Below are 114,332 nucleotides of genomic sequence, written 5' to 3' on the forward strand. Positions count from 1 at the left end.
GCCTCGTCCATCTCGGTGAGGTCCATGACCACCGGGATGCTCGCCCGGATGCCCCGACGACCGGATGTGATCACGTGTCAGAGGCAGGGCGCCCCCCGGGGGCGCTCCGACAGAGAGGCAGAACCCATGAAGAGCAAGCTGGCCAAGGCCGCGCTGACCGTCACCGCCGCGCTGGCGCTGGCGGGTGCCGCCACCCCGGCGTTCGCGCACGTCGGCCTGGCGGGCGGCGGCGAGTTCGCGGCCTCCGGCCACCACCCGTTCGTCGCCGGCGACTGGTGGGGCATCGCCCACACCTCGCACGTCGCCGCGGGCGGTGCGGGCTGGGGCGCCGCGACCTCCGAGGACGTCATCGGCGGCGAGGAAGGCTTCGCGCACGTCGGCGGCTGGTAGCAGACGGCGAAGGCCGGGTCCCTCCTGCGGGGAGGGGCCCGGCCTTCGGCGTGCCCGGCGCGATCCGGGACGGGACGTCAGTCCAGCAGCGCGGCGGCCTCGGCGGCCCAGTAGGTGAGGATCTGCTGGGCACCGGCCCGGCGGATCGAGGTGAGCGTCTCCATGATCATGCGCTCCCGGTCGATCCAGCCGTTCGCGGCGGCCGCCTCGACCATCGCGTACTCGCCGGACACCTGGTACGCGGCGACCGGCACCGGCGAGGCGTCGGCGACCTGGCGCAGGACGTCCAGGTAGGCCATGGCCGGCTTGACCATCACCAGGTCGGCGCCCTCGGCGAGGTCCTGCTCCAGCTCGCGCAGCGACTCGCGGGCGTTGGCCGGGTCCTGCTGGTAGGTCTTGCGGTCGCCCTTGAGCGAGGAGCCGACGGCCTCCCGGAACGGGCCGTAGAACGCCGAGGCGTACTTGGCCGTGTAGGCGAGGATGCCCACGTCCTGGTGCCCGGCCTCGTCCAGCGCCCGCCGGATCACCGCGATCTGGCCGTCCATCATGCCGGACGGGCCGACCAGGTGGACGCCGGCGTCCGCCTGCACCCGGGCCATCTCAGCGTAGCGCTCCAGGGTGGCGTCGTTGTCCACGCTGCCGTCGGCGGCCAGCACGCCGCAGTGGCCGTGGTCGGTGTACTCGTCCAGGCAGAGGTCCGACATGACCACCAGGGAGTCGCCGACCTCGGAGACCACGTCCCGGATGGCCTGCTGCAGGATGCCGTCCGGGTTGGTGCCCTCGCTGCCGGTCGCGTCCTGCACCTGCGGCACGCCGAACAGCATGAGGCCGCCCAGACCGGCCTCGGCCGCCTCGACCGCGGCCTTGCGCAGGGTGTCCCGGGTGTGCTGGACGACGCCCGGCATCGAGCTCACCGGGACGGGCTCGCGGACGCCCTCGCGGACGAACAGCGGCAGGATCAGCTCCGCCGGGTGCAGCCGGGTCTCGGCGACCAGCCGGCGCATCGCCGGGCTCTGCCGGAGCCGGCGCGGGCGAACGTACGGGAATTCAGCGGACACGGCTTCTCTCTCCGAACGGTTGTGCAGTGCCGGGGGCGGCGGATCACCACCCCCGGCCGGGGTGTCAGCGGGCCTTGCGGCGCGAACCCGGACGGCGCTCGCTGGGCCGGTAGACCGGCTCGCCGGCCGCCGTCGCGGTGTCCCGGCGCTTGGCCCCGAAGTCCGCCAGCGCCTGGGCCAGCGCGGCCGCCGACGGCGCCGGGGCCATCACGTCGACCCGCAGGCCGTGCTCCTCGGCGGTCTTGGCGGTGGCGGGGCCGATGCAGGCGATGACCGTCACGTTGTGCGGCTTGCCGGCGATGCCGACCAGGTTGCGGACGGTCGAGGAGGAGGTGAAGAGCACCGCGTCGAAGCCGCCGCCCTTGATCGCCTCGCGGGTCTCGGCCGGCGGCGGCGAGGCGCGCACCGTCCGGTACGCCGTCACGTCGTCGACCTCCCAGCCCAGCTCGACCAGGCCGGCCACCAGGGTCTCGGTGGCGATGTCGGCGCGCGGCAGCAGCACCCGGTCGATCGGGTCGAAGACCGGGTCGTACGGCGGCCAGTCCTCGAGCAGACCGGCGGCGGACTGCTCGCCGGAGGGCACCAGGTCCGGCTTCACACCGAAGTCCACCAGGGCCTGCGCGGTGGTCTCGCCGACGGCGGCGACCTTGATCCCGGCGAAGGCCCGGGCGTCCAGCCCGTACTCCTCGAACTTCTCCCGGACGGCGCGGACGGCGTTCACCGAGGTGAAGGCGATCCACTCGTAGCGGCCGGTGACCAGGCCCTTGATGGCCCGCTCCATCTGCTGCGGGGTGCGCGGCGGCTCGACCGCGATGGTCGGCACCTCCTGCGGCACCGCGCCGTAGGAGCGCAGCTGCTCGGAGAGGCCGGTCGCCTGCTCCTTGGTGCGCGGCACGAGCACGTTCCAGCCGAACAGCGGCTTGGTCTCGAACCACGAGTGCGAGGAACGGTGGACGACCTGCTCGCCCACCACGGCTATCACCGAGGTCGCCGGGTCCACCGGGGCGGAGACCGGCGAGGGCAGCACCCGGGCGGCCTTCAGGTCGGCCGCGATGGCGGACAGCGTGGAGGTGAAGGTCCGCTGGCGGGTGGTGGTGCCGGAGAGCGTGGCGCTCAGCGCCGACTCCGGCTTGCGGCCGTTGGCGACCAGTGCGTTGGCGGTGGCCGGGAGCTGGCCCAGGGTGGTGCGGACCACCAGGGTGGTCTCCGGCGCGCCCAGGTCCACCGGGCTGCCGGCCAGCAGCGCGGCGCCGTCCACGAAGCGCACGTCGGTGCCGGCCGCGCCGCGCAGCGGGACGCCCGCGTAGGCGGGGACGCCGACCGACTGGGCGACGCCCGGGACGACCTCGAAGGGGATCCCGTCGCCCGCGCAGCGGAGCATCTCCTCGGCGGCGCAGCCGTCCAGGCCCGGGTCGCCGTCGACGGTGCGGACCACGTGCTTGCCGGCCCGGACGGCCTCGGCGACCAGGCCGGTCAGGTCGAAGTCCGTGCCCTCGGCGGCCGGGGTGTGCACCTGCACACCGGCCGGACAGTGGGTGCGCACCGCGGCGGCGGTCAGCGGGTCGGCGACCAGGATGTCGGCCGAGGACAGCACCTCGACCGCGCGCAGGGTCAGCAGCCCCGGGTCCCCGGGGCCCGCGCCCAGGAAGGTGCACCGTCCGGCGGCGGACTGGCCGCCCGGGAACGGGGTGTCGGTGGCGGCGGTGGGGCTCATCGGGCTCGCTCCCCCATCAGGGTGGCCGCGCCCGCGTCGAGCAGCCGGGCGGCCAGCGCACGGCCGAGGGCCGTCGCGTGCTGCTCGGCGGTCTCGTCGAGGACGATCGGACCGTTGGCGGTCATCTTCAGCAGGGTGGCGCCGTCGGGGTCTCCGACCACGCCCTCCAGCCGCAGTTCGTTCGGCCGGACCCAGGTGGCCAGCGCGGCCACCGGGGCCGAGCAGCCGGCCTCAAGGGTGGCCAGCAGGGCGCGCTCGGCGGCCACGGCGACCCTCGTGGGGGCGTGGTCCAGGGCGGCGAGCGCGGCGGCCAGTCCGGTGTCGGCGGTGGTGCACTCGATCGCGAGCGCGCCCTGGCCGGGGGCCGGGATCATCAGGTCGGGGTCGAGGTGCTGGGAGATCTCGGCGCCGCGGCCGAGCCGGTTGAGGCCGGCCGTGGCCAGCACCACCGCGTCCAGCTCGCCGCCGGTCACGTAGCCGATCCGGGTGTCCACGTTGCCGCGGATCGCGACGGTCTCCAGCTGGGCGCCGCGGGCGGTGGCCCAGGCGTTCAGCTGGGCCATCCGGCGCGGGGAACCGGTGCCGATCCGGGCCGGGCGGCCGGCGCCGGCCAGCTTCTCGACCAGCTCGTCCAGGGTGAGCCCCTCGGCGGCGACCAGGGCGTCCCGGACGTCCTCGCGCTCGGGGACGGCGGCCAGCACCAGGCCCTCCGGCGCGGCGGTGGGCAGGTCCTTGAGCGAGTGCACGGCGAAGTCGATCCGGCCCTCCAGCAGCGCGTCCCGCAGCGCGGAGACGAACACGCCGGTGCCGCCGATCTGCGCCAGCGCCTCCCGGGAGGTGTCGCCGTAGGTGGTGATCTCCACCAGCTCGACGGGGCGCCCGGTGACCCGGGTGACCTCGCGGGCCACCATGCCCGACTGGGCCATGGCGAGCGCGCTGCGCCGGGTGCCGAGCCGCAGGGTCGCGGTGGCGGCCGGAGCCTGCTCCGTGATCGGTTGACCATTCATGAGGTGATCGTCCCGGTGGTACTCGTGGGATGGCTGACGGTTCATCTGGCGCCCCCGCCCGAGGGCTGGGGTCCGCCGACGGGGGTGCCCGACACGGCGTGCACGGCTGCCGGGTCGAGGTCGAAGAGCTCGCGCAGGGCGTCCGCGTAGGAGGCGCCCCCGGGCTCGGCGGCCAGCTGCTTCACCCGGACGGTCGGGGCGTGCAGCAGCTTGTCGACGACCCGGCGGACGGTCTGGGTGATCTCGGCGCGGGAGCGCTCGTCCAGGTCGGGCAGCCGGGAGTCCAGCCGGCCCAGCTCGGCGGCGACCACGTCGGAGGCCATCGAGCGCAGCGCGACGACGGTCGGCGCGATCCGGGCGGCCCGCTGGGCGGCGCCGAAGGCGGCCACCTCGTCGGCGACGATCCGGGTGACCTGGTCGACGTCGCCGGCGCCGGGGCTGGCGGCGTGCGCGTGGGAGAGGCTCTCCAGGTCGACCAGCAGGGCGCCGGGCAGCTCGTGCACGGCGTGGTCGACGTCGCGCGGCATGGCCAGGTCGAGCAGCGCGAGCGGCTCGCCGGACGTCCGGGCGGCGACCGCCGCGGCCACGTCCCCGGCCCGGATCACCACGCCGGCGGCGCCGGTGCAGGAGATCACCAGGTCGACGTCGGCCAGCGCCTCGGGCACCTTGGCGAGGTCCAGGGTGCGGGCCGCGCCGGGGCCGAGGATCTCCACCAGGCGCTCGGCGCGGGCCGGGGTCCGGTTGGCGATCAGCAGGTCGGTGACGCCGGCGCGGACCAGGGTGGCGGCGGCCAGCGAGCTCATCGAGCCCGCTCCGACCACCAGCGCCCGCTTGCCGGCGATCTCGCCGGCGCCCGCCGCGACCTGCTCCAGGCCGAAGGTGACCAGCGACTGGCCGGCCTTGTCGATGCCGGTCTCGCTGTGCGCCCGCTTGCCGACCCGCAGCGCCTGCTGGAACAGCTCGTTCAGGCCGCGGCCGGCGGTGTGCTCCTCCTGCGCCTTGGCCAGGGCGTCGCGCAGCTGACCGAGGATCTGGCCCTCGCCGACGACCATCGAGTCCAGGCCGCAGGCCACCGAGAAGAGGTGGTGGACGGCGCGGTCCTCGTAGTGGACGTACAGGTGGGAGGTCAGCTCCTCCAGGTCCACCCCGCTGTGGTGGGCGAGCAGCAGCGACAGCTCGGCGACGCCGGCGTGGAACTTGTCCACGTCCGCGTACAGCTCGATCCGGTTGCAGGTGTTGAGCAGCGCGGCCTCGCCGACCGTCGCGGTGGCGGCCGCGTCGTGCAGCAGCCGGGTCGGCACCTCGCCCGTCAGGGCGGCGCGCTCCAGCACGCCGACCGGCGCCGTGCGGTGGCTCAGTCCAACGACGAGAAGACTCATGCCCGCCCCCTGGTCCCACGGTTCTCGATCATGCGGGCATCACCGCGGAGCGATCTCCGTCGCCGCCCTTGGCGGACTTGCCCTTGCCCTGCTCGGGCTGCTCCTTGGCCGCGGACTCGGCGGTGCCGCGGCCCTTGCCGCTGCCGCCGGCCGCGCGGCGCAGCTTGGCGGCGGCCGCACGGACCGGGCCCGGGGCGCGGTCCAGCACCGACTCGGGCTGGTCGGGCTCCTCGCCGGCCTTGCGCTGCTCGTGGAAGGCCAGGATCTGCAGCTCGATGGAGAGGTCCACCTTGCGCACGTCCACGCCGTCCGGGACGGTCAGCACGGTCGGGGCGAAGTTGAGGATGCTGGTGACGCCGGCCTCGACGAGCCGGTCGCAGACCTGCTGGGCGGCGCCCGGCGGGGTGGTGATCACGCCGATCGAGACGTGCTGGCTCTCGACGATCGACTCCAGCTCGTCCATGTGCCGCACCGGCAGGCCGGCCGCGCTGCTGCCGACCACGTTGGGGTCGGCGTCCAGCAGGGCCGCCACCCGGAAGCCGCGGGAGGCGAAGCCGCCGTAGTTAGCGAGGGCGTGGCCGAGGTTCCCGATGCCGACGATGACGACCGGCCAGTCCTGGGTCAGGCCGAGCTCGCGGGAGATCTGGTAGACGAGGTACTCGACGTCGTAGCCGACGCCGCGGGTGCCGTAGGAGCCGAGGTAGGAGAAGTCCTTGCGCAGCTTGGCCGAGTTCACCCCGGCCGCGGCGGCCAGCTCCTCGGAGGAGACGGTCGGCACCGAGCGCTCGGACAGCGCGGTGAGCGCCCGCAGGTAGAGGGGCAGGCGGGCGACGGTCGCCTCCGGGATGCCCCGGGCACGCGAGGGTCGGCGCGCGGCGCCCTGCTCGGGCGTCTGCGAACTGCTCTGTGGTGATCGGCCGATTGCCACGGTGCTCCTGTGGGTGAAGCTGGGCTTAGGCAGCCAGGCTATGCGTTTGTGAACGTGTGCACAAAGATGGTGTCCGATTTGTCCCCGCACAGTGATGCGCATCACGCCGTCGACCCCATAGCACCGCGGTCCGACAGCACCACTGCCGGGGCAGGTACCCCGGGCAGCCACGGACCATACGGCGCCTCCCGCCGCATCAACGGGACGGGCGCCCCGGAGGGCCTGGAGCGGGCCCGGCCCAGCCTCGGCCACGGCACCCGCGCCGCCTCCCGCAGCGGGCCCGCCCAGTCGTCCGGCGGGCAGCCCGGCACCCCCGCGCAGTACCGCAGCAGCTCGGCCGTCACCCGGGCGTCGCCCAGCGCCGTGTGCGCCGGGTACCAGCCCAGGCCCGCCGCCTCCACGCAGGCCGCCAGGCCGTGGCCGCGGGCCTCCGGGAGGTGGGCGCCGGCCAGCCGCATCGTGCAGAGCAGGGGGACGGGCGGCAGCGGCACGCCGATCCGGGCGAACTCGCGCTCGAGGAAGGCGTGGTCGCAGCTCACGTGGTGGCCCACCAGGACCCGGCCGGCCAGCAGCTCCAGCAGCTGCGGGGCGATCTCCCGGAAGCGCGGGGCGCCCTCGACGTCCGCCTGGTGTATCCGGTGCACGTGGGTCGGCCCGACCGGGCCCAGCGGGTCGAGCAGGGTGGCGAACTCCGCCTCCGGGCGGAGCCCCTCGTCCAGCAGCACCACGGCGATCTCGACCACCCGGTGCCGCCACGGGCTGCGGCCGGTCGCCTCCACGTCCACCACGGCGAAGCCCCCCGCCCCCGACGGGGCTTCGGGCGTCCCAGGGGTCGGACCGGGAAGCATGACGGCACTCCTCGTGTGCTCAGCCCCCCTCGGGCGCAAACGCGTTCGATCGTAAGCCGACGAAGCGGCCCCGGCCCAAGCCGAACCGGGGTGTCTTTGGCAACGATTCGGCGAAGCGCCCCCGCCGAGTGGCGGGGGCGCGAAGGCGCCGCGGAGGGCCGGTCAGCCGCCGAGCGCGGCGCGCAGGCGGCGCTCGTCGACCCGCCAGAAGTCGTGCTGCCGCCCGTCGATCAGGGTGACCGGGATCTGCTCCCAGTAGCGCCGGTACAGCTCCTCGTCCTGCGTGATGTCCTTCTCCTCGAAGCTCGCGCCCAGCTCGCCCGCCACCCGGACGATCACCTCCCTGGCCTCGTCACACAGGTGGCAGCCGGGCTTGCCGACCAGGGTCACGGTGCGGTCGGCCGGCGAGGGCCGGGGGCTCTTGTCACGTCGCAGCAGTGGGCTCACCGGGCCATTGTGCGCCCGACCGGCCACCGCCCCGGCCCCGGCCGCCCGACCCCCGGGCCGGCCGGGGGCGCCGCCCGGTGTTCACCGCACGGGCACGCCGCCGTCACGGCCGCTCCTCGCCCGGCTGGCTATGCTCGATGACATGGCCGTGCTCCGAAGGCTCACCCAGGCGAGGCGTTCCCCCAGCGAGCGGACCGCCCTGGCGGGCGAGGCCGCCGCCGAGGCGGCGGAGGCCGCCCTGCGGGCCGAGCCGCAACCGGACGCCGGCACCGGGGGCCCCGCCGCGGAAGGCGCCGAGGACCGCCCCGGGAAGGCCCCCAAGGCGCCGGCCGGGAACCACACCCCCGAGCCGGACGACCCCCGGGCCGCCGCCTTCTTCGACTGCGACAACACCATCCTGCGCGGCGCCGCGATCTTCTACCTCGGCGTCGGCCTCTACCGCCGCGGCTTCCTCACCCGCCGGGACATCGCCCGGTTCGCCTGGCAGCAGGCCTGGTTCCGGCTGCACGGCGCCGAGGACCCGGACCACATCTCGGACGCCCAGCACACCGCCCTCGGCATCGTCGCGGGCAAGAGCACGGCCGACCTGGAGGTGCTCTGCGAGGAGGTCTTCGAGCAGGTCGTCGCCGACAAGATCTGGCCCGGCACCCGCGCCCTGGTGCAGATGCACCAGGACGCCGGCCAGCGGGTCTGGCTGGTCACCGCCGCCCCGCTGGAGGTCGCCAGGGTGATCGCCGGGCGGCTCGGCATGACCGGGGCCCTGGGCACCGTCGCCGAGGCCGAGGGCGGCCGCTACACCGGCCGCCTGGTCGGCGAGCTGCTGCACGGGCCCGCCAAGGCCGCCGCGGTGCGGGCGCTGGCCCGCCGCGAGCACCTGGACCTGGACCGCTGCGCCGCGTACAGCGACTCCGCCAACGACATCCCGATGCTCTCGCTGGTCGGCCACCCGTACGTGGTGAACCCGGACGGCGCGCTGCGCCGCCACGCCCGGGCGCAGGGCTGGCGGGTACGGGACTTCCGGACCGGCCGGAAGGCGGCCCGGGTGGGCCTGCCGGCGGCGGTCGCGGTCGGGGTGCTCGCCGGCGCGACGGCCGCCGCGGTGGCCCTGCACCGGCGCCGCAGCTGCGCCTGACGGCCGTTCCCGGGCGCTCCTCCGACCGCCTCCTCCCGCCTCCGACCACCCCCGGGCGGACCTCCCCCGTGCGGGCGACCAGCCGTCAACGGGGGCTCTGACCTGGACCCTCGTACGGGCGAACTGCCGCCCGCCACAGGGCTTTCCGGACGCCATGAGCGAACTTGCAAGCCGGTGACCGGTTCTGATCGTTCGCCAGGCCGGGAAAGTCGGGGGTTGCCGAGCGCCAAGACAGGGAAACCGCCCGCCGGACCACCGAATTGGTCACCCTGAGCGCCCGTTCGATCACGTTGAGCCGGATGGACGATGACAGCTTCGGTCAGTGTCAGCCGAATATGCGCGCCAAATGGATCCCAAGCGACCACTTCGACCACACGGTGTAGCTGTCATTGCACAAAGCGTTATTCTCTCCTGGATGCACGTCACCCACGCGCCCCGCTCGAACGGGCGGCGCGGGCGTGCTCTCCGCGCAGGCGGAGGTGATCCGTCCACAGTTCTGCCTCTGGGAGTCCCGTGTACCCACCCGTCCGGAACGACGCGCCTGCACCCTCCCGCCCGTCGTCCGCGCCCCTGCGTCCCCGCACCGGCCTCCGCGGTCGCCCCGCCACCGACCGGCAGATCTCCACCGGCCTGGACCTGCTGCGCAGCCTGCTCCGCAGCCAGCTCTCCGTCTCGCCCCAACTCGTGCCCGCCGGCGTTCCGTTCGGGCAGCCGCAGGCTGCCGGCCTGGCGCTGCGGACCACCGCCGCCGGCTCCACCGGCACCGGCTCGCGCGGCCGCAGCGGCACCGCCGGCGTCGGCCGCGGCCGCACCCGGACGGCACCCAGCCCCGGCTACGAGACCGAGCACAACCCGATCATGGAGCTGGTCGAGCGCGCCCAGGCCGGCGAGAGCGAGGCCTTCGGCCGGCTGTACGACCACTACGCGGACACCGTCTACCGCTACATCTACTACCGGGTCGGCAGCCGGGCCACCGCCGAGGACCTCACCAGCGAGACGTTTCTGCGGGCGCTGCGCCGGATCGGCACCTTCACCTGGCAGGGCCGGGACTTCGGCGCCTGGCTGGTGACCATCGCCCGGAACCTCGTCGCGGACCACTTCAAGTCCAGCCGGTTCCGGCTGGAGGTGACCACCGGCGAGATGCTCGACTCCAACGAGTGCGAGCGCAGCCCGGAGGAGTCGGTGCTGGAGTCGCTCTCCAACGCCGCCCTGCTGGAGGCGGTGCGCCGGCTCAACCCGCAGCAGCAGGAGTGCGTCACGCTCCGCTTCCTGCAGGGGCTCTCGGTGGCCGAGACCGCCCGGATCATGGGCAAGAACGAGGGCGCCATCAAGACCCTCCAGTACCGCGCCGTGCGAACCCTGGCCAGGCTGCTGCCGCCGGACGCGCGGTGAGGCGGCGGTGCCGGTGACCGCGGGCGGCATAGCGGAGGGCCGGCCCGCCGGCCCGTCACCATCCGTGCGCGACCGACACGTCCGGGTGAACGGTCGGTCCGATGATCAGCCGTGCGTAACCCACCGCCCGCACCACTCGTTGGCCAGCGTGCAAGCCCCCACCAGGCGTGCGGTCAAGCCGAATTGCGACCTGTCACCCGATGGAGTGGCTTTGGCCCGCCGAGGCAACCGTCCGGCAGGCCGGGGTGTCGACAACGACGAAGGGAGGTGTGGCCCGTGACGGCAAACGTGCTGGAGCACCGACGGGCGAAGGCCTTCGCCGAGGCGCTGGAGGCCCACCAGGCGGAGCTACGCGGAGCGGACGACGCCGAATCGGCCACCACCGCTGCCGGCGGCTCCGGTTCGGCCGCGACGGCCGAACTGGTCGGGCTGACCGACGTACTGGGAGCCCTGCCCGGACCGGCCCTGGACCGGGAGGTCCGGACCGTCCAACGCGCCCAGCTGATGGCCGCGTTCGAGCAGGCCTTCGCCGGCGGAGGGGGCGCGGCGGTGCCCCGCCAGCGCCGGCACCGGGCGATCCGGACGGCACCGCGCGGCCGCTGGAGCCGCCGGTTCGCGATCGGCGGACTGGTCGCCGGGCTCGCCGTCGGCAGCCTCGCCGGCGCCGCCGCGGCCAGCTCCAACGCCCTCCCCGGGGACACGCTGTACGGCATGAAGCGCGGCCTGGAAGGGCTGCGGCTCGACCTCGCGGACACCGACTCCGAGCGCGGCGAACTGCTGCTCGACAACGCCGCCACCCGGCTCGGCGAGGTCAGGACGCTGGTCGGCCACGGCGACCAGGGCAGCACCCTCAGCCCGGGCACCGTCGAGCGGGTCCGCCGCGCGCTGGACGACATGCACGCCGACGCCCTCAAGGGCCGCGAGCTGCTCCGCTCGGTCTACCGCAGCAACGGCTCGCTCGACCCGATGCGCGCCCTGGCCGGCTTCGCCCACGACGAGGACGGCCGCTGGGCCGAACTGGAGGGGCAGCTGCCGGTCCAGCTCACCCAGCAGGCCCACCTGGTGAGCCAGCTCTTCGACGACATAAGCGAGGACGTCGCGCCCCTGCGCCTGGTCCCGCCCGCCACCAAGAACGGCGGGAAGACCGGCACCGGAGCGGGCGGCGGCACGGCCGGACCGACCGGCGGCGCACCCGCCGACACCACGGCCGGCGACCCGGGCACCGCGCCCGACACCGGACCGGCCCAGAAGGGCGGCACCGGGGCGAGCGGCGGCGCGGGCCGCCCCGGCGGCACCGAGCGGGCCCCGGCCAGCAGCGGGGCCAGCACCCCCGGCGGCAGCGGCGCCAAGGGCGGCGGACTGCCCAGCACCCTGCCCACCAGTGCCCCGGACGCCGTCAACGGGCTCGTCGGAGACCTCACCAGCGGGCTCACCGGCGGCAAGCCCTCGCCCAGCGCCGACCCGGCCCCGCCGCAGGTTCCGCAGCCGCCCACCGGCACGCCCAGCGCCCCGGTCAGCGGCCAGCCCCAGGGCGTCGAGGTGCCCCCGCTGATCCCGGGCCTGCTGCCCGGGCTGCGGATCCTCGGCGGCTGACCGAACGGCGTCGAGGGCCCCGGCGATCCCCGCCGGGGCCCTCGGTCGTGCCGTCCGCGCCGTTCACCGGACCGCGGGCGGCGGGGTCAGAAGAACACCGAGCGGCGCTGCACCAGCAGCTTGTAGAGCGTGTGCTGGATGGTCTCGCGCACCTCGTCGGCCAGGTCGAAGACCAGCATCGGGTCGTCCGCCGCCTCCGGCGGGTACCCGTCGGTGGCGATCGGCTCGCCGAACCTGATGGTCCACTTGGTCGGCAGCGGCAGCACGCCCAGCGGCCCCAGCCACGGGAAGGTCGGGGTGATCGGCACGTACGGCAGGCCCAGCAGCCGGGCCAGCGTCTTCACGTTGCCGATCATCGGGTAGGTCTCCTCGGCCCCGACGATCGAGCAGGGCACGATCGGCACCCCGGCCCGCAGCGCCGAGGAGACGAACCCGCCGCGGCCGAACCGCTGCAGCTTGTACCGCTCGGCGAAGGGCTTGCCGATGCCCTTGAAGCCCTCCGGCCAGACCCCGACCACCTCGCCGCGCTCCAGCAGCGCCTGGGCGTCCTCGTTGCAGGCCAGCGTGTGGCCGGCCTTGCGGGCCAGCTCGTTGACGCCCGGCAGGACGAACACCAGGTCCGCGGCGAGCATCCGCAGGTGCCGGCGCTGCGGGTGGTGGTCGTGGATGGCGACCTGGGTCATCAGGGCGTCCAGCGGGATCGTCCCGGAGTGGTTGGCGACGATCAGCGCGCCGCCCTCCGCCGGGATGTTCTCGACGCCCTGGACGTCGATCCGGAAGTACTTCTCGGCCAGCGGACGCAGCAGTCCGAGCAGCACCTCCTCGGTGAGCTCCCGGTCGAAGCCGAACTCGTCCACCTCGTAGTCGCCGGTGATCCGGCGGCGCAGGAAGGCCAGCCGGTCCGCGGCCCGGCCCTCCCAGCCCTTGCCGAACAGCCGGGTGGCGGCCGGACCGAGCTGTCCGGACAGCGCCCCGCCGACCGCGTCGGCGAGGCGGTCGGCCAGCCCGGGCCCCTCGGGCGCGGTCCAGCTGGGGGCGGACTCGATCGGGATGACCCTCGCCTCGCCCGGCGCGTTCTCGGCTGCGGCACTCATCGCGGGTTCAGCTCCTCGGTGGACGGGGGCGGTCGGTACGGGTCCGCTCGCCGGAGGCCCGCTCCGGGCCGAGCAGGCCCGCCAGCCGGTCGGTGACGGCGGCGAGCCGCTCGGGCGGCAGCAGGCCGGGCCGCTGCGCGGCGGCGAAGTCGGCGAAGGCCTCCGTGGTGGTGAAGGCCGGGCGGTAGCCGAAGGTCTCGCGCAGCCGGGTGGTGTCCACCACGCGGCCGTGGGTGAGCAGCCGCAGCTGCTCCGGCGAGACGTCGACCAGTCTGGTCTGCCGGGCCATCCCGGCCATCCAGCTGATCGCGGGCAGCAGCAGCGGGAGCGTCGGCCGGCCGAGCCGCCGGGCGCACTGGGAGAGCAGCAGGACACCCTCCCCCGCCACGTTGAACGTCCCGGTGTTGACGGTGCCCGGAACGGCCTCACCGGCGGCCCGGCAGAGCACCTCGACGGCGTCGTCCTCGTGGACGAACTGCAGCCGCGGGTCGTAGCCGAGCACCGTCGGCAGCACCGGCAGCGCGAAGTACTCGCTGAGCGGGGTGTCCGCGTGGGGGCCGACGATGTTGGCGAAGCGCAGCACGGTGACCGCGACGTCCGGGCGGCGCCGGGCGAAGCCGCGGACGTACCCCTCGACCTCCGAGGCGTCCTTGGCGAAGCCGCCGCCGGGCGGGTTCTTCGGCTGGATCCGCTCGGTGAACACCGCCGGGTCGCGGGGCGCGGAGCCGTAGACGCCGGTGGTGGACTTCACCACGAGGCGGCGCACCCCGGGGGCCTTCTGGCAGGCGCCGAGCAGCTGCATGGTGCCGATGACGTTGGACTCCTTCACCGCGGAGCGGTTGGTGGAGCCCAGACCGGTGGCGCTGACGCTGAGGTGCACCACGGTGTCCACGCCGTGCTCGGCGATCACCCGGGAGACCGCGGGCCGGCGCAGGTCGAGCTGGTGGAAGCGGTACTCGGCGGCGCGCCCGTCCGGCTCCTCGACCGGCAGCCCGGGCGGCTGCACGTCCACGCCGACCACCAGGTCCACCCCCGGTCGGCGGCGGAGCTCGGCGGCGAAGCGGGCACCGAGATGGCGCGCCACGCCGGTGACGAGTACGACCACGCCCACGGTGCTGCACCCCATTCCCAGAAGCCGAGCGGCCTGCGTGCACCGTACCGCGCCGCCGTGCCGGGCCGTGAAACGACACCGCCCGCCCGGGCCGCGAGGGCCTGGGCGGGCGGTGGAAGCGCCTGGCGCGCTGAGCGCGGCCGGGGGCGCTTACTTCTTGTTGCGACGCTGAACGCGAGTCCGCTTCAGAAGCTTGCGGTGCTTCTTCTTGGCCATACGCTTGCGACGCTTCTTGATGACAGAGCCCACGGAACAACCCTCGCTCACTGAGACTCTCGCCCGTGACGAGACGGAGTCCATACGACTGACGGAGGGCCTAGCCTACCGTCCACGGGGCCAGGGCCGTAATCGTGGTCCCCGTGGCCGGGAAACACGCGGAAAATCTGCGGCGAACGGGGGCCGGATCCGCGGTCGCGGACCCGGCCCCCGCCGCCCTCGGTCTACGCGCTCTCGAGCCGCACGTAGGACTCCTTGAGGTACTCGTGCACCGCCTGCTGGGGCACCCGGAAGGACCGTCCGACCCGGATGGCCGGCAGCTCTCCGCTGTGCACCAGGCGGTACACCGTCATCTTGGACACCCGCATGACCGAGGCAACCTCCGCCACGGTCAGGAAGACGACTTCCTGCAGGGGACGCTCGCCGGAACTCATGACCATCACCCGACCCTTACCCGTGTGCAAGGCACCGGCTTCCCCTCCGGTGACTCCACCGGCACACGTGTATCCCCAGAGTAGTTATGGGTGGTACCAGTGGGAAGAGGGGAGGTGCAGTCCTCGTACGGTGAGAGATAGGACTGTTGCAGTACGTAGTCACTCGGCGGATCGCCGGAGCGCCCGTACGCAGGGCGGGAGCCGGCGGACCGGTTTCAGGCCAGCAGGCCGTGGTGGGGGAACACCGCGCGGCGGCTGGCCAGGATGGCCTGATCGAGCCGGTCGGCCGGATCGTAACCCGCGTCGAAGTCGCGCCAGGCCGGCCGGGCGCCGTCGGTCATCCGCAGCGGGGCCGGGCGGCGGGTGCGGTGGTAGACCTCGGCGCGCCAGGCCTCCGGGGTCTCGGTGGCCGGGTCGACGGGCCGCCCGGCGGCGGTGGCGACGAGATGGGTCCAGCTGCGCGGCACGACGTCCACGACGGCGTAGCCGCCCCCTCCGGTGGCGATCCAGCGGCCGCCGGTGAGCCGGTGGGCCAGCCCGTGCAGCTCCTCGGCGATCAGCCGCTGCGCGTCCACGGTGACGGCCAGGTGGGCGAGCGGGTCCTCCAGATGGGTGTCCGCGCCGTGCTGGGTGACCAGCACCTGCGGCCGGAAGGCGGCGAGCAGCTCGGGCACCAGGGCGTGGAAGGCGCGCAGCCAGCCCGCGTCGCCGGTGCCGGCCGGCAGCGCGAGGTTGGCGGCGGTGCCGGGGGCGTCGGGGCCGCCGGTCTCGGTGGGCCAGCCGGTCTGCGGGAAGAGCGTGGCGGGGTGCTCGTGGAGCGAGACGGTGAGCACCCGGGGGTCGTCCCAGAAGGCCTGCTGGACGCCGTCGCCGTGGTGGACGTCCACGTCGACGTAGGCGACCCGTTCGGCGCCGAGTTCGAGCAGCCGGGCGACGGCCAGCGCCGGGTCGTTGTAGACGCAGAAGCCGGAGGCCTTGGCGGGCATCGCGTGGTGCAGCCCGCCGGCGAAGTTCACCGCGTGCGGGGTCTCCCCGCGCCAGACCGCCTCGGCGGCGGCCACGGACTGGCCCGCGATCAGCGCGGAGGCCGAATGGACCGCCGGGAAGGCCCAGTTGTCGTCGGTGCCGAGCCCGTGCCGGGGGTCCGACAGCTCGGGGTGGGCGGCGGCGTGCTTGACCGCCTCGACGTACTCCCGGGTGTGCACCAGGTGCAGGGTGGACTCGCCGGCCGGCGGTGCGGCCCGGACGGTCACCCCGGGTCCGGCGTCCAGGCCGAGGGCCTCGACGAGGCGCATGGTGAGCGCCAGCCGGGTCGGGTCCATCGGGTGGCCGGGGCCGAAGTCGTAGGCGGTGACGGCCTCGTCCCAGAAGAGGTGCAGGCCGCAGGGGGTGTCACGCTCGGCTTCGGGCATGGCCTCCACCGTAGTGGGTGGGGGTGGCCGGGCCGCCCGCGGGGCGCGCCGGGACGGCGGACGCGGCGCTGGTCACGCGGTGCGCGTACGGCAGGTGTGGTGCGCGCGTGCGGCAACGGTGGAGGTGATTTGTTGAGGCGGTACAGACAAGAGCTGTGCGAGTACCTATGCTCTCCGCCATGAAGCCATTCAGCGTGCAACGCCTTGGGGTAATTCTCGCTGCAATACTGGGACTTGGTGTGTTCTTTGCCGCCCAACCGGCCTCCGCCGCGGTCAACGGGACCAACTTCAGCGTCGACAAGTCGACCGCGAAGGCCGGTGACCAGCTGACCCTGACGCTGGCCCTCACCAACAACGAGACCAGCGACATCTACTTCGCCTACGAGTCCATCCAGCCGACCTGGCCGGCCAACCAGCTGAACGGTGCCTTCACCGTCACCGGCTGCGCCGGCGACACCGTCGACTGCACGACCAGCGGGAACAGCGCCAGCTTCCACTTCAACGCGCCGATCGTGCCGGGTGCCACCAAGACCGTCACGCTCACCGTCAAGATCACCGACACCCCGCCGTGGGACGCCACCACGCCGTACACGGTGAACTGGGCGCCTTACGTCTACTACGAGTTCGGCCAGGTGGGCGGCACCTCCACCGCCCAGGACCAGGGCTGGGCCTACGGCACCGCCAGCCTGGCGACCACGATCCTGGGCTGATCCCGCCCGCCCTTGCCCGCCCCGCCCCGCCCCCGCCCCCGCCCTCAGCCGGCGGGGGCGGGGGCCAACGCCGGTGCCGGCGAGAACCGCTCGGCCAGCGGCAGCACGGCGAGCACCAGCAGCATCGGGGCGAGCAGCGCCCAGCGGTACGAGCCGGCGTCCGCCAGCGCCCCGACCAGCGGCGAACCGATCAGGAACCCCACGTAGTTGAAGAGGTTCAGCCGCGCCACCGCGGCGTCCGAGTCGGCCGGGAACAGCCGGCCGCCGGCCGCGAACACCTGCGGGATGATCGCGCAGATGCCGAAGCCCAGCACGGTGAACCCGGCGATGCCCGCCCAGGGCGCCGGCGCCGCGGCGGCCAGCGCGAAGCCGAGCGCGGCCAGCCCGGCACCGGCCCGGACCACCGCGACCGCGCCCCAGCGCTGCACCGCGCGGTCGCCCAGGGCCCGGCCGAGCAGCATCGCCACCATGTAGCCGAGGTAGGAGAGCTTGGCGACGTCCTCGGCGCTGCCCAGGCCGTCGGTCAGGTACTTGACGCTGTAGTTGGAGACCGAGGCGTCCGCGATGTACGCGAACGCCATCGCCAGGCAGAGCGGCAGCAGCGGCCGCCAGGGGATGGAGCGGGCGGCGGCCTCGGCGGCCTCCCGGACGGCGTCGCCGAGTTCGACCGGCCCGGCGAACCTGGTACCGGTCAGCAGGGCCAGCGGGGCGATCACCGCGGCGGCGGTGCCGAACAGCACCGGCAGGCCCAGGTCGTAGTGCGAGCCCAGCCCGGCGACCGCCGCACCCACGATGCCGCCGAGGCTGAACGCGGCATGGAAGCCGATCATGATCGACCGGCCGTAGCGGTGCTGCAGCCCCACCCCCAGCATGTTCATGCTGGCGTCCAGCGCCCCGACCAGCAGCCCGAACGCGCCCAGCGCGAGGGCGAGTTGCCAGAGCGAGCCGCCGAGCCCGGCACCCGCGAGGCTGAGGCACACCAGCGGCTGGACCACCCGCAGCACGGCCCGGGCACCTGTGCGCTTCACCAGCTGTTCGGAGGTGATCGAGCCGACCCCGGCGAGGACCGGCACGGCGGCCAGGAAGACCGGCAGCAGGCCGTCGCTCAGCCCGTACCGGTGCTGGATCTCCGGGATGCAGGTGACCAGCAGGGCGAAGGTGACGCCCTGGAGCAGGAAGCTCACCGCGAGCGCGGCCCGCCCGGCGCGCAGGGCGGGCGGTGCCGCGGGCGGGGCCCCGGGGGGTGTCTCGGGTGTCGCGGGTGGCGCCTCACGCATGCGGGACCTCGCTACCGGCCGGTACGACGATGTTGGCGAGAGCGTAGGGGGTGGGCCGCGATTGCGGGAGGGGTCGCGCAGGGACTTTCCGTGCACGGGGCCGCACAGGGACCTTCCGTGCACGGGGCCGCACAGCGACTTTCCGCGCACCGGGCCGCGGCGGGCCCCGGCGCGGACTCGGCGCCCCCCGGGGCGCGCCTCGTGGACCTCGCCCCGGCGGTGATCCGCCGGACGCGTCCCGGGTCCGGCTACTTCCCGCCGGAGGCGAGCTCCCGGGAGCGGTCCCGGGCCGCCTCCAGGGCGCCCAGCAGCGCGGCCCGCACCCCGTGGTTCTCCAGCTCCCGGATGGCCGCGATGGTGGTGCCGGCCGGCGAGGTGACCGCCTCGCGCAGCTTCACCGGGTGCTCCCCGGAGTCCCGCAGCATCACCGAGGCGCCGATCGCGGACTGCACGATCAGGTCGTGCGCCACCTGCCGGGGCAGACCGAGCAGGATGCCCGCGTCGGTCATCGCCTCGACCAGGAAGTAGAAGTAGGCCGGCCCGGAGCCCGACAGCGCGGTGGCCGCGTCCTGCTGGGACTCCGGCAGCCGCAGCGCCTTGCCGACCGAGCTGAAGATCTCCTCGGCGCGCTCCAGGTGCTCCTCCGTCGCGTGCGAGCCGCCGGAGATGACGCTCATCCCCTCGTCCACCAGGACGGGCGTGTTGGGCATCACCCGGACCACCGGGGTGCCGGCCGCCAGCCGCTCCTCGAACCAGGCGGTGGGGACGCCCGCCGCGGCCGAGATCACCAGCCGGTCCGCGGCGACGTGCGGCGCCAGCTCCTCCAGCAGGCTGCCCATGTCCTGCGGCTTGACGGCCAGGATCAGGGTGTCGGCGAGCTTCGCCGCCTCGGCGTTGGAGACCACCACCACGCCGTGGCGGGCGGCCAGTTCGGCGGCGCGCTCGGGGCGGCGGGCGGTCACCAGGACGTCCGCCGGGTCCTTGCCGGCCCGCAGCAGACCGGAGAGCAGGGCCTCGCCGATCTTGCCGGTGCCCAGGAAGGCGATCTTCTGTCCGTGTGCTGCGCTGGCGCCCATGGCCGCTCCTTACCCTCGGTACTGCGGCCATCCTCGCACCGTGCGGGGGCGGCCGCGGGGACCGTCCAGCCCGTGGTCCGCCCACCCCGGTGGTCGGCACCCGGCCACCGGCGCACCGCCGCGCGCCACCGGCCGCCGGCCACCGGCCACCGGCCGCCGCCCCGAGCCGACCCCTCAGGGGAAAGTCCGGGGCATCCCCTATGGCCTCCGCGTCCGCGCGGGCGCACCGTGGAGCCATGGCACACGACGAAATGTCCCGACGTGAGAACCGGCAACTCGCCGTCGCCTCGGCGGCCGTGGGCCCGTGGCGGACCGCCGCGGGGGTCGGTGCGGTGGTGGGTGCGACCGCCCTGGGGATCGACGCGATCTCCGGGGACTGGTCACTGGGCATGCTGGCCGGGCCGGCCGGCTGGGCCCTGTTCTTCTTCTTCCTCGTCGGCACCGTCGGCGGGCAGCTGCGCCGCGACACCGGTGACCGCCGGCTGCGCCGCTGGGCGAACGAGCACCCGTGGCGGGCCGCCCTCCCGGCGGCCGGCGGGCTCCTCGTGCTGGACGTGCTGGCGCAGTGGTTCCTCGGCGACTCCAGCCTGTTCGGCGCCTTCTTCCTGGCCCTGCTGCCGGCCGGCGTCCTGCTGGCCGTCGCCGGGGTCGTGGGGTCGGTGAAGCAGGCCCGCGGCAAGGACTGACACCGACACAGACCGGGGCAAGGAGGGGTGAAACGCCACGCCCCGCACACGCGTTCACCACATGGTGTGCCCCCGATCGACGAATCGTCACCGCCCGTCGTCATACTGGCGCGATGCCGATAGCCGAAGATCCGGAACCGCGCCCCGCCGAGGGCCGCGAGCCGGGCGGGTCCGACCCGTCCGGAGCGGGCGGGAAGGACCCGTTCGCCGACCTCGTCCTGGACGAGGAGTTCATCAAGGGCGCCACCGTCCAAGAGCAGTCCGGGCGCACCCGGATGCTGGCCGCCCGGTGGAAGCACACCCCGCCGGTCGACCCGGGCGGCCGCCGCTCCGTCAACGACGGCCCGGCGAAGGCGGCCGGCCGCCGGTTCGGCCGCAAGCCGAAGGCCCCGGCCCTCGACGCCTGGGGCAATCCGCGCCCGCGCCGCCGGCCGGAGTGGCGCGCGCCGCTCTACGTCGTCCTCACCATCGCCGTGCTGCTCGCCGCGCTCAACATCGACGGGCTGCGCAGCTGGTACGACACCCGCTACGGGAACGGCTCCGGCAACGGGCCGGCCGCCGCCCGCACCCCGGCCGCCCCCGTCGCCCCGGAGACGGCGAAGCCCACCGCCGCGCCCTCCGCGGCCGCCGACCAGCAGCCGACCGTCGACCACCCCTGGAAGGGCTCCCCCGTGGAGGGCTGGCCGACCTCGATGGACGACTTCAAGCCCGTGGACGAGCCGGCCGCGACCGGCGTGTTCGGCGCCGACCAGGTCGCCGCCCAGGTCGCGCTGGTGAAGGGCTACCTCGCCGCGGCCAACATGGACCCCAAGGTCATCGGCGGCGCGCGGCCGGACGCCGCGCTGGCCATGCTGGAGCGGGACCAGCAGGACGACCTGAACGCCGCGCTGGCCAAGCCGTCCGAGGAGCACGACCCCACCAGGGACTTCGCCCGCTTCGACCCGCGCGAGGCGATCCTGGCGACCGACACCGTCAAGGTGCAGGGCCGGATCACCGTCGAGGGCGACGGCGACAAGGGCGTCCTGGTGCACACCGACTTCACCTACGTGTACGCCCTGCGCCCGGGCCCGGAGGCCGCCCAGCGGGCCGCCTCCCCCCGGCCCGCGCCGAGCGCTCCCCCGGCGACGAAGCAGCCGGCCGCGCCGTCCGGCGGCACGGCCAAGCCGGTGGGCCTGGTGCTGCCGGCCGCGGACGTCGCGGGCGACACCTGGACCACCCGCACCATCGTCCGCAAGCAGGAGGACTTCCGCTTCTACGACCCGGCCCGGTACCGGGTCAACCCGAAGAAGCTGAGCTTCGCCAAGTCCTCGTCGGACATCGGCAACAGCGCGTGCGACGTCTACGACGGCTTCCTGCACCCGCAGTTCGACCAGTTCGCGGAGCTCGCCCACCCCGGCTCCACGCCGACCGGGCCGGCCACCGACCCCTACGACCGGACGAAGGACATCCAGGAGAGCGCCGCCTGCGGCACCCTCAGCCGGAACTGACCGCTCAGCGCCGGCGCTTGCCCCGGCCCGGCGCCCCGGCGCCGGGCCGGCCGCTGCGGTCGGCCCGGCGCTTGCCGTACTGGGCGAGGGCCCGCTCGTGGGCGGCCCGGTTGACCGCCTCGCCGGGGGCCTCGGTGAGGCTGCGGACGAAGTAGGCGAGCAGCGAGCCGACCCCGCCGATCAGCCAGACCGCGCCGAGCGAGCGGTCCTCCGTCATCCAGCCGGTCAGCCGGTCCTTGCCCTCCGTGAGCACCTTCCAGGTGCGCAGCGCGGCCATCAGCGAACAGATCGCGATGGCCGCGGTCAGCAGCCCGTTGAGGAAGCCGCCGCTGTCGGAGAGGGCGACGCCCTCGACGCCGAGGCGCAGCGCGAAGGCACCGGCCGCCGCGGCGACCAGCGCACCGGCCGACACCGCGACGCGGCGCAGCCAGTAGCCGTTGTCCCGCTCGACCCAGCTGGTGCCGAACCAGCGGATCGGGTCCGGCTCGGGGGCGCCGACGGGCTGGGGGGCGGGGGCGGGGGGCTGCTCGTTCACGGGGTCGATTATCCCCCGGACGCCGCAAGCGGCGGAGGAGCCGTCCCGGACTGCGGGACGGCTCCTCCGCCGTTGTCGTCGGGCCGGGCCCAGCCGGCCTGCCGGGCGGCCGCCCGGCAGCGGGCTCAGCCCAGCTTGCTCACGTCGCGCACGGCGCCCTTGTCGGCGGAGGTGGCCATCGCCGCGTAGGCGCGCAGCGCCTGGCTGACCTGGCGGTCGCGGTTCTTCGGGCGGTAGCCGCCGCCGGCCTCCAGCGCGCGGCGGCGCTCGTCCAGCACCTCGGCGGGCACCTCCAGGGAGATCCTCCGGCCCGGGATGTCGATGGCGATGGTGTCGCCGTCCTCGACCAGGGCGATCGTCCCGCCGGAGGCGGCCTCCGGGGAGGCGTGGCCGATGGACAGGCCCGAGGTGCCGCCGGAGAAGCGGCCGTCGGTGACCAGCGCGCAGGCCTTGCCCAGGCCCCGGCCCTTGAGGAAGGAGGTCGGGTAGAGCATCTCCTGCATGCCCGGACCGCCCTTGGGGCCCTCGTAGCGGATGACGACGACGTCGCCCTCCTTGACCCGCTTGGCGAGGATCGCCTCGACCGCGTCCTCCTGCGACTCCACGACGACGGCCGGGCCGCTGAACGTCCAGATCGACTCGTCGACGCCGGCGGTCTTCACGATGCAGCCGTCCTCGGCGAGGTTGCCGTACAGGACGGCGAGGCCGCCCTCCACCGAGTAGGCGTGCTCGACGCTGCGGATGCAGCCCCCGGCGGCGTCGGTGTCCAGCGACTCCCAGCGCTCGGACTGCGAGAAGGCCTCGGCGGAGCGGACGCAGCCGGGCGCGGCGTGCCACAGCTCGACGGCCTCCGCGGACGGCGAACCGCCCCGCACGTCCCAGGTCTTGAGCCACTCGGCGAGCGAGCCGGAGTGCACCGTGTGGACGTCCTCGTTGAGCATCCCGCCGCGGTACAGCTCGCCGAGGATGGCCGGGATGCCGCCGGCCCGGTGGACGTCCTCCATGTAGTACGAGCCGTTCGGCGCGACCTTGGAGAGGCAGGGCACCCGGCGGGAGACCGCGTCGATGGCCCGCATGTCGAAGTCCAGCTCGGCCTCCTGGGCGGCGGCGAGCAGGTGCAGGATGGTGTTGGTCGAGCCGCCCATGGCGATGTCCAGGGCCATGGCGTTCTCGAAGGCCGCGCGGGTGGCGATCGCGCGCGGGAGCACCGAGGCGTCGTCCTGGCCGTAGTGGCGGTTGGTGATCTCGACGACGGTCCGGCCGGCGGCCTCGTAGAGGGCGCGGCGGGCGGTGTGGGTCGCGAGCACCGAGCCGTTGCCGGGCAGCGAGAGGCCGATGGCCTCGGTGAGGCAGTTCATCGAGTTGGCGGTGAACATGCCGGAACACGAGCCGCAGGTCGGGCAGGCGTTCTCCTCGATGATCGCGATGTCCTCGTCGGAGACGTTCTCGTTGACGGCCTGCGAGATCGCGTCGACCAGGTCGAGCTTGCGCACCGTGCCGTCCACCAGGGTGGCCTTGCCGGCCTCCATGGGCCCGCCGGAGACGAAGACGGTCGGGATGTTGAGGCGCAGCGCGGCCATCAGCATGCCCGGGGTGATCTTGTCGCAGTTGGAGATGCAGATCAGTGCGTCGGCGCAGTGCGCGTTGACCATGTACTCGACCGAGTCGGCGATCAGGTCGCGCGAGGGCAGCGAGTAGAGCATGCCGCCGTGGCCCATCGCGATGCCGTCGTCCACGGCGATGGTGTTGAACTCGCGCGGGATGCCGCCCGCCTGCTTGATCGCCTCGGAGACGATCCGGCCGACCGGCTGCAGGTGGGTGTGGCCGGGCACGAACTCGGTGAAGGAGTTGGCGACCGCGATGATCGGCTTGCCGAAGTCCTCGCGGGCTACGCCGGCGGCCCGGAGAAGCGCCCGGGCGCCTGCCATGTTGCGACCGTGGGTGACCGTACGGGACCTCAGCTCGGGCACTGTGCTCCACTCCTTCGGGGCTGTCGCCGGCGCCCCGCTGGTGGGAGGGTGCGGGGGCCGCTGTGGCTACGAGCCTACGCCCGCGGTCCAGGCGGCGGACGGCCCGTCCGCGATGCGGTCAGGCGGACGGGCCGTTCGGGGGTGTGCGGGGCGGGGCCGTTCGGGGGTGTGCGGGGGGTGGGGGGTTCGGGGGCGGGGCGCGGCCAGGGCGCCGGGGTGGGCCGGGTCAGGCCGGGGTGGGCCGGGTCAGGCCGGGGTGGGCCGGGGTGTCCGGGGTGATCGCCACCGCCAGCTCCAGGGCGTAGCGCTCGACCAGCCGGCCGTCCGGGAACTCCGCGGTCATCGCGACCCGCTCGGCCTCCAGCAGCGGCGCGCGCTCCGCGGGCCCGAGGGAGGCCATGAACGAGCGGGAGGTGAGGTCGGCCAGCACCTCGTCCACGGTGACCCTCCGCTCCCAGCGCAGCACCGCGCGCTCGACCCTCAGGCCGGCCGACGCGAAGTGGGCGACGTGACCGGCGACCCCGCCGTAGCCGTGGTAGCGGTCCCCCAGGGCCGCGGTCATCCGCTCGACCCGCGCCCGGACCCACGGCACGGTCTCGTCCGGGATGTTCCACCAGGCGGCCAGGGCGCCACCGGGCCGCAGCACCCGGACCGCCTCGGGGACGGCCAGTTCGGGGCGGGTCCAGTGGAAGGCCTGGGCGTAGGTGACCAGGTCGGCGGAGCCGTCGTGGAACGGCAGCTCGTCGCCGCCGGCCCGGACCAGCGGCAGCCCCGGCGACGAGGCCAGGAACTGGGCGGCCATGCCCGCGCTGGGCTCCACCGCGACGACGTCCGCCCCGCGGGCGGCGAGCAGGCGGGTGGCGATGCCTGTGCCGGCGCCGACGTCCAGGACCCGGGCGTTCTTCAGACTGCGGCCGGACAACCGCTCCACCGCGTCGAACAGCTCCTCCGGGTAGCCCGGCCGGCCGCGGCCGTACTCGACGGCGACCCCGCCGAAGCTCCGCGCCGCCTCCAACCGCCCCTGGGCCTGGCCCCGACCCTGGTCCTGATCCTCCGTCATGGCTCCCCCTCCGCACGGTGGTTCGCGCCCTCACGAGCGCGGTCTCTCAGCGTACGCGCGACGGGGTGGCCAGGTGCAAGCGGGTGAAAGCCAGGGCCTCGGCCAGATCGGCCTCGCGTTCGGCGGGCGACGCGGAACGCCGGGTGTTGACCTCCAGCACCACGTGACCGTCGAAGCCGGTGCGGGCCAGGTGCTCCAGCAGCTCGGCGCAGGGCTGCTTGCCGCGGCCGGGGATCAGGTGCTCGTCCTTGCCCGAGCCGCTGCCGTCGGCCAGGTGGACGTGCGCCAGCCGGTCGCCCATCCGCTCGACCATGGCGAAGGTGTCGATCCGCGAGGTCGCGACGTGCGAGAGGTCGATGGTGAAGTGCCGGTACTCCTCGTCGGTGACGTCCCAGCCGGGCGCGTAGGCCAGCACCTCGCGGTCGCGGTAGCGCCACGGGTACATGTTCTCGACCGCGAAGCGGACGTCGGTCTCGCCCGCCATCCGGTTGATGCCCGCCACGAAGTCCCGGGCGTACTGGCGCTGCCAGCGGAACGGCGGGTGGACCACGACCGCGCTCGCACCGAGCTTCTCCGCCGCCGCCCGGGCCCTGACCAGCTTGGTCCACGGGTCCGTGGTCCACACCCGCTGGGTGATCAGCAGACAGGGCGCGTGCACGGCCAGGATCGGCATCCGGTGGGCGTCGGAGAGACGGCGCAGCGCGTCGACGTCCTGACTGACCGGATCGTTCCAGACCATCACCTCGACCCCGTCGTAGCCGAGCTTGGCGGCCAGCTCGAACGCCACGGCGGTGCTCGCCGGGTACACCGAGGCGGTGGACAGGACCACCTTGGTGTCCGGGATGTGCAGGGTCGGGTGCGGGGGCAGCACCAGCCGGTCGGTGGTGCGCAGCAGCGGGGGGCGGGCGGCGTCGCGCCGGGCGGCCTTGACCGAGCGCACCGACTGGACGGCGGCCTTGGCGGCACCGGCGGCCCGGGCGGTGCGGGTCTCCCGGGGCGCGGCGGTGGTGGCGGCCTTCCGCGTGCCGGGCTTGCGTACGCCGGCCTTCTTCGGCTCGGCCTTGCTCGGCTCGGCCTTCGCGGGGGCTGGCTTCGGGGGGTCGGGCCTCTTCGGGTCGGCCGCTGTGGGGGCGGGCTTCGTGGGAACGGCCTTCGCGGGGTCGGGCTTCGCGGGGTCGGACGTCTTCGAGGCCGTCCTCCTGCGCGCGGGCCGCTTCGGCTCCGGGGCCCTGGTCTCCGGGTCCCCGGGCTCCGTCTCGGGACGCCCGGTCCCGGAGTGCTCGGAGCCGGGTTCCTCCGGGCCGGCGGACCTCGCGGCGGCGGGCTTCCGGACGTCGGGCTTCCGAGGGGAGGGCTTCTCGGCGGAGGACTTTCCGCCGGCGGACTTCGCGGCGGAGGACTTCGCGGCGGAGGACTTCGCGGCGGTGCGCTGAGCCGCCTTCGCGGCCTTGGCGGCCTTCGCCGCGGTGGCGCCCTTGACCGCCTTGCCGAGCCTGCGGCGCGCGCCGTCCGGCCGCCGCTGCCCGTCCCCGGGGGCGCGGTCCTCCGGCGTCCCGTCCTCACCCGCTGGTTGCACCACGGGAGACAGCGTATGCGGACCGCGCTCCGAACGGGACCGTCCTCAGGGGGTGAGCGCCGGGCGGCGGCGGTCGGCGGGGCTGTCCATGGTGTCCAGGCGGCGCAGGATGATGCCCTCGCGCAGCGCCCAGGGACAGACGTCCAGCTCCTCCAGCCCGAAGAGGTCCATGGCGGCGTCGGCGACCAGCGCTCCGGCCAGCAGCTGCTTGGCCCGGCCCTCGGAGACGCCGGGGATCTGCGCCCGCTCGGCGACGGTCATCCCGGCCAGCCGCGGCAGCCAGGCGGACAGCCCGCTGCGGGTGAGCCTGCGGTCCGCGTACGGGCCGGCGTCGGCGGGCGCGGCGCCGGTCATCCGGGCCAGCTGCTTGAAGGTCTTGGAGGTGGCGACGGCGTGCTGGGGAGTGCCGAGTCGGGAGACCTCACCGACGACGGTGCCCATCTCGGCCCGGATGTGGCGTCTCAGCTCGCGCAGCCCGTCCGGGTCCGCCACGTCCCCGGGCAGCCAGCGGGCGGTCAGTCGGCCGGCGCCCAGCGGCAGCGAACAGGCGACGTCGGGCTGCTCGTCCAGGCCGCAGGCGATCTCCAGCGAGCCGCCGCCGATGTCCAGGTTGAGCAGCCGCCCGGACGACCAGCCGAACCAGCGGCGGACGGCCAGGAAGGTCAGCCTGGCCTCGTCCTGCCCGGAGAGCACCCGCAGCTCCACCCCGGTCTCCGCGGCGACCCGGCCCAGCACCTCCTCGCCGTTGGCCGCCTCCCGGACGGCCGAGGTGGCGAACGGCAGGATGTCGACGACGCCCTTGTCCTCGGCGACCCGCAGCGAGGAGGCGACGTGCCCGACCAGCCGCTCGACACCGGCCTCGCTTATCGCGCCGTCGACGTCCAGCAGCTCGGCCAGGCGCAGCTCGGCCTTGTGCGAGTACGCGGGCAGCGGGGCGGCACCCGGATGGGCGTCCACCACGAGGAAGTGGACCGTGTTGGAACCTACGTCGAGTACACCGAGTCGCATAACTCTCCACGCTACGCGATCCGGACCTGGGCGAGACCGGATGTGACCGTATTCGCGCTGGTCCCGGCGGGCACACTGGCGGCGGATCAGTGCCCCCGGGCTCGCCGGGGGCGGATCAGTGCCCCCGGGCTCGCCGGGGGCGGATCAGTGCCCCCCGGCCGCGCCGGTGGTGGATCAGTGGCCGCCGGGCCCGGGCCGCGGCCCGGTGCGGCAGTTGGCGTCCGCCCAGCGCCGGGCCGGGCCCGGGGTGTCGGTGATCAGGCCGTCGGCGTCCCGGGCGGACATCAGCTGCCAGGACTCCTCGTCGTCGAGCGTCCAGACGTACACCTCGCGGCCCGCCCTGCGCTCGGCGGCGATCCGGGCCGCGGTCGCCAGCGAGGTGTCCAGGGCGATGCCCCGTAGCGGCAGGTCACCCGGGTCCTCGGCGATCGCCGAGCCCTGGATCAGCACCACCGGCAGGGCCGGGGCGGCGGCGTGGGCCTGGTGCAGGTGCTCGGCCGAGAAGGAGTAGAGGACCACCTTGGCCCGGCTGGCGGCGGCGATCCGGGCGATCCGGACGACGTCCTCGGCCCGCTGCCACTTGATCTCCATCAGCAGGGTGGCGTTGCTGTCCGAGAGGCGGTCGAGCAGCTCCTCCAGGGTGGGCACCGGCTCGGCGGGGCCCGGCCCGACCGTCACCCGCAGGTCCGCGACCTGGGCGGCGGTCAGGTCGGCGACGGCGCCCTTGCCGTTGGTGGTGCGGTCCACGGTCGGGTCGTGCATCAGCACCGGGACGCCGTCCCGGGTCGTCTGCACGTCGGTCTCCAGCCAGTCGGCACCCTGCTCCAGGGCGGTCTCGAAGGAGGCCATGGTGTTCTCGGGGGCGCTGCGCGGGGCACCGCGGTGACCGATCACCACCGGGGCGTCGCAGGACGGCGTGGCGGCGACGGACCGGGCCTTCAGCGCGGGCGCGGAGGCGCATCCGGCGGCCAGGACCGCGAGGGCGGCGAGGACGGCCGTCTGGGCGGCGCGGGGCGGGGCGGTCACGGCTCGGGGCTCCGGCTCCTGCTCGGTTCGGTCGGGGGGTGGTTCGGCGGGGGTCTGGTCGGCCGGGGTCTGGTTCGGCCGGGGGTCAGCTGGTGGACGTCGCCGCCCGGTCGGAACGCATCTCATACGACTCGACGGCAGATCATCAAACTGATCCGACAACCCGACGATGCCATCCGGTTCCTCTCAGCCTGGGGCCACCTGGCGGCACGCCGACACCGCGGTGCGGTCCACGTCACCCGGACGAGTGGCCGGTGCGCCGCTCACAGCAGTCCGTCCCACAACTGCTCGACGATGACGGCCCACCAGTTCTCCGGATCGTCGAAGACCGTCCCGTCCACCGCCACCAAGGCCCGCTGCAGGGCCTCCACCGCCGGCCCGGCCGTCACCGGGTCCGACCCGCGCAGGGCGGGAAGCCACCCGGCGAACACCGCCAGGCAGCGAACGAAGGACCGCACGTCCGCGTTGCCGTACCGGGCCGTCCCGTCGTCCGGATCGACGGCCCGGACTGCACCGCTCACCACGTCGAGCGTGACCAGCGCCCAGCCGTCCGACCCCAGCACCAGCCGCCCCGCCAGCGCCGCCCGCTCCCGCTCGGCGACCCGGGCGCCCCGACCCGCCGCCGCCAGGTGCGCCGCCAGCGGAGGCAGCACCGCGGCCGGGCGCGAACCGTCCCCGACCGCCGCCGCCCCCGGGTGGTACAGGGTGAAGAAACCCGGCAGCACCGACGGCACACCCACCGTCAGCAACAGGGCCGCCGCCTCCCCGGGCAACTCCGCCCGCGCCACGTCCGCCGGATCGAAGCGCTGCACGCCCGCCGCACCGAACCCCGCGGCCAGCCGGGCCGCCAACGCCGCATCCGACTCCACGGGCGCCGGTTCCTTCTGCACCGACTCCGCGGGCACCGGGAGCGCCGCCCGCGGGAACGGCACCCGGTTCCGCACCGGACCGTCCGGGGGCGCGGGCAACCCCCGCACCGCCGCCGCCCGGTGATCGAACCTCGGACCGTACGGCACCTCGAAGCCCACCCGGACCCGCGGCAGCTCCGCCGCCAGCGCGTGCGCCCAGTAGCCGCCGGGCAGGGCGCCCAGCCGCAGATCGGTGCGCACGGCCAGCACGTCCTCGGCCGGGACGCCCTGCTCGCGCAGCCACCACCAGCCGCGCAGCGCCGGGTGCGGCAGGCCGGCCGCCGAACGCAGGGCCAGCGAACGCACCTCGCCCGCGGCGTCCCGGTAGGTCAGCTCGGCCCGGGCGCCCCGACCGGTCACCGGCGGACGCGCCGGGTCGTACCCGCCGGCGCCCACGAAGTCCCGGTACAGCCCGACCACCTCGTCCACCGGCACGGACGGCCACACCGTGAACCGGCCGCACTCCCGGTCCACCACGGCACACGCCGCCCCGACCTCCTCGGGCGGCCGCCGCTCCCCCGTCCGCGGATCCACCGCGACCTTCGGCGGCTCCGCCCAGACCACCCACCCGAGCTCGAACTCGTGCGCGAGCACCCGCCGCACCGCGGCGGCGCCCTGCGGGAGATCGCCGTTGATCCACCGATGACCCGCCGCCACCGCCTGCGCCCGCGAGATCACGCCGCCACCGCCCCCTCACCTCGACCACGCCGTCGACCCGTGACCCTACGACCCCGCCCATCCCCCCACCACAGCCGCACTCCCCGCCCCGCCCCCGCCGAGCCACTCCCCGCCCACTCCCCCGGCACGGAAAGTCGACCAGACCGACTTCCCACGCAGGCCCACCAGGCGCGGAGCCCACCCCCGGAGGAATATGCAGGCCGGTCTACCTAAGCCCCCACGGCCCCGCCCCACCCGGGCGATGCCCAGTGCAACACCACGCCGGGCCGGCGTGAACGAGGGGCGAATATGACGGTCGGTCTACATACCCCACCCCTCGCCACCACACCGACCCGCGCCCAGGAAGTCGACCTGCCCGACTTCCCACGCAGGACCACAGGGTGGGACCAGCAAGGAATATGACGGTTGGTCTACATATTCACCCCAGCGGCAAGCGCACCAATCCGTACGCAGGAAGTCGACTCCGCCGACTTTCAACTCCACACTCACAGACACCACAGGGCGCGACCACATAGGACGACCGATCTACGTGCGGCAAAGCCGGGACGCAGCCACCCTGCGCAGGAAGTCGACCCGATCGACTTCCTGCGCAGCGCCCCAGGGGGAGCTCGGCGAGGAATATGACGGTCGGTCTACAGATTCCTCCCCGCTACAGCGGCGCCGGGCTGCACACAGGAAGTCGACCGCGCCGACTTCCTGCACGCAGGTCACGCCGGGCGGGCCGAATAGGACGACCGGTCTACATATGGCACGCCTGGGCCAGGGCCGCGCCACTCGGGAAGTCGGCGTGGCCGACTTCCCGCGCGGGCCGCCGGGGCAGCCTTCGGTGGAATATGACGGTCGGTCTACCTATTTGGCTGGGTGGATAGAGGGGGGCGCGCACAGGAAGTCGGATGGGTCGACTTCCTGTGCGGGCGGCGGGCCGCGGGCCGGGGGGCCTCAGGGGGTGGGGGTGAGGTCCAGGGGGTGGCCTTCGGGGGTGAGGGTGATGGCCCAGAGACCGCGGGTGGCGGGGTGGAGGGGGGTGGAGCCCTGGCGGGCGAGCTGGTGGTCGAGATACGTCACGGCGTTCCGGTGGTTGACGGCGTTCCAGGCGTGGGGGCGGCCGTAGTCGTCGAGGGTGAGGAGGAGCGCCTGGGCGCCGTGGCCGGAACGGAGCAGGTCCGCGACGAGGCGGTCGAAGGCCGGCCCGCCGTCCCCGAGGTCGCGGAACGGAGCGCCGAGTTCGCGTTCCGCACGGTCGCGGCCGCCGCGTTCCCCGGCGTCGCCTTCGGCGGGGATGCGGGGGGCCGCGCAGGTGGGCAGGCCGGCGTGGGTCTCGATGGCGGAGAGGGCGATCTCCAGGCTGTTGTTGGCCCGGCCGGGTTCGCGGTACCCGCCGTCGTTGACGGCTTCGGCCCAGCACCCGGCGGCGGGGTCGGGGTGGCGCAGCGGCCGGCCGTCCTCGTCGCGGGGTGTGCGGCGCTCGAGTTCGGCCTGGTGCTGGGGGTCGACCGGGGCCAGCCCGCCCGGCAAGCCGTAGGGGCGGCTGTCGGCGAGGGTGCGGGGCCGGATGGCCGGGTCCTCGGTGTGGCCGGCGCGGCGGGCGCGGAGGGCGAGTCGGAACGCCGTCGCGTGCGCGGTGGCGACCGGCACGACGCCCCAGACCAGCGCGGGGTCGGCGGCGACGGGTGCGACGGAGTCCCGGCGGCGGCCGTCGGGCTGGTGCGGTTCGGGCCGCGCGGGGTTGGGCCCGACGACCGGCGGGGCGGGAACGACCGCCTGCGCGGGCGGGGCCCCCGGGGAGGTGCCCGGGGCGGGCGCGGTGACGGGGTACGGCGCGGTGCCGATGGGAGGGCGGGGAGCGGCGGCCCCCGGGCGGGGTTCGGGTCCGGGCTGCGGACCGCCGGTGGCGGCTGCCGCAGCGGCCGGCGCACCCGTGCCCGGCGCGCCCGTGACCGGTGCCCCGGGCGTCGCGGCCGCACCGGTCGGGCCGGCGCCCGGCCCGCCGACCCCGGCAGCGCTCCCGAACGGTGCCGGAGCGCTCCCGGGGTACCCGCCACCGCCCACGAGCGGGCCCGCCGCGCCGGACGGGGGGCCGTAGGCCGGCGCCGCGAGGTGCCCGGCCACGCCCACCGGACCGACCGCCCCGACCGGTCCGGTCGTCCGGACCGACGGCGGTGTCTCGGGCGACCCCTGGTCGTACGAGGGGGCGGCACCGGCCGGCGGGGCGAGCACGGAGTCGGTCCGTACGGTGACGGGCCCGCCCCCGCCCCCGTTGCCGCCGGTGTGCGCGGGGGCCGGCGCGGGCTGCTGGAGCGGGTAGTCGCCGTCCGACCAGCCGCCCCCGCCACCCCCGGCCACCGGGGCCACACCGGCCCGGGCGGGCGTCGACCAGTCGGCCCCGGCCGATGCACCGCCGTGCCCCGGCCACCCACCGGTGGCATGGGACGCGACGGACGCGACGGACGCGACGACGGGTCCGTCCGGGGAGGGGCCGCCGGTCACGGCGCTGGCCCCGGCGACGGCCGTGTCGGGCCCGAGCGAAGCCGTCAGCACGTCGGGAGCGGCGGCCACCGCCACCCCCACCCCGCCCGCCGTCCTGGGTCCGGTCCGCGGTCCGGTCGTCGGACCGGTCGCGGGGTCGTCCGTCGCGTCCGGGTCCGGGTCGGGAGCGGGGATCAGCGAGGTCGTGAGGACGGCCGGCCCGCCGGGCAGCAGTCCGGCGAGCGGCAGGCCCTGCGGCTCCTGGTCGGACGCCCTGCCGTCCCGGCCGTCCGGACCGGTGAGCAGCGGGCGCCCGTGTTCGTCGAGGCCGACGGCCGGATCGGCCACGCCGACGAGCGGTCTGCCGTCCGGCCCGGTGACGACGAGCAGTCCGGCGGCGTCGGGGAGGGGCGTCCCGTCGGCCCGGAGGATGACCGGTCGGCCGTCCTGGCCGAGGACGGGCTGCCCGGCCCCGTCGAGTTCGACGGTGAGCCCGGGCACGCCGACCAGCGGTTTCCCGTCCCTCCCGGTGAGCAGGACGAGTCCGGTGCCGTCCGCACCGAGCACGCCGGGTTCGCCGAGCGCGGCCGGCAGGCCCGCGGCACGTGCGTCGAAGGCGCCTGCGGCGGCGGTCCGGTAGGAGTAGGAGGCGGCGGTGACCCCGGGCGCGGCGCCGAGCCGGAGCAGCGCGACCGCGGCCGGGTCCTTGAGCGCGGTGGCGAGGGCGTCCTTCATCCCGCGGCCGAGCTCGTCGAGCAGCCCGCCGATCTTGAGGCCTGCGGTTTCGACGGCCAGCGTCGTCTTCGCGTCGGCGAGCTGCCGCCCCGCGGTGTCCCGCACGGCTGCGGTGGCAGCGGCGACGGTCCGGCGCAGCCCGCCGAAGATCCCGTCGGCACCGCCCCCGGCCGGGGCCGCGGACGCCGGGGCGGCCGGCGCCGGGGCGGCGGCGGCCTGCTGTTCGGCCTGCCTGAGCTCGGCGGCGAGTTCCCGGAGGGTGGCGACGATCTCGGCCTTGCAGCCGTCGACGGCCCGGGCGGCCTGGTCGAAGGCCCCGGCGACCAGCCCGACGGCGGCGTGGGCGTCGTCCAGGTGCCCCTTCCCCCCGCCGGTGAACGCCTGCCAGTACGCGCCGAAGGCGTCGACCGCGTGGCCGGAGTTCTCGCTGGTGACGCGTCGGGCGGACTCGCCACCGCGACGGGTGAGGCGGTCCGCCTCGACGGCGAACTCCCGCCAGAGCCCGGCCGCCCGGCGCAGCCCGTCCTCGTCGGCCTGTGGCCACTGATGGCCGGTCCTGGCCAGGACCGGGGCCAGTTCCTCGGGCAGCTTCCGGGCCACGCGCTTCCCCCTTCAAGACCTTCGAGACCTACGAGACCTACGAGCCTTACGAGACCCACAAGCCCTACGAGACCCACAAGCCCTACGAGACTCACGAGCCCTACGGGCCCAAAGAGGCCCGCGTGCCGCGAACCGCCCGCCGCACGCCGCACGCCGCACCCGCACGCCGCACACGGAGCGCGGCGGACGCCCGAGCACCGGCACCCCACCCCCCTGGCTCACGACCCACCGGGCCCGGGGAGCGCCGGCCGTCAGGCCGACACGTCCTTGGGGACGACCGCCGCCGACCCCGGGGTTGCCGCCGCCCCCAGGGGCCCGAAGCCCGCCGCCGCCGAGGTGTCGGTGTCCGCGGTGCGGTCGGCCATGGTGTGGAGCCCTGCACCGACCTGCCCCAGCCGCCCGGCCAGCCCTCGCAGTCCACCGGCGAGTTCGCCGCGCGCCGGCCCGTAGACGGTGGCGAAGCCGCTGCCCGGCCGATCCGTGCCCCATGGTGCGCCGAGGGCGGCGAGGTCGCGCTCCAGAGCGCCGACGGCCTTCGCCAAGTCGCGCCCGATCCGCTCGAACTCCCGTGCCTCGCCCCGCAGTTCCCACGGCTTGAGGACGAAATCCCCGCTGCCGGTGACCCCGTCGTCTGGCATCCCCGTACCTCCCCGTCGCGGATTGGCCGCCATCCTAGGGCTTGTTCCGGACGGTCGGGCGCAGGGCGTTTCTCCGGTACCCGGGGGGCGCTGTGGGCTGGGCCGGTGCGGGTGGAGCCGTTCACGCGTCCGCGGGTGCGGCAGTGCGAGGGCCTGGTGCGGGCCTCCAGTCGTGATCACCGGCCCTCGGCGAACCTGCAGGTCGTCATCGACGCCGACGCCCGGCCGCCGCCGCCCCGGCCGCCACCCCCCGGCCTCCTCGGGCACCCTCGGCACCCCGGCGCCCGGCCGAGGCGCCGCGAAGCCCCCCGGTGGCGGGCGGTCCGCCGGCCCCGCGAAGGCTCTACCCTTGCCGGGTGGCACCAGCAGAAACGTCCAAGAAGAAGTCCAAGGCCTCCTCCGCGCCGGTCGACCTCGCGATGCCGACCCTGCGCCGCGAGACCCCGCACGGCGGTGAGACCCCGCTCGGCGGGATCCCGCGCGACGAGGTCCCGCTCGACTTCCCCCGCGCCTGGGTCGAGTTCGCCGACCCCGACGACGAGGAGCAGGTCTTCCGCTGCGACCTCACCTGGCTGACCTCCCGCTGGTCGTGCGTCTTCGGCCAGGGCTGCCACGGCATCCGCGAGGGCCGCGGCGAGTCGGACGGCTGCTGCACGCTGGGCGCGCACTACTCGGACGAGGACGACGAGAAGCGCGTCCTCGGGCACGCGGCGCGGCTGACGCCCGAGCTGTGGGAGAACTTCGCGCACGGCACCGACGCCAAGGGGCGGATCAAGTCCGACGGCGGCGTCACCATGCTGGACGAGGACGGCGACCGGCAGACCCGCCGGGTGGGCGGCGCCTGCATCTTCGTGAACAGCCCCGGTTTCGCGGGCGGCGCGGGCTGCGCCCTGCACGCGCTGGCGCTCAAGGAGGGCCGGGAGCCGCTGGAGACCAAGCCGGACGTCTGCTGGCAGCTCCCGGTCCGGCGCACCTACGACTGGATCGACCGCCCGGACGACACCCGCTACCTGCAGGTGTCGATCGGCGAGTACGACCGCCGCGGCTGGGGCCCGGGCGGCCACGACCTGCACTGGTGGTGCACCGGCGCCCCGGCCGCGCACCAGGGCGCGGACCCGGTGTACGTCAGCTACCGCCCCGAGCTGACCGAGCTGATGGGCAAGGCGGCCTACGAGGTGCTGGCCGGCCTGTGCGCGGAGCGGATCGCCACCAAGGGCGACCGCAAGGTGGCCCCGCACCCGGCGGACCCGGTGAAGAAGCCCAAGAAGGCCTGACCTGCCGCAAGAGCCGGGAGACGCAGGCCCGGCGCACGACCCGGGAGACGCAGGCCCGCGGCAGGGACCGGGCCACCGGCCCGCCCCCGGGGCGCCCGCCCGACGGCGCCCACCCCCCAGGGGCGCCCACCCCGCGCGCCGCCCGCCTACTTGTCGATGTCCCCGACCACGAAGAACATCGACCCGAGGATCGCCACCATGTCCGCGACCAGCGTCCCCGGCAGCAGCTCGGTCAGCGCCTGGACGTTGTTGAACGACGCCGAGCGCAGCTTGAGCCGCCACGGCGTCTTGTCGCCGCGCGAGACCAGGTAGTACCCGTTGATCCCGAGCGGGTTCTCGGTCCACGCGTAGGTGCTGCCCTCGGGGGCCTTGAGGACCTTGGGCAGCCGCTGGTTGACGGGCCCGGGCGGCAGGGTCGCGAGCTTGTCGAGGCAGGCGTCGGCGAGGTCGAGGGAGTTGACGGTCTGCTCCAGCAGGCACTCGAAGCGGGCCAGGCAGTCGCCCTCCTCGCGGGTGACGACGGTGAGCACCTGCCGCAGTTCGTCGGAGCCGTACGCGAGGTAGGGCTCGTCGCGGCGCAGGTCGAGGTCGAGGCCGCTGGCCCGGGCGATGGGGCCGCTGACGCCGTACGCCTCGGCCTGGGCCCTGGTGAGGACGCCGACGCCGGCGGTGCGGGCGCGGAAGATCTCGTTGCCGAGGACGAGTTCCTCGAAGACCGGCAGCTGGGAGCGGACCACGGCGACGGCGGTGCGGACGCGGCCGAGCCAGCCGGCCGGGAGGTCCTCCTTGAGGCCGCCGACCCGGTTGAACATGTAGTGCATGCGGCCGCCGGAGGCCTCCTCCAGGACGTGCTGGAGGTCCTCGCGGCCGGTGAAGGCGTGGAAGATCGGGGTGATCCCGCCGAGTTCGAGCGGGTAGGAGCCGAGGAACATCAGGTGGTTGAGCACCCGGTTGAGCTCGGCGAGCAGGGTGCGGATCCACACCGCCCGCTCGGGGACCTCCATGCCGAGCATCCGCTCGACGCCGAGGACGACGCCGAGTTCGTTGGCGAAGGCGGAGAGCCAGTCGTGCCGGTTGGCCAGCATGATGATCTGGCGGTAGTCGCGGGCCTCGAAGAGCTTCTCCGCGCCGCGGTGCATGTAGCCGATCACCGGCTCCGCGGTGACGATGCGCTCGCCGTCGAGCACCAGCCGCAGTCGCAGCACGCCGTGCGTGGCAGGGTGCTGCGGGCCGATGTTGAGCACCATGTCGGTGGTGCCCGCCTCGCCGGTGAAGTTCTCGGCTCCCGCCCCGATGCCGACCGTGGTCTCCCTCATGGGGTCAGAGTCTGCCATCCCGGCAGGGGGCGCAGGCTCTCCGGTACCGGCATGCGGACCGTCTGGGCCAGCCAGCCGAAGGCGCCGAGCCCGGCCGGGTCGGTCAGTTCGGCGCCCTCACCTGCGCCGCTGAGCGCCCGCAGGTACCCGACGGGGTCGCTGGAGGCGAGGGCGAGTGCCGGTCGGGCGCCGCTGACGCCGAGGGCCCGGAGGGCGTCGCGCTGCGTCGTCCACAGGCTGTGGAGGCCGGGGGCGGCGGCGGAGTCGAGGGCGACGTGCGCGGTGACGTCGCAGGAGCCGTCCGGGACGGGGGCCACCTCGCGGCCGCCGCGGAAGCCGGTGAGGGTGCCGAAGGGGGGCCGCCGCCCAGCGGTGTGGGCGTAGTCGACGGCGACGGCCAGGCCGCGGTCGAGTCCGGCGACGGCGTGCGCCCAGGCGGCGTCGCGGGGGCCGCCGAACTCGACGCGGTCCCCCGGCTGCCGGGCGGGCCACCAGCGCCCGGCCCAGGCGGCGTCGGCCGCCGAGACGGGCTCGCCGGGCCGTTCCTCGCCGGTGGCGGTGTCCACCTCGCGGTAGCGCAGCACCCCGTCCTCGTCGACCTCGCCGGCGTCCAGCGGCACGTTGTCCAGCCACTCGTTGGCGAACAGCAGCCCGGTGCGGCCGCGCGGCACGGCGTCCGTCCAGCGGACCGCGTCCGGCAGCCCGGCCGGGCGGTCCGCGAGCTCCACACCGTACGGGCGCAGCCGCGCGAGCACCTCGCCGGGCAGTTCGGCCAGCACGCCGGCGAGCAGTTCGCCGCGTCCGGCCCCGACGTCGACCAGGGCCAGCTCCTCCGGACGACCGAGGGCCTCGTCAACCTCCAGCAGCAGCCGTGCCACCGCGCGGGCGAACAGTTCCGAGGCGTGCACCGAGGTGCGGAAGTGCCCGGCGGGGCCCTCCGGCCTGCGGTAGAAGCCGCCGTCCGGGTCGTACAGGGCCTGTTCCATGGCGGGCGCCCACCGCATCCAAGTCATGGGCCGGGACGCTACCCGGCCGCCGGGCACCCCTGCCCATCGGCACCCGTGCGTCTCCGACCTACGGAGTAGGACGGATCGCCCTACCGGCGGACCTGGGCACACCGCGTGACTGCCTACGCTGGAGACGTGCATCGACTCAACGCCTGGCTCCGCCGTCACCCCATGGTGGTCGACGCCGCCTGGGCTGCGGTCGTGCTGTTCTTCGGCCTGCTGCCGAACGACAACTTCCCCGACGGCTGGCGCTTCGACGCGCAGATCCTGGTCGCGGTGCTGCTGCCCGCGCTGATGGTCTTCCGCCGGCGCTTCCCCGACGTGACGGTGGCGGCCGCCGCCGGCCTCGGTCTCGGCCAGGTGGCCGCCGACGTCGATCCGGCCGCCTCCTCGATCGCCTACCTGGTGTTCGCCTACACCGGCGCCGCCTTCGGCCAGAAGTGGACGTCCCGGCTGGCGCTGGCCGCCGGTGTCGCCAGCGGTCCGCTGGTGTTCTGGCAGCTGCACCCGATGAAGACGGAGCTGGACCACGCCGGCGACGCGGTCACCCGGGAGTACTCCCCCGGCCAGGCCCTGCTGATCATGCTGCTGATGAGCACGCCGTTCATCCTCTGCTGGGCCTGGGGCCGGCTGACCCGGGTGCGCCGCGCCTACCTGACCGAGCTGGAGGACCGCGCGGCCCGGCTGGAGCGCGAGCGGGACGCCCAGGCCAAGGTGGCGGTCGCCGCCGAGCGCGCCCGGATCGCCCGCGAGCTGCACGACGTGGTCGCCCACAACGTCTCGGTGATGATCGTGCAGGCCGACGGCGCCGCGTACGTGCTCGACAACTCCCCGCAGCAGGCCAAGGAGGCGCTCGGCACCATCGCGTCCACCGGCCGGCAGGCGCTGGTCGAGATGCGCCGGCTGCTGGGCGTGCTGCGGACCGCGGACACCGCCGAGGAGTACGTGCCGCAGCCCGGGGTCGAGGAGCTGCCGGAGCTGCTGGAGCAGGTCCGCACGGCGGGGCTGCAGGTGGACTACGCGACCTCCGGTCACCCCCGCGAGCTGCCGCGCGGCGTCGAGCTGACGGTCTACCGGATCGTCCAGGAGGCGCTGACCAACGTCCGCAAGCACGGCGGCCCGGACGTGCACGCCCGGGTCGCGGTCGACTTCGGCGAGCGGGAGCTCGCCGTCCTGGTCGAGGACGACGGCCGCGGCAGCACCGACGAGCAGCTCACCGCCGGCGGCACCGACGGCCTCGGCCACGGCCTGATCGGCATGCGCGAACGGGTCGGCATGGTCAGCGGCCGCCTCGACGTGGGCCCCCGCCCCGGCGGCGGCTTCCGGATCCGCGCCGTCCTCCCCCTGAAGGCGGCACACTGAGTCCCCCGTCGCCCCGACGCCCCCGAAGGAGCCACCTTGACCATCCGCGTGATGCTCGTCGACGACCAGGAGCTGTTGCGCACCGGCTTCCGGATGATCCTGCAGTCGCAGGGCGACATCGAGATCGCCGCCGAGGCCGGTGACGGCGCCCAGGCCCTCGAACGGCTGCGGCACACGCAGGTGGACGTGATCCTGATGGACGTCCGGATGCCGCGCCTGGACGGTGTGCAGACCACCCGCCGGATCTGCCTCGCCGAGGACGGGAGCCCGCTGCCGGACGCCCCGCACGTGCTCATCCTGACCACCTTCGACCTGGACGAGTACGCCTTCGCCGCGCTCAAGGCCGGCGCCAGCGGCTTCCTGCTGAAGGACGTCCCGCCGACCGAGCTGGTGGCCGCGATCCGCGCGGTGCACGGCGGGGACGCGGTGGTCGCCCCGACCACCACCCGCCGCATGATCGACCGCTTCGCCGAGGTGCTGCCCACCCCGCAGAGCTCGCCCGGCTCGGACGTGCTGGGGCCGCTGACCGAGCGCGAGCGGGAGGTGTTCCTGCTGGTCGCGCAGGGCCTGTCGAACGGCGAGATCGCCGCCCGGCTGGTGCTCTCCGAGGCGACGGTGAAGACCCACGTCGGCCGGATCCTGGCCAAGCTCGGCCTGCGCGACCGGGTCCAGGCCGTGGTGCTCGCGTACGAGGCGGGGCTGATCCGGGCCGGCGCAGCCGACTGAGACCCCGCCGCCCGCCCGTAGAATGGGCCGGTGCGTCCGGTACCCGAAGAGGACCGGAACGATCAGTCGAGGAACCAGGGCAGGCTGTGGGCGAGCGGAGCGAGCCCGCTGTGGACGAAGTGCGCGTCGGCGGATGCCCCGGCCGAGCGCAGCGAGGTGGCGCATGAACGGGTCGGACGACTTCGCCGGGTTCGCCCCGCTCGCCGACGGCTTCGGCGATCCGGCCGATCCGGGCAACCGCCCGGCCCGCCTCGCCGTCGGCGTGGTCGGCACCGGGCGGGTGGGACCGGCCCTGGGCGCCGCCCTGCAGCTGGCCGGGCACACCGTGGTCGCCGCCTCGGGGGTGTCCGCCACCTCGCGGCGCCGCGCGGAGGCGCTGCTGCCGGGGGTGCGGGTGGTCACCCCGCCGCAGGTGCTGGCCGCGGCGGACCTGGTGCTGCTGACCGTCCCGGACGACGCGCTGGCCGACCTGGTGGCCGGCCTGGCCGCCACCGGTGCCGTCCGCCCCGGGCAGCTGGTGGTGCACACCTCCGGCGCGCACGGCGTGGGCATCCTGGAGCCCGCCACCCGGGCCGGGGCGCTGCCGCTCGCGCTGCACCCCGCGATGACCTTCACCGGCACCTCCGTCGACCTGGACCGGCTGGCCGGCTGCCCGTTCGGGGTCACCGCCCCCGAGGAGCTGCGGCCGGTCGCCGAGGCACTGGTGGTCGAGATGGGCGGCGAGCCCGAGTGGGTGCCCGAGCAGGTCCGCCCGCTCTACCACACGGCCCTCGCCCACGGCGCGAACCACCTGGTCACACTGGTCTCGCAGGCGATGGAGCTGCTGCGCACCGCCGGCGTCGCCGAGCCCGGCCGGCTGCTCGGCCCGCTGCTGGGCGCCGCCCTGGACAACAGCCTGCGCTCCGGCGACGCGGCCCTCACCGGCCCGGTCGCGCGGGGCGACGCGGGCACCGTGCGGCGCCACCTGGCGCAGCTCAGTACGGTGTCCCCGGACATCCCGGCGGCCTACCGGGCGATGGCCCGGGCCACCGCCCAGCGGGCGCTCGCCCACGGGACGATCGACGAGGCGTCGGCGACGGCGCTGCTGGACGTACTGAACGAGGAGAAGCACTGATGGCACGCGGCAAGCAGCCCGGCAGGTCCCAGCGGGAGCCGAAGGTCCACCGGGCCGTCGTCACGCACACCGTGGACGACTTCGAGGCCGCGTTCTGGCCGGACGAGCAGCCGGTCGACAACGCCGTCGTGATGACCATGGGCGCGCTGCACGAGGGGCACGCCGCCCTGGTCCGGGCCGCCCGCAAGCAGGTCGGCCGGGAGGGCCGGGTCGCGGTGACGGTCTTCGTCAACCCGCTGCAGTTCGGCGCCGGCGAGGACCTGGAGCGCTACCCGCGCACCCTGGAGGCGGACGTGCGGCTGGCCGAGGAGAACGGCGCCGACGTGGTGTTCGCGCCCTCCGTCGACGAGGTGTACCCGAACGGCGAGCCGCAGGTGCGCCTGACGGCCGGCCCGATGGGCGAGCGCTACGAGGGCGCCACCCGCCCGGGCCACTTCGACGGGGTGCTGACCGTCGTCGCCAAGCTGCTGCACATCACCGACCCGGACTTCGCGTTCTTCGGCGAGAAGGACGCCCAGCAGCTCGCGGTCATCCAGCGGATGGTCGCCGACCTGGACTTCGACGTCGAGGTCGTCGGCGTGCCGACCGCCCGCGCCGAGGACGGCCTGGCGCTGTCCTCGCGCAACCGCTACCTCTCGGAGGAGGAGCGCACCCGCGCCCTGGCGCTCTCCGGGGCGCTGTTCGCCGGCCGCGACGTGGCCGCGCAGGGCCCGAAGGCCGTCCGCGAGGCCGCCTCCGCCGTCCTGGACGGCGCGGAGGGTGTCACCCTTGACTACCTCGCCCTGATCGACCCGCACGACTTCACCGAGGCGGCGGACGACTTCCAGGGCGAGGCGGTGCTGGCCGTCGCCGCGAAGGTGGGCTCGACCCGCCTGATCGACAACGTCCGCATCATCGTCCGGTAAGCAGCAGTACCCCCTCAGGCATGCACTCACAGGAGGCGTGACCCCATGCTCCGCACCATGCTCAAGTCCAAGATCCACCGGGCCACCGTGACCCAGGCCGACCTGCACTACGTCGGCTCGGTCACGGTGGACGAGGACCTGCTCGACGCCGCCGACCTGCTCCCCGGCGAGCTGGTCCACATCGTCGACATCGACAACGGCGCCCGGCTGGAGACGTACACCATCGCCGGCCCGCGCGGCACCGGCGTGATCGGCATCAACGGCGCCGCCGCCCGCCTGGTCCACCCCGGCGACCTGGTCATACTCATCGCCTACGGGCAGATGGACACGGCCGAGGCCAAGGGCTACGAGCCGAAGATCGTCTTCGTGGACGAGCGGAACCGGATCACCGGCCTGGGCGGCGACCCGGCCGAGACCCCGGAGGGCAGCGGACTGCTCCGCGGCGACCGGGCGTACGGTGACGGCAACGGCGCGGCCCCGACCGCCGCGCGCTGAAGGAGCCACTGACGCCATGTCCGCCACGCACCGCCTCACCGCCCCGGCCCCGGGCTGGACCGCCACCACCGACGTGGTCGTGGTCGGCTCCGGCGTAGCCGGCCTCACCGTCGCCCTCAACGTCCGCAAGGCCGGCCTGCGGGCCATGGTGGTCACCAAGGCGATGCTGGACGACGGCTCCACCCGCTGGGCCCAGGGCGGCATCGCGGCCGCCCTGGGCGAGGGTGACACCCCCGAGCAGCACCTGGACGACACGCTGGTGGCCGGCGCCGGGATCTGCGACGAGGAGGCCGTCCGCACCCTCGTCACCGAGGGCCCGGACGCCGTCCGCCGGCTGATCGCGGTCGGCGCCGCCTTCGACCGCGGCGCCGACGGCGAGATCCTGCTCACCCGCGAGGGCGGCCACCACCGCCGCCGGATCGCGCACGCCGGCGGCGACGCCACCGGCGCCGAGATATCCCGCGCGCTGGTCGAGGCCGTCCGCAGCGACCCGGGCATCGAGCTGATCGAGCACGCGCTCGTCCTCGACCTGCTCACCGACGCCGACGGCCACGCCGCCGGCCTCACCCTGCACGTGATGGGCGAGGGGCAGCGCGACGGCGTCGGCGCCGTCCGGGCCCGCGCGGTGGTGCTCGCCACCGGCGGCATGGGCCAGGTCTTCTCGGCCACCACCAACCCGACGGTCTCCACCGGGGACGGCGTGGCGCTCGCCCTGCGGGCCGGGGCCGCCGTCACCGACCTGGAGTTCGTCCAGTTCCACCCGACGGTGCTCTGGCTGGGCCCGGAGGCCGAGGGCCAGCAGCCGCTGGTCTCCGAGGCGGTCCGCGGCGAGGGCGCCCACCTGGTGGACGCGGACGGCGTCCGCTTCATGCTCGGGCAGCACGAGCTGGCCGAGCTCGCCCCCCGCGACATCGTCGCCAAGGCGATCACCCGGCGCATGCAGGAGCAGGGCGCCGAGCACATGTACCTGGACGGGCGGCACTTCGGTGCCGAGATGTGGGAGCAGCGCTTCCCGACCATCCTGGCCTCCTGCCGGGCGCACGGCATCGACCCGGTCACCGAGCCGATCCCGGTCGCCCCGGCCGCCCACTACGCCTCCGGCGGCATCCGCACCGATCCGCGGGGCCGCACCAGCGTCCCCGGGCTCTACGCCTGCGGCGAGGTCGCCTGCACCGGGGTGCACGGCGCCAACCGGCTGGCGTCCAACTCGCTGCTGGAGGGCCTGGTGTTCGCCGAGGCGATCGCCGCCGACCTGACCGCCCGGCACCGGGCCGGCGGGCTGCCCGAGCGCTCGGTGGACGTCGCCGCGGCGCGCGCCGCGCACCCGGTGCCGCTGCCCCCGTCCGAGGCCCGGGCCGAGATCCAGCGGCTGATGTCGCGCGGCGCGGGCGTGCTGCGCTCGGCCGCGTCGATGGCCGACGCCGCGGCCGGGCTCACCCTGCTCGCCGAGCAGGCCTACGCGCACGTCGCCGAGGAGAAGCCCGCCGACCCGCGGGTGGAGACCTGGGAGGCCGCCAACCTCCTGCTGGTCGCCACCGCCCTGGTCGCGGCCGCCGCGCAGCGCCGGGAGACCCGCGGCTGCCACTGGCGCGAGGACTTCCCCGAGCGCGACGACGCCCACTGGCGGCGCCACCTGATCACCACCCTCACCGCCTCCGGCGACCCCGTCAGCACCCCTGAGGAGCAGTAGAACCATGACCCACTCCCACGAGGACCTCCCCCTGGCCGACGCCCAGGGCGGCTGCGGCGACGGCTGCGCCTGCGGGGACGGCGAGGGCTACGAGACCGGCCTGGACCCGCAGCTCGCCGAGCTGCTGGAGGAGGCCGGGCTGGACCCGATCGAGGTCGAGGACATCGCCACCCTGGCGCTGGCCGAGGACCTGGCCGGCGGCGAGGACGTCACCTCGGTGGCCACCGTGCCCGCCGAGGCCGTCGCCACCGCCGACTTCACCGCCCGCGAGGCGGGCGTGGTGGCCGGCCTGCGGATCGCCGAGGCCGTCGTCTCGCTGGTCTGCGAGGAGGAGTTCGAGGTCGAGCGGCACGTCCAGGACGGCGACCGGGTCGAGGCCGGCCAGGTGCTGCTCTCCGTCCGCTCGCGCACCCGCGACCTGCTGACCGCCGAGCGCAGCGCGCTCAACCTGCTCTGCCACCTGTCCGGCATCGCCACCGCGACCCGGGCCTGGACGGACGCCCTGGAGGGCACCGGCGCGGTCGTCCGGGACACCCGCAAGACCACTCCGGGGCTGCGCGCGCTGGAGAAGTTCGCGGTCCGCTGCGGCGGCGGCGCCAACCACCGGATGGCGCTGTCCGACGCCGCCCTGGTGAAGGACAACCACGTGGTCGCGGCCGGCGGCGTGGCCGAGGCCTTCCGGGCCGTCCGGGCCGCCTACCCCGACCTGCCGGTCGAGGTCGAGGTCGACACCCTGGAGCAGATCCCGCCGGTGCTGGAGGCCGGGGCCGACCTGATCCTGCTGGACAACTTCTCCGTCCCGCAGCTGAAGGAGGCCGTCGAGCTGGTGGCCGGCCGGGCCAAGCTGGAGTCCTCCGGCGGACTGACCCTGGCCACGGCGCGCGAGGTCGCCCAGACTGGTGTCGACTACCTGGCCGTGGGCGCGCTCACCCACTCCTCGCCGATCCTGGACATCGGCCTGGACCTGCGCGCCTGACCTCCGCCCCGACTCGCAGAAAGCGCCACATGCTCCTCACCATCGACGTCGGCAACACCCAGACCACGCTCGGCCTGTTCGACGGCGAGGAAGTGGTCGAACACTGGCGGATCTCCACCGATCCGCGCCGCACGGCCGATGAACTGGCGGTGCTGCTGCAGGGGTTGATGGGCAACCACACCGCGGTCCGGGAGGCCTCGGTGGAGGGGCTGGCGATCTGCTCGTCCGTCCCCGCCGTGCTCCACGAGCTCCGCGAGGTGACCCGCCGCTACTACGGCGACGTCCCCGCGGTGATCGTGGAGCCCGGCGTGAAGACCGGGGTGCACGTCCTGATGGACAACCCCAAGGAGGTCGGCGCCGACCGGATCGTGAACGCGCTGGCCGCCAACCACCTGTACGGCGGCCCGTGCATCGTGGTCGACTTCGGCACGGCGACGACGTTCGACGCCGTCAACGCCCGGGGCGACTACGTGGGCGGCGCGATCGCCCCCGGCATCGAGATCTCGGTGGAGGCGCTGGGCGTCCGCGGCGCCCAGCTGCGCAAGATCGAGCTGGCGCGGCCGCGCAACGTGATCGGGAAGAACACCGTCGAGGGCATGCAGTCCGGGATCCTGTACGGCTTCGCCGGCCAGGTGGACGGGCTGGTCGAGCGGATGGCCCGGGAGCTCTCCAAGGACCCGGACGACGTCCAGGTGATCGCCACCGGCGGGCTGGCCCCGCTGGTCCTCGGCGAGGCCACCACCATCGACGTGCACGAGCCCTGGCTCACCCTGATCGGCCTGCGGCTCGTCTACGAACGCAACCGGCCCAGCTAGGGCGCGGGCCCGGCGCGGCCCGTCGGGCCCGACCACGGGGTGTCCGGCGCGACGTTACCGACAAATCGGATATTCCTCACGTAGTGTCAGCCCATGCCTACGCCACACGGATCGCGCGGCGGCATGGCCTTCAGCGCCGACGAAGTCCGCGTGCTGCGCCGCGCCCTCGCCCAAGCCCTGCACCCCGCCGCCCCCGTCCACCTCCAAGGCCCCGGCCACCCGGCGTTCTCCGGACCCGGCGCCGAACTGTGGGCGGAGGACGTCCAGGACGCGCTGCGCCTAACCGAGGCGATCGACGAGGCCGTCCAGGAGGGCGGCCGGCTGCGCGCCTTCCTGCTCGCCGACCTCGGGCGCTACCGGGCCGCCCTGCCCGGCAGCGCACCCGGCTACCTGGAACGCCTGGAGGAGGCCGTCACCGACGGCTACCTCCCCGGCCCCGAGGACCTCACCGCGCTGCGCGGACTGACCCGCCAGCCCTGCGGCCACCACGAACGCGCCCGCCGCTCCCGGCTGGCCGGCCGCTGCCACGCACTCGCCGAGGCCGCCGTCCGCGAACGGCTCGCCCTCACCGCCGGGCAGCCCCGCCACCTCGTCGCCGTACCGAGCCCCGCCGCACCCCCGAGCAGTCTCCCCACCCCTGTTGGAGGACGGATCACGATGAGCAGCACCGACTCCCCCGCCGAGCGGCCCACCGCCCCCCAGACCGCCCCGGCCCGGCCGCACCGGATGCCGACCCCGGCCGAGCTCTTCGGCCGCCGTCCCAAGCCCCCGGCCCACCCCGCGCCGGCCGCGCCGCCCGCCCCGGCCGGCCCCGAGGAGATCGAGCTCGCCACCGGCACCGGCTGAGCCGGCCGGAGCACCGAGGGGGGCCGCCGACGCGGCCCCCCCTCACCCGTATCCCGTGGCGGAGCACCGTGTGTGGCTGGCTACCCTTGTGGGGTGAGCGATCAGAGCCCAATCCCCGCGACCGACGACCTTCCCGAGCAGATGCGCGTCCGGCGCGAGAAGCTGGACCGGCTCCGGGCCGCCGGCATCGACCCCTACCCGGTCGGCTTCCCCCGCACCACCACCATCGCGGACCTGCGCGCCAAGCACCCCGACCTGGAGCCGGACACCGCGACCGGTGAGCGGGCCGGCGTCACCGGTCGCGTGATCCTCTCCCGCACCGGCGGCAAGCTCTGCTTCGCCACCCTGCGCGACGGCACCGGCGACCTCCAGGTGATGTTCTCCCTGGACAAGCTCGGCCCGGAGCGGCTGGCGGCCTGGAAGGCCGACATCGACCTCGGCGACCAGGTGGGCGTCGAGGGCGAGGTGATCACCTCCAAGCGCGGCGAGCTGTCGGTGATGGTGGACCGCTGGGAGCTCACCGCCAAGTGCCTGCGCCCGCTGCCGGACAAGCACAAGGGCCTGACCGACCCGGAGGCCCGGGTCCGCCAGCGGTACGTCGACCTGATCGTCAACCCCGAGGCCCGCGAGATCCTGCACCTGCGCAGCAAGGTGGTCCGCTCGATCCGCCGCACCTACGAGGACCGCGGCTACATCGAGGTCGAGACCCCGATGCTGCAGCCGGTGCACGGCGGCGCCAACGCGCGTCCGTTCAAGACGCACATCAACGCGTACGACATCGACCTGTACATGCGCATCGCCCCCGAGCTGTACCTCAAGCGGCTCGTGGTCGGCGGCGCCGAGAAGGTCTTCGAGATCAACCGCAACTTCCGCAACGAGGGCGCGGACTCCACCCACAACCCGGAGTTCACCTCGCTGGAGTCGTACGAGGCCTACGGCGACTACGACACCCAGGCCGAGCTGATCCGCGCGACGATCGTCAACGCGGCCCGGGACGCGCTGGGCACCACGGTGATCAAGGGCGTCGACGCGCACGGCGTGGAGCACGAGATCGACCTGGCCGAGCCGTGGGAGGAGGTCTCCGTCTACCCGGGCATCTCCGCCCGCCTGGGCGCCGAGGTCACCCCCGACACCGGCGTCGAGGAGCTGCGCAAGCTCGCCACCGAGCACGGCATCCCGTTCGAGAAGGACTGGGGCCACGGGCAGATCGTGCTGGAGATGGTCGAGCGCCTGCTGGAGGAGAACGCCGTCCGGCCGACCTTCATCAAGGACTACCCGACCGAGGTCTCCCCGCTCACCCGCCAGCACCGCTCCGTCCCGGGCGTGGCCGAGAAGTGGGACCTGGTGATCTTCGGCACCGAGATCGGCACCGCCTACTCCGAGCTGGTCGACCCGGTCGAGCAGCGCGCCCGGCTGACCGCGCAGTCCCTGCTGGCCGCCGGCGGCGACGTCGAGGCCATGCAGGTCGACGAGGACTTCCTGCGGGCGCTGGAGTACGCGATGCCGCCGACCGGTGGCCTCGGCCTCGGGGTGGACCGCCTGATCATGCTGCTGACCGGCAAGAACATCCGGGAGACGGTGCTCTTCCCGCTGGTGAAGCCGGAGCCGAAGGCATCCGCCGCGACGGCGGAGAAGACCGAGGAGGAGTGACCTGATGGACTACGTCAGCGCGATCGTGCCGCCGCTGGTCATGGCGATCGGCTTCGGCTTCCTGGTGCGGGCCATCGTCCGCTCGCAGGGCGGGGCCCAGAAGGCCAAGGAAGACCTCGACTGACCCGCCGGCGCACCCGCGACCGACGGGGTCAGCCGCCCGAACGACCGGCGCGCCGCCATTCCCGATTCCGGGGTGGCGGCGCGCCGGTTTGGCGCACTTCACAAGATTTGCCCCATTCACTCCCTATCCTGGCCGCACTATGGTCCGGCAACTCGGCGAACTTGAGAACGCCATCATGACCCGGGTGTGGCGGTGGAACCGACCGGTGACGGTTCGCGAGGTTCTCCTGGATCTGCAGTCGGAACGCGAAATCGCGTACACCACGGTGATGACCGTCCTGGACAAGCTCCACAGAAAGGGCTGGCTGCGCCGCGAGCGGGTGGGCCGGGCCTATCGATATGAGCCGGTCTCCTCCCGCGAGGCCTACACCGCGGCGCTGATGAACGACGCCTGGGCCACCGGCGACAATCCGGCCGCGGCCCTGGTGCACTTCTTCGGCCTGATGTCGCCCGAGCAGCGCGAGGCGCTGCGGGACGCCTTGCGGGTGGCCGCACTGTTCCCGTCCGATCCGGCCCCGGCGGATTCCCCGCCGCCGCCCGGAGCCGATACCGGGGAGACCGGGCCGGGGCCGACGCGATAACGTCCCGGCATGGAGGTCACCATCCGCCGTGCGCGGACAACCGACGTGCGGGCCGTGCGCGGGCTCGTCGACGCCTACTCGCGCGACGGGATTCTGCTGGACAAGCCCACGGTCACGCTGTTCGAATCCGTCCAGGAGTTCTGGGTCGCGGAACGCGACGACGACGGCACGGTGGTGGCGTGCGGAGCACTCCACGTGATGTGGGAGGACCTGGCCGAGGTCCGCACGCTCGCGGTCGACCCGTCCTGCCGGGGCTTCGGGGTCGGACACCTGCTGTTGGAGAAGCTGGTGCAGACCGCCCGCTGGCTCGGCGTCCGTCGGATTTTCTGCTTGACGTTCGAGGTCCCCTTCTTCGCGAAACACGGTTTCGTCGAGATCGGCGAGGTTCAGGAAACCGATGATGGTACGACAGACCCGGCGGCGATCGCTACGGATGTCTATGAAGAACTTCTCCGCTCGTACGATGAAGGTGTCGCGGAGTTCCTTGACCTCGAGCGCGTGAAGCCCAACACACTGGGCAACTCACGCATGCTGCTCCACCTCTGAGCGGCTCCGCGCCGGTCAAGGGTTTGTGTTTTCCGGAGAAAGGCGCTTTCCTTTCCTTAGGCAATGGGTCGTTTAGCGGAAAGGGAAGCCCGTGGCACAGAGGGTGCAGGTCATTCTTGAAGACGATCTCGACGGCGGTTCGGCGGACGAGACGGTGACGTTCGCGCTCGACGGCGTTGCCTACGAGATCGACCTGAAGAGCGCCAACGCGGACAAGCTCCGCGGTCTGCTGGCGCCGTACGTCGAGAAGGGCCGCAAGCAGAGCGGCCGGCTCGCCGGGGCACGTCGCCCGGGCCGCGGCACGGCGCCGCGCCCCACCGGCGGGGGTGCGCCCGACACCGCGAAGATCCGCGCGTGGGCCAAGGAGCAGGGCATGGAGGTCAACGACCGCGGCCGGGTGCCGAGCACGGTCCGCGAGGCCTACGACAAGGCCAACGCCTCCTGATCCCGGCGCCGCCGGCACGCCGGAGCGGGTGCGGGGCCCCGGCGGCCGCGCACGGCGCCGACGACACACGCGCGGGGCGCGGAGGAATCTCCTCCGCGCCCCGCGGCGCGCGCCCGGAGGGCCTGCGCGCCACCGGCGCCGGGGGGCGTCCGGGGCGTGGGCCGGGGCGGCGGAACAATCACGAGCTGTGCAACGCTGTAGGAGCGAAGCGGTAACGCCGACACCACCGATGGCGTACCGGTCGACGCGGCGGGCACTGAACCACCGTCACCGCGGCCCGACTTCTCGCCAGGCGAACACCGCCACCGCGGAAACTGCGCGAGAACCGCCCCGATACCGGGTATGAATGCAGGTGGACGGGTTCTCCGACCCGTCCAGGGGCAGTATGTGCGACCGGCCGGGGACGGTCCGGCTCCGCCCCGGCGGCTCTTGTTCGCCGATGGCGTAGCGGTATCCGGTGCATCCGGGCCACCTGTGGGAACACCGTTTCCCAACATCAGGTTGGGATTGGTGTCGGCTGGTCGCGCAGCATCTCGCTCCCGTACCGGGGAGTGAATCCGTGGGCCGCGCCGCTGAGCGGGACTAGCATGCGGAAGGACAGGGCGGGGACCGACCCCGAACTGCCCGACCGCTCTGAGGAGCGATAAACGATGTTCGAGAGGTTCACCGACCGCGCGCGGCGGGTTGTCGTCCTGGCTCAGGAAGAAGCCCGGATGCTCAACCACAACTACATCGGCACCGAGCACATCCTCCTGGGTCTGATCCACGAGGGCGAGGGCGTCGCCGCCAAGGCCCTGGAGAGCCTCGGGATTTCTCTTGAGGCCGTTCGCCAGCAGGTCGAGGAGATCATCGGCCAGGGCCAGCAGGCCCCGTCCGGTCACATTCCCTTCACCCCCCGGGCGAAGAAGGTCCTGGAGCTGTCGCTCCGGGAGGCCCTGCAGCTCGGCCACAACTACATCGGCACCGAGCACATCCTGCTCGGCCTGATCCGCGAGGGCGAGGGCGTCGCCGCCCAGGTCCTGGTCAAGCTGGGTGCCGACCTCAACCGGGTGCGCCAGCAGGTCATCCAGCTGCTCTCCGGTTACCAGACGAGCGGCGGCAAGGAGTCGGCCACGGCCGGCGGGCCCGCCGAGGGCACCCCGTCGACCTCGCTGGTCCTGGACCAGTTCGGCCGCAACCTCACCCAGGCCGCCCGCGAGGCCAAGCTCGACCCGGTGATCGGGCGCGAGAAGGAGATCGAGCGGGTCATGCAGGTGCTGTCCCGCCGCACCAAGAACAACCCCGTCCTGATCGGCGAGCCCGGCGTCGGCAAGACCGCCGTCGTCGAGGGCCTGGCGCAGGCCATCGTCAAGGGCGAGGTTCCCGAGACGCTCAAGGACAAGCAGCTCTACACGCTGGACCTGGGCGCGCTGGTGGCCGGCTCGCGCTACCGCGGTGACTTCGAGGAGCGCCTGAAGAAGGTGCTCAAGGAGATCCGCACCCGCGGCGACATCATCCTGTTCATCGACGAGCTGCACACCCTGGTCGGCGCGGGCGCCGCCGAGGGCGCCATCGACGCCGCCAGCATCCTCAAGCCGATGCTGGCCCGCGGCGAGCTGCAGACCATCGGTGCCACCACCCTGGACGAGTACCGCAAGCACCTGGAGAAGGACGCCGCGCTGGAGCGCCGCTTCCAGCCGATCCAGGTCGCCGAGCCGTCGCTGCCGCACACCATCGAGATCCTCAAGGGTCTGCGCGACCGCTACGAGGCCCACCACCGGGTCTCCATCACGGACGCCGCGCTGGTCGCCGCCGCCACCCTGGCCGACCGCTACATCTCGGACCGCTTCCTGCCGGACAAGGCGATCGACCTGATCGACGAGGCCGGTTCCCGGATGCGCATCCGCCGGATGACCGCGCCGCCGGACCTGCGCGAGTTCGACGAGAAGATCGCCGACGTGCGCCGCGAGAAGGAGAGCGCGATCGACGCGCAGGACTTCGAGAAGGCCGCGTCCCTGCGCGACGACGAGAAGCAGCTCCTGCAGGCCAAGGCCAAGCGCGAGAAGGAGTGGAAGGCCGGCGACATGGACGTCGTCGCGGAGGTGAACGAGGAGCTCATCGCCGAGGTCCTGGCCACCGCCACCGGCATCCCGGTCTTCAAGCTGACCGAGGAGGAGACCTCGCGCCTGCTGCGCATGGAGGACGAGCTGCACAAGCGCGTCATCGGCCAGAAGGACGCCATCAAGGCGCTCTCCCAGGCCATCCGGCGCACCCGCGCGGGCCTCAAGGACCCGAAGCGTCCCGGCGGCTCGTTCATCTTCGCCGGCCCGTCCGGCGTCGGTAAGACCGAGCTGTCCAAGACGCTCGCCGAGTTCCTCTTCGGCGACGAGGACGCGCTGATCGCGCTCGACATGTCCGAGTTCTCCGAGAAGCACACCGTCTCCCGGCTCTTCGGTTCGCCCCCCGGCTACGTGGGCTACGAGGAGGGCGGCCAGCTGACCGAGAAGGTCCGCCGCAAGCCGTTCTCGGTCGTCCTCTTCGACGAGGTCGAGAAGGCCCACCCGGACATCTTCAACTCGCTGCTGCAGATCCTGGAGGACGGTCGCCTGACCGACTCCCAGGGCCGCGTGGTCGACTTCAAGAACACCGTCATCATCATGACGACCAACCTCGGCACCCGGGACATCTCCAAGGGCTTCAACCTGGGCTTCGCGGCCACGGGTGACACCCAGACCGGGTACGAGCGGATGAAGGCGAAGGTCGGCGAGGAGCTCAAGCAGCACTTCCGCCCCGAGTTCCTGAACCGCGTCGACGACATCGTGGTGTTCCACCAGCTGTCCGAGGACGACATCATCCAGATCGTCGACCTGATGATCGCCAAGGTGGACGAGCGGCTCAAGGACAAGGACATGGGCCTGGAGCTCGGTGTCGAGGCCAAGAAGCTGCTGGCCAAGCGCGGCTACGACCCGATCCTCGGAGCCCGTCCGCTGCGCCGCACCATCCAGCGCGAGATCGAGGACCACCTCTCCGAGAAGATCCTCTTCGGCGAGCTGCGGGCCGGCCACATCGTCGTCGTGGACGTCGAGGGCGAGGGCAAGGACGCCAAGTTCACCTTCCGCGGGGAGGAGAAGTCGGCCGTCGCGGACACCCCGGCCGCGGTCGCCTCGTCCGGTCCGGACCTGACGAAGTAGCAACATTTAACAGACAACTTCACAGCCACCGAGCCCCCGGCGTCCGCGCCGGGGGCTCGGTGCGTTCCGGGCCCGCTGGCCGCGGGTTCCGGCTGACCGGAATCTGCGGCTTCGGGGCGGGATGGTACGGATGCGTCCCATTTCTCAGTAAGCTTTAACGAGCATACGGTTGACATATGGTCAGCTGATGGGAAGTCGCGGAGCATAGCGCCGTGACCATGTCAGGGTCAAGGTCTATCTTTTCCGTCCACGCTTGTATCAAATGACGTCCACCTGTCTTTCATTTTGGTTTGCCGGGCTTTGGCCAAGAGCTGGCCCCGGTCGGGGAGGACGTCACAACGTTGAAGCACACCAGGAGAACCGCTGCGGTGGCCACGGCCGCGGCGGTCATAGTCACGCTTGGCGCGGGCATGTTCCCGGGCACCGCCGTCGCCGCCGGTTCGGCCCCCGTGCCGAAGGACCCGGCCGAGGCCGTCCAGAGCACTGAGCACAACTTTCCCGGCCCGCTGACCGGGAAGGTGGAGGCCGAGCAGAAGGCCGCCACCGAGCAGCTGCTCGCCGGCACCGCGAAGGTCGAGGAGCACAACGGCAGCACCAGCGTGAAGCTGGGCAAGGACAAGTACGTGGAGCTCGCCCGCGAGCGCACGGACAAGATCTTCACCATCCTGGTCGACTTCGGCGACCAGGTGGACAACACCACCAAGACGGCGGACGGCAAGGTCAAGTACGGGGGTGAGCCCGGCCCGAAGCACAACGAGATCGCGCAGCCGGACCGCGCCACCAACAACTCGACCGCCTGGCAGGCCGACTACAACCAGCAGCACTACCAGGACCTGTACTTCAGCAAGGACAAGCCCTCGCTGAAGACCTTCTACGAGAAGCAGTCCTCGGGCCGCTACTCGGTCGACGGCGTGGTCTCGGACTGGGTGCGCGTTCCGTGGAACGAGGCCCGCTACGGGTCCGACTACTGCGGCTCCAACGTCTGCGCCAGCGCGCAGGACCTGATCCGCGACGCCGTGGACATCTGGTACAAGGACCAGCTGGCCAAGGGTCAGACCGACGCCCAGATCAAGGCGACGCTGGCCCAGTACGACCAGTGGGACCGCTACGGGTCGCACCACGACGGGAACTTCAACCAGCCCGACGGGTACATCGACCACTTCCAGATCGTGCACGCCGGCGAGGACAAGTCGGCCGGTGGCGGCAAGCAGGGCAGCAAGGCCCTGTGGGCGCACCGCTCGTACGTCTACGGCAACCTGACCGGCCAGGCCGGCCCCGAGGGCAACAAGCTCGGTGGCGTCCAGGTCGGCAGCTCCGGTCTCTGGATCGGCGACTACACGATGCAGCCCGAGAACGGCGGCCTCGGCGTCTTCGCCCACGAGTACGGCCACGACCTCGGTCTGCCGGACCTGTACGACACCGCCGGCAAGGGCATCGACAACTCGGTCGGCTTCTGGTCGCTGATGTCCTCCGGTTCCTGGCTGGGCGAGGGCAAGGACGCGATCGGCGACATGCCGAACGACCTCGACGCCTGGAGCAAGCTGCAGCTCGGCTGGCTGAAGTACGACAAGGCCACCGCGGGCAAGGAGTCGACCCACCACATCGGTCCGGTCGAGTACAACAGCGCCCTCCCGCAGGCCCTGGTCGTCGACCTGCCGAAGAAGAGCATCACCACCGACATCAACAAGCCGTTCGCCGGCACGTCGGAGTGGTGGAGCGGCAGCGCCGACAACCTGAACGTCACGCTGACCCGCGAGGTCGACCTGACCGGCAAGACCAAGGCCAGCATCAACGCCAAGGCCTGGTACGAGCTGGAGCCGGACTTCGACTACGCGTTCGGCGAGGTCTCCACCGACGGTGGCAAGACCTGGACCGTCGTGGACGGCACCTGGAACGGCGCCGCGCTGCCGAAGGAGAACGGCCGCCCGGCCGTCAACGGCCTCGCCGCCACGTGGGGCGACCTGTCCTTCAACCTGGACGCCTACGCCGGCCAGAAGGTCCAGTTCCGCTACCACAACACCACCGACGGCGGCCTGCACTACCGCGGCTTCGCGGTGGACGACATCTCGGTGACCGCGGACGGCGCCACCGTCTTCAGTGACGACGTCGAGAAGGGTGACAACGGCTGGACGTCCGCCGGCTTCACCCGCTTCGGCGGCTCGTACACCAAGGACTACGCGCAGTACTACATCGCCGAGAACAAGCAGTACGTCTCGTTCGACCAGACCCTGAAGACCGGCCCGTACAACTTCGGCTTCGCCGACAAGCCGAGCTGGGTCGAGCACTACGCGTACCAGCCCGGCCTGCTGATCTGGTACTGGGACGAGTCGCAGACCGACAACAACGTGAGCGCCCACCCGGGCCACGGCCTGGTCCTGCCGGTCGACTCGCACCCGGCCACCATGAAGTGGTCGGACGGCACCCTGATGCGTCCGCGCATGCAGGGCTTCGACTCCACCTTCGGTTCCCGCAAGGTTCCGGCGCTGACCCTGCACAAGGCCGGCGTCGAGACCACGATCCCGAAGTCCAAGGGCGTCGACGAGTTCTCGGACCTGAAGTCCTGGTGGTCCAAGGACAACCCGTACAGCGGCGTGGACGTCCCGAAGACGGGCACCAGCATCGAGGTCGAGAACGAGTCCTCGAACTACCTGGAGACCTGGATCCGGGTCCGTCCGGTCGACAACTGATCGATCGAGCAGTAGCGATCAGCCTGTGACCAGGCGCATCTGAACACACCTCGGCCGGCCCGTCCCCGCACTGCGCGGGGGCGGGCCGGTCGTCCTTGCACCGGGCCCCGCCGCTACCCGACCTTGCCGCCGGCCGGCAGCCGGTCGAGGAAGGCGGCGGCCGCCCCGGCGACCTCGGCGGCCGTCCAGTCGAGCGCGGCCGCGGCCACCGTGACCTCCGTCATCGACAGCCCCGGCAGGTCGCGCTCGCGCCAGCCGCCGAACAGCCCGGTCCCGGTGTCCTCGGCCAGCCCCAGCGTGGCCTCCTCCAACTCCTCGGCGCGGTACGGCAACCAGAGCTGGAACTGGTGGGTGTGCGGCGGGGCCGGGTGCACCCGGGCGCCCGGGACCGCGGCGAAGGCGGCGGCCAGCGCCGCGGCGACCGTCCGGGCGTGGGCCACGTACCGGTCCAGCCGCGGGAGTTCGTCGTCCAGCCCGGCCAGCGCGGCCAGCACCGCCGGCCACTGCTGGTAGACCTGGCCGCCGTACCGGTGCCGCCAGGCCCGGGCGGTGCGGACGAAGCCCGCGGCGCCGGCCAGCGCGGCGCCGCTGACCCCGCCGAGCGTCTTGTAGAAGGAGACGTAGACCGAGTCGGCCAGCCCGGCGATCTCCGGCAACGAGTGGCCCAGGTGCCGCACCGACTCCCAGATCCGGGCGCCGTCCACGTGCAGCGCCGCGCCGTGCTCCGCCCGGACCACCTCCGCCAGCGCCGTCAGCTCCGCCCAGTCGGGCAGCACGAACCCGGCCTCGCGCAACGGCAGCTCGAGGCTGAGCGCGGCGTACGGCTCGTCGAAGGCGCGCAGCTCGGCGGCGGTGGGCTGGCGCGGCGCGATGGTCGGCCAGACGCTGCGCAGTCCGGTCAGCACCCCGAGCGCCTGCCGCTCGGCCCGGTCGGTGTGGGCCAGCGGGTGCGTCGCGACGGTGCGCAGCCCGGCGGCCTCGGCGTGGATCCGCAGGGCGACCTGCTGGGCCATCGTGCCGGTGGGGAAGAAGGCCGCGTCCTCGGTGCCCAGCAGGTCGGCGACCCGGCGCTCCAGGGTGCGGACCACGCCGTCGCCGTACTGGTCCGGCCGGTGGTCCAGGCCGCCGTCCGCGGCCGCGAGGGCGGCGAGGCGTTCGCGCATGCTCTGCGGCCGGGCGCCGGACAGGATCCGCTCGCAGCCCCGCAGGGCGGCGAAGCGGCGGTCCGGGAGGCTCGGGCGGTCACTGCCGTCGGGGTCTTCGCTCCTGTTGCCATACATGCGTCGATGGTCCCGCAGCGGGCCCGTCAGGTCAGCGGCGCGGACCGCGAAAGGCCCCGGGGCCGGCACAAACCCCGCTGCGGCGTGGGACTGGTCACAGGGGCCGGAGGGGGTACGAGCGGCGGTAGTAGGCGGCCCGGCGGGCCCGGCGGCCGCCGCGGACCGGTGGTGGTCGATCCGACCCCGTGATCGTCGCTCCGCCGGACCGGATCCCGGGCGCGACGCCGACTACCCGCCGTAGTACGTCACACCGTTTGGGGCTGCGCCCGGTGACGGTTACACCTGAGTGGTCCCCGCGCAGCACACCCCGAACGGGTCCTTCCGTGCTGCCCTCGTACGACCGTGAGGTACGGCAACCGATGTCCTCTGTCCCGCCCGTGGGGCCCGCGCTGCGCCGGCTCGCCGCCCGCGCCGCCGCCCAGGCCGCGGCCTGGCAGCCCCGGCTCGGCCACGCCGTCCGCACCCACGCCGCCGCACCGCTGCGCGCGCTCGCCACGCCCCGTCACGCCACCCTGCCGGGCAGCCGTCAGCGCGCCGACCGGGACCACGCGGTGGCCTCGGCGGGCGTGGTCGCCGCCCTGCTCGCCGGCGGGCTGCTGGTGGCCGCCCCCGGCAGCGCCTCGGCGCACACCGTCCGGCCCACCACCCCGGGCAGCTCGGCCTTCACGGCACCGCAGGCCGCGGTGCCCAGCCCCGGGATCGTCCAGGTGTCGGGGCCGAGCTCCTACCGGCTCCCCGGCGGCGGGGACTCGGCGCAGGATTCCGTCGCGGTGGCCGCCAACCTGCTGCCGACCGAGCCGCCGGCCGCCGCCGCAGCGCCCGCGGACCCGGCCCCCGCCCCGGCACCCGCCGCCGAGCCCGCCCCGGCCCCGGCACCCGCACCCGCCCCGGCACCCGCGCCCGAGTGGTCGGCGCCCGCCCCCGGTGCACGGACCAGCAACCCGTACGGGAAGGCCAACGCCGAGTACGCCGCCGGGTACCACACCGGGGTGGACTTCGCGGTCGCCCCGGGCACCCCGCTGCTGGCGGTCGGCAACGCGACCGTGGTGTCGGCCGGTTGGGACGGCGCGTACGGCAAGGAGGTCGTGCTGCGGCTGGCGGACGGGCGCTACGCGCAGTACGCGCACATGTCCTCGCTCGCCGTCTCGGCGGGCGACAGGGTGTCGGCCGGCGAGCGGATCGGGCGCTCCGGGAGCACCGGCAACTCGACCGGGCCCCACCTGCACTTCGAGATCCGCACCAGCAACCACTACGGCGCGGTGGTCAACCCGATCGCGTACCTCGCGGGGCACGGCGTCACCGACTTCTGACCCCGGGTCCGCGCCCTGTCCGCCCGGGGGCGGACGGGGCGGACGGTCAGGGGCGCGCGGGGGCGGGGTGGCTGATCCGGCCGCCGATCTCCAGGGCGACCACCCGGGCCGCCGCGATCGCGTCCTCCAGGGTGGCCGCGACCTGTGAGGTCTCGCCCCAGACGTTGTCGGTCCGGCCGCACTCGGAGTCGTCCTGCTTGAGCAGGAACAGCGACGAGTGGACGGTGAACAGGGACATCGCGGCGCGCAGCCGGTCCTGGAAGTCGGCGTCCGGCCCGTGCACCAGCTGGATCATGGTGATCATGCGGTCCCGGAACGCCAGCCCGGCCGGGGACTCGCGCAGCGCGGGCTGGTTCTCGTGGAAGAAGCGCAGCAGCGGCGCCCGCTCGGCCATCCCGTCCGCGAAGCGGCGGATCAGCTCGTCCCGCATCTCCGGGCTCCAGGACTGCTCGCGGCCCCACGCGATGGTCTCGTCGATCGGCGCGGCCATCCGCTCGACGATGCCGAGGACGATGTCGTCCTTGGTCTTGAAGTGGTAGTAGAGCGCGGCCTTGGTGACGCCGAGGCGGTCGGCGATCTCGCGCAGTGAGGTCTGCTCGTAGCCCTGCTCGGAGAAGAGCTCCAACGACACCTCGATGATGCGAGCCCGGGTGTCGCTGCGGGGGCTGTGCGGAGTGCCCATGGCCTGCCTCATGACTGCGTCGGTGACTGCTGCGGACCCCGGTGGCGTCCGCCCCGGGCCATTCTCCCTGCCCGGACGGCCGCTCGGGAAACTGGCTTGACGGCCGGCTAGTACACAACTTACCGTGCCGACGGTACACCAAACTAGCCGGGCGACAAGTAAGTAGTCAGCCAGCAGGCACGCACGGCCTCCGCTCGTCCGCGACACCCCCGGGAGACACCACCTCATGTCACAGTCCAAGACCGCCGGGCCGGCACCGGAGGAGCAGACGGCCGAGGAGGAACAGCCGCGGTCGCCCCGCGAGATCCGCCTCGTGATGGTCGGCCTGGTCGTCACCATGCTGCTGGCCATGCTCGACAACCTGATCGTCGGCACCGCGATGCCGACGATCGTCGGTGACCTCGGCGGCGCCGAGCACCTGTCCTGGGTCGTCACCTCCTACACCCTGGCCACCGCCGCCTCCACCCCGATCTGGGGCAAGCTCGGCGACCTCTACGGCCGCAAGGGCACCTTCCTCACCTCGATCGTGATCTTCCTGGTGGGCTCGGCGCTGTCCGGCCTCTCGCAGAACATGAACGAGCTGATCGGCTTCCGCGCCCTCCAGGGCCTGGGCGCCGGCGGTCTGATGGTCGGCGTCATGTCGATCATGGGCGCGCTGGTCCCGCCGCGCGACCGCGGCAAGTACCAGGGCATGTTCGCCGCGGTGATGGCCCTCGCCACCATCGGCGGCCCGCTGATCGGCGGCTTCATCACCGACCACCTCAGCTGGCACTGGACCTTCTACATCAACCTGCCGCTCGGCGTGGTCGCGCTCGCCGTGGTCGTCGTCACCCTGAAGCTCCCGAAGGTCCGCAACACGGCCCGGATCGACTACCTGGGCGCCCTGCTGCTCACCACCGGCATCGTCTCGCTCACCCTGATCACCACCTGGGGCGGCCAGCAGTACGCCTGGGGCTCCAAGCAGATCCTCGGTCTGGCCGCGCTCTCCGCCGCCTCGCTGATCGCCTTCTGCTACGTCGAGCAGCGGGTGCAGGAGCCGATGCTGCCGCTGAGCCTGTTCAAGAACCTCAACTTCACCCTGGTCTCGATCATCGGCTTCATCGTCGGCTTCGTGATGTTCGGCTCGACCGTCTTCCTGCCGCTCTACCAGCAGATCGTCCAGGGCGCCTCGGCCACCAACTCCGGGCTGCTGCTGATGCCGATGATGTTCGGCATGCTGGTCGTCTCGCTGGTGGTCGGCCAGGCCGTCACCAAGACCGGCAAGTACCGGATCTACCCGATCATCGGCACCGTCGTGATGACCGGCGGCATGGTGCTGCTCTCCACCATGGGCACCGGGACCAGCAGCTTCACCTCCGCCTGCTGGATGGTCGTGCTCGGCGCCGGCATGGGCTTCCTGATGCAGATCACCATGCTCGTCGCGCAGAACAGCGTCGAGCTCAAGGACATGGGCGTGGCCAGCTCCACCGCCACCCTGTTCCGCACCATCGGCGGCTCCTTCGGCGTCGCGCTCTTCGGCGCGCTGTTCAACAACCGGGTCACCGAGACCATGAAGGAGCGGCTCGGCGAGCAGGCCACCGCGGGCGGCGGCGGGGTGAAGGACCCGGGCCAGATGAGCCCGGCCGCCCTGCGCAAGCTCCCCGACACCATCCAGGACGCCTACCACCACGCGGTGTCCAACGGCCTGCACACCGTCTTCCTGTGGGGCGCGGCGGCGGCCGTGATCGCCATCGCCGCCGCGGTGTTCCTGCGCGAGGTGCCGCTGCGCGGCGTCGGCACCGGCAAGGAGGACAAGGCGGCCGAGGCCTCGCTGGAGGCGGCGGCCATCTGATCCGCCCGACGTGCCGAAGGCGCCCCCGGAGCCGTGCTCCGGGGGCGCCTTCGTGCGTCCTTGCGTCCCCGCGGGCCCGGGGGCACCAGGTGTCCCCGGGGTGTCCCGCAGGCGCCTTCAGACACCGGGAGCGCGAACGGGCGGGCCGGGCCGTAGCGCGGAGGCGCCGGCTACTGGGGCAGCCGGTAGACGCCCTGCTCGACCGGCTCGACCAGGCCGTCCGCGACCAGTCCGTCCAGCGCCCGGGCCCGCTGCACCGCGTCGGGCCAGACCTCGTCCAACCGCGCCTGCGACACCTCGCCGTGCGCCTCCCGCAGCACCGCGAGCAGCTTGCCGCGCACCTGCCGGTCCGTCCCCTCGTAGGTCTGGCCGCGCCGGGCCGGGCCCTCGTACGGCGGGCGCCCGGCCCGCTGCCAGGCGCAGTGGGCGAACAGCGGGCAGTCCCCGCACTCCGGGCCGCGCGCGGTGCAGACCAGCGCGCCCAGCTCCATCACGCCGACCGCCCAGGTGGCCGCCGTCTCGGCGTCGTCGGGCAGCAGCGCGGTCGCCGTACGGCGCTCGGCGGCCGTGGTGGCCTGGGCCGGGTACTCGACGCCGGTGACGGCGCGGGCGAACACCCGGCGGACGTTGGTGTCCAGCACCACGTGCCGCTGACGGAAGGCGAAGGAGGCGACCGCAGCGGCGGTGTACTCCCCCACACCGGGGAGCGAGAGCAGCGTCGCGTGGTCGTCCGGCACCTCGCCGCCGTGCTCCTCGGTGATCGCCACCGCGGCCGCGTGCAGCCGCAGCGCGCGGCGCGGGTAGCCGAGCCGGCCCCACATCCGGACCGCCTCGCCCGGCGCGTCGGCCGCGAGGGCCGCCGGGGTGGGCCAGCGGGTCAGCCAGGCCTCCCAGGCGGGCAGTACGCGCTTCACGGGGGTCTGCTGGAGCATGAACTCGCTCACCATGACCGCCCAGGGCGTCGCGTCGGGCGTCCGCCAGGGCAGGTCGCGCTTTCCGGCCTCGTACCAGTCGAGGACGGTCGCGTGGAAGAGCGGCAGGGGCATCGGCAACCGGACGGCCTCCGGTGCGGAGCCGGTCGGAGCAACGGGAACGGGGGTGATGGCAGCCATGGCCCTTCGATCCTCCCATGCCCGGCGGCCCCGGCCGAAGCGGAGTTCGAGGCTCCGGACAATTCGGTGAACCGCGGGGAAATCACCGCTTCGGGGCTCCCTCGAACGGCGCAAATGGCGGATCATGTGAAGGAAGGGGCGACTGTGCAGTGTTGGTGAGTCAATCGCCACACACAGTCTCGTAGAGTTTGGGCGTGCCCTCTCTGCGTCAACCCGTGGGACCTCTGCCGGCCTCGATCTACTGGCGCCGGCGCCTCGTCATGCTCGCCGCCGTCGCGGCGGTCGTCGCCCTGATCGCCTGGCTGATGACCGATCAGGGCGGTGACGGCGGATCACAGAGCAAGGCCGCCCAGGCCGTTCCGTCCCAGTCCCAGACCCCCGCCCAGGCCATCACGCCCGGAGCCTCGCCCAGCGGCCCGGCGGCCCGCCCCGGCGGCGGCAGCGGCGGTGGCGGCAGCCAGAGCGGCGGCCCGGTGGCCGGCTCCGGCGGCGGCGAGGTCAGCCTCAGCACCGGCGGCACCGGCGGAGCCCCCAACCCGGCCCCCGCCACGGGCGGATCGGGCGGTGGCGCGGCCGCGGGCGGTGCCTCCGGCGGGACGGGTGGTCCGGGTGCCTCGGGCGGCACCGGCGGCTCGGGTGCCGCGGGCGGGTCGGGCGGCTCGGGCGGCGCCCCGGCGGTGAACACGGCCGAGGTGATGGCCCTGCCGGTCTGCGTCTCCTCCCAGGTCACCCTGGAGCTGACCGGCGCCCAGAACTCGTACCAGCCCAAGGACAAGCCCCGGCTCTCGCTCACCGTGAAGAACGCCTCCGGCACCAACTGCCGGGTGGACCTGGGCCGGACCGCCTCCGCGATCACCGTGACCGCCAGCAACGGCGACCGGATCTGGTCCTCCGGCGACTGCCCGAGCGACCGCGGCAGCGCCTGGGTGCAGATCCCGGCCAACAACGGCATGACCGAGACCTTCACCTGGGACCGCAGCCGCAGCAAGCCGCAGTGCGCCACCGCGGACGCGACGGCCCCGGCCGCCGGCACCTACCTGGTGGTCGCCGACCTCACCGGCCTCTCCGGCGGGCAGGTCTCGGCGCGCTCCTCGATCCGCCTGGAGAGCTGAGGCACCCTCGGCTCCACGCGAAGCCCCCACCGCCGGACCGGTTCCGGTGGTGGGGGCTTCGGCGATCGGCGGCGGCGTCGGGGGCTCGCCCGTCCGACCCGCGCCGCGGCGGGACGGGCCGCGGCGCGGCAGGACGCAGCGGGCCGCGGCGGGACGTGCGAAGGCCCCCGGGAGACCTGCTCTCCGGGGGCCCGGGCGGAGGCGCCGCGAGACGGGCGCCCCCGGTCAGACGTAGCGTTCCAGGATGGACGATTCGGCAAGGCGGGACAGGCCCTCCCGGACCGAGCGGGCCCGGGTCTCGCCGACGCCCTCGACCGTCTGCAGGTCGTCGATGCTGGCGGCGAGCAGCTTCTGCAGACCGCCGAAGTGCTCGACCAGGCGCTCTATCACCGTGTTGGGCAGACGCGGGATCTTCGCCAGCAGCCGGTAGCCGCGCGGCGAGACCGCGGAGTCCAGCGACTCCGGGGAGCCCGAGTAGCCGAGCGCCTTGGCGACCGTCTGGAGGTCCAGCAGTTCGGCGTGGGTGAGCGCCTCCAGATCGGCCAGCACCTCGTTGACCGTGCGGCCCTTCTTGGCGGCGCGCTCCGGGAAGTAGTCCCGGGCGACCAGCTCCCGCTCCGGCTCCACGCCCGCGATCAGCTCGTCCAGCTGGAGCGAGAGCAGACGGCCGTCGATGCCGAGCTCCAGCACGTAGCCGGCGATCTCGGTGGCGATCAGCCGGACCATCTCCAGCCGCTGGGCGACGGCGGTGACGTCCCGGACCGTCACCAGGTCCTCGATCTCCAGCGCGGAGAGCGTGCCGGCGACCTCGTCCAGGCGCAGCTTGTAGCGCTCCAGGGTGGCCAGCGCCTGGTTCGCGCGGGACAGGACGGTGGTCGAGTCCTCCAGCACCCGGCGGGTGCCGTTCACGTACATCGCGATCAGCCGCATCGAGTGCGAGACCGCCACCACCGGGAAGCCGGTCTGCCGGTTGACGCGCTCGGCGGTGCGGTGGCGGGTGCCGGTCTCGTCGGTGGGGATGGTGGAGTCCGGCATCAGGTGCACGCCGGCCCGGACGATCTTGGTGATGTCCTTGTCCAGCACCACCGCGCCGTCGAGCTTGCACAGCTCGCGCAGGCGGGTGGCGGTGAACTCCACGTCCAGGACGAAACCGCCGGTGCAGATCGACTCGACCGTCTTGTCGAAACCGAGCACGATCAGGCCGCCGGTGTTGGCCCGGAGCACCCGCTCCAGGCCGTCGCGCAGCCCCGTGCCGGGCGCGATGGCGGTGAGGGAGGCCCGCAGCAGGGCCTCCTCACGGGAGGCCTTGTCCGCCCCCCGGTCGCTGGCTGCCACGTGACTCCTCCGGTCGACCCCGTGCCGCGCGCCTCGCGCCGTGCGCCGGTCCGCGGTCTGTTGCTCTGTCGCTCAGTACCGCTCGGTACTGCCTACTGGCCAATGAGACTGGGGAAAGTCTAACTGCGTGCGGCATCGACAGGGCTTGGGTCAGCGCAGTTCGTCGGAGTCGAGCGGCTCCCAGCCGTCCATCAGCTCCTCCGGATCGGCGACGACCCGGGCCGAACGGGGGGCCGGCGGCGCCGACGGTGCCTCACCACGGGGCTTGGCGGCGGCCCGGCGGCGGCCCGGGATCGCCCGCAGCGCCTCGCCGATGTCGGCCACCTCCACCACCTTCATGCCCGGCGGCACCTTGCCCGGGTCCGGCGGCACGAGGGCGTGCGTGAAGCCCAGCCGGTGCGCCTCGGCGAGCCGCCGCTGCACACCCGTCACCCGCCGCACCTCGCCCGCCAGGCCGACCTCGCCGATCGCCACCAGGTTGCTGGGCAGCGGGGTGTCGGAGGAGGAGCTGGCCACCGCGAGCGCGACCGCGAGGTCGGCGGACGGCTCGCTCAGCTTCACCCCGCCCACCGTCGCGGTGTAGATGTCCTGCTTGCCGAGCTTCACCCCGCCGTGCCGCTCGACCACCGCCAGGATCATCGCGATCCGCGGCGACTCCAGGCCAGAGGTGGTGCGCCGCGGCGACGGGATCTGCGAATCCACCATCAGCGCCTGCACCTCCGCGACCAGCGGCCGCTTGCCCTCCAGCGTGACGGTGAGGCAGGTGCCCGGGACGGGCTTGTCACGCCTGGTCAGGAAGAGGCCGGACGGATCCGCCAGACCGGCGATGCCCTCGTCGTGCAGCTCGAAGCAGCCGACCTCGTCCGTCGCGCCGTAGCGGTTCTTGACCCCGCGGATGAGCCGCAGCCGGGCGTGGCGGTCCCCCTCGAAGCTGAGCACGACGTCCACCAGGTGCTCCAGCAGGCGTGGGCCCGCGATCTGGCCGTCCTTGGTGACGTGGCCGACCAGCAGCGTGGCCATGCCGCGCTCCTTGGACGCCCGGATCAGCGCGCCCGCCACCTCGCGGACCTGGGCCGGGCCGCCGGGGGCGCCGTCCAGCTCGGCGGAGGCGATGGTCTGCACCGAGTCCAGGATCAGCAGGCCGGGGTTGACCGCCTCGACGTGCCCGAGCACGGCGCCGAGGTCGGACTCGGCGGCGAGGTAGAGGTGGTCGGAGAGGGCGTTGATGCGGTCCGCCCGCAGCCGCACCTGGCCGGCCGACTCCTCGCCCGTGACGTAGAGGGTGCGGTGCTGGTCGGAGGCCGCCTTGGCCGCGACGTCCAGCAGCAGGGTGGACTTGCCGACGCCGGGCTCGCCCGCCAACAGGACCACCGCGCCCGGGACCAGCCCGCCGCCGAGCACCCTGTCCAGCTCCGGAACGCCCGTCGAACGCGCCGTCGCGACCTGGCCGTCGACCTGGGCGATCGGGCGGGCGGGCGCGCTGACCGGGCCGGCGGCGGTCGTCCGGATCGGCACCGCGCCGTACTCCTCGACCGTGCCCCAGGCGTTGCACTCCGGGCAGCGGCCGACCCACTTGGGCAGCTGGTTGCCGCACTCGGTGCAGCGGTACGCCGGGCGCGGCTTGGCGGTGGTCTTGGTACGGGCAGCCATGCGGCCACCGTAGCGCCTGGGTCTGACACCGCCGGACGAGCGCGGGGCGCGGGCCCCTCGCGGGCGCTCCGCCCGGCGGGGTGCACGGCCCGGGGCGGGGCGGGGTACACGGGCCGGGGCGGGCGGATGCACGGGCCGGGGCCGGGCGGCGTCCACACAGATGGACGATGTTGTTACCCGAAAGAAGTACATACGCGGCGAACGGCCGGGGCCCACCGCCCGCCGTCTCTACCGTCGGACGGGTGACAACGCGTACTGAAGCACCGCCGGCCGCCGTGCTCGCGGCGTACGACCGGCAGGTGGACGGCCTGTTCACCTACTGCCTCTCGGTGCTGTGCGAGCACGACGCGGCCGCCGCCGCCCTGCACGAGGTCCGCGAGCTGGCCCGGCGGCACGGCGCCCGGCTCGCCGAGCCCGGGCTGGTCCGGGCCTGGCTGTTCGCACTGGCCAGGTACTGCTGCCTGCGGCGTCTGGCGGACGGCGCCGGCCGGGAGCCCGGAGCGGAGCCGGCCGAGGCCGAGGCGGCCCGGCGGCGGCGCGAGCTGGCCTCGCTCGCCTGGCCGGAGGCGGCCGGCACCGATCCCGAGCAGCGCGAGGCGCTGGAGCTGTCCGTCCGGCACCGGCTGACCCCGCACGAGGCGGCGGCCGTCCTGGGGCTGCCGTTCGAACGGACCCGCGCCCTGCTCGCCGCCGCCGAGGCCGAGGTGGCCCGGACCAGGGCCGCGCTGCTGGTGCTCGGGGTGGGCAGCTGCCCGGAGCTCGACCGGCTCGGCGGGGCCGGGGCGGAGTCCTGGCGGGACTGGGTGCTCGGTCCGGCGCTGCGCCGGGAGCTGGTGCAGCACGTGGTCGACTGCCCGACCTGCCGGGGGACGGCGGAACGGGTGGGCGACGAGGCGGCGGAGGGCTCGGCCGGGCTGTCCGGGCTGGCGCTGCTGACCGCGCCCGCGGCCGCACCGGTGGAGGGCGGGGCGGCGGACGGCGGGGCCGCGGAGGGCGGGACGGGCACGCACGAGGCGGGCGAGGACGGCGCGGCGGGCTACCTGCCGACGGCGTCCGGGGCCGCCCGGCGGGCCCGGCGGGCGGCCGGGGCCCCGGCGGTGGATCCGGGACTGCGGTTCGACCAGGGCGGCTTCCCCCGGCACCGGGCGCCGGACACGGGCCGCGCGCTGGCGGTCCGCCGGCGGGTGGTGACCACCGGGGTGCTGGCCGCCGTCCTGGCCGCGCCGGTGGTCGCGCTCTGGGCGGGGCACCGCGGCGTCGGCGAGTCGGGGTCGGCGGCCTCGGTCTCCACGGTGCGGGTGGAGGAGGCCGGCCGGGCGGGCGGGCAGCTGCCACCGGACGCGCGGCCGTCGGCGGGTGATCCGGCCGGCCCGGAGTCGTCCGCGGTCCCCGGGATGGAGTTGGCGGGTGCCGGGGCGGTCACGTCCGGTTCCGGCACTGCAGAAACGTTGTTCCCCGGGATTCCGCGGCTCGCCCTCCAGGGACCGGCCGTACCGGTACCGGCCAGCGGCGCGACCCCGATCGGCAGCCCCACCCTGGTCGCCGCCCCCGCCCCCGCGGTCGAGCGGGTCACCGCTCCCTGGCCGGGCCAGGCCGCACCGGCCGCGACCGGGCTGCTCACCGTCGAGGCCGGCGAGTACGGCAACCGGACCGTCCTCACACTCACCAACTCCGGTGCCACCGAGATCCGTTGGCGTGCCGCGCCGGACGCCGGCTGGCTCCGGCTCAGCCGTGACTCCGGGACGCTGGCCCCGGGCCAGCGGATCACCGTGATCGTCACGGTGGACGAGGACCTCGCCCCCACGACGCACTGGACCGCCCGGATCGCGCTGCCGCCCTCGCAGGCGGTCGTCACCCTGGAGGGCGGCCCGCACAACCGGGGCGGTTCGGCCTCCTCCCCCGCCGACCCGGGCCCGACCGCCACGGCGGCTCCGGGGACGACACCCGGTCCCACACCGACCGGCTCGACGGGCTCGAGCGGTTCGACCGGCTCAACGCCCGGTGGCACTCCGAGCGGGACCCCGCGACCGTCCGGATCGGCGACGGCGTCCCCGTCCCCGTCGGGTTCGCCCTCCTCCGCGCCGCCGTCGTCCTCGCCCTCCTCCTCGCCGAGCTCCTCACCGAGCTCCTCGCCGTCCGCGCACCCGTCCTCGCAGCCCTCCTCGCAGCCGTCCTCGCAGCCGTCGGGCTCTCCCACGGCCGCCCCGGCGGGCGGCGCGTCCCCGGCCGCGCGCTGAGGCACCCGGACGGCGGGGGGGGGGACGGGCGGAGCGGTACGGCCCGAGCGGTCAGCTCCGCCGGATCGGCGGCACCCGGTAGCTGCCGTCCAGCACGGCCTGCTTCGGCTGGTAGAGCCGGATGATCGGACGGAACTCGCCGGGCGGCGTGGGCAGCCAGTTGGCCGCCGTCGGCCCGTCCTCGGGTTCCTCGTGCTGGAGCGTCAGGGTGAGCGAGCCGTCCTCGCCGTAGACCAGGCCCGGGGTGCGGTCGCCGATCGAGTAGCGCCCGATCGGGTTCTCCACCAGGTAGTAGTCCGGCAGCCCGTACATCGTGACGGACCAGAAGGCCTCGGCCGGCGGCGGCTGGTCGAAGTGCAGCGTGTAGCGGTGCTCGCCGCTGAGCGGGCGGCCGTCGGAGTCGTCGTAGGTCATCGCGTAGGACGCCTCGTAGGCGTGGTTGCCCCAGAGGCCGGCCCGGGCGGCGGCGGCCCGGCTGAGGTAGCCGGCGCGGCGGTCGGGGATGCGCCAGTCGGGTTCGTCGCGGGTCCCGGGCCCCAGGTGGTCGATGTTGTAGTCGAACAGGTGGAGCGCCGAACGCCACTCGCCGAGCGGGTGGTCCTCGGGCGGGCGGGTGGCGTCCTCGACCCGCTCCCGGCCGGCGGCCAGGCCCCTGCCCAGCGCGAGCGTCCAGTCCGCGGCGGCCGCGCGGTACGGCGAGGCACCCGGGTCCAGGAGGCCGAGCGGGGCGAAGCGCCGCTGGTACTCGACGTCCGGCCCGGCCGGCAGGAAGGCCTGCATCCAGACCCTGAGCCGTTCGAAGAAGGCCAGCCGCTCGGGGACGTCCGGGTCCGGCTCGGGCAGCCCGGCGACCAGCCCGCCGGGCTCCAACGGCTCCAGGGTGAGGGCGGCCTGGAGGGCCTTGACCCGGGGGAGGTCGCGCGGGCCGGTGCAGGCGAAGCGGCCGACGATGGTCGCCACCGTGGTCGGCACCTCGATCACCCGGGTCGGGTCGGGCGGTGTGCCGTGCCAGCCCGGCGGGACGACCAGCCAGGTCTGTTCCTCGGTGCCGGTGGCACGGCTCCCGAGGTAGGCGACGTTGTCCGTCCAGGCCCCGACGAACTGCAGCACGTAGTAGGCGCCCGCGGTGTCCGGGACGCGCAGCACCTGCGGGCCCTCGGAGAGGTCGAGCTGGGCGACCGAGTAGACGGTGTCGTTGTTGACCGAGACGAAGTGGTCCCTGGGCCCGGCCAGCCGGGTGGCGTGGCTGAAGTGGTTGAACTCCGCCACCGGCAGGGTGCCCAGGCCGCCCTTGGTGAAGCGCTCGACCATGGTGAGGCCGGCGACGAGCGGGTAGCCGTAGACGTAGGCGTCGGCGGCCAGGGCCTCCAGCTCGGGCTGGGTCATCGGGTGTCCTTCGTCAGGTCGGTGCGGGGATGCCGGTCGGGTGCCTGTGGGATGCCTGTCGGGTGCCTGTGGGGTGCCTGTCGGGTGTCGGCGCTCGCCGTGGGCGGTCACCTCGGCGGCGGGGCGGTCACCGCGGGTCGAGCGGCGGGAGCCGCCAGCGGCCGTCGAGCACGGAGCGGTCCGGCCCGTAGAGCCGGGCGACCACCGAGAACGGGCCGTCCGGGGCGGGCAGCCAGTTGGCGGAGTGCCCGGCGTCGGCGGGGCGCTTGTGCCGGACGTGGAGGGTGAGTCCGCCGTCCGGGTCGCGGACCAGGCCCGGGGTGCGGTCGCCGATCGAGTAGCGGTCCAGGGTGTTGTCGACCAACAGGCGGTCCGGGAGCCCGTACATGGTGACCGACCAGAAGAACCGGGCCGGTGGCAGGTCGTCCGGGCCGAAGCGGATCACGTAGTCGCGGTCGCTCGCGTTCGGCGGCCGGTTGCCGGCGCTGTCGACCGGCCAGCCGCCGTACCAGGCCTCCTCGGCAGGCAGCCCGTAGAGGCCGAGCCCGGCGCCCACCGCCTGGCCGAGGAAGTCCGCGCCGACCTCCCCACGGGTGCCGAACAACCCGGCCGAGGTGCCGGGTTCACCGGTGGCGCGGGCCAGCCGGGCGCGGCCGCCGGCGATGCCGCGCTCGATCTCGGCGCGCACCGCGAGGGGCAGTGCGGCGGGTTCGAACTCGCCGCGGCCGTCGACGCCCAGGTCGGTGAGGCGCCCGCGCAGGTCGGTCTCGGCGGGCGGCAGCGCGACCTCGCCGTGCAGCGGGAAGAAGCCGAGCAGGAAGTCGAGGAAGGTCAGGAACTCGACGGTGCCGAGCACCTCCTCGCGCCACACCGGCCAGACCGGCTCCGGCGCGGGGGCGGGCGCCGGGGTGCCCGCGTAGGCGTGCAGCGGGCGCAGCCGGTAGCCCTGCTGGACGGCCGACAGCTCGGCGAGCTCCGCCGGTGTCCCGCCGGCCAGCTGGGTCCGGCCGACGATCCCGACCAGCCGGGTCGCGGTGCGGATCACCCCGCGGACGCCGGGGGGCGGCTCGCCCTGCCAGCCGGGGCCGGCCACCAGGTGGTCGCCGGCCTCCGGGCCGGTGGTCCGGCTGCCGATGAACCCGGCGTAGACGGTGTCGAGTTCGTGCAGCGGGAGGACGTAGTAGCGGTCCGTCGCCGGGACCGACACCACCCACGGCTCGGCGCGCAGGTCCAGCCAGGCCCAGGAGTACGGGGTGTCGTTGTTCGGGGTGACGACGTCGGTGTCGGCCGGGGTGGACGGCCGCCGGTGGTGGCGGAAGACGCCGAAGCCGCCGACGTGGCGCGGGTCCGCGTCGTCCAGGGCCTGCGCGTACAGGGTGCGGTAGTTCCGCAGCATCGGGTAGGCGCGGATCCAGGCCTCGGCGACCGTCGCACGGATGGTGGCCGGGTCCACGAGTGCCGGGTTGGCCATGCGCGTCGCTCTCCCCAGTGCACGGAAGGCCGGCGACGCCGGGGCGGGCCGGAATTCTGGACATACGAGTACATAGCGGATGCTATGCGGGGCCGGGCGGGGCGGCACGTCGGCCGACCGGTGGGGGGCGGTGCGGCGCGGGGCCGATGGGGCGGGGTGGGGCGGGCCCGGCGGCCCGCTCTGCCCAGCGCTAAGCGAGGGTCACCGACGGCCGGCCGCGGACAGACTTGCCCGCATGAAGATCCTCCTGCTCGGCGGCTCGTCCTTCCTCGGACGGGCCTACGCATCCGACGCCCTCGCCCGCGGCCACGAGGTGACCACCTTCAACCGCGGCCGCACCACCGCCGACCTGCCCGGTGTCGAGACCGTCCGGGGCGACCGCGACCGCGCCGACGACCTCGCCCGGCTCGTCGAGGGCCGCAGCTGGGACGCAGTCGTCGACACCTCCGCGCAGCAGCCCGCCCAGGCGGCGGCCTCCGCCGCACTGCTGCGCGGCCGGGCCGACCACTACACCTTCGTCTCCTCCGTGCACGCCTTCGCCGACTGGCCCGCCGGAACCGTCACCGAGGACTCGCCCCTGCACCCCTGCCCCGCCGACACCCCTCCCGGCCAGCCGCCCGGCAACCCGCTCAAGGCGGGCTGCGAACGGGCGGTCCTCGACGGCTTCGGCGCCGAACGCTCGCTGATCCTCAACAGCGGGCTGCTCATCGGCCCGCACGAGAACGGCGGACGGCTGCCCTGGTGGCTGGAACGGATGGCCCGCGGCGGGCGGGTGCTGGCCCCCGGCGACCGCCGGCGCACCATGCAGGTGATCGACGTCCGGGACTTCGCCGCCTTCGGGCTCGACCTGCTCACCGTGGGAACCACCGGTCGCTACGTCACCACGGCCCCGCCCGGACTGCTCACCTTCGGCCAGTGGCTGGAGACCTGCCGGGAGGTGGCCGGCGCCGCGGACACCGAGCTGGTCTGGGTCGACGACGCGGCGCTGCTCGCCGAGGGGCCGGACCAGGTCGAGCCGTGGAGCGAACTCCCGCTCTGGGCACCCGACGTGCCCGAGCTGACGGGCGTCTGGCTCGCCGACACCGGCCGGGCCCGGGCGGCCGGGCTGCGCTGCCGGCCCTTCGCCGAGACCGCGCGGGACACCTGGGAGTGGCTGCGCAGCCGCGGCCCGGCCGAGGACACCGACGCCGAGGGGCGGAAGGGCCGCAAGGAGGCCGCGGTGCGGCAGGGCATCGAACCGGCCAAGGAGCAGCGGCTGCTGGCCGCCTTCGGCTGAGCCCCGCGCCGGCTCCGGGACGGGACGCCGGGATCGGCCTCAGCGGCCGGGCCCGGCGACGTGGACGGCGCCGGGGCCTGGAAGGGCCTCAGTGGCCGACCCGACGCTGCCGGTGCACGCAGGGCGCGGGGCCTGGACGGGCACGCCGCAGGGGTGGGCGACCGGGCCGGGCCGGCGCCCACCCCTGCCGCCCCGGGTCAGTGCTTGCGGCGGGTGACCAGTTCGGCGAGCGCCAGCAGTTCGTCCGCCGCGGACGGTTCCGGAACGGCGGTGGCCAGCTGGGCCATCGCCGCGGCCATCCGCTCGCAGGACTCGCCCTGCGCCCAGCCGCGCCCGCCGGCGCCCTCGACGGCAGCCGCGCACTGCGCCAACTCCTCCGGGCTGAGCGGGCGTTCCAGCGCGTACAGTTCGCCCAGCCGGGCACCCTCGGGGGTGCCGGAACCGAGCGCCGCGACCACCGGCAGCGACTTCTTCCTGGCGACCAGGTCCGCGCCCACCGGCTTGCCCGTCACCGCGGGGTCGCCCCAGATTCCGATCAGGTCGTCGATCAGCTGGAAGGCCAGGCCGATCTCCCGGCCGAAGCCGTCCATCGCCTGCGCGGCCTCCGTCGAACCGCCCCCGTACAGGGCCCCCATCGCGCAGGCGGCGCCGAGCAGGGCCCCGGTCTTCGCCTCCGCCATCGCCAGGCACTCGGTGAGGGAGACGTCGCTGCGCTGCTCGAAGGCGCAGTCGATCTGCTGCCCCTCGCAGAGCTCGACCACGCAGTCGGTGAGCCGCCGGGCGGACTCCCGGGCAGCCGGGTCCGGGTCCTCGGCGAGCAGCCGGAGCGCCAGCGAGTGCATGGCGTCCCCGGCCAGGATGGCCTCGGTGGTGCCGAACACCCTCCAGGCGGTGGGGCGGTGGCGGCGCGTCACGTCGCGGTCGATGACGTCGTCGTGGAGCAGGGTGAAGTTGTGCACCAGCTCGACGGCGGCGGCCGCCGCGGTGGCCCTGGCCGGGGTGCCGCCGAGCGCCTGGGCCGCGGCGAGCACCAGGGCCGGCCGGATCGCCTTGCCGGAGGGGGCGGCCGAGGGCGAGCCGTCCGCCTCCCACCAGCCGAAGTGGTAGCCGGCGACCTTGCGCATCGCGCCCGGCAGCGAGTCGACGGCGGCCCGCAGGACCGGGTCGACCAGCGTGCGGGCCCGGGCGAGGACGCCCTCCGCCTCGTGCCCCTCCCGGTGGTCCCGTTCCAGCGTGGAGCTCGTCATGGGTTTCTCCCCCCTGTTGGCCTGTGGTGAGGCCGTCGGGCCTGCGACAGGATGTGTCGGCCCGCCCGGGGCGGGCCGCTGTGAAGTACCGGCGGTGGGGCGCTCGGCCCGCACGAAGGCGCGCCGCCCGGCCCGGGGTGTGGGCGCCCCGGCCGGGCGGCGCGGGACGGCCGGCCGGCGTCGGTTCCGGTGGTCGGCGTTCGGTGCACACCGCTCCGGTGGTCGCCGTTCCGGCGTCGGTTCCGTGGTCGCCGGCCGCGTTCTAGCGCTGCGCGATGTCCACGTTCTCCAGGACGCCGACCGCGTCCGGCACCAGGATCGCGGCGGAGTAGTAGGCGCTGACCAGGTAGGAAATGATGGCCGTCTCGTCGATTCCCATGAACCGCACCGAAAGGCCCGGCTGGTACTCGTCCGGAATTCCGGTCTGGTGCAGGCCGATGACGCCCTGGTTGTCCTCGCCGACGCGCATCGCGATGATCGAGCTGGTGTGGCCGCCGACGATCGGGATCTTGTTGCACGGGAAGACCGGCACCCCGCGCCAGGCGGTGACGTGCCGCCCCTCGACCTCCACCGTGCCGGGCACGAGGCCGCGCTTGTTGCACTCGCGGCCGAAGGCGGCGATGGCCTTGGGGTGGGCGAGGAACATCCTGGTGCCGCGGCGCCGGCTGAGCAGCTCGTCCATGTCGTCCGGGGTGGGCGGCCCGGAGTGGGTCTGGATGCGCTGGTCGTACGCCGCGTTCTCCAGCAGGCCGAACTCGGGGTTGTTGACCAGCTCGTGCTCCTGGCGCTCGCGCAGCGCCTCGATGGTCAGCCGCAGCTGGTGCTCCGTCTGGTTCATCGGCTGGTTGTAGAGGTCGGCGACCCGGGTGTGGACCCTGAGGATGGTCTGCGCGACGCTCAGCTCGTACTCGCGCGGCCTGAGCTCGTAGTCCACGAAGGCGCCGGGCAGCTCGTACTCGCCGTGGTGGCCGGCGGAGAGGTCGATCGCGGCCTCGCCGTGCTTGTTCTGCGCCTGCTGGAAGCCGTTCAGGTACTCGATGATCTGCAGCTGCAGCGCCTCGGAGCGGTCGTGCAGCTCCTGGAAGGCGGACCAGGGCAGGGCCATCACCGTGCCCGAGGTCGCGGCCCGGACGGTGTACGGCCAGGTGCCGTCCTCCTGCTGCAGGGCCTCGTCGCCGAGGTGGTCGCCGTCGGCGAGGGTGCCGACCACCGTCTCGTCGCCGTACTTGCCGGTGCCGATCCGCTCGAGCTTGCCGTGCGCGATCAGGAAGACCTCGTCGATCGCCGCCCCGGCCGAGACCAGGACGTCGCCGGCGCCGAAGTCCCGCTGGACGAAGCGCCCGGCCAGCTCCTCCAGCAGGGCCTCGTCCTGGAACCCGCGCAGCGCCGGCACCTCGGCGAGCGTCGGCGCGACGATCCGCACCTCGGGGCCGGTCTTGACGAAGCTCACCCGACCGCGGCCGACCGAGTGGCGCAGGCGGCGGTTGACCCGGTAGGTACCGCCGGACACCTGCACCCAGGGCAGCGTCCTGAGCAGCCAGCGCGGGCTGATGCCCTGCATCTGCGGCGCGGACTTGGTGGTGGTGGCGAGGTTCCGCGCACCTGCCGTGCTCAGACTCTGCTGCTGCCGGATCTCCGGCTGCGCGCCCGGCGCAGGAATACCGGCAGTGGTTTCGGTCGACATAAGGGGAGCCCTTCGCATACCCGATTACCCGATGACGTGTCGCCTTGCACATTCATGTTGCAGCTTCATGGTGAGGCCATTCGGGGGCGGGCCGCAATCACTCTTTCGAGTGGTTCGGAATAACCGAACAAATAGTACGACTGGATCACCTGATCGATGCTTGTTCGACTAATTATTCGAATTTATCGGAATGCCGCTGCCCATCCTCCCCCATCGACACCCCCTCCGGCAGCGGAACCGGGCAGCGGCCACCCGGACCGACCCGCTTGTTCGAATCCTCGCGACGGCCCGCTAGGGTGCCACCTCACAGGGCCGCCCGGGCAGTCGGCGCACGGTCCCGCCCCGCGCCCTGACACTCCGTCACGCCATGCCCCGGGAGGCAGCCTTGGGAGCGCCGGTACGCGTCTGGCTCAACCGCACCTACGCCGAGAACGTCTTCTTCATCGAGCAACTGCACGCCGCACCGCGCCCGGTGACCGTCCACGCCACCCACGCCGACCCCGACTCCCCGGTGCTCGCCGCCGCCGACCACGGCACCCTCGAACCCGCCGACCTGCCCGCCGACGCCTACGTCGGCTACGCCCTCGACTACTGCGCCCGGCACGCCATCACCGTCTTCGTCCCCCAGCTCCACCAACTCGCCGTGGCCCTCGCCCGGCCCGAGTTCGAGGCGATCGGCACCACCCTGCTCTCTCCCCCCGCCACCGCCGTCGCCGCCTACGCGGGAAAGGACGACGGCTACCGCGCGATATCCGCCGCCGGACTCCCCACCCCGCCCTGGTGGCGGGTCCGCACCGCCGCCGAACTCCACGAGGCCGTCGACCGGATCGAGGCCACCGGGCACACCCCCTGCCTCAAGCCCACCACCGGCGCGGGCGGCGCGGGCTTCCGGGTGCTCACCCGCGAGCCGTACGGGCCGCAGCGGCTGCACGGCTGGGACCACCGGGTCCAGGTCGAGCAGGTGGCCGCCGCGCTGTCCGGCGACCGGGCCGGCGGCGGGCCCGGGGAGGAGCCGGCGGACCTCCTGGTGATGCCGTACCTGGACGGGCCCGAGGTCTCGGTCGACTGCCTCGCCGACCGGGACGGCACCCCGCTCACCGCGGTCGGCCGCACCAAGGACGGCCGGCGGCGCGGCTTCACCACCGACCCGCGCTACCTGGAACCGGTCGGCCGACTGGTCCGGGCCGGCCGGATGGCCTACCTGTCCAACATCCAGTTCCGCGAACTGGACGGGCAGCCCGTGGTGATCGACGTCAACACCCGCCCCGCCGCCGGGCTCCACCAGCTCCGGCTGTGCGGGCTCAACCTGCCCTGGGACGCCGTCCGGCTGGCCCTCGGCGAACGACTGGAGGCCGTTCGGCCGCCGGACGTCCGGGGCGTCGAGTACACGCTGGTGTCCGGCATCCAGCCGGTCCGGCCGCGCCGGGCACCGGTGGCGGTCGACCTGGTGCGGCAGCACTGAGCCGGGCTCGGCAGGCGGCGGGACGTGGCGACGGGGCTCCGGGGCTCCGGGGCTCCGGGGCTCCGCAGGGACGCTGCGCCAGGGGCCGGCTACAGGGGGCCGTTCCAGTCGAGCGTCGGCTCCAGCACCCCCTCCAGGGTCAGCAGCCAGCGCTTCACCTCGATCCCCACCCGGCCGCCGCCGAAGCCGCCGATCCCGTCCGCCGCCACCACCCGGTGGCAGGGCACCAGCAGGGCGACGGGGTTGGCGGCCATCATCTGGCCGACGGTCCGCGCGGCCAGGCCGGGCTCGGTCACGTCCTCGAACACCCCGCTGCGGGAGGCCAGTTCGCCGTAGGTGATGGTCCCGCCGTACGGCACCTCCTGCCAGAGCGTGCGCAGCACCGTCCGGTGCGGGCCGGAACTCAGGCTCCAGTCGATCGGCAGGCCCAACTCCCGGCTGCGGCCCGCCAGATAGGCGCCGATGCGGTCCGTGACGGCGGCTATCCGCGACGCGTCGGTGCACGGCGGCAGCTCACCCTCCCGCACGCCGTACCCGGCGGCCGCCACGCCCAGCGGCGTCACCGCGACGTGCATCGGACCGCTGGGCAGCGGCGTCTCCACCGTCAGCCAGGACATCGACCGGGACTGCGACACGCTCGGGCCCCCACCCTCCGCCGGACCGGGTGCCGGCCACCCCGACACCCCCGGGGCAGGCCCGACCGGCCCGCCCCGCGCGCCATCGTACGGCGGGCGGGGCGGGGCACCTCCGGTTCCGGTTCCGGTTCCCGCTCCGGCTCCGGCTTCGGCTCCGGTTCCGGTTCCGGTTCCGGTTCCGGCGCGGTCGGACGCGGCAGCCGTCAGAGCCGCCCCTTCAGCTCCGCCGCGAGCGTCCGGGACCACCGCGACAGCTCGGCGCGGTCCGGCGTCCGTCCCTCGCACAGCAGGGCGAGCTGCGCGTCGTTGATCCGGTTGGGCCCCGGGACCTCCAGCAGGTACGCCAGCTCCGCCAGCACCGTGGCGAGCCGATCGGCGTCCGCGTGGTCCAGGGCGACCGCGGATTCGTGGTGGCTGATGGTGAGCGAACCGGGCATGGCCGACCTCCTCCGTCGTCCCCGCACCTCCACGGTACGACCGGCCCGGCCGCCGCGCTCCCCGCCGGGGCGACGGGGTTCGGCAGCCGGGCCGGAGGTGCGCTCCGAGGCCGGCCGGGCACGGTGGGCGACGAACCGCGCCGGGCCGGGGGTGCGCCCGCGGAGCGGGTCGGGTGGGGGCGGGCCGGCGGGCACGGGGTGGGAGGCCGAGGCCGGTGGGAGGCGGGCGTCAGGCTTCCGCGACCGGCTCCCGGTCGGGATGACCGGCGCCGCCGGGGCCGCCTGGGCCGCCGGGCTCGCCGGGACCGCCGCCCCAGGGCCGGTCACGGACCGCCGGAACCATCAACACCACGGCCCCCGCCGCGAGTTGCCAGACCACCCCGAGCAGCAGCACCCCGCCCACACCGATCCGGTCCGCCGCCGGCCCCGCCGCCGCCAGCCCCAGCGGGCCCAGCACGAAAGCGCCGAGCGCCCCGAACGAGTTCACCCGGCCGAGCACCTCGGGCGGCACCCAGGCCTGCATCGTCGTGGCGTACAGCGCCCCGCAGACCGCCGAGCCGACGCCCGCCGCCAGCGCGGCCGCCGCCACCCACGGCAGCGGCGCGCCGGCCGCCAGCGCCGCCGAGGGCAGGGCCCACCCCAGCGTCGCCACGGTGGCCACCGCGAGCGGCCGGCCCGGCCTGCGCCCGAGCATCAGCAGACCGCCCAGCACCGCGCCGACGCCGTACACGCCCATCACCACGCCCCAGGCGCGGGCGCCACCGAGGTGCCGCTGGGCGGTGAGCGGTCCGAGCACCAGGAACGGCGCCCACACCACCAGGTTGAACAGTCCGGTCTGTACGGTGGTGATCCAGAGCCACGGCCGGCCGGCGAACTCCTTCCACCCGGTGCGCAGTTCGGCGGCCATCGACTCCTCGCCGCCGGCCGCCGGCACCGTCCGCGGGGAGCTGCGGAGTCCGGCCAGGGCCAGCGCCCCGACGCCGTACGTCACCGCGTCCACCACCAGCACCACCGCCGGGCCGCACGCCGCCGTGAGCAGTCCGGCCGCCGCGGGCCCGGCCACCGCGGCCGCCGAACGGGACAGCCCCACCAGGGTGTTCGCGTCGCCCAGGAGCTCCCGTCGGCGCACCAGGTCGGGCACCACCGCCCCGAAGGCGGGCAGGAACAGCCCCTCGCCGACCCCCCAGACGGCCACCAGCGCGACCATCGCCCACACCGGCGCGTGCCCGGTCGCCAGCAGTGCGGCGAACAGCGCCTGGACGAGCCCCCGCAGGACGTCCGAGCCCAGCATCACCCGCCGCCGGCCGAACCGGTCCGCGATCAACCCGCCCGCCGGCAGGACCAGCACCACCGGCAGGATCCGGGCCGCCATCACCCACCCCAGGTCCGTGCCGTCGCCGCCCGCCCCCGCCCCGCCGCCATCGCCGCCCAGCACCGCGAAGGCCACCGCCACCGGTGCCATCGAGGAGCCGAGGAGGGAGGTCGTGTAGCCGACGAAGAACCGGCTGAAATCGCGCTCGCCCAGCACGGCGAGCCGGCCTCCCGGCCGCCGTCGGCGGGCCCGGATCCGTTCCGTGTCCACTGCCATGGGCAGCAAGTGTGCGTTCCACCGGGAACCGGATTCAAGGATTTCCGGGAAAAACTTGAGCCTTTCCGCATCAATTCTGCGCGCCCCTTGGATCGCCGCAGTAAATCACCAGGGAATAGCAGTTCAGCTGCTGTTCACCGGGCATCGGGAGTACTCTCGAAACGGCTCGGAACACCTCGTTTACTGCGGAAGAAATGGAAGGCCCCGGCATGACGGAGCTCCCCCCGGTCGAGTACGCCGTCGCCGTGGACCGCTACCTCTCCGACGCCGGGCTCGCCCCGGGATCCCGCCGGATCTACCGCATCGCCCTGGACACCTGGGCCTGGGCCCTCGCCGACCGCCCCGCCCCCACCGGCCCCGGACGACGGCGCGCCCGACCGCCCGTCCTCCCGCTCGCCCTGCTCGACCACCCGGACGCCGCCGGCCGCCTCCGCACCGCCGTCGAGCTCCGCACCACCGCGACCGACCCGCGCACGCTCAACCGCGAACTCTCCACCCTGCGCGCCGCCGTGGCCTGGTGGCGGGCCCGCGGCTGGCTCGTCGGCGACCCCACCACCGACCTGCGCCCCCGCCCGCCCGCCGGCCCGGCCGCCGCCCCGCTCACCCCCGACGAGCTCCGCGCCCTCTTCGCCCTCCGCGCCCCGCTGCGCGAGCAGGCGCTCTGGCACCTCCTCCACGAGTCCGGCGCCGCCATCGAGACCGTCCTCGCCCTCGACGCCGACGACCTCGACCTGCCCCACCGCCGCACCCTCCACCGGCCCGGCCGCACCGCCCTCCACTGGCAGGCCGGCACCGCCCGGCTGCTCCCCCTGCTCGTCGCCGGGCGCACCACCGGCCCGCTCTTCCTCACCGACCGCCGCGCCCCCGCCGGCACCCCGGCCGCCGACCGCTGCCCGCTCACCGGCCGCGCCCGGCTCTCCTACCGCCGCGCCGCCGAACTCCTCGCCACCCACTCCCGCCCGCTCACCACCCCGCCCGACCCCGCCTGGACCCTCCGGCGGCTCCGCAGGTCCTGAGGCATGTCGCCCGGGTCCGAGGCGTAGGAGTCCCCGTCGTCCGAGTCCGGGTCGCCGGCGTCCCTGTCGCCTGAGTCCGGGTCGCCGGAGTCCTCGTCGCCGGAGTCCGGGTCGTCGTAGTCCGGGTCGTCCACCGGCGGTGCCACCGCACGGCGGCTCTGCGGGAGCAACGCGTCCAGGCGGCCGGCCAGTTCGGGCAGGCCCGGACGGTCGGCCGGGTCCGGCCGCAGGCAGCCGTCGATCGCCTCGGCGAGCGGACGGGGCAGCCGGCGCGCCCGGCCCACCGGCGGCGCCGGGCCGTCCGGGGCCGGGCCGGCGAAGGGGACGTCCCCGGTGGCCGCCTCGTACAGGGTGATGCCGATCCCCCAGACGTCCGCGGCCGCCGTGAGCAGGCCCCCGTCGGCCTGCTCGGGGGCGAGGTAGCCGTCCGTCCCGATGCCCGGGCGCCCCCGGCCCGGCGGGCGGGCGATGCTCAGGTCGAGCACCTTGGCGTGGCGGCAGTCGATCACGATGTTGGAGGGCTTGAGGTCGAGGTGCAGCAGGCCCTGCCCGTGCAGGTAGCGCATCGCCGAGCAGAGGTGCAGCCCGAGCAGGGCCAGGTCGGTGGCGGCCGGCCGGCGGCTCCGCCGGTCGATGAGGTGGGCGAGGGTCTCGCCGGTCAGGGTCTCCAGGACCGCGTACGGCTGCGGGTGTTCGCCCGTGCCGTAGCCGCGCACCAGGTGCGGGTGGGTGAAGCCGGTCAGCCAGCGGCCCTCCTGGAGCAGCCGTTCGCGCAGCCGGCGGTCGCGGCGGCGGTCGGGCCGGAGCACCTTCACCACGCAGCGGCAGTCCCGTTCCTCGCTCCAGGCGTCGTAGACGTCGAGCCAGCCGGTGCGGCACAGGTGGGCCAGGACGGGGTAGCCGGGGGCGAGGGGTGTCCCCGCGGGCAGCGGAGGTCGGGTGTTCAGCGGTCGGGTGTTCATCGGACGGTCTCCTGCAGCAGTGTCGCGGGGACGGGCCGGGCATGCAGCCGGTCGAGCCGCGCGTAGCCGTCGTTGCGCGCCAGCAGCTCCTCGTGCGTACCGCAGTCGGCGAGGCGGCCGCCGTCGAGCAGCACGATCCGGTCGGCACTCCGGACGGTGAGCAGATTGTGCGAGATGATGATCGTGGTCCGCCCCCGCATCAGCCGTCCCAGCAGCTCCATGACCCGCTGCCCGGACCCCGCGTCGAGCCCGGTGGTCGGCTCGTCGAGGATCAGCACCGGCGCGTCGCGGACCATCGCCCGGGCGATCGCGAGCCGTTGGCGCTGCCCACCGGACAGCAGCCGGCCCTGCTGCCCCACCACGGTGTCGTAGCCGTCCGGCAACCCGACGACGAAGTCGTGCACGTCGGAGGCCCAGGCGGCGGCGAGGATCTCCGCGTCGCTCGCGTCCGGCCTCCCGTACGCGATGTTCTCCCGGACGGTGCCGTGGATCACCAGGGTCTCCTGCAGCAGCACCGTGACGTTGTCCCGCAGGTCCGCCAGCGCCAGCTCGCGCAGGTCGATCCCGTCCAGCCGGACGGCACCGCGCTCCGGGTCGTAGAACCGCAGCAGCAGCTTGGAGACCGTCGACTTGCCGGCCCCGCTCGCGCCGACCAGCGCCACCGTCTCGCCCGGTTCGGCGTGGAACGACACGTCGAACAGCGCCACCCTCTTCGACCCCGGGTAGCGGAACCACACCCCGTCGAAGGTCACCGCCCCGCGCACCCGGGCCGGTCTCAACGGCACCGGCGGATCGGCCACCTGCGGGCGCTGGTCGAGCAGTTCGATGATCCGCTCGGCGGCGGCAGAGGCCGAGTAGAGGCCGTTGCTGAGCCGCGAGATCCCCCGGATCGGCCCGTACAACCGGCCCAACAACGCCACGAAGACCAGCAGTTCGCCCAGCGTCAACCGCCCCCGGGACAGCTCCCAGGCGCCCAGCCCCAGCACGATCAGCCCGCCGGACAGCTCCAGCACCTCGACGATCGGCGCGAACAACGCCCGCAGCCGGGTCGCCGCCATCGTCGCCCGGAACCGCGCCAGGCTCTCCCGCAGGAACCGCTCCTGCTCCCAGTCCTGCCGGTTGTACGCCTGCACCAGCGCGATGTTGCCCAGCGTCTCCTCGGCGAGGGCGCTCACCGAACCGCTGCGCCGTCGCCGCTCCCGCGAAGCGGCCTTCACCAGCACCGAGAAGCGGCGCGCGAGGAACCAGAACAGCGGCGCCACCACCAGCGCGACCAGGGTGAGGTCCCAGCGCAGGTAGAACAGCACGGCCAGGAAGACGGCGAGCTCCGCGGCGTACGCGACGGCGTCGAGGACGCCCGACAGCAGGAACGTCTCGACCGCCTCGATGTCACCGGTCAGCCGGGACAGCACGTCACCGAGCCGCCGCCGCTCGAAGAACCCGAGCGACAGGCCCTGCAGGTGCCGGAACACGTCCGACCGCAGGGCCAACAGGAAGTGCTCGCTGACCCAGGCCGAGGTCGTCTCGTCGGCGAAGCGCAGGCCCCCCGCCACGACGGCCAGCCCGGCGTAGCCGAGCGCCACCGGCAGGAACAGCCCGAGCCTGCGCGGCACCAGCACCTCGTCGACGACGACCTTGAACAGCCAGATCGCGGCCGCGTCGACCACCGGGCCGAGCAGGACGAACCCCAGCAGGAGGGCCAGCCAGCGCCTGCCCCCGCGCGTGTAGGGCCAGAACCTCCCGAAGGTCCGCCGCAACGGCACCGCCGGAGCGGCGTCGACGACCGGCCGGCCGTCGCCCTCACCCGCACCGACGACCGTCAGCCGCCGCAGTGACCACACGGAACTCGTCCAACCCTGGGAACTCGGCCGGGCCCGGGGCCCGGCCCTGACAGGACGGCGGAGCCGTCAGTGCCGCGACGACGAAGTGCGCCGACGGCGACGGTGGGTGCCCGTCTTCGAGGTCCTGGTCGAGCGACCGGACTTGGTCCGCTTGTGCGGATGCCTCATCGCCGGAACCAGATTGGCCAGCATGCCCATCACTGTCTCCTTCCTCATCCGTTTCCCCACCAGGAGGTACGCACCACCCCGGCCCCCCGCTCACCCCCGCCCCACCCGATTCCGGAACCCGCCCGCCCCGCCACCCCGGCAACGACGAAGGGCCGGCCCCACCTGGTCACCAGGTGGAGCCGGCCCTTCACGCCGCGGAGCCCCCTGTCGGGTTCGAACCGACGACCCCCGCTTTACAAGATCAAACGCTCAGCGCCGGGACCGGGATGGTCACACCGCTCCCGTCAAGGCCATGGGCTCACAGAGACGCGCACGTGTGCCGACGTCCGGATGTGTTGATGTCAGGAGGTGATGTCAGCATCAGATCAACTCAAGCCACGAGTCGACGCCCATCATGCGCGCGCACCGCTGGATCGCCGAGGTTGAGCGCGTCCTGGACTCGGATGGCGTACATCTCTCCCATCTTCGCAACCGCGTCGTCGGGAGGAAGCCACTGCACAACAGTCGATTCGTCGGAAACGGCTGGTGTACCACCGACCGGGCGACATCGGAAGACCAAGGCGACCACGCCGAGGGTCATGTTCTTGTAGACGCCAGTCAGCCGCTCGACCTCCACGACGACGCCGGTTTCCTCCAACACCTCTCGGCAGACACCTGCCTCGACAGACTCTCCAAGCTCCAGTACTCCGCCAGGCGGTTCCCACGTGCTGTTGTCAGCGCGCCGAATGACCAGCACGTCACCGCCCTCTCGCACGACGACGCCAGCCACTGACACGGAGTGCAGCGGCGTTGACCGTCCCTGCTGCGTGCTGTTACTCATGTATATGAGCATAGGAGGTTCCACCCAAATGAGGAGTGGAAGCGTTCGCGAGACATCCTCGCCCCGGTACCTGCAGATCGCCGAGGACCTCGCAGAACAGATCCAGAAGGGCATCCTGCCCCCTGGCGAGAAGATCCCGAGCGAGTCCGAACTCATGGACCGCTACAAGGTCGCGCCCGGAACCGCGAGGAAGGCTGTCGCCGAGCTTCGAGCGACCGGCCTGATCGAGACCCACCACGGCCGCGGATCCTTCGTGAGGTCGCGGCCACCGGTCAAGCGCAAGTCGTCGGATCGCTTCCGTCGATCCCACCGGAAGGCAGGGAAGGCTGCCTACCTCGCCGAAGCCGAGCAGGCGGGTTCCACCCCATCGGTGCGAGTCCTATACATCGGCCCGACCGAAGCCTCGCCGGACATCGCCGAACGACTCTCGGTCTCGCCCGGGGCCCAGGTGCTGGCTCGCCGCAGGCTGTACTTCAGCGATGGCGTGCCAACCGAGGAAGCCACCTCCTACCTGCCCTGGGACATCGCGAAGGACATCCCCGAGCTGTTCGCCGAGAACCCGGGCGGCGGCGGCATCTACGCGCGCCTGGAGGACAACGGGCACATCCTCGCGGAGTTCACCGAGACCGTACGGGCCCGCCTCGCCACGAAGCCCGAGACGGCCACGCTGGACCTCAGCCCTGGCGCCCCCGTCATCCACCTGACACGCAATGCCGTCAGCAACTCGGGGCGCGTAGTCGAAGTCTGCGACACGCTGATGGCTGCCGACCGGTTCGTTCTGGACTACCGGATCCCCGCTACCGACTGACGCCACCTCAGCTTTGGCCGACCCTCCACGTGGCATTTCACGTGGAGGGTTGACTTATGTATAGGAGCAGTGCACTCTGATGCCCGTCACTCCTCTACATAAGTGCATGAGTGCTCATGTAGAGGAGTTCGGGGGGCCTTCTTTGGGCTGCTCTGAGCTGGACAGATACGCCCGGAAGTCGGCTCGTGAGGGTCGGCCAGGGAAGCTCAGTTCCTTGAGAACGTCGTCGCCGAGAGGTGCCGGCTTCATATCGATCGTGCGAGACCGACGCGAGGGCGGCGGTCGCGGAAGGCACCTAGGACGCGCACAGTGCGCGGCGCCGGGGAGTTGAACCACCGCGACACGTGCTCTCCCCCTACGCGTGGCATGCCACCCCTGTCGGGGTGTGGGGCCGGACGGACGCTGACCAGACCGATTACGTACGGCTGGATGGCGAGCCGAGTGGACCAGCGGAGTCTCAAAGCACGTGGCGGGTGACGACCGCCCCCGTGGCGACCGGGTGATGTCGCCGGCGGCAGCGAGCCACGCAGCACCCCGTTCCGGGGTGCGCCGCCCTGCTGGTGCTGAGCAGAGAGATGCACCGGACCCAGGCCCGAGAGACCTGACGCCCGTAAGGACGGGCAACCCCAATCAATCGCCCCGCCAGGGGCTTTGACCTCAGGAGCCTGCCATGAGCAAGGCCCATACTCGGCCCCGCCGCTGACAGCGGGCGGGGCTCACCGCTTCCAGTCGCTCACCAGCGATCACGGTCCCCGGCGCGCACCGATCGCCCCTGCGGCGGCCGGTTCGCGTCGGGCTCCGCGGCTGCTCGTGATCCGACGAGTTGCTGGGCCCGCATAAGGCGGGCCGCCGCGCTCCGGCCAAGGAACGCGCGGCGGCCCTGCGGGCCACCCACCACTAGACGAGGTGACCCCATGAAACTGTACGTCGCGGGCCGTGAGGCCTGGACGCCGCGCGAGTTCGCGGAGCTGGCACTCGGCGTCGGCGTCGACGTCGAGCTGTTTGTCGGCAGCGAGGACGAGAGCGACGCGGACCGGCTGGTTCGGCTGGACGCCGCGCGGGACATCCTGCGGGACCTGGACGGCCCCGCGGCCGCCTTCGGGTCCGCGCTGCTGCACACCGCCGCGCGCCGCCGGGTGCTGACGTGGAAGGCGGCCGCGTGATGCAGCTCCACAGTCTCCTGAACGGTGGCGCGACGCGCACGCCGCACCTGATGGCCCGGCCGGCGGCTACCGTGCTGGCCGAGTACACCCCGGATGGGGCCGGTGACCTGCGGGGCGCCGCCTGCCGCGGCGTCGACACCGACCTGTTCTACCCGGAAGTCGACGACGACACGGAGGACCTGGAGGCCGCGCTCGCCGCGGCCGAGTGGTCGGAGCGCCGGGCCCGGATGATCTGCGCCAGGTGCCCGGTGCGCGCGATGTGCCTGGAACTGGCCCTGCAGCGCCGAGAGCCCGCCGGCATCTTCGGCGGGATGACCGCCGCCGAGCGGACCGCGCTGCACCTCCAGCGTCAGCGCGCCGCCTACCGCCAGCGCCGCGCCGCCCGGGAGGCTCACCGATGAGCGACCCGACGCTCACCGCGCTCACGGCCGCTCACCGCGTGCTCACGACCCGCTCATCCCGCACCGGGAGGTGGTCGCGGTGAAGGCGCCGATGAGCCGCGACCAGATTCGGTCCGCGGAACGGGCGCTGGCGGTGGGGACGTGGACGATCACGCTGGGCGCGGTCCTCTACAGCGTGCTCACGGTGACCCCGCTGATGTCCCACCACACCCCCGACGGCTGGGAGTGGACGGCGCCGATCCTGCCGCTCGTCGTGGATGCGGCGGTGGTGATCGTGGTCCGGATGGACAGCACCTTGGCCCGCCTGGGCGGCGACGGCGGCCGGTGGCCGGTCGTGCTGCGCTGGATGACCGGCGCCATGACGGTGCTGCTCAACGTGGGTCAGTCCGCTCTGGACCGGGATCGGGTCGGGGTGGCGGTCCACGCGGTGGCGCCGCTGCTGCTGATCGTCACGGCGGAGACGTCGCTGGCCTACCGGCGGGCGATCGCCGCCGCGCTGGCCGCCCGTGAGGCCCGTGAGCGCGATGAGCGGGCCGAGCGCGAGCGACGTGCCGAAGAGCGCCGCCGGCAGGAACGCGCGGACCGTCTGGCCGAGTACGACCGGGCCGAGCGTGAGCGCCGTGAGCACGATGCCCGGATGGCCCGTGAGCACGATGAGCGGGTCGCGCGCATGGCCCGCGAGGACCGCGAGGAACAGGCCCGCCGGGTTGCCGCCGAGCGCGAGGAACAGCAGCGCCAGCAGGACGAGGAGCGGGCCGAGCGTGAGCGCCGTGAGCGCGAGGTGAGCGAGCGTGAGCGCCGTGAGCGTGAGCGTGAGCAGAGCACCGAGCAGGACGTGGAGCGGCTGCGACAGAAGCTCCTGACCGCACCCGCGGCGGCTGAGCGCCTGCCCGAAGCGGATGCCCGGATGACCGTGCTGAACGCCTTCACGCTCAGCATCCCGCAGCGCCGCGCGGTCGAGCTGACCGGCTGGTCCGCCGGGTGGGTCGCCGCCCGCTACCAGGAACTCCGCTCCGCCCGCTACCAGGAACTCGCCACGGCACACCAGGAGCGCCCCGCCCTGCAGGCCGTCCCCACCACCGACACCACCGAGGAGCAGGCATCGTGACCACCAGCACCGACACCCGCCCCACCGCCGCCGACCAGATCACCGCTGCCGGCGCGCTGTTGTCTCTCCTGAGCGCCCACTCGGCGCTGCCCACCGTGACGGCCGAGCTGCAGTACCTGCGAGTGCCTGGCACGCACGACTTCATGTGGGGGGTGGAAGTCGCCTTGCACAACGGCCTCGACCACTTCGAGCAGTGGCGCCAGGCCCTCGACATCGACCCGGCCGCCCTCGACCACGACACCGCCGTGTCCGGCACCCTCGCCTGGCTCACCGCCACCACCACCTACAGCGGTGTCCCGGTGAAGCTGATCGGCTTCTACTACCAGCCCGAACCCTCCACCCCCGGGCTCTGAGCCGTGGCCCGGCCCCGCTTCTGGGACCCGGAGGGCCGCCGGCACGGGGGCACCCCCACCTATCCGTGGAGGATGGCCCCGGCCAGCCTGCTCACCCGCCGACAGCTGCGTGCCCGGGGCCTGCGCCCGGGCGGGCAGGACGTCGCCGCGCAGATCATGTGGCGCTCCCGCCGCTCGAAGTCGGGCGTGCGGGTCGCCTACCTCTACCGCCTCACCCTCGCCGCGCCCGTGCGCCCCATGACCCCGGGGCGCTGGCGGGCGCTGGCCGCCGCGAACACGGCCCGCCGCACCTGCCCCGTCTGCGGCACGGATGCCGGCTACGTGCTCCCCGCGCACCTGGGCACCTGCCTGCCCTGCGCCGAGCCCGCCGCCCTCGCGGCCTAACCCCACCCCCTTGAGCTGCTCTCCCGCCACCTGAGCATGGAGGCCCCTGTCATGTCCGTGACCGAAATCCGTGTGATCTCGTTCGGCTACCTGCACGGCCCCGCCCCGGAGTCCGCGCACCTCACCCTCGACCTGCGCCGCCACTTCCGTGACCCGCACGTCGACCCCGCCCTGCGCCACATGACCGCCTATGACCTGCCCGTCCGCGCCGCGGTCCTCGCCACCCCGGGCATTCAGGAGGTCATCGCCGCCACCGCCGCGCTGGCCGACGCCTACGACTTCGGCCCCGCGGACGCCCCGCTGACCGTGGCGGTCGGGTGCGCAGGTGGTCGCCACCGTGCCGCCACGGTGGCCCGCATCCTCGCCCGACGCCTCGGCAAGGCCGGCGTCCCCGTCCAGCTGACCCACCGTGACCTCGCCCGGCCCGTGGTCGAGCGCACCGCCACCGGCGACGCCGTCGCCACCCGCCCGTGACCCAGACTGGAGGTACCGGCATGCCCGACACGCTCGCCCCAGCCACCACGCCCGGGGCAGTCGTCGAACCGCCCTTCCCGCAGCCCCCTGCCCCCACCGCGCCGCAGCGTCCGGCGCCGGACAGCACGGCGCCGCGCACGACGGCGCGCCTGGCCCACACCCGCGGCGGCCTGCCGGCCGTGCCGCTGGCCGTGGCCACCGGGAACTCCGCGGTCGCCGCCGTGAGCGCGGCCGCGCTGGCGGGCGGGCCCGCGGTGTGGGTCGCCCTCGCAGGCGGCACCGCCGCAGCCGCCGGGGCCGCGGCCGTGCGGGCCCGACGCAACCGCCAGCGCCGCGGCCAGAACACCCGCCACACCAACCGCCAATCCGGCGCCAACCTCGGCTCCAGCGGGGGCGGTTCGTACGGTCGGATGCCGGGCCTGTCCGGGGCGGGCGGGCGGCGTCCGGCGCCGTCCGGTGGACTGCTGGGCGGTGTCCCGGCCGGCCGCGGCCACCAGTCCCGCGCGGTCGGGCACCCTGGCGCGGCTGCCGGGCACCACCCGGCCGGCGGCCCGACTCGTCCGGACCAGCACGGCAGGCCCGGTGCCCACCCGACGCCCGGCGGCACCACGGCGGGCACGCACCGCCGGGCCGCAATCAGCACGGGTGCCCGGTCCGGTGTCGGCCCGGGGTCCGGCACCGGGTACGGAGGCCGCCAGGGTGCGGGTGGTCGGGTGCCGGGCGCCGGGGCGGTGTCGGCGGCTGGGGTGCGGGCGGCGCAGGTGCGCGCGGCCCGGGCCGAGAGGACCGAGGCGGGGCCGTCGCGGCGGGATCGGCGGGTGCAGGACACCGCGGCCCGCCGCGGCGTCGGCGACACCCGCCGCGCCGCCCGCCAGGCCGCCCGCGACGACAAGCGCGCCGCCAAGACCGCCGCTCGGCAGCAGCGGGCGGGCACACAGGGTTCCGGGCCTGCGGTGTCGTCGTCCGGTCCGGCCGCCCGCAGTGCCCGGGAGACCGCCCGGCAGGCCCGGCGTCAGGCTCGGCAGGAGCGGCGGGCGGCCCGTCGGCAGCTGCGGGACGTCCGGGCCGACGATCGGGTGCGGGAGCGGCGCATCGCCCGGCGCCGGGCCGTCGCCGCCCGCGGGGCCCGCCGCCGTCTTCGCCGCTCCGCCGCCCGCTACTGGGCCCGGTGGGCCGCTGCGGCGCTGCTGGCCGGAGCGGTCGGCCTGGTCGGCGCCGTCACGACCCCGATCGGCCGGCACCTGGGCCTGCCCTGGCTGATGCACCCCGGTCGCAGGCTGTTCGCCCGGCTGGTCGGCGCCGCCGCCGCGGCCCGCGAGGAGCGGGACCAGGCCATCGCCGCCGACCTGGAGACGGACCTGCAGGCCGCCGAAACCCTCGACCAGGCCGACGAGGCGGACCCTGGCGCGGTCGAGGACACCGTGCCCCGGGCCCCGCGCAACCACAACGCCACCGACATCGACAGCACCACGACCACGGGAGTGCCCATGGAAAACGTCGCCTCGTTCAGCTTCGCCTCCGTCGCCGCGGAGATGGAGGTCATGGCCGCCACCTTCGACCCCGACGGGATGATGCAGGTCCTGGCCATGGTCGAGGAGCTGCCCGACGCCCTCGCGAGCATCGCCAACGTCTTCAAGATTCTCTCCGAGCGGTGCGACGCGGAGTTCCCGCTCGACCCGCAGGTCGGCATGGCCCTGCAGGAGATCTACATGTTCCTGCAGCTCGCCGTCGGCGCCGCTAGCGAGGCCGGCCCCGCGTTCCGCCAGGCCCACGAGGGCGACATCCGCCGCCACGAGGACCCCCGCAACGGCGAAGACAAGTGGGACACCACCAACAACCAGTAACAGCAGCGCAGTTCAGCGACACATCCACCCTTGTTCGGGGCGGGCCGCACACCGTGCGACCCGCCCCGGCCCGTCCCTGGAGACGAACACCCGTGGTCGAGAACCTGAACCTGACCAACCTGCCCACCGACCCCACACCGCCGTCCGCGGCCCGCACCGACAAGCCCAAGACCCCCAAGCCCAGCCGAGCCGGGCAGGGGGTGCCGTTGGACTGGGCGGCGCCGCACGGCCCGATCACCGGCGCCGTGTCCGCGGCGACCGGCGCCGGAGCCATCGCCCTGCTCGGCGCTGCGACCGGCATGCCCGAGGCACTGCCGCTGGCGGTCGGGGCGGCCGGAGCGATCGGTCACGGCGTCGGCTGGAGTGTCCACCGGCGCCTGACCGCGATGACCGTCGTCACCCGCGCCGCGTCCTGGCTGCTCGCCGGTGGCTGGACCACCTGGGCCATCCACACCGGCCCCCTGTCCTGGGCCGCGGCTGGGACGCTCGCCGGGCTCGGCGTCGGGATCGGCGCGATGGCCTCCACCGCCGCCGTCCACGAAGAGGCCGCGGAGGAGGAGCGCCTCGCCCTCACGCCGCAGGCGAGCCGGGCCGCCGACGCGCTCGACCAGCGCCGCCGCACCATCGCCCGCGAGTGGGAGGACCGCATCCAGCGCGTCGCGGGCGTGCAGGGCCGGGTGTTCGCGGTCGAGTTCTGGACCACCGGCGGCGGGTTCTCCCTCGCGGTCGAGCTGCCCGGCGGGACGGCGACGTGGGACCAGATCGCCGCCAAGGCGCGGGCCCTGGCGGGCGACGCGAAGCTCCCGCTGGGCTGCGTCATCGCGGTCGAGGAGGGCGACATCCAGGGCCGGGTGGTGCTGGACGTGCCGACCGTCAACGGCATGGCGACCATCCACGACTACCCCGCCGACTACAGTCCCCTGTCGATCCTGACCGGCATCCCCTGGGGCCTGCTGCCCAACCAGGACCCCGTCACCGTCTACCTGCGGGAGGCGTGCGCGCTGCTGCTCGGCCCGCCCGGATCCGGCAAATCCACCCTGGTCGACGGCGTCATCACCGGCTTCGCCCGATGCACCGACGTCGTCACCTGGGTCATCGACCTGAAAGCGGGGGCGGTGGGCATCCCGTGGATGCGCCCGTGGCTGGAGGCCACCGGCCGCAAAGCCCCGAAGGCAGGCACCGAAGCGGCGCCCGCCGGCACCCGCCCGGGCGTCGACTGGATCGCCTCCACCCCGGACGAGGCCCTGCGGATGATGACCGCGGTCCTGCGGATCAACGCCGCCCGCCAGCAGCACTACCAGGACCTGCTGGACCGCGAGGACACCACGCTGCTGCCCGTCTCCGCGGCACTGCCGCAGATCATGGTCGTCATCGACGAAGGCGCCGAGCTGCTGTCCGTCCATCCCACCGCCCCGAAGGTCCTGAAAGACCTGCGGGAGGCCGTCCGCAAGGCGATGCGCACCACCCGCGCCATGGGCGAACGGTTCGTGCTGACCGCCGTCGACGGCAACGTGTCCGCGCTCGGCGACACCGAAGTGCGCAAGTTCTCCCCTGTCGGGGTGGCGCTCACCAGCGGGGAGAGCGCCGGGAACAACCTGGCCAAAATGTTTCCGCGGGCCCGGGTCGACACCCGGCAGCTCAACGCCAAGGGCGCCGGTGTCATCGGCGCTGCCGGCGCTGACGGTTTCGCCCCGACCCCGTTCAAGACCTGGCGGACCAGCCCCAGCCAGGTCCGGGCCGCGGTCCTCGCCACCAACGACACCCGCCCCGCCCTCGACGCCGTGTCCGCCCAGGCCGCCGGGGAGGACTACGCCCACCGCTGGGACACCGACCGCGCCGGATGGCTCTGGGCCAACCCGGACAGCGCGAGCACAGGCCCGACCCCGGCCGCGGAGCCGGCCGCGGCGGCCGAGCGCCCCGCCGGCGGGCTCAGCCTCTCGTTCAGCAAGGGCCCGGCCGACCTCGCGGCCGCCCGGGAGTGGTTCCTGAAGGACCGCCAGCACGGCGGCGGGCTCAACCTCTCCCGCACCACGCCCGCGCCCGCGCCCGCCGCGGACCCGTTCGACGACTCGAGCGTCTACGAGCCCGCCGTCGACCCCGCGCCGGAACTGCTCGTGCGCGCTCACGGTGCGATCACCGCCGACGGCGGGGACCGGATGTCCACCGCCGACCTCGCCGCCGCGCTCGGCGCCGACGCCCACACCCTCGGGTCCGAGCTCGGCGCTCTCCTGCGTGCGGTGGGGGTCGAGCGGCCCGGCGCAGGCACCGTCCGCATCGACGGCGCCAGCAAGTCCGGCTTCTACGCGGCGACCCTCGCCGACGCCCTCACCCGCTACCGCCAGTAGCCGACCGGGGTCACCCACCCCCACACGCCGGCCCCACACACCCCCACACACGGCCGTGTGGCCCCACACAGACGCGTGTGGGGGCGTGTGGGGCCCTGACCTGCCCGTGTGGGGCTGTGTGGGGCCAACAACCAGCCCCACACAACCCCCGCCCCGGGCCCCGAAACCGGGGCCCGGCCCCACACAGCCCCACACGCGTGTGCCACCCACACGCCTCACGACGCTCCGTCACCGACATGCACGGAAAGGGACCGCCGCCATGGCCGTCACGATCAGCCTGACCGTCCTGCTCGCCGTCATCGCCATCCTCCTCGTGAAGGCGAAGAGGACCAGCCTCGGCACCGCCGTCATCGTCTGGCTGTCCGGCTTCACGGTGGCCTCCACCGGACTCGCCGACCCGGTCAACACCGCACTGGCCGCGATCACGAACCTGTTCCACCACTGACCGGCCGACCGCCATGACCGCCCCCGCCGCGATCCGCCCGCTCGCCGCCGTCCACCTGCGCGAGGCCCTCACCGCCGCCGCCAACGGCCAGGGCCCCGCCGCCCTGGCCGCGCTCATGCACATCGACCCCCAGTCCTGGACCGCGATCGAGCAGCGCGCCGCCCTGCTCGGAACCGACCTGTTCACCCTCCTCACCCACACCGGAGGAACCCCGTGAGCACCACCACCGACGCACTCACCACCGCCGCCCTCCTCGCCCCCGGCATGGCCCTGTCCGCCGCAGTGCTCATCTCCCAGCGCCGCGGCCGCGCCGAATCCGCCGCCGTCCTGCGGGTCCTCGCCGACTCCGCCGCCCAACGCGCCGCCAACGCCGCCAACGCCGCCAACGCCGCCCCGCCCGACGGCGGCGAACCCACCCCCGCCCCCACGGCCGACGCCCCGGCCCGACTCGCCACCGTCCTGCAGTTCCCCGAGGGGCGGGTGCGCCGTGCTGCCTGACAGCACCCCGCGCCGGCGGGCGGTCGATCTGTTCGCCGGGTCGGCGGCCTCGACCTGCCCGCCCGCGCGCTCGGCATCCAGGTGACCGGGATCGAGAAGTGCCCGGACGCGTGCGCCACCCGCCGCGCCGCCGGACTGGCCACGATCGAGGACGACGTACGCAACCACAACGCCACCGACTTCCCCGACGCGGAGCTGTTGCTCGGCGGACCGCCCTGCCAGCCGTTCTCCGCGGCCGGCACCGGCGCCGGACGCCGGGCCCTGGGCGACATCGAAGCCCTCGCCCACCGACTCGCCGCCCGCCAGGCCGTCGCCCGCCACGGCCACGACGGCGTGGACGACCTGATCCGCCTCGTCCTCGAACCGCTCCGGTGGGCGCTGGACGCCCTGGACGCCGGACGGCCGTTCCAGGCGATCGTGCTGGAACAGGTCCCGGCCGTCCTGCCCGTCTGGAACACCTACGCCGCGATCCTGCGCGCCGAGGGCTACAACGCGGTGGCGGGCGTCGTGCGGGCCGAGCAGTACGGCGTCCCGCAGACCCGCAAGCGTGCCGTCCTCATCGCCCGCCTCACCCGCGCCGCCGACCTGCCAGCCCCCACCCACCGGCCCTACACCAAGGGCACGCCCCGCGCCGCCGGCGACCCGCACCTGTCGCCGTGGACGACCATGGCCGACGTCCTGCCCCAGCGCGGCGAGTTCACCGTCGTCTCCAACTACGGCACCGGCGGCGACCCGGCCAAGCGCGGCCGCCGCACCTCCGGCGAGCCGTCCGCCACCGTGACCGGCAAGGTCTCCCGCGTCCGCGTGCTCGCCGACGACGGCACCGAGTCCCGCTTCACCTGGGCCGAAGCCGGCGCCCTGCAGTCCTTCCCGCCGGACCACCCGTGGACCGGCCGCGACATCGGCCAGCAGATCGGCAACGCCGTCCCGCCCCGCCTCGCCCACCACCTCATCACCGCCGCCATCAGCGGCTCCTGACGAAAGGCCCACCCGTGTACGACTACGACCTCGACGACCACGGCTACGACGAGTACGGCCCCGAGGACACCGGGGACTGGACGCCCGGTGAGTGCGACGGCTGCACCGGCGGCGAGCCCGTCGAAACCCCGCTCGGGTTCATCTACTGCGCCTGTCAGATCGGGCAGGGCGCCGACCCCGAGCACTGCGTGTGCGGGCCCGACCAGGACTGACTTCGCTCGGAGCGGCCGGCCATCCCAGCAAGGCACCCGGCCACTCCGGCTCCCCCGCCCATCGAGACGAGGAGAACCCCAGCATGACCCAACTGAGCGACGTTCAGGGAGAACACCTGCCCGCCGCCCTCGCCCTGGCGGACTCCGGCGTGCCCGTGCTGCCGCTGCGGGCCGGGAAGCTGCCGTTCGGGAACTGCCGCGCCTGCGCGGACAACGCCTGCGGCGGCCGGCCGAACATGAAGACGGCCGGGCCCTGCGCCTGCCCGGCCCCGTGCCACGGCTGGGCCGCCGCCACCACCGACCCCGACGTCCTCACCTCACCCGCATGGGCCCGGGCATGGCGTGAGGCCGCGGCGGTGGCCTACCACCCCGGCGGTGCCGGCCTGACCGTCGTCGACCTCGACAACCCGGCCGCCATCGCCTGGGCCCGCGCGACCCTGCCCACTGCCCGGACCGTGCCCACCACCCGGGGCGAGCACTGGATCTACCGCGGCGTCATGCCCTCCGCCAACGCGGTGAGGCCCGGCGTGGACATCAAGTCGGCCATGGCCTACGCCCGGTGGCTCGGCCCCGGCACCGGCACCGCCACCGCCCTGCCGGACGTCGTCCGCGCCCTGATCGTGAAGGCGCCCGTCCCGGCCCGGCCGGTGGCCGTCACCGTGCCCGCACCCGCCGGCGGCGGACGGTGCCCCCATCGCACCCCGGCCTACCTCACCCGCGGCATCGCCATGGCCGAGCAGCGCATCACCGAAGCCGCCACCGGGGTGCACAACACGGTGTTCGCGACGTTCCTTGCGGTGCTGTCGACGCACGGCCGGTGCGGGTGCCTGAGCGAGGTGCACACCGCGCGGCTGTTCGCCGCGGCGCAGGCCCGAGGTGAGTCGCCCCGGCACTGCGCCGACGCGTGGGCCAACGCACTGACCAGGCTGGGGATGTAGCCGTGGCCAAGGACGAGAAGCCGCCCGCACGGGAGGTCATCGCCGACTACGCCCGGGACCACTTTCGGTACTTCCGCACCGTCGACGGCGCCGTATACGCCCAGCGCATCGGCCACCCGGTGGCCCGGCCGATCCGCTCCCAGGGCACCACGGGCAGCCACCGTCAGGAGCTCATGGCCGGCCTGTACCGGGACGGGCGCGGCGTCTTCAACGGCACCGCCATCAAGGAGGCGTTGGACTTGATCGAAGCACTCGCACTGACTGAGGACGTGCAGCCCGTCCACATCCGGGTCGCCCCCGGCTTCGACGGGGCCACCTGGCTCGACCTCGGCCGCGCCGACGGCAAGTCCGTGCGCATCCACCCCACCGGCTGGGACATCACCATCCCCGACCCGCGGGAGGTCTGCTGGCGGCGCACCCAGCTCACCGGCGAACTCCCCCTGCCCGCCAAGGACACCGACGGCAAGGGCATCGACCTCCTCCTGCGCCTGACGAACTTCGCCGACGCGGCCACCTCGTGCCTGGCCCTCGCCTGGCTCATCGGCTGCCTCTCGCCGGGCGTGCCCGTCCCAGCGCCCTTCCTCACCGGCCCCCAGGGCGCGGGCAAGTCCACCGGCGGCCGGATGCTCGTGCGGATCATCGAGGGCATGAGCGGTGACCTGCGCCGGGCCCCGAAGGGCGAGGAAGACCTGATCGCCGCGGTCGCCGCCGGGTGGGTCACCGCCCTCGACAACCTGAGCCACATGACCCCGGACCTCTCCGACGCCATGTGCTGCATCGTCACCGGCGCCGAGAGCGTCAAGCGCGCCCTGTTCACGGACGGGGACGTGCACCGCTCCGCCTACCGCCGGCCCCTGCTGCTGACCGGCATCGACGTCGGCGTCATCCGCCCCGACCTCGCCGAACGACTCCTGCCCCTGCGGCTGGAACGCCCCCAGATCCGGCGCACCGAAGCAGAACTGTGGGCCGAGTACGCGGACGTGCTGCCCGTCGTCCTCGGGTCCCTGCTCGACCTCACGGTCACCGTCCGCGCCGCCCAGGCAGAGACCCCCACCGACCTGCGCATGGCCGACTTCGCGCACCTGTGCGCCCAGCTCGACGCCGCGACCCACCTCGGGGCGCTGGCCGCCTACCGGGCCAGCCTCGACGACCTCAACGACGACGTGATCGAAGGCGATCTCCTCGCGCAGACCGTCCTCAAGCACGCCGAGACCATCGCCCCGGGCCAGGCGCAGCGCATGTCGTCCACGGACTGGCTGCAGTGCCTCAGCCGCCTCTACGCGGGCGACGACCTGCGGCCCGTGCCCAAGAGCTGGCCGACCACCGGCAAGGTCCTCTCCGACCGGCTCAAGCGGCTCCAGCCCACGCTTGCGGCCCGGGGGGTCCTCATCGACTCCGGCCGTACGAAGGAAAGCCGCTACCTCGAAATGGCCCGCCCGGCCGCCCCCGCCCCGCACGAACAGCCCCGCCTGTACTGACCGCACCGGACAAGCAAGAAGAGCACCCGGCTCCGTCCGCGCCGCACGGGTGCTCCTCTTGCTGTTCGGCGAAGCCGCCCAAGAATCGCGCCGCGCAGCGGCTCCCCATTCACGCCCTGAGGCGCACCTAACTACAACAACAGCCCCTCTCTTTTCCTAAGTAGGAAGACGCTGCGTCACCTGCGTCACGCGGGCCAGAAAACAGCCCCTGACCTGGGCCGAAACCGGTGACGCAGACGACGGCCGCTGCGTCATCCTGCGTCACCCGCGTCACCCGATGACACAGCCCATGACGCAGCGATGACGCAGCCCCCAACCACCGCGTCACGCAAAGCCGCAGGTCACAGGCCCGAATGACGCAGATGACGCGATGACGCAGAAATCCCCACCTAGGACAACCACGCACCGCGAGATGCCACCCGCCACCGCCCAGGGAGCCCACGTGAGCGCTATCCCGCCCCTCGCTCTGGAAGTCCCGGAGGTCATGGAGGCCCTGCGCATGAGCCGCAGCAAGGTCTACGACCTCATCCGTTCCAAGAAGCTCGACAGCTTCACGGAGGGCCGCCTCCGCCGCATCCCTGTCTCCGCTCTGCACGACTACCTGCGCACCAAGATGGAGGAGTCCGCCTGATGGCGAAGAAGCGCAACCCCAACGGCGCCGGCACCGTGACCCTGCGCAAGGACGGCCGCTACCAGGCCGCCGTCTACGTCCCCCAGCCCGACGGCACCCGGGCCCGCAAGTTCGTCTACGGCAAGACCTGGACGGAGTGCGACAAGAAGCGCCAGGACCTCGTCCTGCGCGACCGGCAGGGCATCCCGACCCCCACCCGGTCGGCCAAGCTCGCCGAGTGGCTCCCCTACTGGCTGGAGCACTTCATCGCGCCGCACCGCAAGCGGACGACGTACGACAAGTACGAGATGCACATCCGGCTCCACCTGGTGCCAGTGCTGGGCTCCAAGAGCCTGGAGAAGCTCGGCACCGCCGACGTCCGCCGACTCATCAGCACCGTGACCAAGAAGGTCTCGACGGCCACCGCCAAGGAATCCCACCTGGTGCTCCGCACGGCCCTCTCCGCCGCGGTGCGGGACGAACTGATCACCCGCAACGTCGCCAAGCTCGTTCAAGCCCCCCGAGTGGAGTACCGCGTGACCAAGCCCTGGAGCCTCGACGACACGCTCGTCTTCCTGGAGGGAGCCCGGCGCGACCCGATGTACGCCGCGTTCGTCCTCGCCGTGGCGCTCGGTCTGCGGCGCGGGGAGATCCTCGGGCTGCACTGGTCGGACGTCGACCTGGAGAACCGCACCCTGACCGTTCGGCACCAGCTCCAGCGCGTGGACGGCGTGCTGTACCAGGACAGCCCGAAGTCCCGGCGCATGCGGGTCATCCCGCTGCCCATGATGTGCATCGCTCCGCTTCGCTGGCAGCGGCTGCGGCAGGCCGAGCAGCGCCGCCAGCGGATGGAGGTTGGGAAGGACTGGCCGGACTCCGGCTACGTCTTCACCACGGCGACCGGCCAGCCGATCGAGCCGCGCAACCTCACCCGCTCGTTCGCCCGGGTGTCGAAGACCGAGTCGCTGCCGCCGATCCGGCTGCACGACGCCCGGCACGGCTGCGCAACGCTGCTGTCCGCCGCCGGCGTGGCGCCCCGGGACCTCATGGCGATCCTCGGGCACAGCCAGATCGCCGTCACGATGGAGGTCTACACGCACGTGGTGCAGGAGAAGCAGCGGGAGGCGATGAGGCACATGGACCGCCTGCTGAAGCGGCGCCGCAAGACCGACTGATGTCATCCGGAGATGTCAGAACGCCCCGGGCCGATCATGGCCCGGGGCGTTCTGCGTTCTGCGACCCTCTGACCTGGGCCGGAAGCTGAGCCCCCTGTCGGGTTCGAACCGACGACCCCCGCTTTACAAGAGCGGTGCTCTGGCCAGCTGAGCTAAGGAGGCACGGTGGCCGTCCGCGATGGATCACGGCGGCACCGGGGGCAGTCTACCGGGCCCGGGTGGTGGGGTGGGGGGATATCCGGGGGTCGGCGGGGTGGGTGGGCGTGATGGAACCGATGCCGAAATCGGGCGGGACGGGGGCTGACAAGCGGCGCGGGCGCAGGTAGCGTCGCCGGGAGTCGGCCTGCGCAGTGGTTCAGACCACCGGGTGGGCGGACGGAGACGAACCAACCCCCCTTTACTCGGATCGTCCGGCACGTTCCTGCCGGTGAAGGAGAGAACGACCATGGCTTCTGTCACGTACGACAAGGCGACCCGGATCTACCCCGGTGCCAAGGACCCGTCGGTGGCGGCGCTGGACCTGGAGATCGCGGACGGCGAGTTCCTCGTGCTCGTCGGCCCGTCGGGCTGCGGCAAGTCGACCAGCCTGCGCATGCTGGCCGGCCTGGAGGACGTCAACAGCGGCGCGATCCGGATCGGCGACCGGGACGTCACGCACCTGCCGCCGAAGGACCGGGACATCGCGATGGTGTTCCAGAACTACGCGCTGTACCCGCACATGACGGTCGCGGAGAACATGGGCTTCGCGCTCAAGATCGCCGGCGTGAACAAGTCGGAGATCCGCACCAAGGTCGAGGAGGCCGCGAAGATCCTCGACCTCACCGAGTACCTGGACCGCAAGCCGAAGGCGCTGTCGGGCGGTCAGCGCCAGCGCGTCGCGATGGGCCGCGCGATCGTGCGCCAGCCGCAGGTCTTCCTGATGGACGAGCCGCTGTCGAACCTGGACGCCAAGCTCCGCGTGTCGACCCGCACCCAGATCGCCGGCCTGCAGCGCCGCCTGGGCATCACCACGGTGTACGTCACCCACGACCAGACCGAGGCGCTCACCATGGGCGACCGGGTCGCGGTGCTCAAGGGCGGCGTGCTGCAGCAGGTCGACTCCCCGCGGAACATGTACGACCGGCCCGCCAACCTGTTCGTGGCCGGCTTCATCGGCTCGCCGGCGATGAACCTGGTCGAGGTCCCGCTGGTGGACGGCGGCGTGAAGTTCGGCGGCTCGGTGGTCAACGTCTCGCGTGACGACCTGGCCGGCGCCGGTTCCGACAAGACGGTGACCGTCGGCATCCGCCCGGAGCACTTCGAGATCGTCCCGGCGGGCGGCATCGAGGGCGTCGCGGTGACGGTGAACGTGGTCGAGGAGCTCGGCTCGGACGGCTTCGTCTACGGCACCACCAAGATCGGCGGCGAGGACAAGGAGCTGGTCGTCCGCGTGCACGGCCGGCAGATCCCGGCCCGCGGCGAGACGATCCACGTCGTGCCGATCGCCGACGAGACCCACGTGTTCTCCACCAGCACGGGCGCCCGCCTGAGCAGCTGACGGGGCGGCCCGGGTGCGCCCGGGCACACCTCCGTGCGGAGCCCGTCGGACCTGCCCCGGTCCGACGGGCTCCGTCCGTACACCCCCGCGTCAACACGGCGCGGGGACGAACCCGGACACGGTGTCACTCGATGGTGTAACGGAGGGCGATCCGGCCCGCACCCACCGCTACGCTCCTGAGCGTGAAGCAGCTTGTGCGCCGTATCGGCCAGACCGTCGCCCTGACCCTGCCGGTCGTCCTGGTGACCACCGGCACCCTCGCCGTGACCCGCGTGCCGTGGGCCCCGCCGACCGGCCTCGACCAGCAGGTCGTGGCCGCGTCCAGCGGGGACGGCGCCGGGATCGGCCGCACCGCGACCGCCGCCGCGGACCGCTCCTCGGACGCGCTCGCCCCGCAGGAGTCGCTGCGGGTGGCGCTGCTGGACGAGCTGCGCGCGAAGAACCCGTCGGCGGCGCTGGACCTGCTGGAGCGCTCGATGCGCGAGCAGCCGTCGCTGACGCCGTACTGCAGCTCGCTCGCCTCCGAGCTGGGCAAGGCCGCGGTGCGCAAGTACCAGGGCGACGTGCAGCGCGCCCGCTCCTTCGCCCGCCCGGTCTGCGACGGGTCGTTCGCCGCCGGCATCGCGGGCTGACGCTGCCCCCCGGCCGGCCCCCGGCACCACACCGGGCGCCGGAGCCCCACCACGGCCTCCCCCGCACCCCCACAGCAGACGCCGCAGCCCGGACCGGGCCGCGGAGCCGCCCCGGCTCCGCGGCCCGGTCCGCGCCTTATTGTTCAGCCATGACCGCTGACTCCGGCCCCACCGCCGACCCCGCGTCCCAGCCGTCCCGCTCCCCCCGCTCGCCCCGGCCGACCACGACGCCCGTCACCCAGGCCGTGATCCTGGCCGGCGGCCAGGGCTCCCGGCTGCGGCCCTACACGGACGACCGCCCGAAGCCGCTGGTCGAGATCCCGGGGACGGGCACCCCGATCCTCGGTCACCAGCTGGCCTGGCTGGCCTCCGAGGGCGTCACCGACGTGGTGGTGTCCTGCGGTCACCTGGCCGACGTGCTCCAGGAGTGGCTGGACAAGGCGGACCTGCCGCTGCGGGTGCGCACGGTGGTCGAGGAGGAGCCGCTCGGGCGCGGCGGCGGCCTCAAGTACGCGGCCCGCGCGCTGCCCCGCCCGGACGAGCCCTGGTACGCCACCAACGGCGACATCTGGACCAGGTTCAGCCTGCGCGAGATGGCCGCCTTCCACCACGAGCGGGACGCCGTCGCCACGCTCGCGCTGGCCCGGCCGCGGATCCCCTGGGGCGCGGTGGAGACCGACCAGTTCGGCAACGTGCTGGACTTCATCGAGGCGCCGCCCTCACCGTTCCTGATCAACGCCGGGCTGTACGTGTTCAGCCCGGAGTTCGCCGAGCTGCTGCCGGACGTGGGCGACCACGAGCGCACCACGTTCCCCCAACTGGCGCGCGGCAAGCGGCTGGCGGGCTACCAGCTGCCGCAGGGCGTGTACTGGCGCGCCATCGACACCGCGAAGGACCTCACGGAGGCGGCCAAGGAGCTCGCCGCCGGGGCCGGCCGCGCCCCGCAGTGAACCGCCGGCGGTGACCGGGGCCGCGGCGCCCGCCGAGCAGGCCGCGACACCGCAGACGGGCCCGCGGCACCCGCCAGGGCGACCGGGGCCGCAGCGCCCACCGGGCCCGCGACGCCACGGCAGTGGGCCGGGTGCTCCCCCACGGAGCACCCGGCCCACTGCCGTACCGGACCGTCAGGTGGACGTCGGCGCCCCCGGACGGGAGGAGCGGGCGCCACCGGACAGGTCGGCCAGCGGGCCGCTGCCCAGCACCCCGCCGAGCAGTCCGGACCCGGATCCCGACCCGGAACTCGGGCTGGGCTTGGGCGCCGTGCCGGAGCCGCCGGGGGCCGGGGTGCTGCGCTGGGCGGGCGAGGAACCGGCCGCCGGTGCGGCGGCGGTCGGTGCGGCCGGGGCCGGGGCCGAACTGGCGCCGCCCTCGGTCTTGGTGGCGTGCCCCTTGCCGCTCGGCGTCGGGGCGGCCGGACGGCTGGCCGGGGCGGAGGACGGCGGGGCGGTCGGGCTCGGCGTGGGGGTGGCCGGGCGGGGGGCGGAGGACGGCGAGGGCGGGGTGGACGGGCCCTGGCCGGTGGAGGGGCCGGTCGGGGCCCCGGAGGGCCAGACCGGTGTGCCGTAGTCGGTGGCCGGACGGGCCGGCGCCTGGTGCGGCCGGGCACCGGTGCGCACCGCCGCACCGAGCATCGAACCGAGCAGCAGGGTCACCCCGACGACGACCGTGGTGACCACGGTGCCCCGGCGCAGCACCCGGCGGCGCAGCGCTGCGGGCGCGTCGGTGCCGTACCGCCGCCAGGCCTCCAGGCTGAGCCGTCCGTCCAGGGAGGCGAACGGCGCACCGGCGATCAGCAGCGGGCTCCAGGCCGCCAGGAAGATCAGGTCGGGGGTGTCGTAGACCGGCACGGCCCGCCAGCTGACGGTGAAGAGCAGTGCGGCGGAGAGCAGCATCGCCGCCCCGGCCGCGAGCCGCTGCCAGAGGCCGAGGATCGTCAGCACGCCGACCACGATCTCGGTGAACGACACCACCAGCCCGGCGCCGACGGGGTGCGCCATGGCGAAGGCCAGCAGCGGCTCGGCGACCTTCCAGGGGTGCAGCGAGGCGAGCCAGCGCATCATCGAGCCGCGCTCGCCGCCGTCGAAGTACACCGGGTCGCAGAGCTTGCTGAAGCCGGCGTAGACGGACAGCGAGCCGAGGACGGCGCGCAGCGGCAGCAGGACCAGGCCGAGGTCGACCCGGCGGCCGGGGTACCAGGCCTGCCGGCCGTCGGCGGCGGCCGCGGAGACCTCGGGCAGCTCGCCGCTCGGGGTCCAGCCCTGCGGCACGCCGACCGGGCCGACGCCGGCGTCGGTGGCGGTGCCGGAGCCCTCGCGGGGCTGGCGGGGCACCGTCCGGGCGCCGGTGTAGGACGGGATGACCTGGGTGTCGGACTCGGCGAGGCCGACCCCGCCGCCCCCGGAGCCGGTGAGCCGGACGGCCTCCAGGAGCTGGGTGGCCGCGAGGTCCCCGGGGGGTGCCTGGCCGGTCCAGGTGACGGCGGTGACGCGGCCCTTGCGGCGCGGCGCACCGCCTCCGCCGGCACCCGCCAGTGCCGGGACGGCGGAGGCGGGCACGACGACCTGCGGGGTGACCAGCGGACGACGGATCAGGCCCTGGTTGGCGTACGGGTCGCCGAACGCGGCGCCGGTGGACAGCAGTCCGGCCGGGGCCTCGATCAACGGCGCCACCGGGGTGCCGAGCCGGAGCCGGAAGCTCGCCTGGGTGCTGCTGAGGCGCGCCGGGTCGGACGACACCTTGACGGTGTCGAGGCCGGGGCCCGCTTCTATCCCGGTGCTGCCGCCGCCGAACAGGGGGCGCCGAGGTGTTCTGGTGTCCACGCCCGGTCTAACCGGGTGACGGCCGCTAAGGACACTCTCCCGGGTGGATGTCCGGCGCACACTTGAAGTGATCATGAAAAAAGCGATCGGGCCCGGTCGGGCCCGATCGCTTTCCAGCCGGACTGCGGAGGATTCGGAAGAACCCCTGCGCGCCGGCCCCGCTCTGTGCTCCGCGGCAGGTGCTCCGCGCCGGCCGTGCTCCGCGCGCTCGGCGCGGAGCACCTGCCGTCGGCTCAGGACGCCTGCCGTCGGCTCACGGCGTCCGGCGCCGGCTCACGGCGTCAGCGCTTGGCGCGCTGCCGCGCGGCCTCGTACAGCACGATGCCCGCCGCGACACCGGCGTTCAGCGACTCGGTCAGCCCGGACATCGGGATCCGCACCCGCATGTCGCAGGTCTCCGAGACCAGCCGGGACAGCCCCTTGCCCTCGCTCCCGGCGACGATCACGACCGGACCGTTCAGCAGCTCCAGGTCGCCGATCTCGGCCTCGCCGTCGGCGGCCAGGCCGACCACCATCAGGCCGGCCTTCTGGTAGGCCTCCAGGGTGCGGGTGAGGTTGGTGGCCCGGGCGACGGGCAGTCGGGCGGCGGCACCGGAGGAGGTCTTCCAGGCACCGGCGGTCATGCCGGCCGCGCGGCGCTCGGGGATGACCACGCCGTGCGCGCCGAAGGCGGCGGCGGAGCGGACCACGGCGCCGAGGTTGCGCGAGTCGGTGACGCCGTCCAGCGCGATGATCAGCGCGTCCTGGCCGGCGTCGGAGGCCTCGACCAGCAGGTCGTCGGGGTGCGCGTACTCGTACGGCGGCACCTGGAGCACCAGGCCCTGGTGGTTGAGCCCGCCGGTCATCTGGTCCAGCTGGGCGCGCGGGGCCTCCATCAGCGGGATGCCGCGGTCGTTGGCGGCCTGGAAGGCGTCGCGCACGCGGTCGTCGGTGTCGATGAACTGCTGGACGTACAGCGCGTTGGCCGGCACGTCGCCCTGCAGGGCCTCGACCACGGAGTTGCGGCCGAAGACCAGCTCGGCGCTGCCCGCGCCACCGCGGCCGCCGCGACCGGCCCCGGCGCGGCGCATGCCGGCGCGGGCCTTGGCGTCCCGCTCGCGCTTGACCGCGGCGTTGGCGGCGCGCTGCTTCGGGTGGCCCTTGCGCTCCGCGCCGGGCGGGGTCGGGCCCTTGCCCTGGAGCGCCTTCCGGCTGTGCCCGCCGGTACCGACAGACGCGCCCTTCTTCGATCCGGGGTTGCGGCGGTTCCTGCGCTGGCTGTTGCCGGCCATGGCTGTACTTCCTGTCTGTCCGGCATGCCCGGCCGCCCCGTTACTGTCCGGCGGCGGCCGGCGGCATGCGCTACGTCATGCGGGAGGGCCGCACCGGTCCGGTACGGCCCACCCTCACCCCGATCGTCAGATGGGGTTACTGGTTGTTGATCGTCCAGCGCGGGCCGGACGGGGTGTCCTCGATCACCAGCCCGGCGAGGCCGAGCTGGTCGCGGATGGCGTCCGCGGTGGCGAAGTCCTTGCGCTGACGAGCCGCCTGCCGCTGGTCCAGGACCAGGCTGACCAGCGAGTCGACCACGCCGTGCAGGTCCTCGCCGCGCTCCGCCCCGGCCCAGTGCGGGTCGAGCGGGTCGAGACCCAGCACTCCGAGCATCGCACGGACCTCGGCGAGCCGCGCCACCGCGTTCTCCTTGTCGTCCGCGTTCAGGGCGCTGTTGCCCTGGCGGACGGCGGTGTGCACGATGGCGAGCGCCTGCGGCACGCCCAGGTCGTCGTCCATCGCCTCGGCGAAGGCCGGCGGCACCTCGGGCGCCGCCTCGACCGGGCCGCAGCGCTCGACGGTGCGCTGGATGAAGCCCTCGATCCGGCCGAAGCCGGCCTCGGCCTCGCGCAGCGACTCCTCGCTGTACTCGATCATCGAGCGGTAGTGCGGGGCGGCCAGGTAGTAGCGCAGCACGATCGGCCGCCAGCGCTGGACCATCTCGGAGACGAGCACCGAGTTGCCCAGCGACTTGCTCATCTTCTCGCCGGCCATGGTGACCCAGGCGTTGTGCACCCAGAAGTTGGCGAAGTCGTCGCCGTAGGCCTTGGACTGGGCGATCTCGTTCTCGTGGTGCGGGAAGATCAGGTCCAGCCCGCCGCCGTGGACGTCGAAGGCCGCACCGAGGTACTTGTGGGCCATCGCCGAGCACTCCAGGTGCCAGCCCGGGCGGCCGCGGCCCCACGGGGTGTCCCAGCTGGGCTCGCCGGGCCGGGCCGCCTTCCACATCGCGAAGTCGCGCGGGTCCCGCTTGCCGGTCTCGCCCTCGCCCTCGGGCTGGCGCAGGTCGGCGAGCTTCTGGTTGGAGAGCGCGAGGTAGTCGGGGTACGACTTCACGTCGAAGTAGACGTTCCCGTCGGCCGCGTAGGCGTGCCCCGCGGAGATGAGCACCTGCATCATCTCGATCATCTCGGGGACGTGCCCGGTCGCCCGCGGCTCGACGGTCGGCGGCAGGCAGCCGAGGGCCGTGTAGCCGTCGTTGAACGCGCGCTCGTTCTCGTAGGCGATCTGCCACCACGGGGTGCCGAGCTGGCGCTCCTTGGCGATCACCTTGTCGTCGATGTCGGTGACGTTCCGGGCGAAGGTCACCTGGTAGCCGCGGTAGGCGAACCACCGCTGCATGATGTCGAAGTTGAGCCCGGACCGGATGTGCCCGATGTGTGGCGCCGACTGGACGGTAGCGCCGCACAGGTAGATCGAGACACAACCCGGTACAAGCGGGACGAAGTCGCGTACCTGGCGGGTGCTGGTGTCGTACAGGCGAATGCTCACAGCGTCAAGCGTAGTGGGCGGCGGGGGGTGCCCCGCGACATTCCCCCGGAATCCCGGGCCCGGACGGCGGTCAGATGCTGCCGACCACCTTGCGCGGGGTGAGCCGCACCACGACCCGGACGTCGTCCGGCCCGTCCCACCCGTAGACCTGCTCCCCGCGGTACTTGAAGGCCAGCTCGTCGATCAGCTCCCGGCCGCCCTCGGTGGTCATGGTGGCCGAGCCGCGCACCTCGAAGTACTCGTACGGGCTGTCCGGCGGGTTGACCAGGAGGGTCGCCCGCGGGTCCTTGACCAGGTTCAGGTGCTTGCGGCGGCCCTGGACGGTGGAGAACAGGATGTCGTCGCCGTCGCGCTTGACCCAGACCACCGAGGACTGGGGGCTGCCGTCGGGCTGGATCGTGGTGATCACGGCGAAGGTCTTGCCGTCGACCAGGGCCTTGGCACGGTCGGAGAGTTGGGCGCTCATCGGGAACCTCTTCTCGTCGGCGGTGGGGCGGACCCGGCGGGACGGCGCGGAACGGCCGGAGCGGGCCCGCGCCGAACACTATCGACCCGGGCCCCGGCAGCCCCCGTTGAACACCCGTCAGCGGCGGACATTTCCGCGGCCGCCGCCGCGCTGGCTCAACGCCGTTCGTACACCAGGGCGGTGGCGATCGCGGCGAGCCCCTCGGCCCGGCCGGTGAGGCCCAGGCCGTCGGTGGTCGTCCCGGAGACCGACACCGGCGCACCGGCCGCCTCCGACAGCGCGGCCTGCGCCTCGGCCCGCCGCTTGCCGATCTTCGGTCGGACGCCGATCACCTGGACCGCGACGTTGCCGATCTCGAAGCCGGCCTCGCGCACCAGCCGGGCGGCCTCGCCGAGCAGCTTCACCCCGGAGGCGCCGGCCCACTCGGGCCGGTCGGTGCCGAAGTGCGCGCCCAGGTCGCCGATCCCGGCGGCAGAGAACAGCGCGTCGCAGGCGGCGTGCGCGGCGACGTCGGCGTCCGAGTGCCCGGACAGCCCGAACCCGGCGTCCGGCCACTCCAGTCCGGCCACCCACAGCGGGCGGCCGGCCTCGAAGGCGTGCACGTCGGTGCCGATCCCCACCCGGGGGACGGGCGGGAGCAGTGGATCAGTAGGCATCGGAGGCCCTCCGGCGGGCGAGTACGGCCTCGGCGAGCACGAGGTCCAGCGGACGGGTGACCTTGAACGCCTCCTCGTGGCCGGGCACCACGACGACCCGGCCGCCGTAGCGCTCCACCAGGCCGGCGTCGTCGGTGACCGGCGGCGCGTCGAGGGCGCCCGCGCTCTCCTCGGCCAGCGCCTTGGCGTGCACCTCGACCAGGGTGGCCCGGTCGAAGCCCTGCGGGGTCTGCACCGCGCGCAGGGTGGCCCGGTCGGGCGTGTCGAGCACCGGCTCGGGGAGTCCCGGGTTCGGCTCGACCCGCTTCACGGTGTCGGCCAGCGGCACCGCGGGCACGACCGCGACGGCCCCGGCCCGGACGGCGGCCGCGACGGCGTCCACCACCTCGACCGGGACGAGCGGGCGGGCCGCGTCGTGCACCAGCACGACCTCCACGTCGGCCGGGGTGGCGGCGAGGCCGAGCCGGACCGACTCCTGGCGGGTCGCGCCGCCGGCCACCACCCGGATGTCCTTGTCGTCCAGGCCGTGGCTGCCGAGCAGGGCGACCACCTCGGCCACGCCGTCGGCGGGCGCGGCGACCACGACCAGGCCGACGGCCCGACTGCGGGCCAGCGCCCGTACGGCGTGCACCAGGAGCGGTACACCGCCCAGTTCCCGCAGGGCCTTCGGGGCACCGGGCCCCAGCCGCTCACCGCGTCCGGCGGCGGGCACCACTGCTGCTGCGACTGCTGCTGAGGCGTTCAGGTTTCACTCCTTCGGCGAAGTGGGTATGGCCTTGGCGTGCCCGGCGGGCGCGAGGGCCCCTTCCGAAGAACCACGGTCCACCACACCCGCCGCACAACCCGCAGAATCGGTCTTGCACGGCGAATCGGTCTGGCGGCCCCGGGCCCGGCAGGCCCGGCCGCGTCGTGGCGGACCCCGACCCGGTCGGGCCGGAGGCGTCGTCCGGACACGCCTCAGCGCCCGAAGTGCCACTGCACCACCCCCGGACACGTGGTCCTGGGAGCGGCGCGCCGGCACCGGGCGCTGTGAGCGGTGGGCGGAAGCCCGACTGCACTACGAGGCGAGCACCTCGTCGAGCAGCGTCTCCGCCTTGTCCTCGTTGGTGTTCTCCGCCAGCGCGAGCTCGCTGACGAGGATCTGGCGCGCCTTGGCGAGCATGCGCTTCTCGCCGGCCGACAGGCCGCGCTCGCGCTCACGACGCCAGAGGTCGCGCACGACCTCGGCGACCTTGATAACGTCACCCGAGGCGAGCTTCTCGAGGTTCGCCTTGTAGCGACGGGACCAGTTGGTCGGTTCTTCGGTGTACGGTGCGCGCAGCACCTCGAAGACCCGGTCCAGACCCTCCTGGCCGACCACATCGCGCACGCCGACGAACTCCGCGTTCTCGGCGGGCACGCGGAGCGTCAGGTCTCCCTGCTGCACCTTGAGCACCAGGTAGGTCTTGTCCACACCTTTGATCTGGCGAATTTCGATGGCCTCGATCAGCGCGGCCCCGTGATGGGGGTAGACCACCGTGTCGCCAACCTTGAACGTCATGTGACAGGACCCCTTCCGTGGCTTTCCAGAATAACACGCTTTTCGGCGCACCCGAAGGGCGTTTTCGCAGGTCAGGGCAGGTCTCGGGGCTTGACAACCACCCCCATGACGTGCTGCGACCGATGTTCGAGAGGGGCTTCCCGCAGGTCGGAGGCGGTTCCGGCGCTCGACGAAACCTCGCGCAACACTCGCGAAACCGTGATTGGATCTTGGGTTTTCACCGTTTATCGGGCCGTATCCACATCGTTATTCGATCTTGGTCGAAGCTTGTCCCGGGAGTGACCTGGACACGCCACCGGTGCGGCCGGACGGGCGCCCGGCGGACCCCGGTCGTGCGACACGGGGGACCACCCCGTGAGGAGCGCATAAGTGAGGTCGATAATCTGAGACCTGACCTACCGACACGTGACCCATTAGGAGAAGCCGCCGCCGTGAGCCGCAGCCTTCGACGCGGCAGCATCGCCGCCATCGCCGCCATCGCCATCGCCTCGCTGTCGTCCTGCGCCGCCGGCAACTCGCCGGACACCCTGCAGATCAAGCCGGACAACGCTGCGGCCACTCTCGGAACGGACCTCCGCCTGAACAACATCGTGGTCGTCACCGGGGACGAGTCCTCGGGCGAGCACACCGGCCCCGCCAACGTGACCGTCAACATCGCCAACACGGGCCTGGTGCCGGCGGAGCTGCAGTCGATCACCGTCGGCACCGCCACCGCCTCCTTCGCCGACGCCGCGGGCGCCCCGCTGACCGGCATCGTCATCCCCGCCAACGGCGCCGTGGCCATCGGCGGCGACGGCAACCCGTCCGCCAAGGTCGCCTCGGTGACCGTCCAGGTCGGCGGCTTCGTCAACACCACCTTCACCTTCAAGGACGGCCAGAAGGTCGACACCCTGGCCGGCGTGAGCCCGAACAAGGGCCTCTACAAGGGCTTCGGCCCGACGGCGAGCCCGGTCGCCGTGCCCGCCAAGAGCACCGCCCCCGCCGCGGCCACCCCGGCCGCCGGCGCCACCACCCCGGGCGCCCCGGCCACCACCGGTGCGGCCGTGCCGTCCGGTACCGCCACCCCGGCGGGCACCACGCCCGCCGCGGGCACCCCGTCCGGCAGCCCGTCCGCCGGCACCCACTGAGGCACCACGGCGCTCCGGCGGCCCCTGGGGGCCGCCGGGCGTGATGCGGAAGGCCCCCGCCCGGCGACTGCCGGCGGGGGCCTTCCGCATCACGTCGGACCTGCGGTCTACGGCTCGAACTTGTAGCCCAGGCCGCGGACCGTCACCAGGTAGCGCGGGGCGCCCGGGTCCGGCTCGATCTTGGCCCGCAGGCGCTTCACGTGGACGTCCAGGGTCTTGGTGTCGCCGACGTAGTCCGCGCCCCAGACCCGGTCGATCAGCTGCATGCGGGTGAGCACCCGGCCCGCGTTGCGCAGCAGCATCTCCAGCAGGTCGAACTCCTTCAGCGGGAGGTCGACCTTGGCGCCGTCGACGGTCACCACGTGCCGGTCGACGTCCATCCGGACCGGGCCCGCCTCCAGGGCGCCCGGGCCGCCGCCGTTCTCGCCCGGGCCGCCGTCCTCGCCGCGGCGCCGCAGCACCGCGCGGATCCGGGCGACCAGCTCACGGGTGGAGTAGGGCTTGGTGACGTAGTCGTCCGCACCTATCTCCAGCCCGACGACCTTGTCGATCTCGCTGTCCTTGGCGGTCACCATGATCACCGGGACGTTGGAGCGCACCCGGAGCTGGCGGCAGACCTCGGTACCCGGCAGGCCCGGCAGCATCAGGTCGAGCAGGACGAGGTCGGCGCCGTTGCGTTCGAACTGCTCCAGCGCGTCGGGGCCGGTGGCGGCCACGGCCACCTCGAAGCCCTCCTTGCGGAGCATGTACGAGAGGGCGTCGCTGAACGACTCCTCGTCCTCGACCACCAGTACTCGGGTCACGATCGGGCCTCCGGGGCAAGCTGTGGGGTTGGGTCTGACAGGGGTTGTTCCCGCTCCCCCGTGGGGAGCGAACGGTCCGCGCGGCCCGAGTCGGCCGTCCGGTCCGTGGTGAGGGTCTGGGTGGGCGTGGTGGCGGTCCCGGCGCGGCCGGCGTCGGGGCCGGGCCGGTCGTCGGGCCGGTCGTCGGGCCGGTTGTCGGACCGGTCGTCGTCCCACTCGTCGGGCAGGTCGTCGGCGTCTGCGGACCCGACCTCGGCGTCGGCGTCGGAGTCGGAGTCGGAGTCGGAGTCGGAGTCGGGCGCCTGGCCGGCGGGCAGCCGGACGGTGAAGGTGGAGCCCTGGCCCTCGACGCTCCACACCGAGACCGTGCCGCCGTGCGAGGCGGCGACGTGCTTCACGATGGAGAGGCCGAGGCCGGTGCCGCCGGTCGCCCGGGAGCGGGCCGGGTCCACCCGGTAGAAGCGTTCGAAGACGCGCTCGCGGTCCTTCTCGGAGATGCCGATGCCCTGGTCGGTGACCGAGATCTCGATCAGCTCGCCGTCCGCCTCCCCGAGCGCCGCGGCGCTGGAGATCCGGCGGGTCGCGATCGCCACCCGGGTGCGCGGCGGGCTGTAGTTGACGGCGTTCTCGACCAGGTTGCCGAGCGCCGCGGCGAGCTGGCCGCGGTTACCGTGCAGGTAGAGGCCGGCGATGCCGCCGGCCGCGATCAGGATCTGCTTGGCGGCGGCCTGCTGGCGGCAGCGGTCGATCGCCTCGGCGATCAGCTCGTCCACCGCGACCGGCTCCGGGTCGACCATCAGACGGTCGTCCTGGACCCGGGAGAGGTCGATGATCTCCTGGACCAGGCTGGCCAGCCTGGTCGCCTCGATCTGCATCCGGCCGGCGAAGCGCTGCACCGCCTCCGGGTCGTCGGACGCGTCCGCGACCGCCTCGGAGAGCAGCGACAGGGCGCCGACCGGGGTCTTCAGCTCGTGGCTCACGTTGGCCACGAAGTCCCGGCGGACGGCCTCCACCCGGCGGCGCTCCGTCTGGTCCTCGACCAGCACCAGCACCAGCCGCGAGCCCAGCGGGGCGACCCGGACGGAGACCGCCAGCGGCTCGGCCGCGCGGGCCGCGCCGGGTCGGGGCACCTCCAGTTCGACCTGCCGGATCTCACCGTCCCGGCGGGTGGCGCGGGCCAGCGACAGCATCGGGTCCACGGCGACGGCGCCGCCGCGCACCAGGCCCATCGCGTACGCGGCGGAGCTGGCCTTGACCACCTCGTCGCCCTCGCCCAGCACGATCGCGCAGGAGCGGAGCACCGAGAGCACGGTGTCCACCCCCGGCGGGAGCGGAGGCTCCGGGGTGGCGGTGCCCAGCACCTGCTGGCGACCACGGGTCCTGCTGCTGGTGCCGCCGTACCTGCCCCTGGCCTGCTCGCGCTCGCTCCAACGGAAGGCGATGGAGGCCGTGAGGCCGACGCCGAGCCCGGCTATGGCGCAGGCAGCGGCGGCGGCCACGTTCACGTCCATGTGGCCAGCGTAAGCGTACGGCCAGGGCACTCCCCAAGGGCTGGATCAAGGCATCGGCCACGCGTTGCCGAGAATTCACCTCCACGTAGCTGCCGATTCACCGCACCGGCCGTGCACCGTCGCCCGAACGGCGCAGAGTTGGCCGTGCAGCCCGTGTGGGAACGGGCGGCGGGCCGAACAGCGGCCGCCGTCCCGGGTGCGCGCGTACGATTCGCGCCACCAGCAGCGGTCAACCCGGACGTCACGGCGACGGTCGGACGGGAGGACCGGTCGGCACCGCCACCGACACAGCTTCTGAGGAGAGAGCATGCGCGACGCGTACCACGAGGAACTCGATGCGATCGGCGACAGCCTGGTCGAGATG

Annotated in this window: 101 protein-coding genes, 1 tRNA gene and 1 pseudogene (1 of these 103 cut by a window edge); 53 read left to right on the top strand and 50 right to left on the bottom strand. The window is 74.0% G+C overall.

Translation table 11 applies throughout. The annotated features are described in order from the left end of the window. Nucleotides 1–126: 126 nt before the first annotated feature. A complete protein-coding gene (locus AB0N04_RS14020; protein ID WP_360212806.1) occupies nt 127–390 on the top strand; it encodes a hypothetical protein in 264 nt (87 codons plus the stop codon). Nucleotides 391–467: 77 nt separating this feature from the next. Here the strand turns inward: AB0N04_RS14020 and hemB are convergent, their stop codons facing one another. The 7 genes from hemB to AB0N04_RS14055 form a co-directional block, all read right to left on the bottom strand. Then, nucleotides 468–1,448: a porphobilinogen synthase gene (gene hemB / locus AB0N04_RS14025; protein ID WP_360212804.1), complete on the bottom strand. Its 981-nt coding sequence runs from the start codon at nt 1,446–1,448 to the stop codon at nt 468–470. A 64-nt stretch (nt 1,449–1,512) separates the two neighbouring features. After that, on the bottom strand, nt 1,513–3,162 hold the full coding sequence (locus AB0N04_RS14030; RefSeq protein ID WP_360212802.1) for a bifunctional uroporphyrinogen-III C-methyltransferase/uroporphyrinogen-III synthase: 1,650 nt from the start codon (nt 3,160–3,162) through the stop codon (nt 1,513–1,515). Beyond that, nucleotides 3,159–4,169, bottom strand: coding sequence for a hydroxymethylbilane synthase (gene hemC, locus AB0N04_RS14035; protein ID WP_360212800.1), 1,011 nt, complete (start codon nt 4,167–4,169; stop codon nt 3,159–3,161). The genes AB0N04_RS14030 and hemC overlap by 4 nt, the downstream gene beginning before the upstream one ends. Before the next feature lie 41 nt (nt 4,170–4,210). Next, nucleotides 4,211–5,548, bottom strand: a complete 1,338-nt coding sequence (locus tag AB0N04_RS14040) for a glutamyl-tRNA reductase (RefSeq protein ID WP_360212798.1) — start codon at nt 5,546–5,548, stop codon at nt 4,211–4,213. 28 nt (nt 5,549–5,576) lie between these two features. Then, nucleotides 5,577–6,476 (bottom strand): redox-sensing transcriptional repressor Rex, encoded by a 900-nt coding sequence (locus AB0N04_RS14045; RefSeq protein WP_360212796.1) that lies wholly within the window; start codon nt 6,474–6,476, stop codon nt 5,577–5,579. 101 nt (nt 6,477–6,577) lie between these two features. Then, complete coding sequence (locus AB0N04_RS14050) at nt 6,578–7,324, bottom strand: 3'-5' exonuclease (protein WP_360212794.1); 747 nt, start codon at nt 7,322–7,324, stop codon at nt 6,578–6,580. 162 nt (nt 7,325–7,486) lie between these two features. After that, nucleotides 7,487–7,771 carry a glutaredoxin family protein gene (locus tag AB0N04_RS14055; RefSeq protein WP_360212792.1) on the bottom strand — a complete coding sequence of 95 codons (285 nt, stop codon included), beginning with the start codon at nt 7,769–7,771 and terminating at the stop codon, nt 7,487–7,489. A gap of 142 nt (nt 7,772–7,913) precedes the next feature. Between AB0N04_RS14055 and AB0N04_RS14060 the strand changes: the two genes are divergently transcribed. The 3 genes from AB0N04_RS14060 to AB0N04_RS14070 all read left to right on the top strand — a co-directional run bounded on the left by AB0N04_RS14060 (nt 7,914) and on the right by AB0N04_RS14070 (nt 11,888). After that, a complete protein-coding gene (locus AB0N04_RS14060; protein ID WP_360212790.1) occupies nt 7,914–8,903 on the top strand; it encodes an HAD-IB family hydrolase in 990 nt (329 codons plus the stop codon). 618 nt (nt 8,904–9,521) lie between these two features. Then, nucleotides 9,522–10,295 (top strand): ECF subfamily RNA polymerase sigma factor, BldN family, encoded by a 774-nt coding sequence (locus tag AB0N04_RS14065; RefSeq protein WP_360212815.1) that lies wholly within the window; start codon nt 9,522–9,524, stop codon nt 10,293–10,295. 276 nt (nt 10,296–10,571) lie between these two features. Further along, nucleotides 10,572–11,888, top strand: coding sequence for a DUF5667 domain-containing protein (locus AB0N04_RS14070; protein ID WP_360212788.1), 1,317 nt, complete (start codon nt 10,572–10,574; stop codon nt 11,886–11,888). Nucleotides 11,889–11,974: 86 nt separating this feature from the next. Here the strand turns inward: AB0N04_RS14070 and AB0N04_RS14075 are convergent, their stop codons facing one another. The 5 genes from AB0N04_RS14075 to AB0N04_RS14095 form a co-directional block, all read right to left on the bottom strand. After that, nucleotides 11,975–12,982, bottom strand: coding sequence for a lysophospholipid acyltransferase family protein (locus tag AB0N04_RS14075; RefSeq protein ID WP_360212786.1), 1,008 nt, complete (start codon nt 12,980–12,982; stop codon nt 11,975–11,977). Nucleotides 12,983–12,989: 7 nt separating this feature from the next. Next, nucleotides 12,990–14,093, bottom strand: coding sequence for an NAD-dependent epimerase/dehydratase family protein (locus AB0N04_RS14080; RefSeq protein WP_360212784.1), 1,104 nt, complete (start codon nt 14,091–14,093; stop codon nt 12,990–12,992). Nucleotides 14,094–14,243: 150 nt separating this feature from the next. Beyond that, nucleotides 14,244–14,342, bottom strand: a complete 99-nt coding sequence (locus AB0N04_RS14085) for an AURKAIP1/COX24 domain-containing protein (RefSeq protein WP_003948845.1) — start codon at nt 14,340–14,342, stop codon at nt 14,244–14,246. A gap of 191 nt (nt 14,343–14,533) precedes the next feature. Continuing rightward, nucleotides 14,534–14,743, bottom strand: a complete 210-nt coding sequence (locus AB0N04_RS14090) for a helix-turn-helix domain-containing protein (RefSeq protein ID WP_063351305.1) — start codon at nt 14,741–14,743, stop codon at nt 14,534–14,536. Nucleotides 14,744–14,958: 215 nt separating this feature from the next. After that, entirely contained in the window at nt 14,959–16,155 is a 1,197-nt protein-coding gene (locus AB0N04_RS14095) for an acetoin utilization protein AcuC (RefSeq protein ID WP_360212782.1), read from the bottom strand. Nucleotides 16,156–16,394: 239 nt separating this feature from the next. Here AB0N04_RS14095 and AB0N04_RS14100 point away from each other — a divergent pair, with 239 nt between their 5' ends. After that, the gene (locus AB0N04_RS14100; protein WP_360212780.1) at nt 16,395–16,865 is read left to right on the top strand and encodes a hypothetical protein; all 471 of its coding nucleotides are present in this window, start codon (nt 16,395–16,397) and stop codon (nt 16,863–16,865) included. A 44-nt stretch (nt 16,866–16,909) separates the two neighbouring features. On the opposite strand, the gene AB0N04_RS14105 is transcribed toward AB0N04_RS14100, so the two are convergent. Further along, a complete protein-coding gene (locus AB0N04_RS14105) occupies nt 16,910–18,142 on the bottom strand; it encodes an MFS transporter (RefSeq protein WP_360212778.1) in 1,233 nt (410 codons plus the stop codon). 248 nt (nt 18,143–18,390) lie between these two features. Beyond that, entirely contained in the window at nt 18,391–19,218 is an 828-nt protein-coding gene (proC, locus tag AB0N04_RS14110) for a pyrroline-5-carboxylate reductase (RefSeq protein ID WP_360212776.1), read from the bottom strand. A gap of 236 nt (nt 19,219–19,454) precedes the next feature. Here proC and AB0N04_RS14115 point away from each other — a divergent pair, with 236 nt between their 5' ends. After that, nucleotides 19,455–19,904 carry a hypothetical protein gene (locus AB0N04_RS14115; protein ID WP_360212774.1) on the top strand — a complete coding sequence of 150 codons (450 nt, stop codon included), beginning with the start codon at nt 19,455–19,457 and terminating at the stop codon, nt 19,902–19,904. Between the two features lie 113 nt (nt 19,905–20,017). Then, complete coding sequence (locus AB0N04_RS14120) at nt 20,018–21,391, top strand: hypothetical protein (RefSeq protein ID WP_360212772.1); 1,374 nt, start codon at nt 20,018–20,020, stop codon at nt 21,389–21,391. Nucleotides 21,392–21,395: 4 nt separating this feature from the next. Here AB0N04_RS14120 and AB0N04_RS14125 read toward each other — a convergent pair whose 3' ends face one another. The 9 genes from AB0N04_RS14125 to AB0N04_RS14165 all read right to left on the bottom strand — a co-directional run bounded on the left by AB0N04_RS14125 (nt 21,396) and on the right by AB0N04_RS14165 (nt 34,591). Continuing rightward, nucleotides 21,396–21,926: a hypothetical protein gene (locus tag AB0N04_RS14125; protein WP_360212770.1), complete on the bottom strand. Its 531-nt coding sequence runs from the start codon at nt 21,924–21,926 to the stop codon at nt 21,396–21,398. A gap of 125 nt (nt 21,927–22,051) precedes the next feature. Further along, complete coding sequence (ilvD, locus tag AB0N04_RS14130) at nt 22,052–23,896, bottom strand: dihydroxy-acid dehydratase (RefSeq protein WP_360212768.1); 1,845 nt, start codon at nt 23,894–23,896, stop codon at nt 22,052–22,054. 226 nt (nt 23,897–24,122) lie between these two features. Beyond that, nucleotides 24,123–24,956 carry a class I SAM-dependent methyltransferase gene (locus AB0N04_RS14135; RefSeq protein ID WP_360212766.1) on the bottom strand — a complete coding sequence of 278 codons (834 nt, stop codon included), beginning with the start codon at nt 24,954–24,956 and terminating at the stop codon, nt 24,123–24,125. 46 nt (nt 24,957–25,002) lie between these two features. Beyond that, a complete protein-coding gene (locus AB0N04_RS14140) occupies nt 25,003–25,806 on the bottom strand; it encodes a sugar phosphate isomerase/epimerase (protein WP_360212813.1) in 804 nt (267 codons plus the stop codon). A gap of 771 nt (nt 25,807–26,577) precedes the next feature. Then, nucleotides 26,578–27,540, bottom strand: coding sequence for a Ppx/GppA phosphatase family protein (locus AB0N04_RS14145; protein WP_360212764.1), 963 nt, complete (start codon nt 27,538–27,540; stop codon nt 26,578–26,580). 174 nt (nt 27,541–27,714) lie between these two features. Continuing rightward, complete coding sequence (locus AB0N04_RS14150) at nt 27,715–28,566, bottom strand: glycerophosphodiester phosphodiesterase (RefSeq protein ID WP_360212762.1); 852 nt, start codon at nt 28,564–28,566, stop codon at nt 27,715–27,717. A gap of 263 nt (nt 28,567–28,829) precedes the next feature. Beyond that, nucleotides 28,830–30,152, bottom strand: coding sequence for an SUKH-4 family immunity protein (locus AB0N04_RS14155; RefSeq protein ID WP_360212760.1), 1,323 nt, complete (start codon nt 30,150–30,152; stop codon nt 28,830–28,832). A gap of 939 nt (nt 30,153–31,091) precedes the next feature. Continuing rightward, nucleotides 31,092–33,953 carry a toxin glutamine deamidase domain-containing protein gene (locus tag AB0N04_RS14160; RefSeq protein WP_360212758.1) on the bottom strand — a complete coding sequence of 954 codons (2,862 nt, stop codon included), beginning with the start codon at nt 33,951–33,953 and terminating at the stop codon, nt 31,092–31,094. A gap of 251 nt (nt 33,954–34,204) precedes the next feature. Then, on the bottom strand, nt 34,205–34,591 hold the full coding sequence (locus AB0N04_RS14165; protein WP_360212756.1) for a hypothetical protein: 387 nt from the start codon (nt 34,589–34,591) through the stop codon (nt 34,205–34,207). Between the two features lie 419 nt (nt 34,592–35,010). Here AB0N04_RS14165 and AB0N04_RS14170 point away from each other — a divergent pair, with 419 nt between their 5' ends. Further along, nucleotides 35,011–35,865, top strand: a complete 855-nt coding sequence (locus AB0N04_RS14170; protein WP_360212811.1) for a hypothetical protein — start codon at nt 35,011–35,013, stop codon at nt 35,863–35,865. A 146-nt stretch (nt 35,866–36,011) separates the two neighbouring features. On the opposite strand, the gene AB0N04_RS14175 is transcribed toward AB0N04_RS14170, so the two are convergent. Both AB0N04_RS14175 and AB0N04_RS14180 read right to left on the bottom strand, forming a co-directional pair. Continuing rightward, nucleotides 36,012–37,181: an NADH-quinone oxidoreductase subunit D gene (locus tag AB0N04_RS14175; RefSeq protein ID WP_360212754.1), complete on the bottom strand. Its 1,170-nt coding sequence runs from the start codon at nt 37,179–37,181 to the stop codon at nt 36,012–36,014. Next, nucleotides 37,178–38,194, bottom strand: coding sequence for an SAM-dependent methyltransferase (locus AB0N04_RS14180; RefSeq protein WP_360212752.1), 1,017 nt, complete (start codon nt 38,192–38,194; stop codon nt 37,178–37,180). Before AB0N04_RS14180 ends, AB0N04_RS14175 begins: the two co-directional genes overlap by 4 nt. A 129-nt stretch (nt 38,195–38,323) precedes the next feature. Here AB0N04_RS14180 and AB0N04_RS14185 point away from each other — a divergent pair, with 129 nt between their 5' ends. From AB0N04_RS14185 to AB0N04_RS14255, 15 genes and pseudogenes are all read left to right on the top strand, one after another. Then, nucleotides 38,324–39,550 (top strand): sensor histidine kinase, encoded by a 1,227-nt coding sequence (locus AB0N04_RS14185; RefSeq protein ID WP_360212750.1) that lies wholly within the window; start codon nt 38,324–38,326, stop codon nt 39,548–39,550. Nucleotides 39,551–39,586: 36 nt separating this feature from the next. Beyond that, a complete protein-coding gene (locus AB0N04_RS14190) occupies nt 39,587–40,276 on the top strand; it encodes a response regulator transcription factor (RefSeq protein WP_360212748.1) in 690 nt (229 codons plus the stop codon). Between the two features lie 163 nt (nt 40,277–40,439). Beyond that, nucleotides 40,440–41,390 carry a DUF2520 domain-containing protein gene (locus tag AB0N04_RS14195; protein ID WP_360212746.1) on the top strand — a complete coding sequence of 317 codons (951 nt, stop codon included), beginning with the start codon at nt 40,440–40,442 and terminating at the stop codon, nt 41,388–41,390. After that, entirely contained in the window at nt 41,390–42,295 is a 906-nt protein-coding gene (gene panC / locus AB0N04_RS14200; protein WP_360212744.1) for a pantoate--beta-alanine ligase, read from the top strand. The genes AB0N04_RS14195 and panC overlap by 1 nt, the downstream gene beginning before the upstream one ends. Nucleotides 42,296–42,340: 45 nt before the next feature. Next, entirely contained in the window at nt 42,341–42,790 is a 450-nt protein-coding gene (gene panD / locus AB0N04_RS14205; protein WP_360212742.1) for an aspartate 1-decarboxylase, read from the top strand. Between the two features lie 16 nt (nt 42,791–42,806). Continuing rightward, nucleotides 42,807–44,480, top strand: coding sequence for an L-aspartate oxidase (locus AB0N04_RS14210; protein WP_360212740.1), 1,674 nt, complete (start codon nt 42,807–42,809; stop codon nt 44,478–44,480). Between the two features lie 4 nt (nt 44,481–44,484). Next, the gene (gene nadC, locus AB0N04_RS14215) at nt 44,485–45,456 is read left to right on the top strand and encodes a carboxylating nicotinate-nucleotide diphosphorylase (RefSeq protein WP_360212738.1); all 972 of its coding nucleotides are present in this window, start codon (nt 44,485–44,487) and stop codon (nt 45,454–45,456) included. A gap of 29 nt (nt 45,457–45,485) precedes the next feature. Beyond that, entirely contained in the window at nt 45,486–46,271 is a 786-nt protein-coding gene (locus AB0N04_RS14220) for a type III pantothenate kinase (RefSeq protein ID WP_360212736.1), read from the top strand. Between the two features lie 93 nt (nt 46,272–46,364). Further along, on the top strand, nt 46,365–47,117 hold the full coding sequence (locus AB0N04_RS14225; RefSeq protein ID WP_360212734.1) for a hypothetical protein: 753 nt from the start codon (nt 46,365–46,367) through the stop codon (nt 47,115–47,117). Between the two features lie 123 nt (nt 47,118–47,240). After that, a pseudogene (gene lysX / locus AB0N04_RS14230) lies at nt 47,241–48,767 on the top strand (bifunctional lysylphosphatidylglycerol synthetase/lysine--tRNA ligase LysX); the annotation flags it as partial. 263 nt (nt 48,768–49,030) lie between these two features. Next, the gene (locus AB0N04_RS14235) at nt 49,031–49,471 is read left to right on the top strand and encodes a BlaI/MecI/CopY family transcriptional regulator (protein ID WP_360212732.1); all 441 of its coding nucleotides are present in this window, start codon (nt 49,031–49,033) and stop codon (nt 49,469–49,471) included. A gap of 9 nt (nt 49,472–49,480) precedes the next feature. After that, a complete protein-coding gene (locus tag AB0N04_RS14240) occupies nt 49,481–50,017 on the top strand; it encodes an amino-acid N-acetyltransferase (protein ID WP_360212730.1) in 537 nt (178 codons plus the stop codon). Between the two features lie 91 nt (nt 50,018–50,108). After that, nucleotides 50,109–50,462, top strand: a complete 354-nt coding sequence (locus AB0N04_RS14245) for an Lsr2 family protein (protein WP_360212728.1) — start codon at nt 50,109–50,111, stop codon at nt 50,460–50,462. Between the two features lie 650 nt (nt 50,463–51,112). After that, nucleotides 51,113–53,632 (top strand): ATP-dependent Clp protease ATP-binding subunit, encoded by a 2,520-nt coding sequence (locus AB0N04_RS14250; protein WP_360212726.1) that lies wholly within the window; start codon nt 51,113–51,115, stop codon nt 53,630–53,632. 410 nt (nt 53,633–54,042) lie between these two features. Beyond that, nucleotides 54,043–56,319 carry an immune inhibitor A domain-containing protein gene (locus tag AB0N04_RS14255; RefSeq protein WP_360212724.1) on the top strand — a complete coding sequence of 759 codons (2,277 nt, stop codon included), beginning with the start codon at nt 54,043–54,045 and terminating at the stop codon, nt 56,317–56,319. Between the two features lie 113 nt (nt 56,320–56,432). On the opposite strand, the gene AB0N04_RS14260 is transcribed toward AB0N04_RS14255, so the two are convergent. Next, nucleotides 56,433–57,599 (bottom strand): beta-eliminating lyase-related protein, encoded by a 1,167-nt coding sequence (locus AB0N04_RS14260; RefSeq protein WP_360212722.1) that lies wholly within the window; start codon nt 57,597–57,599, stop codon nt 56,433–56,435. A gap of 359 nt (nt 57,600–57,958) precedes the next feature. On the opposite strand from AB0N04_RS14260, the gene AB0N04_RS14265 reads away from it, so the two are divergent. After that, on the top strand, nt 57,959–58,909 hold the full coding sequence (locus tag AB0N04_RS14265; protein ID WP_360212720.1) for a M23 family metallopeptidase: 951 nt from the start codon (nt 57,959–57,961) through the stop codon (nt 58,907–58,909). A gap of 46 nt (nt 58,910–58,955) precedes the next feature. Here AB0N04_RS14265 and AB0N04_RS14270 read toward each other — a convergent pair whose 3' ends face one another. Then, the gene (locus AB0N04_RS14270) at nt 58,956–59,591 is read right to left on the bottom strand and encodes a helix-turn-helix domain-containing protein (protein WP_360212718.1); all 636 of its coding nucleotides are present in this window, start codon (nt 59,589–59,591) and stop codon (nt 58,956–58,958) included. Between the two features lie 226 nt (nt 59,592–59,817). On the opposite strand from AB0N04_RS14270, the gene AB0N04_RS14275 reads away from it, so the two are divergent. Next, on the top strand, nt 59,818–61,422 hold the full coding sequence (locus AB0N04_RS14275) for an MDR family MFS transporter (RefSeq protein ID WP_360212716.1): 1,605 nt from the start codon (nt 59,818–59,820) through the stop codon (nt 61,420–61,422). Nucleotides 61,423–61,592: 170 nt separating this feature from the next. On the opposite strand, the gene AB0N04_RS14280 is transcribed toward AB0N04_RS14275, so the two are convergent. Next, a complete protein-coding gene (locus AB0N04_RS14280) occupies nt 61,593–62,468 on the bottom strand; it encodes an A/G-specific adenine glycosylase (RefSeq protein ID WP_360212809.1) in 876 nt (291 codons plus the stop codon). 281 nt (nt 62,469–62,749) lie between these two features. Here AB0N04_RS14280 and AB0N04_RS14285 point away from each other — a divergent pair, with 281 nt between their 5' ends. Further along, the gene (locus tag AB0N04_RS14285) at nt 62,750–63,646 is read left to right on the top strand and encodes a hypothetical protein (RefSeq protein WP_360212714.1); all 897 of its coding nucleotides are present in this window, start codon (nt 62,750–62,752) and stop codon (nt 63,644–63,646) included. Between the two features lie 225 nt (nt 63,647–63,871). On the opposite strand, the gene disA is transcribed toward AB0N04_RS14285, so the two are convergent. Then, complete coding sequence (disA, locus tag AB0N04_RS14290; protein ID WP_360212808.1) at nt 63,872–64,930, bottom strand: DNA integrity scanning diadenylate cyclase DisA; 1,059 nt, start codon at nt 64,928–64,930, stop codon at nt 63,872–63,874. A gap of 201 nt (nt 64,931–65,131) precedes the next feature. Then, on the bottom strand, nt 65,132–66,631 hold the full coding sequence (radA, locus tag AB0N04_RS14295; protein ID WP_360212712.1) for a DNA repair protein RadA: 1,500 nt from the start codon (nt 66,629–66,631) through the stop codon (nt 65,132–65,134). Nucleotides 66,632–66,873: 242 nt separating this feature from the next. Between radA and AB0N04_RS14300 the strand changes: the two genes are divergently transcribed. Continuing rightward, a complete protein-coding gene (locus tag AB0N04_RS14300; RefSeq protein WP_360212710.1) occupies nt 66,874–68,868 on the top strand; it encodes a sigma-70 family RNA polymerase sigma factor in 1,995 nt (664 codons plus the stop codon). Nucleotides 68,869–68,919: 51 nt separating this feature from the next. On the opposite strand, the gene AB0N04_RS14305 is transcribed toward AB0N04_RS14300, so the two are convergent. Both AB0N04_RS14305 and AB0N04_RS14310 read right to left on the bottom strand, forming a co-directional pair. Next, on the bottom strand, nt 68,920–70,254 hold the full coding sequence (locus AB0N04_RS14305) for a DUF1254 domain-containing protein (RefSeq protein ID WP_360212708.1): 1,335 nt from the start codon (nt 70,252–70,254) through the stop codon (nt 68,920–68,922). 127 nt (nt 70,255–70,381) lie between these two features. Then, nucleotides 70,382–71,725, bottom strand: coding sequence for a DUF1254 domain-containing protein (locus AB0N04_RS14310; RefSeq protein ID WP_360212706.1), 1,344 nt, complete (start codon nt 71,723–71,725; stop codon nt 70,382–70,384). A 235-nt stretch (nt 71,726–71,960) separates the two neighbouring features. Between AB0N04_RS14310 and AB0N04_RS14315 the strand changes: the two genes are divergently transcribed. Next, on the top strand, nt 71,961–73,001 hold the full coding sequence (locus AB0N04_RS14315; protein ID WP_360212704.1) for an NAD-dependent epimerase/dehydratase family protein: 1,041 nt from the start codon (nt 71,961–71,963) through the stop codon (nt 72,999–73,001). Nucleotides 73,002–73,198: 197 nt separating this feature from the next. On the opposite strand, the gene AB0N04_RS14320 is transcribed toward AB0N04_RS14315, so the two are convergent. Together AB0N04_RS14320 and AB0N04_RS14325 are read right to left on the bottom strand one after the other, a co-directional pair. Next, complete coding sequence (locus AB0N04_RS14320) at nt 73,199–74,248, bottom strand: family 2 encapsulin nanocompartment cargo protein polyprenyl transferase (RefSeq protein WP_360212702.1); 1,050 nt, start codon at nt 74,246–74,248, stop codon at nt 73,199–73,201. A gap of 262 nt (nt 74,249–74,510) precedes the next feature. Further along, complete coding sequence (locus AB0N04_RS14325) at nt 74,511–75,932, bottom strand: family 2B encapsulin nanocompartment shell protein (RefSeq protein WP_360212700.1); 1,422 nt, start codon at nt 75,930–75,932, stop codon at nt 74,511–74,513. 385 nt (nt 75,933–76,317) lie between these two features. Between AB0N04_RS14325 and AB0N04_RS14330 the strand changes: the two genes are divergently transcribed. Continuing rightward, a complete protein-coding gene (locus AB0N04_RS14330) occupies nt 76,318–77,394 on the top strand; it encodes an ATP-grasp domain-containing protein (protein ID WP_360212698.1) in 1,077 nt (358 codons plus the stop codon). An 89-nt stretch (nt 77,395–77,483) separates the two neighbouring features. Here the strand turns inward: AB0N04_RS14330 and AB0N04_RS14335 are convergent, their stop codons facing one another. The 3 genes from AB0N04_RS14335 to AB0N04_RS14345 form a co-directional block, all read right to left on the bottom strand. Further along, nucleotides 77,484–78,029, bottom strand: a complete 546-nt coding sequence (locus tag AB0N04_RS14335) for a methylated-DNA--[protein]-cysteine S-methyltransferase (protein ID WP_360212696.1) — start codon at nt 78,027–78,029, stop codon at nt 77,484–77,486. Between the two features lie 203 nt (nt 78,030–78,232). Further along, nucleotides 78,233–78,466, bottom strand: coding sequence for a hypothetical protein (locus AB0N04_RS14340; RefSeq protein ID WP_360212694.1), 234 nt, complete (start codon nt 78,464–78,466; stop codon nt 78,233–78,235). Between the two features lie 229 nt (nt 78,467–78,695). Next, nucleotides 78,696–80,054, bottom strand: a complete 1,359-nt coding sequence (locus tag AB0N04_RS14345) for an MFS transporter (protein ID WP_360212692.1) — start codon at nt 80,052–80,054, stop codon at nt 78,696–78,698. A 209-nt stretch (nt 80,055–80,263) separates the two neighbouring features. On the opposite strand from AB0N04_RS14345, the gene AB0N04_RS14350 reads away from it, so the two are divergent. Next, complete coding sequence (locus AB0N04_RS14350) at nt 80,264–81,070, top strand: hypothetical protein (protein WP_360212690.1); 807 nt, start codon at nt 80,264–80,266, stop codon at nt 81,068–81,070. On the opposite strand, the gene AB0N04_RS14355 is transcribed toward AB0N04_RS14350, so the two are convergent. From AB0N04_RS14355 to AB0N04_RS14365, 3 genes are all read right to left on the bottom strand, one after another. After that, nucleotides 80,974–82,032, bottom strand: coding sequence for a serine/threonine-protein kinase (locus tag AB0N04_RS14355; RefSeq protein ID WP_360212688.1), 1,059 nt, complete (start codon nt 82,030–82,032; stop codon nt 80,974–80,976). The two genes, AB0N04_RS14350 and AB0N04_RS14355, sit on opposite strands and share 97 nt — an antisense overlap. After that, the gene (locus tag AB0N04_RS14360) at nt 82,029–83,873 is read right to left on the bottom strand and encodes an ABC transporter ATP-binding protein (protein WP_360212686.1); all 1,845 of its coding nucleotides are present in this window, start codon (nt 83,871–83,873) and stop codon (nt 82,029–82,031) included. Before AB0N04_RS14360 ends, AB0N04_RS14355 begins: the two co-directional genes overlap by 4 nt. Nucleotides 83,874–84,411: 538 nt before the next feature. Continuing rightward, nucleotides 84,412–84,873: an NUDIX domain-containing protein gene (locus AB0N04_RS14365; RefSeq protein ID WP_360212684.1), complete on the bottom strand. Its 462-nt coding sequence runs from the start codon at nt 84,871–84,873 to the stop codon at nt 84,412–84,414. A 16-nt stretch (nt 84,874–84,889) separates the two neighbouring features. Between AB0N04_RS14365 and AB0N04_RS14370 the strand changes: the two genes are divergently transcribed. From AB0N04_RS14370 to AB0N04_RS14455, 18 genes are all read left to right on the top strand, one after another. Then, the gene (locus AB0N04_RS14370; RefSeq protein WP_360212682.1) at nt 84,890–85,669 is read left to right on the top strand and encodes a GntR family transcriptional regulator; all 780 of its coding nucleotides are present in this window, start codon (nt 84,890–84,892) and stop codon (nt 85,667–85,669) included. Between the two features lie 914 nt (nt 85,670–86,583). Continuing rightward, nucleotides 86,584–86,832, top strand: a complete 249-nt coding sequence (locus AB0N04_RS14375; protein WP_360212680.1) for a hypothetical protein — start codon at nt 86,584–86,586, stop codon at nt 86,830–86,832. Continuing rightward, nucleotides 86,832–87,233: a WhiB family transcriptional regulator gene (locus AB0N04_RS14380; protein ID WP_360212678.1), complete on the top strand. Its 402-nt coding sequence runs from the start codon at nt 86,832–86,834 to the stop codon at nt 87,231–87,233. The genes AB0N04_RS14375 and AB0N04_RS14380 overlap by 1 nt, the downstream gene beginning before the upstream one ends. Before the next feature lie 91 nt (nt 87,234–87,324). Continuing rightward, the gene (locus AB0N04_RS14385) at nt 87,325–88,341 is read left to right on the top strand and encodes a DUF2637 domain-containing protein (RefSeq protein WP_360212676.1); all 1,017 of its coding nucleotides are present in this window, start codon (nt 87,325–87,327) and stop codon (nt 88,339–88,341) included. Further along, a complete protein-coding gene (locus AB0N04_RS14390; RefSeq protein WP_360212674.1) occupies nt 88,338–88,694 on the top strand; it encodes a hypothetical protein in 357 nt (118 codons plus the stop codon). Before AB0N04_RS14385 ends, AB0N04_RS14390 begins: the two co-directional genes overlap by 4 nt. Nucleotides 88,695–88,697: 3 nt before the next feature. Next, nucleotides 88,698–89,078, top strand: coding sequence for an RRQRL motif-containing zinc-binding protein (locus AB0N04_RS14395; protein WP_360212672.1), 381 nt, complete (start codon nt 88,698–88,700; stop codon nt 89,076–89,078). A 51-nt stretch (nt 89,079–89,129) separates the two neighbouring features. Then, a complete protein-coding gene (locus tag AB0N04_RS14400; protein ID WP_360212670.1) occupies nt 89,130–89,552 on the top strand; it encodes an RNase adapter RapZ in 423 nt (140 codons plus the stop codon). Nucleotides 89,553–90,370: 818 nt separating this feature from the next. Beyond that, complete coding sequence (locus tag AB0N04_RS14405; protein ID WP_363364335.1) at nt 90,371–91,396, top strand: hypothetical protein; 1,026 nt, start codon at nt 90,371–90,373, stop codon at nt 91,394–91,396. A 92-nt stretch (nt 91,397–91,488) separates the two neighbouring features. Continuing rightward, complete coding sequence (locus tag AB0N04_RS14410; protein ID WP_363364338.1) at nt 91,489–93,741, top strand: hypothetical protein; 2,253 nt, start codon at nt 91,489–91,491, stop codon at nt 93,739–93,741. Between the two features lie 259 nt (nt 93,742–94,000). Then, entirely contained in the window at nt 94,001–94,186 is a 186-nt protein-coding gene (locus AB0N04_RS14415) for a hypothetical protein (protein ID WP_360211306.1), read from the top strand. A gap of 13 nt (nt 94,187–94,199) precedes the next feature. Next, entirely contained in the window at nt 94,200–94,403 is a 204-nt protein-coding gene (locus tag AB0N04_RS14420; protein ID WP_360211304.1) for a hypothetical protein, read from the top strand. Then, nucleotides 94,400–94,684, top strand: coding sequence for a hypothetical protein (locus AB0N04_RS14425; RefSeq protein ID WP_360211302.1), 285 nt, complete (start codon nt 94,400–94,402; stop codon nt 94,682–94,684). Before AB0N04_RS14420 ends, AB0N04_RS14425 begins: the two co-directional genes overlap by 4 nt. 81 nt (nt 94,685–94,765) lie before the next feature. After that, nucleotides 94,766–95,662 (top strand): DNA cytosine methyltransferase, encoded by an 897-nt coding sequence (locus tag AB0N04_RS14430; RefSeq protein WP_360211300.1) that lies wholly within the window; start codon nt 94,766–94,768, stop codon nt 95,660–95,662. Between the two features lie 14 nt (nt 95,663–95,676). Then, complete coding sequence (locus AB0N04_RS14435; protein ID WP_360211298.1) at nt 95,677–95,874, top strand: hypothetical protein; 198 nt, start codon at nt 95,677–95,679, stop codon at nt 95,872–95,874. Between the two features lie 83 nt (nt 95,875–95,957). Beyond that, on the top strand, nt 95,958–96,812 hold the full coding sequence (locus AB0N04_RS14440) for a bifunctional DNA primase/polymerase (RefSeq protein WP_360211296.1): 855 nt from the start codon (nt 95,958–95,960) through the stop codon (nt 96,810–96,812). Nucleotides 96,813–96,814: 2 nt separating this feature from the next. Further along, the gene (locus AB0N04_RS14445; protein WP_360211294.1) at nt 96,815–98,290 is read left to right on the top strand and encodes an ATP-binding protein; all 1,476 of its coding nucleotides are present in this window, start codon (nt 96,815–96,817) and stop codon (nt 98,288–98,290) included. A 412-nt stretch (nt 98,291–98,702) separates the two neighbouring features. Then, complete coding sequence (locus tag AB0N04_RS14450) at nt 98,703–98,921, top strand: helix-turn-helix domain-containing protein (RefSeq protein WP_363364355.1); 219 nt, start codon at nt 98,703–98,705, stop codon at nt 98,919–98,921. Then, nucleotides 98,921–100,075 (top strand): site-specific integrase, encoded by a 1,155-nt coding sequence (locus AB0N04_RS14455; RefSeq protein ID WP_360211290.1) that lies wholly within the window; start codon nt 98,921–98,923, stop codon nt 100,073–100,075. The genes AB0N04_RS14450 and AB0N04_RS14455 overlap by 1 nt, the downstream gene beginning before the upstream one ends. An 88-nt stretch (nt 100,076–100,163) precedes the next feature. Here the strand turns inward: AB0N04_RS14455 and AB0N04_RS14460 are convergent. Continuing rightward, nucleotides 100,164–100,237 (bottom strand) — tRNA-Thr (locus tag AB0N04_RS14460). A gap of 283 nt (nt 100,238–100,520) precedes the next feature. On the opposite strand from AB0N04_RS14460, the gene ugpC reads away from it, so the two are divergent. The 3 genes from ugpC to AB0N04_RS14475 all read left to right on the top strand — a co-directional run bounded on the left by ugpC (nt 100,521) and on the right by AB0N04_RS14475 (nt 103,194). After that, a complete protein-coding gene (gene ugpC, locus AB0N04_RS14465; RefSeq protein WP_360211288.1) occupies nt 100,521–101,612 on the top strand; it encodes a sn-glycerol-3-phosphate ABC transporter ATP-binding protein UgpC in 1,092 nt (363 codons plus the stop codon). A 182-nt stretch (nt 101,613–101,794) separates the two neighbouring features. After that, on the top strand, nt 101,795–102,244 hold the full coding sequence (locus AB0N04_RS14470) for a hypothetical protein (RefSeq protein WP_360211286.1): 450 nt from the start codon (nt 101,795–101,797) through the stop codon (nt 102,242–102,244). Between the two features lie 149 nt (nt 102,245–102,393). Further along, nucleotides 102,394–103,194: a nucleotidyltransferase family protein gene (locus tag AB0N04_RS14475; RefSeq protein WP_360211284.1), complete on the top strand. Its 801-nt coding sequence runs from the start codon at nt 102,394–102,396 to the stop codon at nt 103,192–103,194. A gap of 174 nt (nt 103,195–103,368) precedes the next feature. Here AB0N04_RS14475 and AB0N04_RS14480 read toward each other — a convergent pair whose 3' ends face one another. From AB0N04_RS14480 to AB0N04_RS14510, 7 genes are all read right to left on the bottom strand, one after another. Then, nucleotides 103,369–105,063 (bottom strand): DoxX family membrane protein, encoded by a 1,695-nt coding sequence (locus AB0N04_RS14480; RefSeq protein WP_360211282.1) that lies wholly within the window; start codon nt 105,061–105,063, stop codon nt 103,369–103,371. A gap of 281 nt (nt 105,064–105,344) precedes the next feature. Further along, the gene (rlmB, locus tag AB0N04_RS14485) at nt 105,345–106,334 is read right to left on the bottom strand and encodes a 23S rRNA (guanosine(2251)-2'-O)-methyltransferase RlmB (RefSeq protein ID WP_360211280.1); all 990 of its coding nucleotides are present in this window, start codon (nt 106,332–106,334) and stop codon (nt 105,345–105,347) included. Nucleotides 106,335–106,470: 136 nt separating this feature from the next. Next, the gene (cysS, locus tag AB0N04_RS14490; protein ID WP_360211278.1) at nt 106,471–107,865 is read right to left on the bottom strand and encodes a cysteine--tRNA ligase; all 1,395 of its coding nucleotides are present in this window, start codon (nt 107,863–107,865) and stop codon (nt 106,471–106,473) included. Between the two features lie 70 nt (nt 107,866–107,935). Beyond that, a complete protein-coding gene (locus tag AB0N04_RS14495; RefSeq protein WP_360211277.1) occupies nt 107,936–108,331 on the bottom strand; it encodes a PPOX class F420-dependent oxidoreductase in 396 nt (131 codons plus the stop codon). A 155-nt stretch (nt 108,332–108,486) separates the two neighbouring features. Next, entirely contained in the window at nt 108,487–108,987 is a 501-nt protein-coding gene (gene ispF / locus AB0N04_RS14500; RefSeq protein ID WP_360211275.1) for a 2-C-methyl-D-erythritol 2,4-cyclodiphosphate synthase, read from the bottom strand. Next, nucleotides 108,977–109,732 (bottom strand): 2-C-methyl-D-erythritol 4-phosphate cytidylyltransferase, encoded by a 756-nt coding sequence (gene ispD, locus AB0N04_RS14505; protein ID WP_360211318.1) that lies wholly within the window; start codon nt 109,730–109,732, stop codon nt 108,977–108,979. Before ispD ends, ispF begins: the two co-directional genes overlap by 11 nt. Nucleotides 109,733–110,044: 312 nt before the next feature. Further along, entirely contained in the window at nt 110,045–110,527 is a 483-nt protein-coding gene (locus tag AB0N04_RS14510) for a CarD family transcriptional regulator (protein ID WP_030244332.1), read from the bottom strand. 431 nt (nt 110,528–110,958) lie between these two features. On the opposite strand from AB0N04_RS14510, the gene AB0N04_RS14515 reads away from it, so the two are divergent. Then, complete coding sequence (locus tag AB0N04_RS14515; protein WP_360211273.1) at nt 110,959–111,654, top strand: DUF461 domain-containing protein; 696 nt, start codon at nt 110,959–110,961, stop codon at nt 111,652–111,654. A gap of 107 nt (nt 111,655–111,761) precedes the next feature. On the opposite strand, the gene AB0N04_RS14520 is transcribed toward AB0N04_RS14515, so the two are convergent. Both AB0N04_RS14520 and AB0N04_RS14525 read right to left on the bottom strand, forming a co-directional pair. Beyond that, nucleotides 111,762–112,457 carry a response regulator transcription factor gene (locus AB0N04_RS14520; RefSeq protein WP_280725820.1) on the bottom strand — a complete coding sequence of 232 codons (696 nt, stop codon included), beginning with the start codon at nt 112,455–112,457 and terminating at the stop codon, nt 111,762–111,764. Then, nucleotides 112,454–113,968: an ATP-binding protein gene (locus tag AB0N04_RS14525; protein WP_360211271.1), complete on the bottom strand. Its 1,515-nt coding sequence runs from the start codon at nt 113,966–113,968 to the stop codon at nt 112,454–112,456. The genes AB0N04_RS14520 and AB0N04_RS14525 overlap by 4 nt, the downstream gene beginning before the upstream one ends. Before the next feature lie 307 nt (nt 113,969–114,275). On the opposite strand from AB0N04_RS14525, the gene phoU reads away from it, so the two are divergent. After that, on the top strand, nt 114,276–114,332 hold the 5' portion of the coding sequence (gene phoU, locus AB0N04_RS14530; protein WP_360211269.1) for a phosphate signaling complex protein PhoU. 624 nt of this gene lie beyond the right edge of the window; 57 of the gene's 681 nt are visible here — the first part of the coding sequence; the start codon lies at nt 114,276–114,278; its stop codon lies off the right edge, out of view.

The organism is Kitasatospora sp. NPDC051702 (assembly GCF_040681575.1).
In the GTDB taxonomy this organism is placed as follows: Bacteria; Actinomycetota; Actinomycetes; order Streptomycetales; family Streptomycetaceae; genus Kitasatospora.

Excerpts from the sequence above, each read along its gene's own strand:
- AB0N04_RS14115 (WP_360212774.1), top strand. The coding sequence starts at position 19,455 with ATGGCACACGACGAAATGTCCCGACGTGAGAACCGGCAACTCGCCGTC.
- AB0N04_RS14275 (WP_360212716.1), top strand. The coding sequence starts at position 59,818 with ATGTCACAGTCCAAGACCGCCGGGCCGGCACCGGAGGAGCAGACGGCC.
- AB0N04_RS14075 (WP_360212786.1), bottom strand. The coding sequence starts at position 12,982 with ATGAGTGCCGCAGCCGAGAACGCGCCGGGCGAGGCGAGGGTCATCCCG.
- AB0N04_RS14105 (WP_360212778.1), bottom strand. The coding sequence starts at position 18,142 with ATGCGTGAGGCGCCACCCGCGACACCCGAGACACCCCCCGGGGCCCCG.
- proC (WP_360212776.1), bottom strand. The coding sequence starts at position 19,218 with ATGGGCGCCAGCGCAGCACACGGACAGAAGATCGCCTTCCTGGGCACC.
- panC (WP_360212744.1), top strand. The coding sequence starts at position 41,390 with ATGGCACGCGGCAAGCAGCCCGGCAGGTCCCAGCGGGAGCCGAAGGTC.
- AB0N04_RS14165 (WP_360212756.1), bottom strand. The coding sequence starts at position 34,591 with ATGCCAGACGACGGGGTCACCGGCAGCGGGGATTTCGTCCTCAAGCCG.
- AB0N04_RS14315 (WP_360212704.1), top strand. The coding sequence starts at position 71,961 with ATGAAGATCCTCCTGCTCGGCGGCTCGTCCTTCCTCGGACGGGCCTAC.
- AB0N04_RS14135 (WP_360212766.1), bottom strand. The coding sequence starts at position 24,956 with ATGACGGAGGATCAGGACCAGGGTCGGGGCCAGGCCCAGGGGCGGTTG.
- AB0N04_RS14250 (WP_360212726.1), top strand. The coding sequence starts at position 51,113 with ATGTTCGAGAGGTTCACCGACCGCGCGCGGCGGGTTGTCGTCCTGGCT.
- AB0N04_RS14240 (WP_360212730.1), top strand. The coding sequence starts at position 49,481 with ATGGAGGTCACCATCCGCCGTGCGCGGACAACCGACGTGCGGGCCGTG.
- AB0N04_RS14345 (WP_360212692.1), bottom strand. The coding sequence starts at position 80,054 with ATGGCAGTGGACACGGAACGGATCCGGGCCCGCCGACGGCGGCCGGGA.
- AB0N04_RS14365 (WP_360212684.1), bottom strand. The coding sequence starts at position 84,873 with ATGCTCATATACATGAGTAACAGCACGCAGCAGGGACGGTCAACGCCG.
- radA (WP_360212712.1), bottom strand. The coding sequence starts at position 66,631 with ATGGCTGCCCGTACCAAGACCACCGCCAAGCCGCGCCCGGCGTACCGC.
- ugpC (WP_360211288.1), top strand. The coding sequence starts at position 100,521 with ATGGCTTCTGTCACGTACGACAAGGCGACCCGGATCTACCCCGGTGCC.
- AB0N04_RS14030 (WP_360212802.1), bottom strand. The coding sequence starts at position 3,162 with ATGAGCCCCACCGCCGCCACCGACACCCCGTTCCCGGGCGGCCAGTCC.
- AB0N04_RS14440 (WP_360211296.1), top strand. The coding sequence starts at position 95,958 with ATGACCCAACTGAGCGACGTTCAGGGAGAACACCTGCCCGCCGCCCTC.
- rlmB (WP_360211280.1), bottom strand. The coding sequence starts at position 106,334 with ATGGCCGGCAACAGCCAGCGCAGGAACCGCCGCAACCCCGGATCGAAG.
- AB0N04_RS14340 (WP_360212694.1), bottom strand. The coding sequence starts at position 78,466 with ATGCCCGGTTCGCTCACCATCAGCCACCACGAATCCGCGGTCGCCCTG.
- AB0N04_RS14280 (WP_360212809.1), bottom strand. The coding sequence starts at position 62,468 with ATGCCCCTGCCGCTCTTCCACGCGACCGTCCTCGACTGGTACGAGGCC.
- AB0N04_RS14235 (WP_360212732.1), top strand. The coding sequence starts at position 49,031 with ATGGTCCGGCAACTCGGCGAACTTGAGAACGCCATCATGACCCGGGTG.
- AB0N04_RS14420 (WP_360211304.1), top strand. The coding sequence starts at position 94,200 with ATGACCGCCCCCGCCGCGATCCGCCCGCTCGCCGCCGTCCACCTGCGC.
- AB0N04_RS14020 (WP_360212806.1), top strand. The coding sequence starts at position 127 with ATGAAGAGCAAGCTGGCCAAGGCCGCGCTGACCGTCACCGCCGCGCTG.
- AB0N04_RS14265 (WP_360212720.1), top strand. The coding sequence starts at position 57,959 with ATGTCCTCTGTCCCGCCCGTGGGGCCCGCGCTGCGCCGGCTCGCCGCC.
- AB0N04_RS14180 (WP_360212752.1), bottom strand. The coding sequence starts at position 38,194 with ATGACTTGGATGCGGTGGGCGCCCGCCATGGAACAGGCCCTGTACGAC.
- AB0N04_RS14525 (WP_360211271.1), bottom strand. The coding sequence starts at position 113,968 with ATGGACGTGAACGTGGCCGCCGCCGCTGCCTGCGCCATAGCCGGGCTC.
- AB0N04_RS14355 (WP_360212688.1), bottom strand. The coding sequence starts at position 82,032 with ATGAACACCCGACCGCTGAACACCCGACCTCCGCTGCCCGCGGGGACA.
- AB0N04_RS14350 (WP_360212690.1), top strand. The coding sequence starts at position 80,264 with ATGACGGAGCTCCCCCCGGTCGAGTACGCCGTCGCCGTGGACCGCTAC.
- AB0N04_RS14040 (WP_360212798.1), bottom strand. The coding sequence starts at position 5,548 with ATGAGTCTTCTCGTCGTTGGACTGAGCCACCGCACGGCGCCGGTCGGC.
- AB0N04_RS14095 (WP_360212782.1), bottom strand. The coding sequence starts at position 16,155 with ATGCCCGAAGCCGAGCGTGACACCCCCTGCGGCCTGCACCTCTTCTGG.
- AB0N04_RS14260 (WP_360212722.1), bottom strand. The coding sequence starts at position 57,599 with ATGTATGGCAACAGGAGCGAAGACCCCGACGGCAGTGACCGCCCGAGC.
- AB0N04_RS14195 (WP_360212746.1), top strand. The coding sequence starts at position 40,440 with ATGAACGGGTCGGACGACTTCGCCGGGTTCGCCCCGCTCGCCGACGGC.
- panD (WP_360212742.1), top strand. The coding sequence starts at position 42,341 with ATGCTCCGCACCATGCTCAAGTCCAAGATCCACCGGGCCACCGTGACC.
- AB0N04_RS14270 (WP_360212718.1), bottom strand. The coding sequence starts at position 59,591 with ATGGGCACTCCGCACAGCCCCCGCAGCGACACCCGGGCTCGCATCATC.
- AB0N04_RS14310 (WP_360212706.1), bottom strand. The coding sequence starts at position 71,725 with ATGGCCAACCCGGCACTCGTGGACCCGGCCACCATCCGTGCGACGGTC.
- AB0N04_RS14305 (WP_360212708.1), bottom strand. The coding sequence starts at position 70,254 with ATGACCCAGCCCGAGCTGGAGGCCCTGGCCGCCGACGCCTACGTCTAC.
- AB0N04_RS14370 (WP_360212682.1), top strand. The coding sequence starts at position 84,890 with ATGAGGAGTGGAAGCGTTCGCGAGACATCCTCGCCCCGGTACCTGCAG.
- AB0N04_RS14325 (WP_360212700.1), bottom strand. The coding sequence starts at position 75,932 with ATGTCGACCGAAACCACTGCCGGTATTCCTGCGCCGGGCGCGCAGCCG.
- ispF (WP_360211275.1), bottom strand. The coding sequence starts at position 108,987 with ATGCCTACTGATCCACTGCTCCCGCCCGTCCCCCGGGTGGGGATCGGC.
- AB0N04_RS14455 (WP_360211290.1), top strand. The coding sequence starts at position 98,921 with ATGGCGAAGAAGCGCAACCCCAACGGCGCCGGCACCGTGACCCTGCGC.
- AB0N04_RS14220 (WP_360212736.1), top strand. The coding sequence starts at position 45,486 with ATGCTCCTCACCATCGACGTCGGCAACACCCAGACCACGCTCGGCCTG.
- AB0N04_RS14475 (WP_360211284.1), top strand. The coding sequence starts at position 102,394 with ATGACCGCTGACTCCGGCCCCACCGCCGACCCCGCGTCCCAGCCGTCC.
- AB0N04_RS14375 (WP_360212680.1), top strand. The coding sequence starts at position 86,584 with ATGAAACTGTACGTCGCGGGCCGTGAGGCCTGGACGCCGCGCGAGTTC.
- AB0N04_RS14090 (WP_063351305.1), bottom strand. The coding sequence starts at position 14,743 with ATGAGTTCCGGCGAGCGTCCCCTGCAGGAAGTCGTCTTCCTGACCGTG.
- AB0N04_RS14170 (WP_360212811.1), top strand. The coding sequence starts at position 35,011 with ATGCCGACCCTGCGCCGCGAGACCCCGCACGGCGGTGAGACCCCGCTC.
- AB0N04_RS14175 (WP_360212754.1), bottom strand. The coding sequence starts at position 37,181 with ATGAGGGAGACCACGGTCGGCATCGGGGCGGGAGCCGAGAACTTCACC.
- AB0N04_RS14380 (WP_360212678.1), top strand. The coding sequence starts at position 86,832 with ATGCAGCTCCACAGTCTCCTGAACGGTGGCGCGACGCGCACGCCGCAC.
- AB0N04_RS14495 (WP_360211277.1), bottom strand. The coding sequence starts at position 108,331 with ATGAGCGCCCAACTCTCCGACCGTGCCAAGGCCCTGGTCGACGGCAAG.
- AB0N04_RS14145 (WP_360212764.1), bottom strand. The coding sequence starts at position 27,540 with ATGCGACTCGGTGTACTCGACGTAGGTTCCAACACGGTCCACTTCCTC.
- AB0N04_RS14060 (WP_360212790.1), top strand. The coding sequence starts at position 7,914 with ATGGCCGTGCTCCGAAGGCTCACCCAGGCGAGGCGTTCCCCCAGCGAG.
- AB0N04_RS14255 (WP_360212724.1), top strand. The coding sequence starts at position 54,043 with ATGTTCCCGGGCACCGCCGTCGCCGCCGGTTCGGCCCCCGTGCCGAAG.
- AB0N04_RS14210 (WP_360212740.1), top strand. The coding sequence starts at position 42,807 with ATGTCCGCCACGCACCGCCTCACCGCCCCGGCCCCGGGCTGGACCGCC.
- AB0N04_RS14385 (WP_360212676.1), top strand. The coding sequence starts at position 87,325 with ATGAGCCGCGACCAGATTCGGTCCGCGGAACGGGCGCTGGCGGTGGGG.
- AB0N04_RS14225 (WP_360212734.1), top strand. The coding sequence starts at position 46,365 with ATGCCTACGCCACACGGATCGCGCGGCGGCATGGCCTTCAGCGCCGAC.
- AB0N04_RS14415 (WP_360211306.1), top strand. The coding sequence starts at position 94,001 with ATGGCCGTCACGATCAGCCTGACCGTCCTGCTCGCCGTCATCGCCATC.
- AB0N04_RS14400 (WP_360212670.1), top strand. The coding sequence starts at position 89,130 with ATGTCCGTGACCGAAATCCGTGTGATCTCGTTCGGCTACCTGCACGGC.
- nadC (WP_360212738.1), top strand. The coding sequence starts at position 44,485 with ATGACCCACTCCCACGAGGACCTCCCCCTGGCCGACGCCCAGGGCGGC.
- AB0N04_RS14050 (WP_360212794.1), bottom strand. The coding sequence starts at position 7,324 with ATGCTTCCCGGTCCGACCCCTGGGACGCCCGAAGCCCCGTCGGGGGCG.
- AB0N04_RS14120 (WP_360212772.1), top strand. The coding sequence starts at position 20,018 with ATGCCGATAGCCGAAGATCCGGAACCGCGCCCCGCCGAGGGCCGCGAG.
- AB0N04_RS14320 (WP_360212702.1), bottom strand. The coding sequence starts at position 74,248 with ATGACGAGCTCCACGCTGGAACGGGACCACCGGGAGGGGCACGAGGCG.
- AB0N04_RS14450 (WP_363364355.1), top strand. The coding sequence starts at position 98,703 with ATGCCACCCGCCACCGCCCAGGGAGCCCACGTGAGCGCTATCCCGCCC.
- hemC (WP_360212800.1), bottom strand. The coding sequence starts at position 4,169 with ATGAATGGTCAACCGATCACGGAGCAGGCTCCGGCCGCCACCGCGACC.
- AB0N04_RS14510 (WP_030244332.1), bottom strand. The coding sequence starts at position 110,527 with ATGACGTTCAAGGTTGGCGACACGGTGGTCTACCCCCATCACGGGGCC.